The 115,343-nt window shown below is 74.5% G+C and carries 93 protein-coding genes and 1 tRNA gene (1 of these 94 only partly in view); 59 read left to right on the top strand and 35 right to left on the bottom strand.

Features of this window, described 5'->3' with window-relative positions; translation table 11 throughout:
• Nucleotides 1-1,407 carry the 5' portion of an acetate--CoA ligase gene (gene acs / locus RF644_RS12380; protein WP_035925083.1) on the bottom strand. Its footprint begins 543 nt before the window's first position, so only the first 1,407 of its 1,950 coding nucleotides appear in the window; it begins with the start codon at nucleotides 1,405-1,407; its stop codon lies off the left edge, out of view.
• 174 nt (nucleotides 1,408-1,581) lie between these two features.
• Between acs and nth the strand changes: the two genes are divergently transcribed.
• From nth to RF644_RS12365, 3 genes are all read left to right on the top strand, one after another.
• Nucleotides 1,582-2,457 (top strand): endonuclease III, encoded by an 876-nt coding sequence (nth, locus tag RF644_RS12375; RefSeq protein ID WP_368796725.1) that lies wholly within the window; start codon nucleotides 1,582-1,584, stop codon nucleotides 2,455-2,457.
• 101 nt (nucleotides 2,458-2,558) lie between these two features.
• On the top strand, nucleotides 2,559-3,248 hold the full coding sequence (locus tag RF644_RS12370) for a CoA pyrophosphatase (RefSeq protein ID WP_368796742.1): 690 nt from the start codon (nucleotides 2,559-2,561) through the stop codon (nucleotides 3,246-3,248).
• A 108-nt stretch (nucleotides 3,249-3,356) separates the two neighbouring features.
• On the top strand, nucleotides 3,357-7,064 hold the full coding sequence (locus RF644_RS12365; protein WP_368796724.1) for a helix-turn-helix domain-containing protein: 3,708 nt from the start codon (nucleotides 3,357-3,359) through the stop codon (nucleotides 7,062-7,064).
• 30 nt (nucleotides 7,065-7,094) lie between these two features.
• Here RF644_RS12365 and RF644_RS12360 read toward each other — a convergent pair whose 3' ends face one another.
• The gene (locus RF644_RS12360) at nucleotides 7,095-8,843 is read right to left on the bottom strand and encodes a bifunctional 3'-5' exonuclease/DNA polymerase (protein ID WP_368796723.1); all 1,749 of its coding nucleotides are present in this window, start codon (nucleotides 8,841-8,843) and stop codon (nucleotides 7,095-7,097) included.
• A 143-nt stretch (nucleotides 8,844-8,986) separates the two neighbouring features.
• On the opposite strand from RF644_RS12360, the gene ssd reads away from it, so the two are divergent.
• From ssd to RF644_RS12325, 7 genes are all read left to right on the top strand, one after another.
• Complete coding sequence (ssd, locus tag RF644_RS12355) at nucleotides 8,987-10,081, top strand: septum site-determining protein Ssd (protein ID WP_368796722.1); 1,095 nt, start codon at nucleotides 8,987-8,989, stop codon at nucleotides 10,079-10,081.
• Nucleotides 10,078-11,331, top strand: a complete 1,254-nt coding sequence (locus RF644_RS12350) for a TadA family conjugal transfer-associated ATPase (RefSeq protein WP_368796721.1) — start codon at nucleotides 10,078-10,080, stop codon at nucleotides 11,329-11,331. The genes ssd and RF644_RS12350 overlap by 4 nt, the downstream gene beginning before the upstream one ends.
• The gene (locus tag RF644_RS12345; protein ID WP_368796720.1) at nucleotides 11,328-12,089 is read left to right on the top strand and encodes a type II secretion system F family protein; all 762 of its coding nucleotides are present in this window, start codon (nucleotides 11,328-11,330) and stop codon (nucleotides 12,087-12,089) included. The genes RF644_RS12350 and RF644_RS12345 overlap by 4 nt, the downstream gene beginning before the upstream one ends.
• Nucleotides 12,086-12,652: a type II secretion system F family protein gene (locus RF644_RS12340; protein WP_115162943.1), complete on the top strand. Its 567-nt coding sequence runs from the start codon at nucleotides 12,086-12,088 to the stop codon at nucleotides 12,650-12,652. The genes RF644_RS12345 and RF644_RS12340 overlap by 4 nt, the downstream gene beginning before the upstream one ends.
• A 250-nt stretch (nucleotides 12,653-12,902) precedes the next feature.
• Entirely contained in the window at nucleotides 12,903-13,202 is a 300-nt protein-coding gene (locus RF644_RS12335) for a DUF4244 domain-containing protein (protein ID WP_368796719.1), read from the top strand.
• Between the two features lie 305 nt (nucleotides 13,203-13,507).
• Nucleotides 13,508-13,873 carry a TadE family type IV pilus minor pilin gene (locus RF644_RS12330; protein WP_115162941.1) on the top strand — a complete coding sequence of 122 codons (366 nt, stop codon included), beginning with the start codon at nucleotides 13,508-13,510 and terminating at the stop codon, nucleotides 13,871-13,873.
• Nucleotides 13,857-14,291: an Rv3654c family TadE-like protein gene (locus tag RF644_RS12325; RefSeq protein ID WP_368796718.1), complete on the top strand. Its 435-nt coding sequence runs from the start codon at nucleotides 13,857-13,859 to the stop codon at nucleotides 14,289-14,291. Before RF644_RS12330 ends, RF644_RS12325 begins: the two co-directional genes overlap by 17 nt.
• A gap of 4 nt (nucleotides 14,292-14,295) precedes the next feature.
• On the opposite strand, the gene RF644_RS12320 is transcribed toward RF644_RS12325, so the two are convergent.
• The 5 genes from RF644_RS12320 to RF644_RS12300 form a co-directional block, all read right to left on the bottom strand.
• Entirely contained in the window at nucleotides 14,296-16,638 is a 2,343-nt protein-coding gene (locus tag RF644_RS12320) for a DEAD/DEAH box helicase (protein WP_368796717.1), read from the bottom strand.
• 141 nt (nucleotides 16,639-16,779) lie between these two features.
• On the bottom strand, nucleotides 16,780-18,579 hold the full coding sequence (locus RF644_RS12315; RefSeq protein WP_368796716.1) for an alpha-glucosidase: 1,800 nt from the start codon (nucleotides 18,577-18,579) through the stop codon (nucleotides 16,780-16,782).
• Entirely contained in the window at nucleotides 18,576-19,484 is a 909-nt protein-coding gene (locus tag RF644_RS12310) for a carbohydrate ABC transporter permease (protein WP_176337851.1), read from the bottom strand. Before RF644_RS12310 ends, RF644_RS12315 begins: the two co-directional genes overlap by 4 nt.
• Nucleotides 19,484-20,419, bottom strand: a complete 936-nt coding sequence (locus tag RF644_RS12305) for a carbohydrate ABC transporter permease (protein WP_368796715.1) — start codon at nucleotides 20,417-20,419, stop codon at nucleotides 19,484-19,486. Before RF644_RS12305 ends, RF644_RS12310 begins: the two co-directional genes overlap by 1 nt.
• Nucleotides 20,416-21,636 (bottom strand): ABC transporter substrate-binding protein, encoded by a 1,221-nt coding sequence (locus tag RF644_RS12300; protein WP_368796714.1) that lies wholly within the window; start codon nucleotides 21,634-21,636, stop codon nucleotides 20,416-20,418. The genes RF644_RS12305 and RF644_RS12300 overlap by 4 nt, the downstream gene beginning before the upstream one ends.
• A gap of 232 nt (nucleotides 21,637-21,868) precedes the next feature.
• Here RF644_RS12300 and RF644_RS12295 point away from each other — a divergent pair, with 232 nt between their 5' ends.
• Entirely contained in the window at nucleotides 21,869-23,059 is a 1,191-nt protein-coding gene (locus RF644_RS12295) for an ROK family protein (protein ID WP_368796713.1), read from the top strand.
• 80 nt (nucleotides 23,060-23,139) lie between these two features.
• On the opposite strand, the gene RF644_RS12290 is transcribed toward RF644_RS12295, so the two are convergent.
• The 5 genes from RF644_RS12290 to RF644_RS12270 form a co-directional block, all read right to left on the bottom strand.
• On the bottom strand, nucleotides 23,140-26,208 hold the full coding sequence (locus tag RF644_RS12290) for a glycoside hydrolase family 2 TIM barrel-domain containing protein (RefSeq protein WP_368796712.1): 3,069 nt from the start codon (nucleotides 26,206-26,208) through the stop codon (nucleotides 23,140-23,142).
• 81 nt (nucleotides 26,209-26,289) lie between these two features.
• Nucleotides 26,290-27,702, bottom strand: coding sequence for a sugar ABC transporter substrate-binding protein (locus RF644_RS12285; protein ID WP_368796711.1), 1,413 nt, complete (start codon nucleotides 27,700-27,702; stop codon nucleotides 26,290-26,292).
• Between the two features lie 9 nt (nucleotides 27,703-27,711).
• Nucleotides 27,712-28,695: a carbohydrate ABC transporter permease gene (locus RF644_RS12280; RefSeq protein ID WP_368796710.1), complete on the bottom strand. Its 984-nt coding sequence runs from the start codon at nucleotides 28,693-28,695 to the stop codon at nucleotides 27,712-27,714.
• A 15-nt stretch (nucleotides 28,696-28,710) separates the two neighbouring features.
• On the bottom strand, nucleotides 28,711-29,652 hold the full coding sequence (locus RF644_RS12275) for a carbohydrate ABC transporter permease (protein WP_035925052.1): 942 nt from the start codon (nucleotides 29,650-29,652) through the stop codon (nucleotides 28,711-28,713).
• A gap of 9 nt (nucleotides 29,653-29,661) precedes the next feature.
• Nucleotides 29,662-31,905 carry an alpha-galactosidase gene (locus RF644_RS12270; protein ID WP_368796709.1) on the bottom strand — a complete coding sequence of 748 codons (2,244 nt, stop codon included), beginning with the start codon at nucleotides 31,903-31,905 and terminating at the stop codon, nucleotides 29,662-29,664.
• A 194-nt stretch (nucleotides 31,906-32,099) separates the two neighbouring features.
• Here RF644_RS12270 and RF644_RS12265 point away from each other — a divergent pair, with 194 nt between their 5' ends.
• The 12 genes from RF644_RS12265 (at nucleotide 32,100) to proC (ending at nucleotide 46,740) form a co-directional block, all read left to right on the top strand.
• Nucleotides 32,100-32,885 (top strand): DeoR/GlpR family DNA-binding transcription regulator, encoded by a 786-nt coding sequence (locus tag RF644_RS12265; protein WP_017832502.1) that lies wholly within the window; start codon nucleotides 32,100-32,102, stop codon nucleotides 32,883-32,885.
• Nucleotides 32,882-34,024 (top strand): galactose-1-phosphate uridylyltransferase, encoded by a 1,143-nt coding sequence (gene galT / locus RF644_RS12260; protein ID WP_368796708.1) that lies wholly within the window; start codon nucleotides 32,882-32,884, stop codon nucleotides 34,022-34,024. The genes RF644_RS12265 and galT overlap by 4 nt, the downstream gene beginning before the upstream one ends.
• A complete protein-coding gene (gene galK / locus RF644_RS12255) occupies nucleotides 34,021-35,280 on the top strand; it encodes a galactokinase (RefSeq protein WP_368796707.1) in 1,260 nt (419 codons plus the stop codon). Before galT ends, galK begins: the two co-directional genes overlap by 4 nt.
• Before the next feature lie 283 nt (nucleotides 35,281-35,563).
• Entirely contained in the window at nucleotides 35,564-36,961 is a 1,398-nt protein-coding gene (locus tag RF644_RS12250; RefSeq protein WP_368796706.1) for an MFS transporter, read from the top strand.
• 136 nt (nucleotides 36,962-37,097) lie between these two features.
• A complete protein-coding gene (locus RF644_RS12245) occupies nucleotides 37,098-37,550 on the top strand; it encodes a pyridoxamine 5'-phosphate oxidase family protein (protein ID WP_232035265.1) in 453 nt (150 codons plus the stop codon).
• Nucleotides 37,551-37,618: 68 nt separating this feature from the next.
• Nucleotides 37,619-38,635 carry a rhodanese-related sulfurtransferase gene (locus tag RF644_RS12240; RefSeq protein ID WP_368796705.1) on the top strand — a complete coding sequence of 339 codons (1,017 nt, stop codon included), beginning with the start codon at nucleotides 37,619-37,621 and terminating at the stop codon, nucleotides 38,633-38,635.
• Entirely contained in the window at nucleotides 38,632-40,290 is a 1,659-nt protein-coding gene (locus RF644_RS12235) for a methyltransferase (RefSeq protein WP_368796704.1), read from the top strand. Before RF644_RS12240 ends, RF644_RS12235 begins: the two co-directional genes overlap by 4 nt.
• Before the next feature lie 60 nt (nucleotides 40,291-40,350).
• Entirely contained in the window at nucleotides 40,351-40,788 is a 438-nt protein-coding gene (locus RF644_RS12230; RefSeq protein ID WP_017832495.1) for a pyridoxamine 5'-phosphate oxidase family protein, read from the top strand.
• Between the two features lie 199 nt (nucleotides 40,789-40,987).
• The gene (gene topA / locus RF644_RS12225; RefSeq protein WP_115162934.1) at nucleotides 40,988-43,834 is read left to right on the top strand and encodes a type I DNA topoisomerase; all 2,847 of its coding nucleotides are present in this window, start codon (nucleotides 40,988-40,990) and stop codon (nucleotides 43,832-43,834) included.
• 50 nt (nucleotides 43,835-43,884) lie between these two features.
• Nucleotides 43,885-44,862 (top strand): Ppx/GppA phosphatase family protein, encoded by a 978-nt coding sequence (locus RF644_RS12220; protein ID WP_368796703.1) that lies wholly within the window; start codon nucleotides 43,885-43,887, stop codon nucleotides 44,860-44,862.
• On the top strand, nucleotides 44,859-45,734 hold the full coding sequence (locus tag RF644_RS12215; protein ID WP_368796702.1) for a sugar phosphate isomerase/epimerase family protein: 876 nt from the start codon (nucleotides 44,859-44,861) through the stop codon (nucleotides 45,732-45,734). Before RF644_RS12220 ends, RF644_RS12215 begins: the two co-directional genes overlap by 4 nt.
• Before the next feature lie 169 nt (nucleotides 45,735-45,903).
• Nucleotides 45,904-46,740, top strand: coding sequence for a pyrroline-5-carboxylate reductase (proC, locus tag RF644_RS12210; protein WP_368796700.1), 837 nt, complete (start codon nucleotides 45,904-45,906; stop codon nucleotides 46,738-46,740).
• Nucleotides 46,741-46,764: 24 nt separating this feature from the next.
• Here proC and RF644_RS12205 read toward each other — a convergent pair whose 3' ends face one another.
• Both RF644_RS12205 and RF644_RS12200 read right to left on the bottom strand, forming a co-directional pair.
• The gene (locus RF644_RS12205) at nucleotides 46,765-47,433 is read right to left on the bottom strand and encodes a TrkA family potassium uptake protein (protein WP_017832491.1); all 669 of its coding nucleotides are present in this window, start codon (nucleotides 47,431-47,433) and stop codon (nucleotides 46,765-46,767) included.
• Nucleotides 47,426-48,829 carry a TrkH family potassium uptake protein gene (locus RF644_RS12200; RefSeq protein ID WP_232035380.1) on the bottom strand — a complete coding sequence of 468 codons (1,404 nt, stop codon included), beginning with the start codon at nucleotides 48,827-48,829 and terminating at the stop codon, nucleotides 47,426-47,428. The genes RF644_RS12205 and RF644_RS12200 overlap by 8 nt, the downstream gene beginning before the upstream one ends.
• A gap of 133 nt (nucleotides 48,830-48,962) precedes the next feature.
• Between RF644_RS12200 and RF644_RS12195 the strand changes: the two genes are divergently transcribed.
• The 13 genes from RF644_RS12195 to ccsB all read left to right on the top strand — a co-directional run bounded on the left by RF644_RS12195 (nucleotide 48,963) and on the right by ccsB (nucleotide 61,269).
• A complete protein-coding gene (locus RF644_RS12195; protein ID WP_368796699.1) occupies nucleotides 48,963-50,408 on the top strand; it encodes a TrkH family potassium uptake protein in 1,446 nt (481 codons plus the stop codon).
• Nucleotides 50,409-50,482: 74 nt separating this feature from the next.
• Nucleotides 50,483-51,187 (top strand): TrkA family potassium uptake protein, encoded by a 705-nt coding sequence (locus RF644_RS12190; protein ID WP_368796698.1) that lies wholly within the window; start codon nucleotides 50,483-50,485, stop codon nucleotides 51,185-51,187.
• Nucleotides 51,188-51,266: 79 nt separating this feature from the next.
• Complete coding sequence (locus RF644_RS12185; protein ID WP_368796697.1) at nucleotides 51,267-52,478, top strand: acetoin utilization protein AcuC; 1,212 nt, start codon at nucleotides 51,267-51,269, stop codon at nucleotides 52,476-52,478.
• Nucleotides 52,479-52,579: 101 nt separating this feature from the next.
• On the top strand, nucleotides 52,580-53,185 hold the full coding sequence (locus tag RF644_RS12180) for an ArsR/SmtB family transcription factor (RefSeq protein WP_368796696.1): 606 nt from the start codon (nucleotides 52,580-52,582) through the stop codon (nucleotides 53,183-53,185).
• A gap of 35 nt (nucleotides 53,186-53,220) precedes the next feature.
• On the top strand, nucleotides 53,221-54,561 hold the full coding sequence (gene gdhA / locus RF644_RS12175) for an NADP-specific glutamate dehydrogenase (RefSeq protein WP_017832485.1): 1,341 nt from the start codon (nucleotides 53,221-53,223) through the stop codon (nucleotides 54,559-54,561).
• A gap of 113 nt (nucleotides 54,562-54,674) precedes the next feature.
• Entirely contained in the window at nucleotides 54,675-55,517 is an 843-nt protein-coding gene (locus RF644_RS12170) for a FadR/GntR family transcriptional regulator (protein ID WP_368796695.1), read from the top strand.
• 165 nt (nucleotides 55,518-55,682) lie between these two features.
• Complete coding sequence (locus RF644_RS12165; RefSeq protein WP_005504750.1) at nucleotides 55,683-55,781, top strand: AURKAIP1/COX24 domain-containing protein; 99 nt, start codon at nucleotides 55,683-55,685, stop codon at nucleotides 55,779-55,781.
• A 106-nt stretch (nucleotides 55,782-55,887) separates the two neighbouring features.
• Nucleotides 55,888-56,151: a glutaredoxin family protein gene (locus tag RF644_RS12160; RefSeq protein WP_031282502.1), complete on the top strand. Its 264-nt coding sequence runs from the start codon at nucleotides 55,888-55,890 to the stop codon at nucleotides 56,149-56,151.
• 49 nt (nucleotides 56,152-56,200) lie between these two features.
• Nucleotides 56,201-56,872 (top strand): histidine phosphatase family protein, encoded by a 672-nt coding sequence (locus RF644_RS12155; RefSeq protein ID WP_193365108.1) that lies wholly within the window; start codon nucleotides 56,201-56,203, stop codon nucleotides 56,870-56,872.
• A 54-nt stretch (nucleotides 56,873-56,926) separates the two neighbouring features.
• Nucleotides 56,927-57,547, top strand: a complete 621-nt coding sequence (locus tag RF644_RS12150) for a TlpA family protein disulfide reductase (RefSeq protein ID WP_368796693.1) — start codon at nucleotides 56,927-56,929, stop codon at nucleotides 57,545-57,547.
• Entirely contained in the window at nucleotides 57,544-58,305 is a 762-nt protein-coding gene (locus tag RF644_RS12145; protein WP_017832479.1) for a cytochrome c biogenesis CcdA family protein, read from the top strand. The genes RF644_RS12150 and RF644_RS12145 overlap by 4 nt, the downstream gene beginning before the upstream one ends.
• 44 nt (nucleotides 58,306-58,349) lie before the next feature.
• A complete protein-coding gene (locus RF644_RS12140) occupies nucleotides 58,350-60,188 on the top strand; it encodes a cytochrome c biogenesis protein ResB (RefSeq protein WP_368796692.1) in 1,839 nt (612 codons plus the stop codon).
• Nucleotides 60,189-60,201: 13 nt separating this feature from the next.
• On the top strand, nucleotides 60,202-61,269 hold the full coding sequence (gene ccsB, locus RF644_RS12135) for a c-type cytochrome biogenesis protein CcsB (protein WP_368796691.1): 1,068 nt from the start codon (nucleotides 60,202-60,204) through the stop codon (nucleotides 61,267-61,269).
• 231 nt (nucleotides 61,270-61,500) lie between these two features.
• Here ccsB and RF644_RS12130 read toward each other — a convergent pair whose 3' ends face one another.
• Nucleotides 61,501-61,974, bottom strand: a complete 474-nt coding sequence (locus RF644_RS12130; protein WP_133409264.1) for a PLDc N-terminal domain-containing protein — start codon at nucleotides 61,972-61,974, stop codon at nucleotides 61,501-61,503.
• Between the two features lie 112 nt (nucleotides 61,975-62,086).
• Here RF644_RS12130 and RF644_RS12125 point away from each other — a divergent pair, with 112 nt between their 5' ends.
• Entirely contained in the window at nucleotides 62,087-62,374 is a 288-nt protein-coding gene (locus tag RF644_RS12125; protein ID WP_017832475.1) for a DUF4229 domain-containing protein, read from the top strand.
• Nucleotides 62,375-62,404: 30 nt separating this feature from the next.
• On the opposite strand, the gene RF644_RS12120 is transcribed toward RF644_RS12125, so the two are convergent.
• The 6 genes from RF644_RS12120 to dhaK all read right to left on the bottom strand — a co-directional run bounded on the left by RF644_RS12120 (nucleotide 62,405) and on the right by dhaK (nucleotide 69,842).
• Nucleotides 62,405-63,286 (bottom strand): 1,4-dihydroxy-2-naphthoate polyprenyltransferase, encoded by an 882-nt coding sequence (locus tag RF644_RS12120; RefSeq protein ID WP_017832474.1) that lies wholly within the window; start codon nucleotides 63,284-63,286, stop codon nucleotides 62,405-62,407.
• A gap of 122 nt (nucleotides 63,287-63,408) precedes the next feature.
• Nucleotides 63,409-64,575, bottom strand: coding sequence for an AMP-binding protein (locus RF644_RS12115; RefSeq protein WP_368796690.1), 1,167 nt, complete (start codon nucleotides 64,573-64,575; stop codon nucleotides 63,409-63,411).
• 71 nt (nucleotides 64,576-64,646) lie between these two features.
• A complete protein-coding gene (locus RF644_RS12110) occupies nucleotides 64,647-65,624 on the bottom strand; it encodes a 1,4-dihydroxy-2-naphthoyl-CoA synthase (protein ID WP_368796689.1) in 978 nt (325 codons plus the stop codon).
• Nucleotides 65,625-65,734: 110 nt separating this feature from the next.
• Entirely contained in the window at nucleotides 65,735-68,212 is a 2,478-nt protein-coding gene (gene ptsP, locus RF644_RS12105) for a phosphoenolpyruvate--protein phosphotransferase (RefSeq protein ID WP_368796688.1), read from the bottom strand.
• A complete protein-coding gene (gene dhaL / locus RF644_RS12100; RefSeq protein WP_368796686.1) occupies nucleotides 68,209-68,841 on the bottom strand; it encodes a dihydroxyacetone kinase subunit DhaL in 633 nt (210 codons plus the stop codon). Before dhaL ends, ptsP begins: the two co-directional genes overlap by 4 nt.
• Nucleotides 68,841-69,842: a dihydroxyacetone kinase subunit DhaK gene (dhaK, locus tag RF644_RS12095; RefSeq protein WP_115163595.1), complete on the bottom strand. Its 1,002-nt coding sequence runs from the start codon at nucleotides 69,840-69,842 to the stop codon at nucleotides 68,841-68,843. Before dhaK ends, dhaL begins: the two co-directional genes overlap by 1 nt.
• A gap of 122 nt (nucleotides 69,843-69,964) precedes the next feature.
• On the opposite strand from dhaK, the gene RF644_RS12090 reads away from it, so the two are divergent.
• The 5 genes from RF644_RS12090 (at nucleotide 69,965) to RF644_RS12070 (ending at nucleotide 77,947) form a co-directional block, all read left to right on the top strand.
• The gene (locus tag RF644_RS12090) at nucleotides 69,965-70,774 is read left to right on the top strand and encodes an alpha/beta fold hydrolase (RefSeq protein ID WP_115162927.1); all 810 of its coding nucleotides are present in this window, start codon (nucleotides 69,965-69,967) and stop codon (nucleotides 70,772-70,774) included.
• 103 nt (nucleotides 70,775-70,877) lie between these two features.
• On the top strand, nucleotides 70,878-73,454 hold the full coding sequence (gene hrpB / locus RF644_RS12085; protein WP_368796685.1) for an ATP-dependent helicase HrpB: 2,577 nt from the start codon (nucleotides 70,878-70,880) through the stop codon (nucleotides 73,452-73,454).
• A 289-nt stretch (nucleotides 73,455-73,743) separates the two neighbouring features.
• Nucleotides 73,744-74,706, top strand: a complete 963-nt coding sequence (locus RF644_RS12080) for a CoA ester lyase (protein ID WP_017832466.1) — start codon at nucleotides 73,744-73,746, stop codon at nucleotides 74,704-74,706.
• Between the two features lie 176 nt (nucleotides 74,707-74,882).
• The gene (locus RF644_RS12075; protein ID WP_368796684.1) at nucleotides 74,883-76,874 is read left to right on the top strand and encodes a penicillin-binding transpeptidase domain-containing protein; all 1,992 of its coding nucleotides are present in this window, start codon (nucleotides 74,883-74,885) and stop codon (nucleotides 76,872-76,874) included.
• Nucleotides 76,875-76,978: 104 nt separating this feature from the next.
• Nucleotides 76,979-77,947 (top strand): L-lactate dehydrogenase, encoded by a 969-nt coding sequence (locus RF644_RS12070; RefSeq protein ID WP_035924999.1) that lies wholly within the window; start codon nucleotides 76,979-76,981, stop codon nucleotides 77,945-77,947.
• A gap of 64 nt (nucleotides 77,948-78,011) precedes the next feature.
• Here RF644_RS12070 and putP read toward each other — a convergent pair whose 3' ends face one another.
• Together putP and RF644_RS12060 are read right to left on the bottom strand one after the other, a co-directional pair.
• Nucleotides 78,012-79,508 carry a sodium/proline symporter PutP gene (gene putP, locus RF644_RS12065; RefSeq protein ID WP_368796683.1) on the bottom strand — a complete coding sequence of 499 codons (1,497 nt, stop codon included), beginning with the start codon at nucleotides 79,506-79,508 and terminating at the stop codon, nucleotides 78,012-78,014.
• A gap of 173 nt (nucleotides 79,509-79,681) precedes the next feature.
• Complete coding sequence (locus RF644_RS12060) at nucleotides 79,682-81,163, bottom strand: helix-turn-helix domain-containing protein (protein WP_109268150.1); 1,482 nt, start codon at nucleotides 81,161-81,163, stop codon at nucleotides 79,682-79,684.
• Between the two features lie 161 nt (nucleotides 81,164-81,324).
• On the opposite strand from RF644_RS12060, the gene aceA reads away from it, so the two are divergent.
• Nucleotides 81,325-82,608, top strand: coding sequence for an isocitrate lyase (gene aceA, locus RF644_RS12055; protein ID WP_017832461.1), 1,284 nt, complete (start codon nucleotides 81,325-81,327; stop codon nucleotides 82,606-82,608).
• Between the two features lie 149 nt (nucleotides 82,609-82,757).
• Complete coding sequence (gene aceB, locus RF644_RS12050) at nucleotides 82,758-84,434, top strand: malate synthase A (RefSeq protein ID WP_176475396.1); 1,677 nt, start codon at nucleotides 82,758-82,760, stop codon at nucleotides 84,432-84,434.
• Here aceB and gluQRS read toward each other — a convergent pair.
• Nucleotides 84,356-85,357 (bottom strand): tRNA glutamyl-Q(34) synthetase GluQRS, encoded by a 1,002-nt coding sequence (gluQRS, locus tag RF644_RS12045; RefSeq protein WP_368796682.1) that lies wholly within the window; start codon nucleotides 85,355-85,357, stop codon nucleotides 84,356-84,358. The two genes, aceB and gluQRS, sit on opposite strands and share 79 nt — an antisense overlap.
• 40 nt (nucleotides 85,358-85,397) lie before the next feature.
• Between gluQRS and RF644_RS12040 the strand changes: the two genes are divergently transcribed.
• The gene (locus tag RF644_RS12040; protein ID WP_017832458.1) at nucleotides 85,398-86,291 is read left to right on the top strand and encodes an MBL fold metallo-hydrolase; all 894 of its coding nucleotides are present in this window, start codon (nucleotides 85,398-85,400) and stop codon (nucleotides 86,289-86,291) included.
• On the opposite strand, the gene RF644_RS12035 is transcribed toward RF644_RS12040, so the two are convergent.
• The gene (locus tag RF644_RS12035) at nucleotides 86,224-87,072 is read right to left on the bottom strand and encodes a phosphatase PAP2 family protein (RefSeq protein ID WP_368796681.1); all 849 of its coding nucleotides are present in this window, start codon (nucleotides 87,070-87,072) and stop codon (nucleotides 86,224-86,226) included. The genes RF644_RS12040 and RF644_RS12035 overlap by 68 nt on opposite strands.
• Nucleotides 87,073-87,202: 130 nt before the next feature.
• Between RF644_RS12035 and RF644_RS12030 the strand changes: the two genes are divergently transcribed.
• Nucleotides 87,203-88,216, top strand: coding sequence for an o-succinylbenzoate synthase (locus RF644_RS12030; RefSeq protein WP_368796680.1), 1,014 nt, complete (start codon nucleotides 87,203-87,205; stop codon nucleotides 88,214-88,216).
• Here the strand turns inward: RF644_RS12030 and RF644_RS12025 are convergent.
• Complete coding sequence (locus RF644_RS12025) at nucleotides 88,207-88,617, bottom strand: hypothetical protein (RefSeq protein WP_368796679.1); 411 nt, start codon at nucleotides 88,615-88,617, stop codon at nucleotides 88,207-88,209. The genes RF644_RS12030 and RF644_RS12025 overlap by 10 nt on opposite strands.
• A 376-nt stretch (nucleotides 88,618-88,993) precedes the next feature.
• Here RF644_RS12025 and RF644_RS12020 point away from each other — a divergent pair, with 376 nt between their 5' ends.
• Together RF644_RS12020 and menD are read left to right on the top strand one after the other, a co-directional pair.
• A complete protein-coding gene (locus RF644_RS12020; RefSeq protein ID WP_368796677.1) occupies nucleotides 88,994-91,192 on the top strand; it encodes a PhoX family phosphatase in 2,199 nt (732 codons plus the stop codon).
• A 94-nt stretch (nucleotides 91,193-91,286) separates the two neighbouring features.
• A complete protein-coding gene (gene menD, locus RF644_RS12015) occupies nucleotides 91,287-93,059 on the top strand; it encodes a 2-succinyl-5-enolpyruvyl-6-hydroxy-3-cyclohexene-1-carboxylic-acid synthase (protein ID WP_368796676.1) in 1,773 nt (590 codons plus the stop codon).
• Between the two features lie 114 nt (nucleotides 93,060-93,173).
• Here menD and RF644_RS12010 read toward each other — a convergent pair whose 3' ends face one another.
• The 5 genes from RF644_RS12010 to RF644_RS11990 form a co-directional block, all read right to left on the bottom strand.
• Nucleotides 93,174-94,562, bottom strand: coding sequence for an MFS transporter (locus RF644_RS12010; RefSeq protein WP_368796675.1), 1,389 nt, complete (start codon nucleotides 94,560-94,562; stop codon nucleotides 93,174-93,176).
• 239 nt (nucleotides 94,563-94,801) lie between these two features.
• The gene (locus RF644_RS12005) at nucleotides 94,802-95,536 is read right to left on the bottom strand and encodes an amino acid ABC transporter ATP-binding protein (protein ID WP_217905729.1); all 735 of its coding nucleotides are present in this window, start codon (nucleotides 95,534-95,536) and stop codon (nucleotides 94,802-94,804) included.
• A 97-nt stretch (nucleotides 95,537-95,633) separates the two neighbouring features.
• Nucleotides 95,634-96,428 carry an amino acid ABC transporter permease gene (locus tag RF644_RS12000; RefSeq protein ID WP_323633109.1) on the bottom strand — a complete coding sequence of 265 codons (795 nt, stop codon included), beginning with the start codon at nucleotides 96,426-96,428 and terminating at the stop codon, nucleotides 95,634-95,636.
• Nucleotides 96,429-96,504: 76 nt separating this feature from the next.
• Entirely contained in the window at nucleotides 96,505-97,350 is an 846-nt protein-coding gene (locus RF644_RS11995; RefSeq protein WP_368796674.1) for an ABC transporter substrate-binding protein, read from the bottom strand.
• Between the two features lie 124 nt (nucleotides 97,351-97,474).
• Nucleotides 97,475-98,938, bottom strand: a complete 1,464-nt coding sequence (locus RF644_RS11990; RefSeq protein WP_368796673.1) for an isochorismate synthase MenF — start codon at nucleotides 98,936-98,938, stop codon at nucleotides 97,475-97,477.
• Between the two features lie 150 nt (nucleotides 98,939-99,088).
• Between RF644_RS11990 and RF644_RS11985 the strand changes: the two genes are divergently transcribed.
• From RF644_RS11985 to RF644_RS11965, 5 genes are all read left to right on the top strand, one after another.
• Nucleotides 99,089-99,802 (top strand): demethylmenaquinone methyltransferase, encoded by a 714-nt coding sequence (locus RF644_RS11985; protein ID WP_368796672.1) that lies wholly within the window; start codon nucleotides 99,089-99,091, stop codon nucleotides 99,800-99,802.
• Entirely contained in the window at nucleotides 99,799-101,094 is a 1,296-nt protein-coding gene (locus RF644_RS11980) for a geranylgeranyl reductase family protein (RefSeq protein WP_368796671.1), read from the top strand. Before RF644_RS11985 ends, RF644_RS11980 begins: the two co-directional genes overlap by 4 nt.
• Nucleotides 101,095-101,165: 71 nt before the next feature.
• On the top strand, nucleotides 101,166-102,173 hold the full coding sequence (locus RF644_RS11975) for a polyprenyl synthetase family protein (protein WP_368796741.1): 1,008 nt from the start codon (nucleotides 101,166-101,168) through the stop codon (nucleotides 102,171-102,173).
• Nucleotides 102,174-102,282: 109 nt separating this feature from the next.
• Complete coding sequence (locus tag RF644_RS11970; protein ID WP_017832444.1) at nucleotides 102,283-104,058, top strand: sodium-dependent transporter; 1,776 nt, start codon at nucleotides 102,283-102,285, stop codon at nucleotides 104,056-104,058.
• Nucleotides 104,055-104,204: a methionine/alanine import family NSS transporter small subunit gene (locus tag RF644_RS11965; protein WP_017832443.1), complete on the top strand. Its 150-nt coding sequence runs from the start codon at nucleotides 104,055-104,057 to the stop codon at nucleotides 104,202-104,204. The genes RF644_RS11970 and RF644_RS11965 overlap by 4 nt, the downstream gene beginning before the upstream one ends.
• Before the next feature lie 77 nt (nucleotides 104,205-104,281).
• On the opposite strand, the gene rarD is transcribed toward RF644_RS11965, so the two are convergent.
• Together rarD and RF644_RS11955 are read right to left on the bottom strand one after the other, a co-directional pair.
• Nucleotides 104,282-105,214 carry an EamA family transporter RarD gene (gene rarD, locus RF644_RS11960; RefSeq protein ID WP_109268142.1) on the bottom strand — a complete coding sequence of 311 codons (933 nt, stop codon included), beginning with the start codon at nucleotides 105,212-105,214 and terminating at the stop codon, nucleotides 104,282-104,284.
• Between the two features lie 21 nt (nucleotides 105,215-105,235).
• Entirely contained in the window at nucleotides 105,236-106,507 is a 1,272-nt protein-coding gene (locus tag RF644_RS11955; RefSeq protein ID WP_017832441.1) for a DUF6882 domain-containing protein, read from the bottom strand.
• 227 nt (nucleotides 106,508-106,734) lie between these two features.
• Here RF644_RS11955 and RF644_RS11950 point away from each other — a divergent pair, with 227 nt between their 5' ends.
• Complete coding sequence (locus RF644_RS11950; protein WP_368796669.1) at nucleotides 106,735-108,126, top strand: SseB family protein; 1,392 nt, start codon at nucleotides 106,735-106,737, stop codon at nucleotides 108,124-108,126.
• 13 nt (nucleotides 108,127-108,139) lie between these two features.
• On the opposite strand, the gene RF644_RS11945 is transcribed toward RF644_RS11950, so the two are convergent.
• Nucleotides 108,140-108,658, bottom strand: coding sequence for a Fur family transcriptional regulator (locus RF644_RS11945; protein WP_368796668.1), 519 nt, complete (start codon nucleotides 108,656-108,658; stop codon nucleotides 108,140-108,142).
• A gap of 260 nt (nucleotides 108,659-108,918) precedes the next feature.
• Here RF644_RS11945 and RF644_RS11940 point away from each other — a divergent pair, with 260 nt between their 5' ends.
• From RF644_RS11940 to htpX, 3 genes are all read left to right on the top strand, one after another.
• A complete protein-coding gene (locus RF644_RS11940; RefSeq protein ID WP_368796667.1) occupies nucleotides 108,919-110,880 on the top strand; it encodes a zf-HC2 domain-containing protein in 1,962 nt (653 codons plus the stop codon).
• 289 nt (nucleotides 110,881-111,169) lie between these two features.
• Nucleotides 111,170-112,822, top strand: a complete 1,653-nt coding sequence (locus RF644_RS11935; RefSeq protein WP_368796666.1) for a zf-HC2 domain-containing protein — start codon at nucleotides 111,170-111,172, stop codon at nucleotides 112,820-112,822.
• A gap of 150 nt (nucleotides 112,823-112,972) precedes the next feature.
• Nucleotides 112,973-113,857, top strand: a complete 885-nt coding sequence (htpX, locus tag RF644_RS11930; protein WP_017832436.1) for a zinc metalloprotease HtpX — start codon at nucleotides 112,973-112,975, stop codon at nucleotides 113,855-113,857.
• Nucleotides 113,858-113,951: 94 nt separating this feature from the next.
• On the opposite strand, the gene RF644_RS11925 is transcribed toward htpX, so the two are convergent.
• Nucleotides 113,952-114,443: a YajQ family cyclic di-GMP-binding protein gene (locus tag RF644_RS11925; protein ID WP_017832435.1), complete on the bottom strand. Its 492-nt coding sequence runs from the start codon at nucleotides 114,441-114,443 to the stop codon at nucleotides 113,952-113,954.
• Between the two features lie 138 nt (nucleotides 114,444-114,581).
• Between RF644_RS11925 and RF644_RS11920 the strand changes: the two genes are divergently transcribed.
• On the top strand, nucleotides 114,582-114,902 hold the full coding sequence (locus RF644_RS11920; RefSeq protein WP_017832434.1) for a hypothetical protein: 321 nt from the start codon (nucleotides 114,582-114,584) through the stop codon (nucleotides 114,900-114,902).
• A gap of 106 nt (nucleotides 114,903-115,008) precedes the next feature.
• Nucleotides 115,009-115,090, top strand: a tRNA-Tyr gene (locus tag RF644_RS11915).
• The last annotated feature ends 253 nt before the right edge of the window (nucleotides 115,091-115,343 follow it).

The raw sequence follows: 115,343 nt of genomic DNA, 5'->3' as shown, positions 1-115,343 counted from the left end.
CGGCTCGCGCAGCACCAGGAAGCCCGAGGTCTCGTTGGGCACGGACTGCCCGGTGTCGTCCACGACGTCGACCTTGATGCCGGGGATCGGCACCTGCGCGGAGCCCGGCTTGGCGGTCGTCACGCCCGGCAGCTGGGAGATCATGATGGCGCCGGTCTCGGTCTGCCACCAGGTGTCGACGATCGGGCAGCGGCCGCCGCCGATGACCCGGTGGAACCAGGTCCACGCCTCGGGGTTGATGGCCTCGCCCACGGTGCCGAGCACCCGCAGGGACGAGAGGTCGTACTCCGCCGGGATCTCCTCGCCCCACTTCATCATGGTGCGGATCGCGGTGGGGGAGGTGTACATGATCGTCACGCCGTACTTCTGCACGATCTCCCAGAACCGGCCGCGGTGCGGGGAGTCCGGGGTGCCCTCGTAGATCACCTGGGTGGAGCCGTTGACCAGGGGGGCGTAGGCGACGTAGGAGTGGCCGGTGACCCACCCGACGTCGGCGGTGCACCAGTAGACGTCCGTCTCCGGCTTGAGGTCGAAGACGTTCTTGTGGGTGAACGCGCCCTGGGTGAGGTAGCCGCCCGTGGTGTGCATGATGCCCTTGGGCTTGCCGGTGGTCCCGGAGGTGTAGAGGATGAACAGCGGGTCCTCGGCGCCCTGCTCGGACGGGGTGTGCTCCGGGGAGGCGGCCTCGACGGCGTCGTGCCACCACACGTCCCGGCCCTCGGTCATCTCGATGTCGGCCTCGTTGCGGCGGACCACGAGGACGTGCTCCACGGTGGCGCCGCCGCGGGAGAGGGCGTCGTCGACGGCCGGCTTGAGCATGGAGGGCTTGCCGCGGCGGAAGGTCCCGTCCGCGGTGACCACGAGCTTCGCCTCGCCGTCCTCGACGCGCGAGCGCAGCGCGTCGGCGGAGAACCCGCCGAAGACCACGGAGTGGATCGCGCCGATGCGGGCGCAGGCCAGCATCGCGATGACCGCCTCGGCGATCATCGGCAGGTAGAGGGCCACGCGGTCGCCCTTGGTCACGCCGAGGCTCTCCATGGCGTTGGCGGCCTTCGACACCTCGTCCTTGAGCTGGGCGTAGGTGTAGCTGCGGCTGTCGCCGGGCTCACCCTCGAAGTGGATGGCGACCCGGTCCCCGTTGCCGGCCTCCACGTGGCGGTCCACGGCGTTGTAGCACGCGTTGAGGGTGCCGTCCTGGAACCACTTGGCGAACGGGGGGTTCGACCAGTCGAGGACCTCGGTGAACTCCTTGTTCCAGGTCAGCAGCTCCCGCGCCTGGCGGCCCCAGAAGTCGACGCCCTCCTCCTCCGCCTGGCGGTAGAGCTCGGCGGTGGCATTGGCCTGGGCCGCGAACTCGGGGCTCGGGGCGAAGGTCCTGCCCTCGGCTGACGTGGTCTCTGAAGCCATGTGGTCTTCCCTTCTCGTCGCACACCGCGCACGGACCCCCGGCGGCACCGGACGTCCGTGTCACAGCTCACATAGTGTCGTTTTCACCCTAGACGATCGGTGCACCCGGTTCCACAGGGGCCACGCCGCACCGAGTCACGGAAGCCCTCCGGGCGCGCCGCCTAGAATCGGGGCATGGTCCCGACTGCCGTGCCCCGCCCGCCCGCCCACCTGCGCGTCGTGGACCCCGCGAAGGCGCGCGCCGGCGCCGCACGGCGCCGCCGGACGGGCGCCCCCGAGTCCCCGCTGGCGCTCAAGCGGCGGGCCCGCCGGATCAACGCGGTGCTCGCCGGGGCGTACCCGTACGCGGTCGCCGAGCTGGACTTCCGCTCCCCGTACGAGCTGCTCGTGGCCACGGTGCTCTCCGCCCAGACCACCGACGTACGGGTGAACGCGACCACGCCGCGCCTCTTCGCCGCCTGTCCCACGCCGCGGGCGCTCGCCGAGGCGGACGAGGCCGAGATCCAGCAGATCATCCGCCCGCTCGGCTTCTACCGGGCCAAGACCCGGGCCATCCGGAACCTGGCGCAGAAGATCGTGGACGACCACGACGGCGAGGTGCCCGGGCGGCTGGAGGACCTCGTCACCCTGCCCGGCGTGGGCCGCAAGACCGCCAACGTGGTGCTCGGCAGCGCCTTCGGGATCCCCGGGATCACGGTGGACACCCACTTCGGCCGGCTCGCCCGCCGCTTCGGCTGGACCGCGGAGGAGGACCCGGTCAAGGTCGAGCGGGACGTCGCCGCCCTGTTCGAGCCCCGCGACTGGACCGACCTGTCCCAGCGGCTCGTCTACCACGGGCGGCGCATCTGCCACTCCCGGCGGCCCGCGTGCGGGGTGTGTCCCGTCGCGGACCTGTGCCCGTCCTACGGCGAGGGCCCCACGGACACCGCGCAGGCGGCGGCCCTGCTCAAGTACGAGTTCGCCCCGGGCCGGGAGGAGCTGCTGGAGCTGTTCCTCGCCGGGCGCAGCCGGGCCCAGCTGCAGGCCGACGGCTGGCCCCTGAGCTCGTGAGCGGCACCGACCACCGACGACGCGACCACCGAGGAGGACGGCCCGTGGGCGACGCCTACCAGGACCTGCTGCGCGTGGCCCGCAGCGGCCGGCAGCTGCGGATGGAGGACCGCGAGCCGTGGCGGATCGGGCAGATCGACGAGAACTACCGCCGCTCGGCCGTGCTCATCCTCTTCGGCGCGCTCGACGACCTGCCCTCGCGCGCAGCCGAGCACGCGGAGGGCGTGGGGCGGGACCTCGACGTCCTCCTGGTCCAGCGGGCCGCGACGCTGCGCTCCCACCCCGGCCAGGTCGCCTTCCCGGGCGGGCGCCTGGACCCCGAGGACGGGGACCTGCACGAGGTGCTGTCCGTGCCCGGCGGCGAGGTCAGCGCCGCCCACGTGCGCGCGGCCGTCCGCGAGGCCGAGGAGGAGACCGGGCTGGACCCGCACGGGGTGGAGGTGCTCGGCGCCCTGGCCCCGGTGCCCCTGCCGGTCTCCAACCACCTCGTCACCCCGGTGCTGGGCTGGTGGCGGGACGTCTCGCCGGTGGACGTCGTGGACCACGCGGAGTCCTCCCTCGTGTTCCGCGTCCCCGTGCTGGACCTCATCGACCCGGCCAACCGGCACTCCGCGACCGTCACGCGCGGCCGGCAGACCTACCGCTCGCCCGCCTTCACGGTCCCCGTGCCCGGCGCCGCGTCCACCGTGACCGTCTGGGGGTTCACCGGAGTGCTCCTGGACCGGGTGCTCACGGCGCTGGGCTGGGCCGTGCCCTGGGACACCGGCCGGGACCTGCCCGCACCGCTGTAGCACGCCCGGGGCATGACGCCGCCCCGGGCGCAACATTGCCGGAGCCGCGGCAAGCGGACTTACCATTCCAGGGTCCCCCGTGCCCACGACCCCCCGAGGAGGCTCCCGGTGGCCTCGCCCCCGCCCGGCCCCGAGCGGCCCCGGCTCGCCGAGCAGCTCAGCGCCGCGCGCCGCCGCCGCGGCCTGTCGGTCCGGGCGCTCGCGGCCTCCTGCCGGCTGCCGGCCAGCACCATCCAGGGCTGGCTCAGCGGGGCGCACCTGCCCGGCCCGGCCCTGCGCGAGGAGTTCACGGCCCTGCTGGACGCCCTCGGGCTGACGGACGAGCGCCCCGCGGAGCTGTGGTGGGAGGACGTCAACCGCTCCCGCACCCCGGTCAGGCCGGACTCCATTCCGTACGTGGGCCTGCGCTCCTACCGCCCCGAGGACGAGACGCACTTCTTCGGCCGGACCGCCGAGGTCGCCGTGCTCGGCGAGCGGGTGGTGCGGCTGGCGGACGCCGGCGGACCCCGCATCCTGGCCGTGGTGGGAGCCTCCGGCGCGGGCAAGTCCTCGCTGCTGGGCGCCGGGCTCCTCGGCCGGCTGCGGGCCGAGGGCGGACCCCTGCACGGGTGGAGCGCCGTGGCCACGACCCCGGGCCTCGACCCGGTGCGCCGGCTCGAGGACGCCGTCGCGGCGGCTCCGGACCTGCTCGTCGTCGACCAGCTGGAGGAGCTCTGGACGGGCGCCCGGGAGGCCGAGGAGCCCGGGCGGTTCCTGGACCGGCTCGCCGCGGCGAGCCGGGACCGGGTGGTCGTGGTCGGCCTGCGGGCGGACTTCTTCGGCACCGCGAGCCGGCACGCCGAGCTGCGCACCGCCCTGGAGCGCCCGGTGCTGCTGGGCGCGCTGACCCGCGAGCAGCTGCAGCAGATCGTGGTGGGCCCCGCCGAGGCCGTCGGCGCCCGGGTCTCCCCGGACCTGGTCGGGGTGATCCTGCGGGACGTCGCCCCCCGCGGCACGGAGGCCGGCGTGGGCCTGCTGCCGATGCTCTCCCAGGCGATGCTCGGCACCTGGGAGCACGCCCGCACCCGCGAGCTGACGGTGGCCGACTACCACGCGGCGGGCGGCATCACGGAGGCCGTGGAGCGGCGGGCCGAGGAGGTGCACGCCCGGCTGGGCCCGCGCGAGCGGGAGGTGGCCCGCGCGGTGTTCCTGCGGCTGGTGCGCGTGGTCGGCACCGGGACCTCCGCCACGGTCGTGCGCACCCCGGTGCTCCGGGAGGAGCTGCCGGAGGGCGGAGCGGCCGTGGTCGAGGAGTTCGCCCGCGCCCGGCTGCTGACCATCGACCGGGACCAGATCCAGCTCAGCCACGAGTCCCTGCTGGACCACTGGTCCCGGCTCAGCCGCTGGATCGAGGACAGCCGCCGCGACCTCTACGTCCGCCAGCAGCTGCAGCGCGCCACCCAGATGTGGCTCGCCAACGACCGCGACCCCCTCGCCCTGATCCCGCTGGGCCAGCTCGCCTCCTTCCGGGACTGGACCGGTGACCCGCGCCAGCAGGCGCTCCTGAGCCCGGCCGAGCGCGAGTACCTGGCGGAGAGCGAGCGCCACTACGAGGACGCCCTGGAGCGGCAGAAGCGCAGCGCCCGGGAGATCGAGCGGCGCGGCCACGTGGCCCTCGTCCTGCTCGCCCTGGCCGTCTGCGCGGCCGTGGTGGCCGGGGCGCTGGGCGTCCGCGCGGAGCGCTTCCAGACCGTCGCGGAGACCGCCCGCGACGAGGCGCTCTCCCGCCAGACCGCGCTGGAGGCCTCCCGGATCCGGGGCGAGTCGCCCAACCTCGCCTCGCAGCTGAGCCTCGCGGCCTACCGGATGGCCCCCACCCGGGAGGGCACCTCGGCCCTGATCGACGCCACCGCGGTGAACGCCCCGGAGCGGTGGCTCGGCCCGGACGGCGCGTCCCGGCTCGCGGCGCTGGACGACGGCTCCGTCGTCGCGCGCGCCGCCGGGGACGGCCTGCTGTCCGTGTGGCGGGACAGCGACCGGCTCGCCGAGAACCGGGAGGACCTCGCTGTGGTCGACGGCGCCCCCGGACTGAGCGACGTGGACCTCCTGGCGGTGGACGGGCGGGTGCTCGCGGCGGTGGGCGGGCTCGGGCACGTGAGCCTGTGGGACGTCACCGGGGCGCCGGCCCGGCGGCTGGCCGGGCTTGACGTAGGGGCGGGGACCCCGGTCAACGCGGTCGTCCTCTCGCCCGACGGCCGGCAGCTGCTGGCCGGGGGGCGGGGCGAGGTGCTGCGCTGGTCGATCGAGGACCCCGGCGCCCCCGCGCCGCTGCCGGCCCTGGCGCTGGGGGAGGACGCAGACGTCCTGGCCCTGGCGGCCGCCCCCGACGGAACGGTCTACGCTGGCGGGACGTCCGGAGAGATCACCCGGTACGCCACCGACGGCGCCCGCGCGCAGCGCCTCGACCCGGTGCCGACCGGACGGGTCGTCCGGGCCCTGGACCTCGCCGACGACGGCGCGCGCCTCGCCGCCGGGCTGAGCGCCCGCGAGCTGCGCCTCTACGACGTGGAGGGGGAGCGGGTCTCCCGCTCCGGGACGCTCACGGACTTCGGCAGCTGGATCAGCGACGTCTCCTTCACCCCGGACGGCGAGGCCGTCGTGGCCGCCAGCTTCGACCAGAACGCCTACGTGCACCGGCTCTCCGACCTCGCCCGGATCGACTCCCTCCCCACCGCCGCCCGGGTCACCAGCGCGCTGCGCGTGGGCGAGCGGGTGCTCACCACCTCCCAGGACGGCACCACCCGCTCGTGGGACCGGCGCGGGCCCGTCATCCACCGGCAGGGCGAGCCCGTGTACCAGCTCTCCGTGGACCGGCAGCACACCGTGCTGAGCGCCGTCGGCGTCGGCCCCGACGTCGTGTCCCTCTTCGACCTCTCGGGCGAGGACCCCCGGCCGCTGCCGCCCCCGGAGGCCCCGCCCGGGGAGACCCTCTGGTACGCGGGGGCCGTGGCCCCCGACGCGTCGCTCATCGCGGGGGGCACCGAGGACGGGGACGTCCTCGTGTGGCCCCTGGACGGGGGCCGCCCGGAGGAGCCGGAGCGCGCCGCGGCCATCGAGGCGGGCATCACGGGCGCCGACGTCACGACGGACGCCGGCACGATCGCGGCGTGGTCCGAGGTGGGCTCCGAGATCGCCCTCCTGCGCCGCGGCCCCGAGGCGCCGCTCCGGCGGGTGGCCACGATCCCCGTCCCCGGCACGGAGGCCGCCCGGTTCGACGCGGACGGCACCCTGTTCGCCGCCGCGGACGACACCAACGGCGTGGAGCTGTGGGACGTGTCCGACCCCGCCGCCCCGCGGCGTGCCGCGGGGCTGGCCCTCGACTCCGTGGCCACCTCGATCGCGTTCTCCCCGGTGGCCGACCTCCTGGCCGTGGGCACGGAGGCGGGCCGGGTGCGGCTCTGGGACGTCGCGGACCCGTCCGACCCCCACCCCGTGGGCGAGACCTCGGACGCCCTGTCCTCCGTCAAGGGACTGCAGTTCTCCGCGGACGGGACCCTGCTGGCCGGGGCCTCCGGCGACAAGTTCGTGTGGATGTGGACCGTGGGCGCCGCGGACCTCGACGTCTACGCGGCACTGTCCGCCTCCGGCGACCGGATGAACGACGTGCGCTTCGTGGGGGACCGGCTGGTCGCCACCGGCGACGACGGCGTGGTGCGCAGCTGGCTGGTCCGGGCCGAGGACGCGGTCGAGGCGGTCTGCGCCAACCGGGGCGACCCGATCACGGAGGACGAGTGGCGCCGGCACGTGACGGGCGCCCCCTACCGGGACCTGTGCTGAGGCCCCTGCTGTGACCTGGGCCGGGGCGGCCTACTTGGCGTCCGCATAGGACTCCACCACGGCCACGCTGACGGGGAACTCCACCGGGATCCTCCCGAACACCAGCCGGGCCGCCCGCTCCGCGCACTCGCGGACCAGCCCGGCGGCCCGCTCGGCGTCCTCCCGCGCGCAGTGCAGCACGACCTCGTCGTGCAGGAAGAACACGAGCTCGGCGTCGACCGCCTCCCGCGCCAGCGCCGAGCGGATGGCGCCCATCCAGCACACGGCCCACTCGGCGGCCGTGCCCTGGACCACGAAGTTGCGGGTGAACCGGCCCTGCCCGCGGGCCATCGCCCCGGCACGCCGCTCGGCCTCCTCGGTGGCGGTGTCCCGCTGCGCCGCGTCCCACGCCGGGCCCGGCAGCGGGGACCAGCGGCCCAGGTGCGTGCGGACCTGTCCGCCCGTCTCGCCCACCCGGGCGGCCTGCTCCACGTAGTCCACGGCGCGGGGGAACATCCGCGCCAGGTGCGGCATGAGCCGGCCCGACTGGCCCGTGGTGGCCCCGTACATCGCGCCCAGCATGGCCACCTTCGCCTGGGGGCGCTCGGTCAGCTCCGAGCCCCGCTCCTCGCCGAGGTCGGCGATGGCCTGGTAGAGGTCCCTGCCGCGGGACGCGGCGGCCAGGGCGTCGTCGTGGGCCAGCGCCGCCAGCACGCGCGGCTCGAGCTGGGCCGCGTCCGCCACCACGAGCACGCGCCCGGGATCCGCCCGCACGGCGTCCCGCACCACGTGCGGGATCTGCAGGGCGCCCCCGCCGCGGGCCGACCAGCGGCCGGTGACCACCCCGCCCACCACGTACTCCGGGCGGAAGCGGCCGTCCCGCACCCACGTGGCCAGCCAGTGCCACCCGTTGGCGCTGAGCAGCCGCGCCTGCTTCTTGTGCTCCAGGACGGGCTCGATCAGGGCCTGGCGCCGGGCCGCCAGGCCGGGCACGGCCCGCGCCCACTCGACGAGCTCCCACTGCCGGGTGCTCGTCACGTCGATCCCCGCCGCCCGCATCGCCTTGAGCAGCTCCTGCGGGGAGTCCGGGTTCAGCCCCGGCGCGTGCAGCGTCTCCCGCAGCCGGGCCACGGTCTCCTCCATCCGCGGGGGTCGCTCCCCGGGCGCCGGCTCGGGGCCCAGGGCGTCCTCCAGCAGGGCCCGGTGGACGTCCTCCCGCCAGGGCACCCCGGCGTGCTGCATCTCCGCGGCGATCAGCGCGCCCTGGGACTCCGCGGCCAGCAGCAGGGTCAGCCGGCGGGCGTCCACCGCGCCGGCCACCGCGGCGAGCTGCGCCCGCAGCTCGGCGACCAGCACGGCCGCGTCGGGACCCGTGGCGCGGGGGAGGTCGAACAGGCTCGACTGGTCCTCGGCGGGGGACGGCGGCGGGAGCAGCCCGGGCGCCTCGTCGGCGGGCAGCGGCGGCAGCACCGGTTCGTAGGGCAGCGGGCCGTCGACGCCGGACCCGTGGGCGGTGGCGGCCGTGGCGAGGATCGCCTGGCACAGCCGCAGGTCGTGGCAACGCTCCACCCGGACGCCGGCGGCCAGCAGCTGCGGGTAGACGGCGCCCGTGCGCTCCCAGGTCCAGCGCGGCGGCGTGGACCCGGCGCGCCGGGCGGCCTCCTCGCGGTCGGCGACGAACGCGGCCAACTCCCCGGCGGGCACGTCGACGCCGGGCCCGTCCGGGTCCCCGGAGCCCGTCAGGCCCTGGACCCGGTGCCCGCCCCGGCCGTCCTGTGCTGGTCCCACCACGATGTGCATCCGGCCATTGTCCTGCACGGGTCCGTCACGCTACGCCGGTGCCCGGACTGCACACGCCCGCGGGGCCGCCGGAGGCCGGTGGCCCGTCCACACCGGCGCCCCCGCCGGGCCGGCCCGGTGCCGCCCGCCCGGACAGTGGGGCCATGAGCACCGCCGCCCACCTCTCCGCCCCGGCCCCGCCGCGTCCGGGCACCGTGGCCCGCGCGCGCACCGTGCGCCTCGTCAGCGAGGACGCCGGGCTGCGCGCCACGGTCGAGCGCGTCTGCGCGGCCGCCGGCGCCGACCTGCTGGCCGATCCGCCCGGCGCGGCGGCGGCCACCGCGCCGGGCACGCTCGCGGACACCGAGCTCGTGGACGTGCGCCACGCCGTGCGGGGGCGGGTCCGTCCGGGCACGGTGCTCGTGGGCCGGCCCGAGGACCCCGGGATCTGGGACCGGGCGGCCGACCTCGGCGGCTGCGCCGTGGCCGTGCTGCCCGACGCCGCCGGATGGCTCGCCGACCTGCTCACCGCCCGGCCCGGCGGCCCCGCCGGTCCCGGCGGCACGGGCCGGGTGCTGGGCGTGCTGGGCGCCGTGGGCGGGGCCGGCACGTCCACGCTGGCGTGCTGGCTCGCCGACCGCGCCGCCCACGAGGACCGGCCGGCCGTGCTCGTGGACGCGGACCGCGCCGGCTGCGGCATCGACGTCCTGCTGGGCCTCGAGGACCAGGACGGTCTGCGCTGGCCGGACCTGCTCCGGATCGCCGGGACGGTGCACGCCGAGCAGCTGTGGCCGGCCATGGCCCGGACCGGACAGCTGCGCTGGCTCTCCTGGGACCGCTCCCAGCCGGACGGAGCCGCCGCGCCGTACGCCGGCGTGCTCGAGGCGCTGCGCCGAGCGGCCGCCCTCGTCGTCGTGGACCTGGGCCGGGCGGGGCCGGGCACGGCGGACACCGCGGCCCTGTGCGACGAGGTCCTCGTGCTCACGCCCCGGACGGTGCGCGGCGTGCTGGCCGCGCGGTGGGCCGCCGGTTCCCTGACGGGCGCCAGTGCCCGCCTGGTGCCGGCCGGGCTCAACGTGGCCGACGTGGACGACGCCCTCGCCGCCGCCACGACCGGTCTGCCCGTCGCCGGCTCCCTGCGCTTCTCCGGCGCGGTGCCGGAGGCCGCCGAGACGGGCCGGCTGCTCGAGGCGGGCCGCTCCCGGCGGCTCGCCCGGGACGTGGCGGCTCTGCTCGAGGCCGTGGGGGCCGCCCCGTGAGCGCCGCGCCGGCCGGTGCGGTGCCCGGCCCGCAGGCCGCGCTGCCGGCCGCCCTGCTCGACGACGTGCGGGACCGGCTGCTGGCCGCCCCCGGGCCGGTCACGGACACCGACATCGCCGCGGCCGTGCGCGCGAGCGGCCGGGTGCTCGGGGCCGCCGGCACCCTGCGGGCGGTGCAGGCCGTGCGCGCCGAGCTGACCGGTCTCGGTCCGCTCGAGCCGCTGCTGCCGCACCGGGGTCTCACCGACGTCTACGTCAACGGGCCGGACCAGGTCTGGCTCGAGACCGAGGCCGGGGTGCGCCGCGTCCCGTCCCCCTTCCGCTCCGACGCCGAGGTGCGCGCCCTGGCCGTGCGCCTGGTCACCGCCGCAGGACGCCGCCTCGACGCCGCCCACCCGTGCGTGGACGTCCAGACGGCCGCCGGCTACCGGGTGCACGCCGTCCTCCCGCCGATCTCCACGGGCGGGACCCTGCTCTCCGTCCGCTTCCGCAGCACGAGGACCCTGTCCCTGCAGGACCTCGTGGCGGCGGGGACCGTCCACCCCGGCACCGCCGAGCTCCTCGTGGGCGCCGTGCGCTCGGGCGCCAACTTCCTGGTCAGCGGCGCCACCGGGGCGGGGAAGACGACCGTCCTCAACGCCCTGCTCTCCTGCTCCCCGGCGCACGAGCGGATCGTGCTCATCGAGGACGCCGCCGAGCTGCGGCCCGAGCACCCCCACGTGGTCGGTCTCCAGGCGCGGCACGCCAACACCGAGGGCGCGGGCAGCATCGACCTGGCGGAGCTCGTCCGGCAGGCCCTGCGGATGCGGCCCGACCGGCTCGTGGTGGGCGAGTGCCGCGGCGCCGAGGTGCGCGAGCTCCTCACGGCCCTGAACACCGGCCACGCGGGGGCGGGCACCGTGCACGCCAACTCCGCCGAGGCGGTCCCCGCCCGGCTCTCGGCCCTGGGCGCCCTGGCCGGGATGAGCCGGGAGGCCGTGACGCTGCAGGCCGCGAGCGCCCTGGACCTGGTCGTCCACGTGGCCCGGGCGGGCGGGCGCCGCGAGGTCCGGGCGGTGTCCCTGCTCGAGGACCGGGCCGGCGCCCTCGTCTCCGTGCCCGCGGCGGTCCGGTCCCACGACGGCGTGCGCCGCGGCCCGGGCTGGGACGGGCTGTGCGCCCTGCTCGACCACCGGCCCGGCCGACCGCCCGGCCAGGCGTCCGACCGCTCGCCCGACCCGGGCGAGGACCTCCCGGGAGGCCGGCCGTGAGCACGGTCCTCGTCCTCTGCCTCGCTCTCTGCCTGTGCCTCGCCGGAGGCGCCGCGGCGCTGGTCGCGGGTCCGGGCCACCGCGTCCGGTCGGCCGCGCGGGCGGGCACCGGGGCGGTCGCCCCGGTCCGGTGGTGGGCCCGGTTCGCCCGGGACACCGAGACGGAGGCCGCCGAGTGGATCGCGCTGCTGCGCCGGCTCGCGGCGCTGCTGGAGGCGGGCCGGTCCCCGGCGGCCGCGTTCGAGGGAGCGGGGCCCGGGGGCCGCGCCGCCCGCACGGGCACCGGCCGGCACCTCGAGCTGCTGTGCACCTCCGTGGCGGCCGCCGCCCGCCTGGGGCTGAGCGTCTCGACCGCCCTGGCGGGGGTGCCGGCCCCGGAGCTCGGCCACCGCGGGCTGGAGCGGCGGGCCGTCGCCACCACCGCCGAGCTCTCCCTGTGCTGGGAGGTCTCCGAGCGCACCGGCGCACCCCTCGCCGCCCTGCTCGGCGGCCTCGCCGACGCCCTCGAGGCGGAGCTCGACGCCGAGGCTGCGCGCGACACCGCCCTGGCCGGCCCCCGCTCCACCGTCCGGATCCTGACCTGGCTCCCGGTGCTCGGCATCGGACTGGGCATGCTCATGGGCGTCGACCCGCTGCGCACGCTGCTCACCACGCCGTGGGGGCTGGCCGCCCTCGTGACCGGCGCTGCGCTCACGGCCCTCGGCCGGGTGTGGACGCGCACCCTGATCGGCCGCGCCGAGGCGGTGGGTGCGCGATGACCGCCCTCGCAGCGCCCGCCGCCGGACTGCTCCTGGTGGCCGCCGTGGCGCTGGCGGCGCTCCCGTCCCGGGCCCGGCTGCCGGGAACGCCCCGTCCGGCCGCGGCCCGCCGCCGCCCGCCGGGACCGCACGTCTCCGCCGGCGTCCTCGTGGAGCTCACCGCCGCCATGCTGGACGCCGGTCTGCCGCTCGGGGAGGCCGTGGCGGTGCTGGGCGGGTGCCGGACGGACGCCACCGGCGCCGCCCTCGAAGGCGTGGGCTCCCGGCTGCGGCTCGGGCTGCCGTGGCACACGGCGTGGACCTCGGCGGGCGAGCTGCCCACGCACCTGGCCGACTACCGGGAGGCGCTCACGTTCACCGCGACGTCCGGGGCGCCGTCGGCCCGGAGCCTGCGCTCGCAGGCCGCCCAGGTCCGGCGTGCCGCCTACCGGCGGGCCGAGCGCGCCGCGGAGTCGCTGTCCGTCCAGCTCGTGCTGCCACTGGGCCTGTGCTCCCTGCCGGCCTTCGTCTGCTGGGGCGTCCTGCCGGTCGTGATGGGGCTCGTGCCCGAGGTGTTCGGATGACCCGCCGCGCCCGGAGCCGCGGGCCCCCGGCCGCCGGGGCGCTCCCCGTCCGCACCGGGTCCCGCCCCGTGCGCCCTCGAGGACCGGCCCGGCGCCGCTGCGCTGCACCGTCCGCCGTCCTCCGGCGGCCCGTGCCGCCCGTCCGGCACCTGCTCGGCGAGTGCTGCTCGCCCCGTGCTGCCCGGCCAGTGCCGGCCGCCCGGCACCTGCTCACCCCGCACCAGTTCGCTCCGCACCGAAAGGAACCATCATGTCCCAGCACCAGATCACCGCCTCCCGTCCCGCCCGGAAGCGCCGCAGCCTCCCGGCGACCGGCCTGGAGGTCGCCGCCGGGGGCCGCCCGGTCGCACCGTCCGCCCGCCGGGCCACCGGCGCCCCGCCCCGCCCGCTCGTCCGGGCCGGGGACCCGGACCTCGGCGCGACCACCGTGGAGTACGCCATGGTCGTGCTCGCCGCGGCGGCCTTCGGCGGGGTCATGGCCGCGGTCCTCTCCTCCGGCCAGGTGCGCGAGCTCCTGACCGCGATCATCGAGAAGGCGCTCGGCGTCTGAGCGGCTGCTCCCGCGGGGTCCGTGGTGCCGTCCCCGGCGCCGCGGACCCCGCAGGAGCATCCTCCCCGTCCGTCCTGGCCGCCGGCCCGGGCGGTCGGACCCGACCGCCGGTCCCAGCGGCCCGAGCCGCCATGCGCCCTGCCCGTGAGGAGTCCACCATGCCCGCCCACCGCCCCCGATGCTCATCCCGTGGTCGGTCTCGTCCGCCGTCCCGACCCCGTTCCCCTGCTTCCCGGTGGCGTGTCGGTTCCCGCCTCCGCCCGTGGTCGCCGCGCGGCCCCCGGTCCCGACCCGCGCCGCGGCCGGTGCCGTCGGACCACGGCGCCGTCACCGCCGAAACGGCCGTGCTGCTGCCCGCCCTCGTGCTGCTCCTGGCCGTGCTCCTCGCGGCCGCCGCGGCCGGGATGACCCTGATCCGCTACGAGGAGGCCGCGCGGGCCTCGGCCCGGGCCGCCGCCCGCGGCGAGAGCGCCGCCGTGGTCCGCTCCACGGCGCTGCGCGTGGCCGGGGAGGACGCCGCGATCCGCCTGGGCGGGAACGCGGGGACGGCCACGGTCACCGTCACCGGCCCCGCCCCCGGCATCCTCGGGACCTGGGGCGGCTGGGAGCTGCGCGCGGACGCCTCCGCCGAGACGGAGGGGGCCGGAGCGGCCGATGGGCACGGTGGCTGAGCCCGCGGGGCCAGGCCTTCCGGGGCGGCCCGACCGCTGTCCGGACCGCGACGACGACCGGGGAAGCGGGACCGTCCACGCGCTGACGCTCACCCTGGTGCTCGGCGTGCTGCTCGTGGCCGTGCTGCTGCTGGCCCAGGCGGGGATCGCGAGCCACCGTGCCGGCAAGGCCGCCGACCTCGCGGCGCTCGCCGCCGCCGACACCGCCCGGGGCCTCGTGGCCGGCGACCCGTGCGGCTCCGCCGAGCGCGTGGCCCGGGACAACGGGGCGCGGCTCGAGCGGTGCGCGCTCGTGGAGCCGGAGCGCGTCGTCGTGGACGTGCGCACCGCCGTGGCCCTGGACGGGCCGCTCGCCCGCTTCGGGGCCGCCCGCGGCGTGTCCCGGGCCGGGCCCCCGGAGGCCGCCCGCGCGCCGTGAGGACTCAGGCGCGGGGGGCGTCGCGCAGCACCGCGTCGATCAGCCGCACGGCGCCGGCCTTGTCCAGCGGGTTGTTGCGGTTGCCGCACTTCGGCGACTGCACGCAGGACGGGCACCCGTGCTCGCACTCGCACGAGGAGATCGCCTCCCGGGTGGCGCCCAGCCACGCGACGGCCGTGGCGTAGCCGCGCTCCGCGAACCCCGCCCCGCCCGGGTGGCCGTCGTAGACGAACACCGTGGGCAGCTCCGTGTCGGCGTGCAGCGCGGTCGAGAGCCCGCCCACGTCCCAGCGGTCGCACGAGGCCACGAGCGGCAGCAGGCCGATCGCGGCGTGCTCGGCCGCGTGCAGCGCCCCGGGGACGTCGGGCTCCTCGATCCCCGCGCCGGTCAGCACGGGGCCCGGCACGGTGAACCACACGGACTTCGTGAACAGGTCGCGGGCCGCGAGGTCCAGGGGCTCCTCGCCCAGGACCTCGTTGGAGATCACGGCCTTGCGCTGGAACGAGACCACCTTCGTGGTGACCTGCACCTGGCCGAAGTGGACGGTCACCGGCCCCCAGCGCTCCGAGCGCTCCTCGGCGACCACGCTCACCTGCGTGATGTCCCGCGCGGTGGTGTAGAAGTCGGGGTTCGCCCGCGTCACGGCGGCCACCGAGCCCGCCTCGTCGAGCTCGTCCACGATGTAGGTCCGGCCCTGGTGCACGTACACGGCCCCCGGGTGGGCCTGGTAGTGGGACTGGGGGGAGTCCATCGTGCCGAGCACCGCGCCGGTGTCCGTCTCGATGATCCGGATCGGCCCGCCGCCGTCCGAGCGCAGCGACACCATCCCGGCCGCGGACTGGGGGTGCGTCCAGAACCAGCCGTTCGGCCGGCGGCGCAGGTGCCCGCTCGCCACGAGCGAGCCGAGCACCTCCGGCGCGGTGGGTCCGAAGCTGTCGATCTCCTCCGCGCGCAGCGGCTGCTCGGCCGCGGCCGCGCACAGGTGCGGGGCCAGCACGTAGGGGTTGGAGGGGTCGAACACCGTGGCCTCGACGTCGACGTCGAAGATCGCCTCCGGATGGTTCACGAGGTACGTGTCGAGGGGGTCGTCGCCGGCCACGAAGGCGGCCAGGGCCTCCTGCCCGGCCCGGCCCGCCCGGCCGATCTGCTGGAAGAACGACGCCCGGGTGCCGGGCCACCCGGCCACGACCACGGCGTCCAGCCCGGCCACGTCGATGCCGAGCTCGAGCGCGGACGTGCTCGCGATCCCGAGCAGCCGCCCGTCCCGCAGCGCCTCCTCGAGCTCCCGGCGCTCCTCGGGGAGGAACCCGGAGCGGTAGGCCGCCACCCGGTGGGCCAGCGAGGGGTCGACCTCCTCCAGCTGCCGGTGGGCGATCTGGGCGATCGTCTCCGCGCCGCGGCGGGACTTGATGAACGCGATGGTGCGGACCTGGCGGAGCACCAGGTCGGTGAGCATGTCGGCGGTCTCGGCCAGGGCGGTGCGGCGCACCGGGGCGTCGTTCTCGCCGCCGCCGTCCGTCTGCTCCGGCTCCCAGAGCACCACGGTGACCGGTCCGTGCGGGGAGAAGTCCGTGGTCACCGGCGTCACCTCGGCCTCGGGGACGCCGACGAGGCGGGCGAAGGAGGCGTGCGGCTCGAAGGAGGTCGCGGACGCCCCGATGAAGACGGGGTCCGCGCCGTAGAGACGGCAGATCCGGCGCAGCCGCCGCATGAGGTTGGCCACGTGCGAGCCGAAGACACCCCGGTAGGAGTGGGCCTCGTCCACCACGACGTACTTCAGGCGGCGGAAGAACCGGGACCAGCGCGCGTGGTTGGGCAGCACCCCGTAGTGCAGCATGTCCGGGTTGCACAGCACCACGTCGGCGTGGTCCCGGACCCACCGGCGCTCCGCGGGGTCGGTGTCGCCGTCGTAGGTCGCGGCACGCAGGGTCGGCAGGCCGAGGGCGTCCAGGCCCTTGAGCTGGTCGGCGGCCAGGGCCTTGGTGGGGGACAGGTACAGGGCCGTGGCCTCGTCCGGGTGGTGGATCATGCCCGGGTTCGCCAGCGCCGCGAGCCGGCCGCGGTGCACGGCGTCGGCCACGGGCGCCTGGTAGGCGAGGGACTTCCCGGACGCGGTCCCCGTGGCGACCACCACGTGCCGGGGGGCCAGCACCGCCTGGACCTGGTGCAGGTACGGCGCGTGCACGCCGAGCCGTTCCCAGGCCGCGACCACGTCCGGGTGCAGGTGCTCGGGCCACGGCGCCGTCACGGCGTCCCGGTCGGGGATCTCCCGGACGTGCCGCACCTGCTCCGGCGCGTCGCCGCGGCCGAGCAGGGGGATCAGGGAGACGTGGTCGGAGGACGGCACCGGTTCATTGTGCCACCGCCGCCCCGGCGGCCCCACCGGCGGGGCGGCCGCCGGGAGCCGCCAGGGCATCGGCGCGCGGTGCTGCCCCGGCGGCTCCGTGCGGCGCCGCCGCGCGGTGGCGCCCTGCCGCTGCGGCGCGTCTCAGCCCTGCGTCGCCGCGCCCCGGGTCCGCCGGTGCACGCGGGCCTCCCACGGCCGCAGCAGCCCCTCGTCGCCGGGGACCACGCCGTCGGGGCGGTTGCCGATCAGCAGCTCGGCGCCGGCCCAGCCCTCGGGCAGGTCGGTGCGGACCTCCTCGCCCGAGACGTTGGCGAGCACCAGCAGCTCGACGTCCTCGAGCCGCCGGGTGAAGGCGTAGAGCTGCTCGTGGTGGGGGGCCAGCATGGTGAAGTCGCCCAGGGCGACCACGGGCTCGGTGTGCCGCAGCTCGATGAGACGCCGGTAGTGGTGGAACACCGAGTGCGGCTCGGCCCGGGCGGTCTCGGCGTTGACCTCGTCGTGGTTCGGGTTGACCGCGATCCACGGGGTGCCGGTGGTGAACCCGGCGTTCGCGCCCGCGGTCCACTGGACCGGGGTGCGGGCGTTGTCCCGGCTCGACCAGCGCAGTCCGCGCAGCACCCCGGCGGGGTCCGCGCCGGCGGCCACGGCGTGGCGGTAGTGGTTGACCGACTCGATGTCGCGGAAGTCCTCGATCGTCTCGAACGGTGCGTTGGTCATGCCCAGCTCCTCGCCCTGGTACACGTACGGCGTGCCGCGGTGCAGGTGCAGCAGGGTGGCCAGGCAGGTCGCGGAGGCCACCCGGTGCTCGGGGCTGTCGTCGCCGAAGCGGGAGACCGCGCGGGGCTGGTCGTGGTTGTTCCAGTACAGGGAGTTCCAGCCGACCTCCTCCAGGCCCTCCTGCCAGCGGCCCAGCGAGGCCTTCAGGTCCGTCAGGCGCAGCGGCTCGGGGTCGAACTTCCCGCCCGGGCCGTGATCGAGGCCCACGTGCTCGAACTGGAAGACCATGTCCACCTCGGCGCGGGCCGGATCGGTGAAGAGCTGGGCCTGCTCCACGGTGACGCCGGGCATCTCGCCCACCGTGATGAGCTCGGCGTCCCGGCCGGCGAAGACCTCGCGGTGCATCTCCTGGAGGAACTCGTGGATCCGGGGACCGCAGAGGAAGGACGCCGACCCGTCGCCCCAGGGCGTCCCGTCCACCGGGGGCCCGTCGTGCAGGTGGCCGTCCTCGGCCACGTCCTTGCTGATCATGTTGATGACGTCCATGCGGAAGCCGTCCACGCCGCGGTCCAGCCACCAGCGCATCATGGCGTGGACGGCTCGCCGCACCTCGGGGTTCTCCCAGTTGAGGTCCGGCTGCTTCCGCGAGAACAGGTGCAGGTAGTACTCCCCCGAGGCCTCGTCGTACTCCCAGGTCGAGCCCGAGAAGGCGCTCTGCCAGTTCGTCGGCTCCGCGCCCGGGGCGCCGGGCTCCATGCCGCGGCGCGGGGCCCGCCACCAGTACCAGTCCCGCTTGGGGGAGTCCGGGGAGGAGCGGGACTCGACGAACCACGGGTGCTCGTCGGAGGTGTGGTTGACCACGAGGTCCATCACCAGCTTCATGCCGCGGGCGTGCACCGCCCCGAGCAGCTCGTCGAACTGCTCGAGGGTGCCGAAGACCGGGTCGATGTCCTGGTAGTCGCTGATGTCGTAGCCGTTGTCGTCCTGCGGGGAGGAGTAGATCGGGGACAGCCAGACGACGTCCACGCCCAGGTCCTGCAGGTGGTCGAGGTGGGCGATGATGCCGCCGAGGTCGCCGATCCCGTCGCCGTCGGAGTCCGCGAAGGAGCGGGGGTAGATCTGGTAGACGACCGCGTCGGTCCACCACGCGGGGGTGTCCCCGGCGCCGCTGCCGGTGCCGGGCCGCTGGGCGGTGATGTCCTGCTGCTGGGTTCGGGTGCTCATTTGACTGCTCCTCGGGTGACGCCGGAGATGACCCACCGCTGGGCGAAGACGTAGACCACGAGCAGCGGTGCCATCGCCATCAGGTAGGACGCGAACGCGACGGTGTAGTTGGTCTGGAACTGGGACTGGAAGACGTACTGGACGAGCGGCAGGGTCGCCTGCTGCGGGTCGGAGACGATGATGAGGGGGAGCAGGAAGTCGTTCCACGCCCACAGGCAGGTCAGGATGCCGACCGTGGCGTTCATGGGCGTGAGCAGCGGGAAGACGACCCGCCAGAAGACTCCCCACGTGCCCGCACCGTCCATCCTGGCCGCCTCCTCGAGCTCGACGGGGATGGAGCGGATGTAGGCGGTGAAGATGAAGATGTTGAAGGACAGGCCGTAGACCACGTAGAGCAGGACCAGGCCGGCGGGGTTGTCGAGGCCGAGCGCGGCGGTCTGCTTCGCCACGGGCAGCATGAGGATCGGGAAGGGCACGAACAGCGCGGAGATGAAGTAGAAGAACAGGCCCTTGAAGAAGCGCCGGTGCATGTTGCGGGCGATCGCGTACGCCACCATCGAGTTCGTCAGGAGCGTGAGCACCACCGCGGAGACGGTGATCAGGGCGCTGTTGAGCGCGGCCCGCGGGAAGTCCGTCAGCGTCCACGCGTCGGCGAAGTTCGCCCACCGCACCTCCGTGGGGAGGGCGAAGCCGCTGCCGCCGAGCTGGTCGGGGGTCTTCAGGGCGGTGATCACCGTGAAGTACAGCGGCACGAAGACGGTCAGGGCCAGGACGACCAGCAGCGCGGTCAGCCACCAGTTCACCCGGCCTCCCTCGGGCCGCCGGCGGCCGGACCGCCGGGACCGGGCCGGGAGGGTGGTTGCGGCGGTGCCGCTGGGCGGGGCGGAGACGTTGGTGGAGGACATCAGGCGGACACCTCTTCGCGCTGGAGGACTCGGAGCTGGACGACGGCGAAGACCACCAGCACGATCATGAACACGACCGCGTTGGCGATCTGGTAGCCGTACTCGCCGCCCTGGAACCCGCCCCGGTAGATGAGGACGGAGACGGACTCGGTCGCCGTTCCCGGCCCGCCGTTGGTCATGGCGATGATGTGGTCGAAGACCTGCAGGAAGTTCTTGAGCGAGAGCACCATGTTGAGTGTGAAGAACGCCCCGATCATGGGGAACGTGATGGACCAGAACCGCCGCCACGGCCCGGCGCCGTCGATGGCGGCGGCCTCGTAGAGTTCGGCCGGGATGGTCTGCAGCCCGGCGATGTAGATGATGATGTTGAACGCGACGGCCTGCCACACGGCGAGCACCACGATGCCGACCCAGGCCAGCTCGGGGTCGGCCAGGATCGACGTCGACAGCCGGTCGATCCCCAGGGCCGCCCCGATGCTCGGCAGGGAGTTGGTGAGCAGGTAGTTGAACACGTAGCCGATCACCAGGACGGCCAGGATGTTGGGCACGAAGTAGATCCCGCGCAGGGTGTTCTTGAACTTGATCCGCCCCGTCAGGCCCACGGCCAGCGCCAGGGCGATGACGTTGACGAGCACGGTCGCCACGAGCGCGAACCGGAAGGTGAACAGGTACGCGGAGCGGACCCGCTCGTCGGTGAACAGCGCCGTGTAGTTGGACAGGCCCACGAAGTCCCACTCGCCGTAGCCCGGGGAGTCCGTGAAGCTGTAGAAGACCCCCTGCAGCACGGGCACGGTGTGGAAGAGGAGGAAGAGCACGAGGGCGGGCAGCACCATCCAGTAGAAGGCGCGGCCGGGTCCCTTCCGGCGCCGGGCGGGCGCGGCGGCGGACGTGCCCGTGAACGGTGCGCCCTGCGCGCGGGCGGGTGCCGTGGTCATCGTGACTCCACCGCCCCGAGGCCCCAGGTGCGCCGGTCGGCGACCCTGTCCCAGCTCTCGTCGAGGTTGCCCAGGAAGGCCTCCTGGTCGCGGTCGATGAGGTACTGCTGCAGCAGCGACCCCAGGGGGACGGCGGGGATGAACTGGTGGTCGAAGAAACCCACGATGCGCTCCTGGTCGATGTAGGGCTGGACCCCGGCGAGCGCGGGGTCGTCGTTGGACATGCCCTCGAGGGTCGGGATGGCCGTCTGCTCCTCGGCGTAGGCCTGGACGACCTCCGGCTGCATGAGGAAGTCGACGAAGCGCCGGACCTCTTCGGGGTGCTCGGTGTCCGCGCCGGCGGTGACGACCACGTCCACCCCCGAGACCAGGACGGTCTCGGCGGGGTCGTTCGTGGCGGGCAGCGCGAAGCTGCCGATGGTGAACTCGGGCTCGAACGAGCGGATCTGGGGAACGGCGTAGTTGCCCAGCAGCAGCATCGCCGACTCGCCCCGGGCGAAGGCGGCGGTGCCGTCCTCGTAGCCGGTGGCCACCGGGTCGGGCTGGGTGTGGTCGAAGAGGGTCGCCAGCTTCTGCGCGGCCTCCGGCCACTCCTCGCGGAAGGTGCTCCCGCCCGCGAAGCGCTGCTCCCAGAAGTCCTCCGGGACGGTCTGCGGAACGAGGGGTGCGAGCGGCGCCTGGGCGGTCCAGGCGTCGGCGAGCATCCCGTAGAAGGGGGTGACCCCGGCGGCCTCGAAGGTCTCCGCGGCGGCGATCAGCTCGTCCCACGTGCGGGGCACCTCCACCCCGTGCTCGGCGAAGAGCTCCTCGTTGTAGAGCACTCCGGAGGCGTTGGCGGCGAAGGGCACCCCGTTGACGGCGCCCGGCGTGCTCGCGCCCAGGTCCCGGACGACGTCCACGTACGCCGGGTTGACGTCCTCGAGCGCGGGGGTGCCGGCGAAGTCCGCGAAGATCCCGGCGGAGGCGAGCTCACCGAACGTCGAGTTGGCGTTGAGGGTCAGGACGTCGGGCACGTCCTCCTTGACCAGGCGGGTGCGCAGGGCCGTCTCGGGGTCCGGGACGTTGTCCACGACCACGCGCACGTCCGGGTTCTCGGCCTCGAACTGCCGGGCGAGGTCCTCGAAGTAGGCGACGGCCTCGGGCTTGAACTGGAAGAAGGTGATCGTGGTGGGCGCGTCCGCGTCCGCGGCGCAGCCGCTCAGCAGCAGGGCGCACACGGCCGTCGCGGTCCATCGCCGCGCGCCCCGGCGCCGTGGCGCGGTCACGGCCGCACCGGGGCCGGGAGGGCGGACGGGGGCGGCGGGGCAGGGGTCTCGCTCATGGTTCTCCTCGGGCGGGGCGACGACGGACGACAGGCGGTCCGGCACTGCGCGGACTATAAATACGTGACTTAGATTTATTATCTGGACTATTATGTGGATCACAGTTCGGGAGAGTCAAGGGGTTCGGGTGGGTCGTACGGGAACATCGCCGCAGCTGCTGCGCCGGACCAACACGGTCGCGGTCCTGGAGGTGATGCGCGAGGCGGGCGTCGTCACCGTCACGGAGCTCATCGCCGCCACCGGCCTGGTGCGCACCACCGTCATCGCCGTGTGCGACGACCTGCTGCGGATGGGCTGGATCGAGGAGCTCGAGGGGGCCTCCGACGCCCAGGTCGGCCGGCCCGCCCGCCGTTTCCGGTTCCGGGACCGGGCGGGCTTCGTGGTGGGCGTGGACGTCGGCGAGGCCAAGACCACCGCCGTGGTGGCGGATCTGCGGGGCCGCGTCCTGGGCCGCACGACCCGCGCCTTCGCCGACCCCGCCCCGGCGCGGCGCCTGGCCACCGTGGACGACGCCGTCGACGGCGCGCTCGCGGACGCGTCCGTGGCCCCGGAAGCGGTGCTGGCCGCCGCAGTGGGGATCGCCGCGCCTGTGGACCGCGCCGGCAGGATCTCCCACGGCCAGCCGTTCTGGGAGGCCTTCGACCTCGGCCTCGAGACCCGGCTGGAGGAGCGCCGCGGGTGGCCCGCCCTGCTGGCCAACGACGCCAACCTCGCGGCCATGGCCGAGCGCTGGCGCGGGGCTGCCGCCGGGGTGGACGACCTCGTGGTGATGCTGGCCGGGGAGCGGATCGGCACCGGGGTGATGGAGGCCGGCCGTCTCCTGCACGGCCGCTCCGGGGCGGCGGGCGAGCTCGGCAGCCTGACCCTGGTCGAAGGGGTCGGCAGCCCGGACGGCATCGCCGCCCTGTGCCGGGCGTGGGGCGCCGAGGCGGTGCGGCCCGGGGCGCCGGAGACCGCGCTCCGGGAGCTGGCCGGGCCGTCCGGCGCCGTCGAGGCGGAGGCGGTGTTCCGTGCCGCGGCGGGCGGAGACGAGGTCGCGCAGCAGATCCTCGGCCGCCTCGCCGAGCGGCTCGCGCGGGTCGTCGGCCTGCTGGGCACGCTCTTCGACCCGGAACTGGTGGTCATCGCCGGTGCCGTCGCCGAGTCCGCGGGCGCGCTGCTGGGACGGATCGAGGACCTGCTGCCCCGCTTCACCGCCACGCCCCCGCGGGTGGCGGTCTCGGTGCTCGGGGAGTCGGTGGTCTCCGTGGGGGCAGTCCGTCTGGCCCTGGACCACGTGGAGCGCTACGCCCTGGACCTGGAGCTCGCCGGCCGCTGAGGCTCAGGTGGCGGCCGAGGTCCGCCGTCCCCGGCGTGCCCCGGCGCGCCCGAGGACTGTCGCGAGGCCCCGCAGCGTGCTCACCGGGCAGGCCGTCTCCGCACGGTGTCGGGTGCCTCGGGCTCGAGGACCAGGTCGAGCCGGGCGCTGCGGGCGTGCAGCCGCGCCGAGCGTGCGACGTCGACGCCGCAGGAGCGGCTGCCGAGACCGTGGTGGCCGACGTCGAGGTGCAGGAGCCAGTCGCGTCCGGCGATGTCCGGCAGCTCGTGCGGGTGGGCCGCGGCCATGAGCTCGTCCTCCAAGTACGGCGTGAGCGTCCACTGCAGGCCCCGGGGAGCGGGCGCGCCGTCCAGCTCGGCGCCGAGGGTCCGCAGCCGCAGGCTGGTGCCGTCGGCCAGCGGGATGCTGAGCCGGTGCGCGCGGGCGCGGTTGCCCGAGGCCTGCGGGCGGGCGCCGGGATCGGCCAGGCCCCGGGCCGGAAGGCGGTGCGTGCCGTACCGCGCGGCGGCGCAGGCATCGGGATAGGACTCGTGCGGGCCGTCGCCGTCGAACTCCACCTCCCCGTCAGGATCCACGGGCAGGGACAGGACGCAGCCCACCCGCGCGAGGGGGACGTCCAGTTCGGGGAGCTGCCAGGACAGTTCCAGGCGCCGGGCGCCGGGGCGGTCCGTGGCGCTCCAGCGGTGGGTGAGCACGAACGGCGCGGTGCGCAGATCGGCACCCGGTGCGGCCCACAGGGTGCGGACCGTGCCCGCCGGCGCGCCGGGATCGAGAGGCAGAGTGCGTGGCTGGAGACGGTGCAGACCGTGGTCCAGCCATCGCCGGGCCGTGGAGACCACGATGCCCGGCGTCGCCGTGGCGTCGCGGGGGTCGGTCCCGGTGTAGCCGTGCCAGTCCGTGTCGTCCCCGTCCGGGGACGGCCGCCACAGTTCGCGGGTCGGCTCGATGGTGCCGGCGTCGTTGTCCGTGGGCGCGCGGAACACGCAGAGCACGGGACCGCGGACCCCGGACGGTGCCGTCGCGGCCGGCCCTGGTGTCCCGGAGGCGACGGCCGGCGGGCCGATGAGCTGGGCGTCACGCCGTCGTGACCCGGCCACAGGACTGCGGGCCTCCACGGTCACCTCGAGGTGCTCACCGGGTCCAGGGACCACGGGCAGGGGCACACGGCTGCTGCGGCGGGGCGGCAGGTCGCCGGCCTCCACCGTGCCCGTCCTGAGCGTCTCCACAGCGGTGCCGCGCAGCGTCCAGTGCAGCCGCAGGCCTGTGAGCACGGTGTGGTCGTACCCGTTGCCGACCACCGCGTGCCCGGGGCCGAGCTCGAGGCGCAGCGGGTCGATCACCGCCGCGTACTCGAGCAGTCCCGGGCCGGGGAGGCCGTCGGCGGTGCACAGTCCGTCGAGCACGAAGCTGCCGTCGTGCAGGGGCTCCCCGAAGTCGCCGCCGTAGGCGAGGAACGGGACGCCGGCCGGGGTCACCGTGGCGATGCCGTGGTCCTTCCACTCCCAGACGAAACCGCCGCACGCGCGGGGGTGGGTCCGGAAGATCTCCTCGTAGTCGGCCAGGCCACCGGGGCCGGTGCCCATGGCATGGGCGTACTCGCACAGCACGAACGGCATCCGGGAGATCCGGTTTGACCCGGCGGCGTCCGTGGAGGGCACGGGCTCGCCGGCGGCGATGCTGCGGGTCTCGCGCGGCGTCGGGTACATGCGGGAGTAGACGTCGGTGTAGGCCGCGTCGTGGTCGCCCTCGTAGTGCACGGGGCGGTCGTCGTGCCGGCGCAGCCAGTCGGCGGCGGCCGCGAGGTTCGCGCCGGTGCCCGACTCGTTGCCGAGGGACAGCATCACGACGCTCGCGTGGTTCTTGTCCCGGTGCCACATCCGGGCCGTGCGGTCGAGGTAGGCCCCTCGCCAGGCAGGGTCGTCCGAGGGGTTGCGCGCCCAGCCCTGCTGCACGAAGCCGTGGGTCTCGAGGTCGCCCTCGAGGACGACCCACAGCCCCATCTCGTCGGCCAGGTCGAGGGCGTGGTGCGCCGGTGGATAGTGGCTGGTGCGCACCGCGTTGACGTGGTGCCCCTGCATGAGGCGGTACTCGTCGCGGGTGAAGTCGGCATCCACGGCGCGGCCCCGGCGCGGGTGGAAATCGTGCCGGTTGACGCCGCGGAAGCGCACCGGGGCGCCGTCGACCTGCAGGACGCCGTCGGTGGAGATGGCGACGCGGCGGAATCCGGCGCGGTGGGTGACGAGCTGTCCCTGGGCGCGCAGGGCGACGTCGTAGAGGTGCGGGTCCTCGGCGGTCCAGGCGCGCACGACCCCGACGGGCAGCTCCACCCGGTCGGGGCCGTCCACGGTGGTGGAAAGGCCGAGCTCCGGGATCTCCACGTGCACCGGGAACGCGTCCGCGGGGGCCGTGATCCGGCAGCCCAGGACGCCCTCACCGGTGGCCGGGTCCCGGTCCGCGGTGAGGTGGACGTCGTCGATCCCGCCGTGCACCTCGCCGAGCACGCGGACGTCGCGGAAGATGCCGGGCAGCCACCACTGGTCCTGGTCCTCGAGGTAGGACCCCGCGCTGAACTGGTGGACCCGCACCACCACGGTGTTCTCCCCGTCCCGGACGAGGTCGGTGACGTCGAACTCGTGGGTGAGCCGGGAGCCCATCGCCTGGCCGGCCCACCGTCCGTTCGCCCACACCCGGAAGGCGGACTCGACGCCCTCGAAGCGCAGCAGCACGGCACGCAGGTCCGTCCTCGCGCCGCCGGTGAGATCGGCGAGCACGAAGCGCGTGCGGTGGTCGCCCGTCGGGTTGGCGTCCGGGACGTGCGGCGGGTCCACGGGGAAGGGGTAGACGACGTTGGTGTACCAGGGGGTGCCGAACCGCCGGTCCCCGTCGAGGTGCTCGAGCACCCAGTGGCCGGGGACGGGGATCCGGTCCGGCCAGGCGGTGTCCGGTGCTGTCGGGTCGGGGCAGGCCGAGACGGCGTCGGACGCCGAGGGGAACCAGCGGAAATCCCACGCGCCCGCCAGGGAGAGCTCCGGCCGGTCGGAGGTGAGGTGCGCCCGCGGGGGAAGGGACCCGCGGGATCCGTCGGGGTGGGTGAACCACCACGGGTCCACTCGGGCATCGGCGGTGCTGCCGGTGGTGCAGGGATGCATGGGTCTCGGTGCTCCGGGTCGGGGGTCGGCGTGGTCGGGAAGGGCTCCGCACCGGGAGGAGGGGTCCCGGAGCGGCTCGGGTCAGGAGTCGTCGGTCTCGTCGGTCTCGAAGAGGACGTTGACGGCTTCGTTCGTCTCCGCCAGGACGGACGCGGGCACCCGGTTCGCGTAGATGTCCTCCAGTGCCGGGGTCATCAGGGCCGAGACGTCTGCGCCGAACTTCGTGACGGGGAAGTAGACGGTGTTGCCCTCCTGGACCGGGGCGGTGAACGGCTCGGGATCGATCCCCATCTGCTGGTAGGCGTCCGCGGCGAGGGGCGTGGCGTCCTTTCGGGCGGGGAAGACGACACCGGCGCGGGCGACCTCATGCTGGCACTGCGCGGAGGACATGAACGCCGTCCACTGCGCCGCGCCCTCGGGGTTGTCGGTGTCCTTGACGATCGAATCCGCCAGGCCGTTGAGCATGGAGGTGGCGGTGCCGTCGGGTCCCACGGGTGTGCGGGCGGTGCCCACGGGGAAGTCCTCGATGCCGGCGTAGGTGCTGATCATCCAGGCCCCGTCCAGGACCATGGCCGCCGATCCCAAGGCCAGCTGGGCGTTGACGCCCTCGGCCGCGTTGAACTGCCCGTACGGGGGCATGTACCCCTTGTCGGTCAACCCGAAGTACCAGTCGAGGGTCTCGTGCAGCGCGGGGTCGTCCAGGTTGTAGTGGTCTCCCCACAGCGGCTCGTTCGTGACCCGCCAGCTGTTGGAGGCGGCGAACGCCGACCACTGTCCCTGGCCGGCGGTGCTCCCGCCGGCCTCGGAGATGCCCAGGCCGTAGACGGCGACGTGGTCCTTGTCGAAGCCCGGTTCGTCGCCGCGGACGCCGTTCTCGTCCACGGACAGGTGCGCCACGAGGTCCTCGAAGCTGCCGCCGTCCTCGGGGTTCCAGCTCCAGCCCTCGAGGTCCGCGGGGGTCAGGCCCGCCTCGGCGAGCAGCTCTTCGTTGTAGAAGGCGGCGACGGTGTCCCAGTCCTTGGGCGCGCCGTACTGGTGGCCGTCCGGGCCGGTCCACAGGTCGACGAGGCCGTCCTGGTAGTCGTCGGGGTCCAGCGCCGCGGTGGCAGGGTGCTCGTCCAGGGGGGCCAGGACCTCGAGCTCGGCGAACTGGGGGTACTTGGAGACGTGGTTGGTGAACACGTCCGGGCCGGTGTCGGCGATGAACCCGGCCGTGAGCTTCGTCCAGTAGTCGTCCCATCCGGTCTGGGTGATGCGCACGTCCTGGTCCGGGTGCTCGGTCTCGAACATCTCGGCGCACTTCTGGTAGGCGGGGAGCTGGTTGGTGTCCCACATCCAGTAGTCGATGACGCCGGTGGCCGAGGCTTCGGCGTCCGGGTCCGCCCCGCACCCGGTGAGGGCGAGCAGCGGGACGGTGGAGACGGCCAGGACCAGGCGCCCACGGGTGCGCGCGGTGCGCTGGGGACGGTGAAGAGGTGAAGGTGTGCGTGTCATGGTGAGCTCCTACTTGATGCCGCTGAAGCCGATGGAGTTGACGACGCGCTTGGCGAAGACCGCGAAGAGCAGGATCATCGGCAGCGCGGCGATGAGGGTGGCGGCCATCAGACCGGCCCAGTCGGTGCCGGTCTGCGGGGACTGCGCCCGGAAGACGCCCAGGGCCACCGTGAGGACGCGGGAGGCGTCCGTGTAGGAGACCATCAGCGGCCAGAAGTAGTCGTTCCAGGCTGTCATGTACGTGAGGATGCCCAGGGTCGCCATCGGCGCCGCGGACATGGGCAGGATCACCCGGAAGAACACGCCGACCTTGGAGACGCCGTCCAGCAGGGCGGCCTCCTCGATCTCCGCGGGGACGTTCATGAAGAACTGCCGCAGGAAGAACACCGCGAACGGGGTCATGAACATCGTCGGCAGGGCGATGCCCAGCATGGAGTCCACCAGTCCCAGCTCCTTGATGAGCACGAAGTTGGGCAGCAGGGTGAAGATGGCCGGCACCATGAGTCCGGCGAGGAACAGGGCGAACATCCGGTCCCGCCCGGGCCACCGCAGCCGGGAGAAGGCGTAGGCGGCCATGGCCGAGAACAGCAGCTGGCCCGCGGTGATGAGCGTGGCCACCACCACGGAGTTCAGCAGGTAGCGCCAGAAGTTCAGCGAGGTGCCGGAGCCGCCCTCGGCGAGGGCCTCCTCGGTGGACTGCATCCCCAGCACGCGTTCGAAGGCGCCCCAGGTGAACTCCGGGGGCAACCAGGAGGAGGGGTCCGCCTGCAGCCCGGGATTCGTGGACAGCGCGGTGCGCAGCATCCAGTAGAAGGGGAACAGCGTGACGAGGACGACGGCGATCAGGAAGGCCCAGGCGAGCAGCCTGCCGGGGGTGATCCGGCGGCGGGCGGGGGCGGGGGTGTCCGCCGGGGCCGCGGTCACGGGCGCGGCGGCGCCCGTGGTACTGGGCGCGGCGCTTCCGGGTTGCGCGGGGGCTGGGGTCGGGTTCATCGGAGCTCCTCGGGATCAGGCCAGGTCCGTGGACCCGGCGCGGGTCAGACGGAACTGGAGGAAGGTGATGACGGCCAGGACCACGAGCAGGGCCACGGACATCGCCGAGGCGTAGCCGAACTGGAAGCGGCCGAAGGCCATGTCGTAGATGTAGAGCTGGAGCACGTTGGTGGCGTTGGCCGGCCCACCGGCGGTGGTCACGGCGACGGTGTCGAAGACCTGGAAGGACCCGATCACCGTCATGATGAGCACCAGCGCCAGGATGGGGCGCAGCAGGGGCAGGGTGATGGTGAAGAAGGTCCGGACCTCACCGGCCCCGTCGATGCGCGCCGCCTCGTAGACGGTCTGGGGCAGGGTCTGCAGACCCGCGAAGATCAGCAGGGCGGTGTAGCCCATGTGCCGCCACACGTTGATCAGCGCGATCGTGGGAATGGCCCAGGTCTCGTCGGAGAGGAAGCCGATCCGGTCCAGCCCGACCCACGAGATGACCTGGTTGGCCACCCCGAACTGGGTGTCGAGGATCCACAGCCACACGATCGCGGCGACCACGTTGGAGACCAGGTAGGGGGCGAGCACCACCCCGCGCAGGAAGGTGGACTGGGTGAGGTGGTGCATCATCAGCGCGATGAGCAGGGCGAACGTGGTCTGGATCCCGATGTTCAGCAGGACGTACTCCACCGTGACCAGCAGCGAGTCCCAGAAGATGGGGTCCTGCACGAGGCGTCGGTAGTTGGCCAGGCCCACGAACTCGGACGGGGTGAGCAGGTTGAAGCTGGTGAAGCTCAGCCAGATGCCCCGCACGGTGGGCCAGGCGAGGAAGACGAGGAAGCCGAGGAGGGCCGGGGCGATGAACAGCATCGCGATCCGGGTGTCCTGCCGGCCCCGCCGGCGTGCGCCGCCGGCCTGGCCCGGAACGACCGGCGTGTCCGGTCGGCGGGAACGAGTGGTCGTGGACATGGGGCTACCTCAATCCTGGGGAGCGGGCTGGGTGGGATCCTGGGCCTCGAGCCGCAGGACGCGCAGGGTGTCCGGGGCCAGCCAGGGGGCGTGCACGCCCACGGTCTGCAGCGCCCGGCCGGACAGGACCACGCCCCTCTCGGTCGGCCACCACGGCGGGCGGCGGAACCCGTGCGGGTCGGCGCCGGGGGTGACGTCGCGCACCCGGTAGTGGCGCTCGGGGTCCAGGCCGCGCAACCGGAACCGGCCCACGGGTTCGACGTCGGGCAGGGCGGCGCCGACGACGGCGAACAGCGCTTCCGAGCGGTCGGCGCTGACGACCCCGTGGATCCGCAGCGCGGGGTCGAAGGCGTCCAGGCGGACCATCCGGCCCGAGTGGAGCAGACCGCGGTGGTCCTTGTGGAAGGCGACCCACTCGGCGAGCTCGGCCGATTCCTGCTCGGTGGCCTGGGTGAGGTCCCACTCGATGCCGAGGTGGCCCCACACGGCGGTGCCGGCGCGGAAGTGCAGGGTGTGCATGCGCCCGGTGGTGTGCGAGGCGCCGGAGGCGACGTGCGAGCCCATGAGTTCGGCCGGGATGAGCTGCTGGGTCCACCGGTGCATCTGCTGGCGCTCGAAGGGGTCGATGTCGTCGGAGGTCCACACCCTGTCGGTGTGCTCCAGGACCCCGAGGTCGACCCGGGCGCCGCCGGAGGAGCAGGACTCGATCTCCAGGCCCGGGAACCGCTCCTTGAGCTCGGCCATCAGCCGGTAGGTCGCCAGGGTCTGGGCGTGCACCCCGGGGCGTCCGTCGGGGTGGGTGCCGGCCTCGAGCAGGTCGCGGTTGTGGTCCCACTTGAGGTAGGCGATCGGGTACTCGTCCAGGAGAGCCACCATCTGGTCGCGCACGTGCGCGTAGGCCTCCGGCACACCCAGATCGAGCACCTGCTGCCGGCGGGACTCGATGGGCAGGCGCCCGCCGGGGCCCATGATCCACTCGGGGTGGGCGCGGGCCACATCGGAGTCGGGGTTGACCATCTCGGGCTCGAACCACAGGCCGAACTCCATGCCGAGGTCGTTGACGTGGTCGATCAGCGGGGACAGGCCCTGCGGCCACACCTCGGGGGAGACCACCCAGTCGCCCAGCCCGGCGTTGTCGTCGCGGCGGGCGCCGAACCACCCGTCGTCGAGCACGTAGCGCTCCACACCTGCGGCGGCCGCCCGGTCGGCCAGGGTAGAGAGCTTCTCGAGGCGGTGGTCGAAGTAGACGGCCTCCCACACGTTCAGCGTCACCGGACGGGGCTGTGCGGGGTGCTGGGGGCGGGCCCGGAGCCAGTCGTGGAAGCGCCCGGCCTGATCGTCCAGCCCCCGTCCGTACACGCCGTACAGCCACGGGGTGGTGTAGCCCTCGCCCTGTCCGAGCGAGACCTCGCCCGGCAGCAGCAGCTCGGAGCCGCCCACGACCTGCTGGCCGTCGTAGAGCCGTTCCGCCCACGTGCGGTGGTTGCCGGAGAACCCGGTGTGCAGGCCCCAGACCTCGCCGTCGGCGAAGCCGAAGCCCGGTTCGCCCACGGACAGGACGTAGGCGGCGTCGGCGCCGGTGCGGCCCTTGCGTCCTTCCCGGAGGTGCGTGCCCACGGTGAGCTCGCGCCGCTGGGGGGTCCGTTCCTTGCCCCAGTGCCCTGCGAAGTCCAGGATCTCCCGGGCGTGGGTGGGCAGGGGGAGCACGAGGCCCAGCTCCTGGACGCGGTAGGGACCCGGGGCGGTGTTCGTCAGCGTGGCGCGGGCGCGCAACAGGCCCGAGGGCGTGAGCTCCAGCTCGATCGCCACGCGCAGGCCTGCGCCGGTGTCCTCCGCCGCCACGAGCAGGCGGGCCGCGCCGGCGCTCACCAGGGCGCCGTCGGCGAGGACCTCCTGCGGTTCCACCGGATCCAGCCGGGCCTCCGTGAGGTGCAGCAGCGGGGTCCACGCGGTGCCGTCCCGGTCACCCACCAGTCCTGGCCGGCCGCTCCAGCCGGTGTGCAGACTCCCGAGCACGTCCGGGCGCATCGGCAGGTCCTGCCCGTTGGCCGTGCGGTGGGCCACCGCGGCCTCGACGAGCACGGCGGCCTCCTCGGCGTCGAGGCCGGGCAGTGCGGCGCCCCAGTGCACCACGGAGGGCAGCTGGGCCTCGGAGAGGTCGACCAGGACCGACACACCCCCGCTCGTGAGGTGGACCCGGCACGGTCCGGTGGGATCGAGGGCGGTGGTCGGCTCGAGGGTCGCAGCAGTCATGTCGGCTCCTGGGCGCTGATCGGGGTGGTGGGTTCGGGCACTCGATCGCAGTGGTGGATCGATGTGGTTCACGTCATAGTAGAAGCGACAGAATCAAACATCAACCCTGTTGAAAAGAACACCACGATGTTTGTATTGTGGGGCATGTCACCGATCCGGGGTCTCGACGGACCCCGGCCGAGCCAGGAGGCCCCATGACCGAGATGCTCCCCGACCGCCGACGGCGGGAGATCCTCGACCGCGTGCGCGCCTCCGGTGCGGTGCGGGTCGCGGACCTGGTCGCCGAGCTGGGCGTGTCCGACATGACGGTGCGCCGGGACCTGGACCGGCTGGCCCGGGACGGGGAGCTGCAGAAGGTCCACGGCGGGGCGAAGCTGCCGGCGGGATCCTCCGCGGCCGAGCCCGGATTCACGCACAAGTCCGAGCTGCAGCTGCCGGAGAAGGCGGCCATCGCCGCCGCCGCCGAGGCGATGGTGCGGCCGGGCATGTCCGTCTCGCTGAACTCCGGGACCACCACCTTCGCGCTGGCCCGCGCCCTGCGCCGCGTCAGCGACATCACGGTGGTGACGAACTCCCCGCGGATCGCCGACGTGCTCCAGGACGCGCCCGCCACGGGACAGACGGTGGTCCTGCTGGGCGGGGTGCGCACCCCCTCGGACGCCCTGGTGGGCCCGCTGGCCACCGCGGCCCTGCGCACCCTGCACGTGGACCTGGCCTTCCTGGGCGTGCACGGGCTGTCCGAGCGCGACGGGCTGACCACTCCGAACATGATGGAGGCCGAGATCAACCGCCTCTTCCTGGAGCGCTGCGACCGCAGCGTGGTGCTGGCCGACTCCACGAAGTGGGGCCTGTCCGGGCTCCACCGCATCGCCGGTCTCGACGAGGTCGACACGGTCGTGACCGACGACGGTCTGGGCGCCGCCGACCGCGAGACCCTGAGCCAGCACGTCCCCGACCTGCGACTGGAGCCCGTCCGATGACCTCTCCCGCCCCCGCCGAGCGCGCCCCCGTGCCGCTGATCGCGCACCGGACCCACCACCTCGCCGACGGACGGGAGGCCGTGTTCTTCTCCGACCGCGGCACCCCGCCCGTGGAGCACGTGGTGGACCGCCGGCCCCTGGACGCCCGCTCCGGCGGCGGTGAGGTGCGCTTCGACCGGCTGACGGGGGAGTGGGTGGCGGTGGCCGCCCACCGGCAGGCGCGCACCTACCTGCCCCCGGCCGACCAGTGCCCGCTGTGCCCGAGCGTGGGTGGGCGCGAGTCGGAGATCCCGGCGGAGGACTTCGACGTCGTCGTCTTCGAGAACCGCTTCCCCTCGCTGGGCCCGGAGCTGGCCGAGCTGCCGGACCCGCAGCAGGTGGGGGAGCGGTCCCTGTGGGGCGTCCCGTCCCCGGCCGTGGGGCGGTGCGAGGTGGTGGTGTTCACCCCGGAGCACCAGGGCTCCTTCGCGTCCCTGTCCTCCGAGCGGGCGCGCACCGTGGTGGAGGCCTGGGCCCAGCGCACCGAGGCGCTCTCGGCCATGGCCGGGGTCCGGCACGTGTTCCCGTTCGAGAACCGGGGCGAGCAGATCGGGGTGACCCTGCACCACCCGCACGGGCAGATCTACGCCTACCCCTATCCGGCCCCGCACGCGGCGCGGCTCGCGGCCCGCTCCCGGGCGCACCTCCAGGCCACGGGGCGGACCCTGATGGGCGAGGTCCTGGCCGACGAGACCGCCGCCGGGGACCGGATGGTGCTGGCGGGTGAGCACTTCTCGGCCTATGTGCCCTATGCCGCGCGGTGGCCGCTGGAGGTCCACCTGGTCCCGCACCGCCGCGTCCCGGACCTGGCCGCGCTGACCGGGGCCGAGCGGGACGAGCTGGCGGTGGTGTACCAGGACCTGGTCCAGCGCGTGGACCGGCTCTACGACACGCCGACCCCCTACATCGCCGCCTGGCACCAGACCCCCGTGGACGCGGCGGACCGGGAGGCCGGCCGGCTGCACCTGCAGCTGACCAGCCCCCGGCGGGCCGAGGACAAGCTGAAGTTCCTGGCCGGCTCCGAGGCCGCCATGGGGGCGTTCATCAACGACGTCACCGCGGAGCAGACCGCCGCACGCCTGAGGGAGGCCGCACGATGACCGGACAGCACACCCCCCAGCAGGCCGCTCGGCAGGCAGATCAGGGCGACGCCGCCCGGGCGGAGGAGCTCTCCCGCCGCTTCGCCGAGGTCTACGGGCACGCTCCGGACGGGGTGTGGCGTGCCCCGGGGCGGGTGAACCTCATCGGGGAGCACACCGACTACAACGACGGCTTCGTGCTGCCCTTCGCCATCGACCGCTCGGCGATGGTCGCCGTCCGGCTGCGCCGGGACGCGGAGCAGGGGCCGCGGACCGGGCAGGGCGAGGACGCGACCGGGCACGACGTCGTCGACCTGGCCTCCACGTACGCCCCCGACGGCGGGGGACTGTCCCGGGCCCGGTTCCGGATCCCCGGGCTCGCCCCCGGGACGGTCGGCGGCTGGGGGGCGTATCCGGCCGGCGTGGTGCACATCCTTGCCGGCCTCGACGGGGTGGAGGTGCCCGGGTTCGAGCTGCTGCTGGACTCGACCGTCCCCGTGGGCGCGGGCCTGTCCTCCTCGCACGCCGTGGAGGTCGCCACGATCGTGGCCCTGAACGACCTGCTCGGGCTGGAGCTGGACCGGCCGGCGATGGCGCGGCTGACGCAGCGGGCGGAGAACGAGTTCGTCGGCGCCCCGACCGGGATCATGGACCAGTCGGCCTCCCTGTGCGGCCGGGCCGGCGCGGCGCTGTTCCTGGACTGCCGCACCCAGGAGGCCGAGCTCGTGCCGCTGCCGGTGGCCGGGCACGGGCTCGCCGTCCTGGTGGTCGACACGAAGGTCGCCCACTCCCACGCCGACGGCGGCTACGCCGCCCGGCGCGCCTCCTGCGAGCGCGGGGCCGCCGCCCTCGGAGCGGTCTCCCTGCGCGACGTCCCGGACGATACCGACCTGAGCGGACTGGACGAGGAGACCGCCCGGCGGGTCCGGCACGTGCTCAGCGAGAACCACCGGGTCCTGGAGACGGTCCGGCGGCTGCGGGCCGGGGACGTCCGGGGCATCGGGGAGCTGCTGGTCGCCTCCCACGCCTCGATGCGGGACGACTACGAGATCTCCTGCCCCGAGCTCGACCTCGCCGTCGACACCGCCCTGGCCGCCGGGGCCGCCGGGGCGCGGATGACCGGCGGGGGCTTCGGCGGCTCCGCGATCGCCCTCGTGCCCGCGGCGCGGGCGGAGCAGGTCGGGAACGCGGTCGCCGAGGCCTTCGCGGACCGGGGTCACCGGGCGCCGGACGTCTTCGTCGTCGTGCCGGGGGAGGGTGCCGGCCGGGTGCGGTGAGGCGCGGATCCTCCGCAGGACGACGTCGGTGGCACCGCGCCGCTGCTCCTCGGCCCCGGGCCCACTGGGCCCGGGGCCGGCGTCATCGCAGGGCGCACTCTTGACGTGCAGTGTGATCTGGATCATCCTTGTGTTCAAGATATAAACACAGTTGCCAGCATATGGCAACGGTCCGGCCGGCCGGGCTCCTCGCGAACCCGTCCACCCGCCGGTGCCCCTCTCTCCAGCTCCGCTCACGTCCCGTGCCCCCGCCGTCCGGGGTGCCCTCAGCGAAGGACCTCCCATGCACAACGCTCCTCCACCGGCCGCGGCCGCGACCCACGGCAAGACCCCGAAGAAGGCGGCCCTGGCCAGCTGGATCGGCTCCGCCCTGGAGTACTACGACTTCGCCGTCTACGGGACGGCCGCCGCCCTGGTGCTCAACCACCTGTTCTTCCCGGCCGACACGTCCCCCGGGGTGGCGATCCTGCTGTCGATGGGCACCGTGGGCGTCGCCTATGTCGTCCGCCCCCTGGGAGCCCTCATCATGGGCCCCCTCGGAGACCGGTTCGGGCGCAAGTTCGTGCTGATGCTGACCCTGTTCATGATGGGTGCCGGCACGTTCGCCGTCGGCTGCCTGCCGACCTACGACCAGGCCGGGCTGCTGGCCCCGGCCCTGCTCGTGACCTGCCGCGTCATCCAGGGGCTGTCGGCCTCCGGCGAGCAGGCCAGCGCGATCTCGGTCTCGCTGGAGCACTCCGAGGAGCACCGGCGGGCCTTCACCACGAGCTGGACGCTGCAGGGCACCCAGTTCGGCACCCTCCTCGCCACGGCCGTCTTCATCCCCTTCACGCTCGTGCTCACCGAGGAGCAGCTGTTCAGCTGGGGCTGGCGGGTCCCGTTCTGGCTCTCCGCCGTCGTGGTGGTCGTGGCCTATCTGATCCGCCGCCACCTGGAGGAGCCGCCCGCCTTCGAGCAGGCCCGGGCCGTGCTGCCCGGCGAGAAGCCGGCCACCCCTCTGGCCCTGATGGTCAAGCACCACAAGACCGCGGTGCTGCGCGTGGCCGCGGCCGCGATGATCAACACCGTCAACGTGGTCTTCCTGGTGTGGTCGCTGTCGTTCGCCACCTCCGTGGTGGGCCTGGACCGCTCGACCATGCTCTGGGTCTCCGTCATCGCCAACGCCGTGGCCCTGCTCGTGATCCCCGTGGCGGCCACGGTCGCCGACCGGATCGGGCGCAAGCCGGTGTTCATCACCGGGGCGGCCGGCGCGGCCGCGATGATGTATCCCTACCTGGCCGCCGTCCACGCCGGGAACTGGACGCTGATCTTCCTCCTCGGCGCCGTCATGTCCGGCTTCTTCTACTCCATGTCCAACGGCATCTGGCCCTCCTTCTACGCGGAGATGTTCCCCACCCGGGTGCGCGTGACGGGGCTGGCCCTGGGCACCCAGATCGGCTTCGCGATCTCCGGCGGCTTCGCCCCCGTCCTGGCCAGCTCCCTGGCCGGGGCCGAGGGGGACAACTGGCTGGGCGTGGCGGGGTTCGTCACCGGTGCCTGCCTGATCGCCGTGGCCGCCGCCCTGACGGCCAAGGAGACCAAGGACAGGACCCTGGGCCAGATCGACGACCTGCACACCACCCGCACCGAGGCGGCCGAGCTGGAGCGGCTGCAGGGGGCGGGCACCACCTCCGGGCGCTGAGCGCTCCGGAAGCGCTGACGAGGGCGGACGTCCCAGCCGGTCACCCCGGCCGGGGCGTCCGCCCGTCCCGGGCCGGCCCCCGGTCACGAACATGACACGGGTCACGTCCGCGGAGGCCCCGTGCCAGAATGACCGCATGAGCAACCCCATGAACATCTCCGGGCACAATCCCGACAAGGAGGCCCGGGCGCACCGGCCGCCGGTCACGGAGCTGACCCCGGAGCAGTGCTGGGAGCACCTCTACAGCGCACGCTTCGGCCGGATCGCCACCATGGACGGCGACGAGATCGAGATCACCCCCATCAACCTCGTGGCCGACGACGGGAAGATCTACTTCCGCACCGCCAAGGGCACCAAGCTGCTGCACCTGGTGCTCAACGAGCACGTCGCCGTGCAGGTCGACCAGGCGCAGGGCGGGGAGGCGTGGTCCGTGATCGTGCGCGGCACGGCCCGCCAGCTCACCGACCCGGAGGAGACCGACCGGGTGGACGAGCTGCCGCTGCGGCCGTGGGTCGGGACCACCAAGCTCGAGTACGTGGAGGTGGCCCCCACGAAGGTCACCGGCCGCGTGTTCCACCTGGGCCACTGACCGGCCGCCCGGACCGCGGCCCGGCCCGCGCGGCGCCGGACGCCCTGCCGCGCTTGTAGCCTGGACCCGTGGCACAGCACCGGATCGTCCTGCACTACGTCTTCACCCCGCTCCCCGACCCCACGGCCGTGATGCTCTGGCAGCGCGCCCTGTGCGAGGGGCTGGGCCTGCGCGGGCGGATCATCGTCTCCCCGCACGGGCTCAACGCCACCGTGGGTGGTGAGGTCGGGGCGCTCAAGCAGTACGCCCGCACCACCCGCTCCCACCCCGGTCTTCGGGACACGGTGTTCAAGTGGTCGGACGGCTCGGCCGAGGACTTCCCGCGGCTGTCGGTCAAGGTCCGGGACGAGCTCGTGTCCTTCGGCGCGCCCGGCGAGCTCGAGGTCGACGAGCACGGCGTGGTCGGCGGCGGCATTCGCCTGGCGCCCGGCGCCGTGGACGAGCTCGTGGCCCGCCGCGGCGAGGACGTCGTGTTCTTCGACGGGCGCAACGCCCACGAGGCCCGGATCGGGCGCTTCCGCGGGGCCGTGGTCCCGGACGTGGCGCACACCCGCGACTTCGTGGCCGAGCTGGACTCCGGGAAGTACGACCACCTCAAGACCCGGCCCGTGGTCACCTACTGCACCGGCGGGATCCGCTGCGAGGTGCTCTCCGCGCTGATGCGCAACCGCGGCTTCCAGGAGGTCTACCAGCTCGACGGCGGCATCGCCGAGTACGGCCGCGAGCGCGGGGACCGGGGGCTGTGGGAGGGGTCCCTGTACGTCTTCGACCGGCGCATGCACGTGCGGTTCACCCCGGCCGCGGTCACGATCGGGCGCTGCGACCGGTGCGCCGGCCCCGCGAACCGCTTCGTCAACTGCGCGGACGGCGCGTGCCGCGCCCTCGTGCTCGCGTGCCCGGCCTGTCTCGAGGAGCGGCCGCGGCTCACCTGCCCGGCCGGGTGCGGCACCGCCACGGCACCGGGGGCCGGCGACGGCGCCCCGGTCGCCGTCGCACCCGTCCCCGCACCCGTGCCCGGCGACGGAACCCCGGCCGCCTCCCGCACCGCCACGGCACCCGTGCCCGTGCCGACGGGCGCCGCATGAGCCCCGCCGCCCCCGGCCCCTCCGCGGCGCCGGCCTTCTCCCGGGTCCCGGGCACCCCCGCCTCCGACGACCCGCGGGCGCCGGCCGAGCTGCACGACGCCCTCCGCCGGACGGGTTTCACCCACGACCGCGTGGCGGAGCTGCTGGGGGAGGCCGCCATGGACGCGCTCGCACGGGACCAGGCGGTGCCCGCCCTGCGGGTCCTCGAGCCGGCCCTCCGCACGCCCGGGCACCCGGACCGGGGCCTCGCCGGGGTCGTCTCGCTCTTCCTGCTCGGCCGCACCGTCCCCGCGGAGACGCTCGCGCCCGCCCCGGTGCGCCCGGAGCAGCTCGTGGGCCTGGGCCTCGCCGAGGAGACGGAGGGCGGGCTGCGCTCCACCGTGGACCTGCGCCCCCACGCCTCCGACGACGGGACGGAGCTGTACGTGGCGAGCGATCTGGGGGAGTCCCAGCGCCCCGGCGTGCTGCGCCGCGACCACGTGCTGGGGATCGGCCAGGCCTCCCTGACGCTGGCCCAGACGACCGACCGCCGCCGGGTGGACCGGGCGCTGGACCTGGGGACCGGGTGCGGCATCCAGACGTTCCACCTGCTCGCGCACGCGGGGCACGTGACCGCCACCGACGTCTCGGACCGGGCCCTGGGCTTCACCCGGTTCAACCTGCTGCTCAACGCGCAGGCGCTCGGGATCGACCCCGACCGGCTCGAGGACCGCGTGAGCCTGCGGGCGGGATCCCTCCTGGAGCCCGTGCGCGGTGAGCGGTTCGACCTCCTGGTGTCCAACCCGCCGTTCGTCATCACCCCGCGCCCCGCCGGGGAGACCCCTCTCGACCGCTACACCTACCGGGACGGCGGTCTGCCGGGGGACCGGATCGTGGCCGACCTGGTGCGGGGGCTGCCCGGGGTTATGGCCCCCGGGGCCACCGCCCACCTGCTCGGCAACTGGGAGGTCCTCGCCCCGCCGCCCGGGGACGCGCGGCCGGCCGCCGAGCGCTGGGCGCAGCGGCCCGAGCAGTGGGTGCCCGAGGGCGTCGACGCCTGGTTCGTCCAGCGGGAGCTGGCCGGCCCGGAGGAGTACGCCGAGACGTGGCTGCGGGACGCGGCGGAGTCCCGCGACCTCGAGCACTACGAACGCGCCTACCGCGCCTATCTCGACGACTTCGCCGCCCGCGGCGTCGAGGCCGTGGGCTTCGGGATGATCCGCCTCCGCCGTCCGTCCCGGGCCCGGCCCGGGGGCGCGCTCCGCCGCTTCGAGCACGTCCCCCACCCGGTCCAGCAGCCGCTCGCGCCCGCGCTCGCCGCCACGTGGGAACGGGCCGACTGGCTCGCCGCGCACCCCCAGGACTGGCTGGACGCCCACCTCGTGGCCGCCGAGGACGTCACCGAGGAGCGCCACCAGCGCCCCGGCGCGGAGCACCCCGGCGTGATCCTGCTCCGGCAGGGGGCCGGGCTGCGCCGGACCGTGGTGCTCTCGAGCGAGGCCGCGGGCTTCGCCGGGGCCTGCGACGGCGAGCTGAGCGCCCGGCAGATCCTCGGGGCGCTCGCCGCCCTGCTGGACTGGGCGGGCGAGGAGCGGCAGCGGCTGACCGAGGAGGTCCGGCACCTCGTGCTCGACGGCTTCCTCGTGCCGCACGAGCCGGTGCCGCCCGCCGCCTGAGCGACGTTGTGGGCGGATGAGCAGGCGGCGCCGCGACGGTGGGGGTGGGAGGATGGGAGCATGAGCATCGGAGACAACCTGAACCCCATCAAGACCCTCGACAAGGACACCGTCTGGCAGCTCCTCGAGCAGCACCCCTTCGGCCGGCTGGCCGTCGAGGCCGCCGGTCTCGTGGACATCTTCCCGGTGAACTACGTGGTCCACCAGCGCAAGCTGTACTTCCGCACGGCCCAGGGCTCCAAGCTCTCGAGCCTCATCGTCAACGACCAGGTGGCGTTCGAGATCGACGAGGTCTCGGAGGAGCACGTCGTGCGCTCCGTGGTGGTCCACGGCCGGGCCCGCCGGCTCGAGACGCGCGCCGAGATCGACGCCGCGGAGGAGCTGCCGCTCAGGCCGTGGGCGCCCACGCTGAAGTACAACTTCGTGGTCATCGACGTGGAGCACGCCACGGGCCGCGAGTTCACGATCGGCGACGAGCCCGAGCGCTACCCCTCCTGAGACCGGTCCGGGCCGCCCGGGCCGGGCGGCCCGCGCGACCCGCCCGGGGACGCCGATGTCCTCCGGGTCCCCGCCGCGCGGGGGTTGACGGCGGTGAGGCGTTATGGTGGAGCGCAACGGCGGGCCGACGCCCGCCCGTTCGACCCGACGTCCAGCAGCGCCGCGGCCCGCGGCACCGCGGACCGCAGCAAGGAGTACCGTGCCAACGAAGGCCACCCAGAGCCCGGGAACGGGCAAGAGCCTGCTCATCGTGGAGTCCCCCTCCAAGGTCAAGACCATCGCCGGGTACCTCGGCGACGCCTACGAGGTCGAGTCCTCGATGGGGCACATCCGCGACCTCCCGCAGCCCTCGGAGCTGCCGGCGGAGCTCAAGAAGGGTCCCTACGGCAAGTTCGCGGTGGACGTGGAGCACGGCTTCGAGCCGTACTACGTGGTGAACCCGGACAAGAAGAAGAAGGTCACCGAGCTCCGGCGCAAGCTCAAGGACGCGGACGCCCTCTACCTCGCCACCGACGGCGACCGCGAGGGGGAGGCCATCGCGTGGCACCTCCTGGAGGTGCTCAAGCCCAAGATCCCCGTCTACCGGCTGACCTTCTCCGAGATCACCCGCGAGGCCATCGAGCGGGCCTTCGGGGAGCTGCGCGAGCTCGACCAGGACCTGGTCGACGCGCAGGAGACCCGGCGCATCCTGGACCGGCTCTACGGCTACGAGATCTCCCCGGTGCTGTGGCGCAAGATCGCCTCGGGCCTGTCCGCCGGGCGCGTGCAGTCCGTGGCCACCCGCCTGGTCGTGGAGCGGGAGCGCAAGCGCATGGCGTTCGTGCCCGCCGACTACTGGGACCTCAGCGGGACGTTCGCCCGCACCGACGGCGAGGACGCCGGCACCGCCTTCAGCGCCCGGCTCTCCTCCGTGGACGGCAAGCGGGTGGCGGGCGGCCGCGACTTCGGCGACGACGGCGTGCTCAAGGGCGCCGCGGACAAGCTCGCGCACCTGGACGAGCAGGCCGCCCGCGAACTGGCCGCCGGTCTCGAGGACGCGGCGTTCACGGTCCGGTCGCTGGAGACCAAGCCCTACACCCGCCGCCCGGCCGCCCCGTTCACCACCTCCACGCTGCAGCAGGAGGCGGCGCGCAAGCTGCGCTTCACCTCCCGCACCACCATGCAGGTGGCGCAGAAGCTGTACGAGAACGGCTACATCACCTACATGCGCACCGACTCCGTGGCGCTGTCCGACCAGGCGGTCACGGCCGCCCGGCGCCAGGCCACGGAGCTCTACGGCGCCGACTTCGTGCCCGGCTCCCCACGGCTCTACAGCTCCAAGTCGAAGAACGCGCAGGAGGCGCACGAGGCCGTGCGCCCCGCGGGGGACTCCTTCCGCACCCCGAACCAGGTCCGCGGCGAGCTCTCCGCGGACGCGTTCCGGCTCTACGAGCTGATCTGGAAGCGCACCGTGGCCTCCCAGATGGCCGACGCCAAGGGGTCGACGGCGACCGTGCGGCTCGGGGCGACGTCCTCCGCCGGCCGGGACGCCGAGTTCTCCGCGTCCGGCACCGTCATCACGTTCCGCGGCTTCCTGGCCGCCTACGAGGAGGGCCGGGACGAGGACCCCGCCACGGACAAGGACGGCGCCAAGGACGGCGACAAGCGGCTCCCGCGCATGGCGGAGGGAGACCGCCTGGACGCCACCGAGGTGGAGGCGGACGGGCACCGCACCTCGCCGCCGCCGCGCTACACCGAGGCGTCCCTCGTGAAGGTCCTCGACGAGCTCGGCATCGGCCGGCCCTCGACCTACGCGGCGACCATCTCCACGATCATGGACCGCGGCTACGTCCGCGTGCGGGGCTCCGCGCTCATCCCCTCGTGGACCGCGTTCTCCGTGGTGCGCCTGCTCGAGGAGCACTTCTCCGACTACGTGGACTACGACTTCACGGCGGAGATGGAGGAGGGCCTCGACCGGATCGCCCGCGGCGAGGAGGACAGCACCGACTGGCTGCAGGACTTCTACTTCGGCTCCCAGGGCCACGAGAACGGGCTCAAGCCCATCGTCGACGACCTCGGCGAGATCGACGCCCGCGCGGTGAACTCCATCCCCGTGACCGAGGACATCACCCTGCGGGTCGGCAAGTTCGGCCCCTACCTGGAGGTGGCCGGCGCCGTCGACCCGGAGACCGGGGAGATCACCGACCCGATCCGGGCCAACGTGCCGGAGGACCTCGCCCCCGACGAGCTCACCCCCGACAAGGCGCGCGAGCTCATCGAGACGGGCAAGGCCGACGGCCGGGAGCTCGGCCGCGACCCCGTGACCGGGCGCGCCATCGTGGCCAAGGACGGCCGCTACGGGCCCTACGTCACCGAGGTGATCCCCGAGCCCACCGCCGAGGAGCTCGCGGCCCAGCCCGTCGAGTACTACAAGAACGGCAAGCCCAAGCCTCCGAAGAAGCCGGTCAAGGAGAAGCCCCGCACGGGCTCCCTGCTCTCCACGATGACCCTGCAGGACGTGACCCTCGAGGACGCGCTCAAGATCCTGTCCCTGCCGCGCACGCTGGGCACGGACGCCGAAGGCAACGAGATCACGGTGCAGAACGGCCGCTTCGGCCCCTATCTGAAGAAGGGCGGCGACTCGCGCTCCCTGCAGTCCGAGGAGCAGCTGTTCACGGTCACCCTCGACGAGGCCCTGGCGATCTACGCCCAGCCCAAGCAGCGCGGCCGCGGCGCCGCCAAGCCTCCGCTCGCGGACCTCGGCACCGACCAGATCACGGAACGGCCCATGGTCATCAAGGACGGGCGCTTCGGCCCCTACATCACCGACGGCGAGACCAACGTGACGGTCCCGCGCGGCGAGACCGTGGAGCAGATCACGCCGGCGCGCGCCAGCCAGCTGCTCGCGGAGAAGCGCGCCCAGGGCCCCGCCCCGAAGAAGACGGCCCGGTCCACGGCCAAGGGGACAGCCGCCAAGGGGACGACGGCCAGGAGCAGCACGGCGAAGAAGAGCACGGCCAAGAAGCCCGCGGCGGCCAAGCCCGCCCGCGCCGGGTCCAAGGGCTGATCCGCTCCGCACGCGCGGGACGGACACGGAACTCGAAGGAGCACCACGGCATGCGTCTCGGAGTCCTCGACGTGGGGTCGAACACCGTCCACCTCCTCCTGCTGGACGTCTACCCGGGCTCCCGGCCCGAGCCGTACGCGTCCCACAAGCTCGCCCTGCGGCTGGTGCAGTACCTCGACGCCGACGGCAACATCTCCGACGCCGGCCGGGACGCCCTCACCGCGTTCGTGGTCGAGGCCCGGGACTTCGCCGTGGACAACCGGGCCGAGGACTTCCTGGCCTTCGCGACCTCCGCGATCCGCGAGGCCGGCAACGGGGCGCAGGTGCTGGACCACGTGCAGTCCCGCTCCGGCGCGACCCTCACGGAACTGGCCGGGGACCAGGAGGCGGCCGTGACGTTCTTCGCGGTGCGCCGCTGGTTCGGCTGGGGCGCGGGGACCGTTCTCGACCTCGACATCGGCGGCGGGTCCTTCGAGATGGCCCTGGGGGACAACGCGCTGCCCACCGTGGCGACCTCGGTGCCGCTCGGCGCGGGGCGGCTCACCCGCACCTTCGTCGCCGGGGACGTCGCGACCCCGAAGGAGATGAAGGCCCTGCGCAAGCACGTGCGCCAGGAGCTCCGGCCCGCGGTCGACCGGGTCCGCGCGGCCGGGGAGCCCACCTGCGTGGCCGGCACCTCCAAGACGTTCCGCTCCCTGGCCCGGATCTGCGGGGCGGCGCCGTACGAGATGGGCCCGTACGTGCCGCGCACCCTCCACCTCGAGGACCTGCGGCTGTGGACCCGCCGGATGGAGGCCATGTCCCCGGAGGAGCGCGCCGAGCTGCCGGGGGTCTCCGCCGCACGGGCCCGGCAGATCCTCGCCGGCGCCGTGGTGGCGGAGTCGGCGATGGACGCCTACGGCGTCGAGTCGATCCGGATCTGCCCGTGGGCGCTCCGCGAGGGGCTGATCCTGCGCCGCCTGGACCAGCTGAGCAGCCACTCCGACGTCCGCACCGTGGACCCCCGGCACCTGGTGGGTGCGGCATGAGCGAGCAGCAGGGCGCCGCCGCGGAGCCGTACCGTCCGCACGTGGCGCTGTCCACCAGCTCCCTCTATCCGCTCGGGGTGCCGGAGACCTTCGAGGCGGCCGTGGAGCTGGGCTACGACAGCGTGGAGGTGCTCGTCACGCACGAGCGGATGAGCCAGCTCACCCACCAGCTGCAGGACCTCGTGCAGCGCCACCAGCTCCCCATCTCGACCATCCACGCCCCGACCCTGCTGCTGACCCAGCAGGTGTGGGGCAAGTCGTGGACCAAGATCCAGATGGCGGCCGCGCTCACCGAGCAGGTGGGCGCGGAGGTCGTCGTGGTCCACCCGCCCTTCCGGTGGCAGCGCCGGTACGCCGCGAACTTCGTGGAGGGGGTGCGGGTGGTCTCCCAGGCCACCGGCGTGAAGATCTCCGTGGAGAACATGTACCCCTGGCGGGTCCGCGGCCGCGACACCGTGGTCTACGCCCCGCACTACAGCCCGCTGGGCCTGGACTACGACTGGGTGACGTGGGACTTCTCGCACGCCGCCACCGCCCGGATGGACTCCCTGGCCGCCATCCGGGAGCTGGGCCCCCGGCTGGGCCACGTCCACCTGACCGACGGGTCGGGGGAGACCACGGCGGACGAGCACCTGCTGCCCGGCCACGGGGTGCAGCCGGTGGCCGAGTCCCTCGAGTTCCTCGCCTCCACCCGGTGGCAGGGCATCATCGGGGTCGAGGTCTCGACCCGCCGCTCGAAGAACGCCGACGAGCGCACCCAGTGGCTCGCGGAGTCCCTCGAGTTCGCCCGCCGGCACACGAGCCGCTCCGACGGCGCCCCGAGCGCCGGCGGCCCCGACGGCACGGAGGGCGCGGACGGCAGCCGGGGCTGAGGCCCGGGCGCACCCGGCCCGCCGGCCAGCCCGCCTCGTCCCGGTCCGTCCGAACCACACCGACCGACGCACAGCGACCGATGCACCCCGCCGTCCCACCGGCGCCGTGCCGTTCCCACCGTCCCGTTCCCACCGTTCCGATTCCACCGATGAGAGGACCTCACCGACCATGACCCCTGTGCTCGCCTTCCTGGGCTGCGGCTCCATGAACGGATCCATCCTGCGGGGGGTGCTGGCCTCCGGCGTGCCCGTCGAGCAGGTCCGGGCCACCGTCCGCTCCGCGGAGAGCGCCCGCCGGCTCGAGGACGAGACGGGCGTGCGGCCGTACGTCACCGGGGACGATCCCGAGGCCAACCGGCGGGCCGCCCGCGAGGCGGACGTCGTGCTGCTCGGCGTCAAGCCCGTCGGCATCCTCGACCTCGCCCGCGAGATCGCCCCCGCCCTGCGCCCCGGCACGGTCGTGGCCTCGGTGGCGGCGGGGATCTCCGTCGGCGCCCTCGAGCGCGCCCTCCCCGCCGGCCAGCCGGTCGTGCGCACGATGCCGAACACGCCCTCCAGCGTGGGCCGCGGGGTGGTCTCGGTGACCCCGGGGGCCGCGACCGGCCCCGAGCAGACGGAGGCCGTGCGCCGGGTGCTCGAGGCCGTGGGCACCGTGGTCGAGGTCCCCGAGGAGCAGGTCGACGCCGTGACCGGCGTCTCGGGCTCCGGACCGGCCTACGTGTTCCTGCTGGCCGAAGCCATGCAGCAGGCGGGAGAGCGGATGGGGCTGCCGGCCGACGTCGCCCGGGTGCTGGCCAAGGAGACCGTCTCCGGCGCCGGTGAGCTGCTGCGCCCGGCGGAGGCCGACCCCGCGGCGCTGCGCAAGGCGGTCACCAGCCCCAAGGGCACCACGGACCGGGCGATCACGACCTTCCAGGAGAACGGCTTCGAGGACCTCGTGGCCTCCGCGGCCCGCGCCTCGGCGGACCGCTCCGCGGAGCTCACGCGCGAGTTCAGCGGCGACTGAGCCGCGGACCGGCCGGCCCCCGGGTCAGGGGCGGGCCGCGAAGCGCTCGAGCAGGTCCACGTGCCCCGAGACGATCAGCAGGTCGCGGGAGGTGACCTTGGTGTCGGGGCGGGCGTACGTGAAGTCCTCGCCCGGGGACTTCACGCCCACCACGGTCACGCCGTACTTGGAGCGGACGTTGGAGTCGCCCAGCGTGAAGCCCTGCACCTCCCGCGGCGGATACATCTTGACGATCGCGAAGTCGTCGTCGAACTCGATGTAGTCCAGCAGCCGGCCCGAGACCAGGTGCGCGGTGCGCCGCCCGGCGTCCGCCTCGGGGAAGATCACGTGGTGCGCCCCGATGCGGGAGAGGATCTTGCCGTGCGAGGGCGTGATGGCCTTCGCCCAGATCCGGCTCACGCCGAGGTCCACGAGGTTCGCCGTGATGAGCACGCTCGACTCGATGGACGTGCCGACGCCCACCACGGCGGAGTCGAACTCGGCCGCCCCCAGCTGGCGCAGGGCGTCGATGTCCGTGGCCTCGGCCTCGACCACGTGGGTGAGCTGCCCGGAGAGCTTCTGGACCAGCTGGGCGTCCCGCTCCACGCCCAGGACCTCCCGGCCCTGCCGGGCGAGCTGGAGCGCGGTGGCGGTGCCGAAGCGGCCGAGGCCGATCACCAGGACGGGGACGCTGTGGGACGAACGGTCAGCCAATGATGGGCCTTTCCTCGGGGTACCGGTAGAGGCGCCGGCGTGAGCGCAGCGCCAGGGCGGCGGCCACGGTGGTCGTGCCGATGCGCCCGATGAGCATGATCAGGACCAGGACGTACTTGCCGGCGGGGGGCAGCTCGCCGGAGAGCCCCACGCTGAGACCGCACGTCGCGTACGCGGAGATCACCTCGAACAGGACCCGGTCCAGCGGCTCCTCGGAGATCTCGACGAGGATCCCGCAGCCCACCAGGACGACGGTCGCCCCCATCATGATCACCGAGATCGCGATGCGGAGGGCGTCCTCGGGGATGGTCCGGTAGAACGCGATCACGGACCGGTCGCCCCGGGCCTCGGCCAGGATTGCCAGGAAGACCACGGCGAGGGTGGTGACCTTGATGCCGCCGGCCACGGAGGCCGGGCCGCCGCCCGCGAACATCAGCGCGTCGGTCATCAGCAGGGTCACCGGCTCCAGGCTGTTCATGTCCACGAGGTTGAAGCCCCCGGAGCGGACCATGACGGAGTGGAAGAAGCCCTCGAAGATCTTCTCGTGCACGGGCCGGTCCCGCAGGGTGTCCGGATTGGACCACTCGAAGGCCAGGAACAGGGCCCACCCCACGAACAGCAGGATCGTGGTGGTCACGATCACCAGCTTCGTGTTGAGGTTCCACCGCGAGAAGCGCAGCCCGGTCTGCCGCAGCACGAGGACCACGGGGAAGCCGAGGGAGCCCAGGAGGACGCCCAGGGCGATCGGCAGGAGGATCAGCACCGCGTCCGTGTACGGGACGAGGCCGTCCGAGTGCGGGGTGAACCCCCCGTTGTTGAACGCGGAGACCGCGTAGAACACCCCGTGCCAGAGAGCGGTGAGGAACGGCTCCCCGACCACCAGGAAGCCGATCGTCAGCACCGTGGCCAGGATCGCCTCGATCGTCACGGACATCAGCACGATGATCTGCAGGAGCGAGCCCACCTCGCCCAGGCGCCCGATGTTCAGGGCCTCCTGGGTGATCAGCCGGGACTTCAGGCCGAGCTTGCGACCGATGGCCAGGGCCAGGATCGAGGTCATGGTGAGGGTGCCGAGACCGCCGATCTGCATCGCGACCAGGATCACGAACTGGCCGAAGAACGACCAGTTGGCCGCCGTCGACACCGTGGTCAGGCCCGTCACGGTGACCGCGGAGGTGGCCGTGAACACGGCGTCCTCGACCGGTGTCACGACGCCGGGGGCCGAGGCCACGGGCAGCCACAGCAGGAAGGAGAACACGGACACGACCGCGGCGAAGGAGATGACGGCGAGACGGGCGGGGGAGCCCGCCGCGATCCGGTCCACGAGGTCGCGCAGCGAGGTGAGCAGCCAGAACCGGCCGCGCTCCTCCGGACGGGCCCAGGGCGCGCGCTGCAGGTGGCTCACGGGCTCTCCTCCTGGTGTCCTGACCGCCCGGGCGGGGCGGCGGCCGCGGCGTTCGCCTCGACCCGAGACAGTATTCCACCCGCGCCCGTCCGCGGCGGGCAGCCGCGGGTGTAGGTTGTCGCCCATGCCCCTGGAAGAGGCCCTGCTGCGCGCCCGGGTCCGTCGACTCACCCGACGGCACGGGATCCGCTCCCCCCACGGTCGCCGGCCGGGACAACGGCGGAGCACCGATCCGCGGGAGGTGACCGCGGCGCGCACGGCGCAGCTGATCATCGGGGCGTTCGCGACCGCCCTGGCCGTCGGCACCGTCCTGCTGATGCTCCCGGTCGCGAGGTCGGGCCCCGGCGGGGCGTCGTTCATGGAGGCGTTCTTCACCGCGACCTCGGCGATCTGCGTGACCGGGCTGGTCGTGGTGGACACGCCGACCTACTGGACGCCGTTCGGGCAGGCGGTGATCCTGGCCCTGATCCAGATCGGCGGGTTCGGGGTGATGTCCTTCGCCACCGTGCTGGGGATCCTCTTGGCCCGCCGGCTGGGCCTGACGGCCCGGATCATGAGCTCGACCGAGACGAAGAACCCCGGCTACGGGGACATGCGCCGGGTGCTGCTGCGCATCCTCGCCACCACGCTGCTGATCGAGACGGTCGTGGCCGCGGCGCTCGCCCTGCGCTTCTTCGCCGGCTACGGGTACGGACCGGGGCAGGCGGTGTGGCACGGCGTGTTCCACGCGGTCTCGGCGTTCAACAACGCCGGCTTCGCCCTGTACACCCTGTCGATCATGGACTTCGCCGCCGACCCCTGGGTCAACCTGCCGATCGTCGTCGCCGTGGTCCTGGGCGGGCTGGGGTTCCCGGTGCTCTACCAGCTGCGCCGGGAGTGGCGCCGGCCCCGGCGGTGGAGCATGAACACCCGGATCGTGCTGTTCGCCACCGTGGTCCTGCTCGGCGCCGGCACGGTGTTCCTGTGCGCGGTGGAGTGGTCCAACCCCGCCACCCTGGGGCCGATGCGGGCCGACGAGAAGCTGATGGCCGGGTTCTTCCAGTCCACCATCGCCCGCACGGCCGGGTTCAACAGCATCGACATCTCGGCGATGCACCCGGTGTCCTGGCTGGGGCTGGACCTCCTGATGCTCATCGGCGGCGGCCCCGCCGGGACGGCCGGCGGGCTGAAGGTCACCACCGTCGCCGTCCTCGGCTTCATCGCCTGGACCGAGATCACCGGGGGAACGGCCGTGCACGTCCTCGGCAGGCGCCTGTCCCGGTCGGTGCAGCGCCAGGCGATCACGGTGGTCGTCCTGGCGCTGGGCGCGGTGACCACCGCCACGATGGTGCTGATGCTGCTGCACGAGGACATCGGCCTGGACCGGATCCTGTTCGAGACGATCTCCGCGTTCGCCACCGTGGGCCTGTCCACGGGCATCACCGCGGCTCTCTCGCCGGCGGCCCAGGGGGTGCTCATCGCCCTGATGTTCCTGGGCCGGCTGGGGCCCATCACCGTGGCCACCGCCATGGCGGCCCGTCCCCGGAAGGCCCTGTACGAACTGCCCAAGGAACGCCCGCTGATCGGCTGAGTCCACCGCGCCCGCCCGGCACACCACCCCACGGGGCCCTGCGGCCCACCCCGACACCTCCTGGAGGTCCCCACATGTTCCCCTCCCGCTCCGGCACCGCCTCGCACCACCACTCCGGCCGCCGCCGGCCACCGGGCACGGTGGCCGTGATCGGCCTCGGCCGCTTCGGCGCCGCCCTGGCCCTCGAGCTGATGCGCAACGGCGCCGAGGTGCTGGGCATCGACGTCGACGAGGACGTCGTCCAGGAGCTCAACGGGCAGCTGACCACCGTGGTGCGCGCCGACGCCACCCAGGAACAGGTGCTGCGCCAGCTCGGCGTCGACGAGTTCGACAAGGTCGTGGTCGGCATCGGCTCCGACGTCCAGGCCAGCATCCTGGTCGCCTCCCGGCTGCTGAAGTTCGCCCACCCCGAGATCTGGGCGAAGGCCATCACCACGCCCCACGCCGAGATCCTCGAGCAGCTCGGGGTCCACCACGTCATCAGCCCCGAGCACGACATGGGCGTGCGCTCCGCCCACCTGATCCAGGGCCGGGTCCTCGACTTCGTGACGATCGACGAGGGATTCGCCCTCATCCGCTGCCCGGCCCCGGAGGCCGTCCAGCAGCGGCCGCTGGACACCCTCAGCATCCGGCGCACCCACGGCGTCTCGATCGTCGCGGTCCGCCGCCTGGGCCAGGAGTGGGAGGCCACCGAGCCCGGCACGGTCCTCTACGAGAACGACCAGATCCTCGTGACGGGACCCACCCGTGCGGTCGAGGCCTTCAGCGACCTCGACTGAGCCGCGCCGGGGTGACACAAAGGGCGCCGGCGCCACGCCCGCGACGGCGGGCCCCGGCCCCGAGTGGTCTAATGGCGGTGTGACCCCTGCTACGTCCGGGCCCGGCGCCCCGTACCCCACGCGACTGTTCTGGGACCCCGCCCTGCTCGAGTACAACTTCGGGGACCACCACCCCATGCACCCGTCCCGGCTCGAGGCCACCTACCGGCTGGTCCAGGAGTTCGGCCTGGACCGCCGGGACAACGTCACGGTGGAGGCGCCCGAGGTGGCCCCGGACGAGGTGCTCAACCTCGTCCACCCGCAGCACTACGTGGACTCGGTCCGGGCCGTCAGCGCCGACCCCACCGTCGAGGTCCCCGAGTGCGGTCTCGGCACCGAGGACACCCCCGGGTACCCGGGGGTGCACGAGGCGAGCGCTCGGCTCGTGGGCGGCACCTACCAGGGCGCCGTGGCCGTTCTCGCGGGGGACGCGGTGCACGCCGTGAACTTCGGGGGCGGGATGCACCACGCCCACGCCGAGAAGGCCAGCGGATTCTGCATCTACAACGACTGCGCCGTGGCGGTCCAGCACCTGCTGGACCAGGGTGTCCGGCGCGTGGCCTACGTGGACGTCGACGGCCACCACGGCGACGGCACCCAGTCGATCTTCTACGACGACCCCCGCGTGCTCACCGTCTCGCTGCACGAGACGGGCCTGACGCTGTTCCCGGGCACGGGCTTCGCCAACGAGACCGGCCGCGGGGAGGCCGAGGGGCACTCCGTGAACGTGGCGATGCCCACGGCCTCCGACGACTCCATGTGGCTGCGCGCGTTCGACGCCGTGGTCCCGCCCCTGCTGCGCCAGTTCCGGCCCGAGGTGATCGTGAGCCAGCACGGCTGCGACTCGCACTTCGCCGACGAGCTCACCCACCTGCGCGTCAGCGTCGACGCGCAGCGGCAGACCGCCGTGGCCCTGGCAGGGCTGGCTCACGAGCTGTGCGAGGGCCGGTGGATCGCCACGGGCGGGGGCGGGTACAACTGCTACGACGTGGTGCCCCGCTCCTGGACGCACCTGGTGGGAGTCGCCGCCGGCCACCCGATCGACGTGGGCACCGCGGTGCCGCAGCCGTGGCGCGACTACGTGCAAGAGCGCTACGGCGCCGACGCGCCGCGGGCCATGGGCGACGAGGTGGACCTGTGGTGGCGCTCCTGGGAGGTGGGCTTCGACCCCAACGACGAGACGGACCGCACGATCATGGCCACCCGCAAGGAGGTCTTCCCCCAGTGGGGGCTGGACCCGTGGTTCGACTGAGCCCGCCGCCCGCGGGCTCCGGCAGCGGCGGGGGCAGCCACGGGGGCGGCACGGACGTGCCGGTGCCGGGAGCCGCGCGGCAACCCGTTTACAGTGATCGGATGGGCAACAACGACGTGTTCGCGGTGATCGCCGACAAGACCCGGCGGGGGATCCTCGCCGCGCTCAAGGACGGCGAACGACCCGTGGGCGACCTCGTGGCAGAGCTGGGGGTCTCCCAGCCGACCGTCTCGAAGCATCTGAAGATCCTGCGCGAGGCCGGTATGGTGTCCATGGAGGCACAGGGGCAACGACGTCTCTACGCCGTGCAGCCGGAGCCGCTGGCCGAGGTCACCGCGTGGGTCCACGAGGTCGTGGGCGGTGCGGCGCACCAGCCGGCCGCCCCGACGCGCGCCCCCGTGGACGCCGCGGACAGCGGCACTGCCGGGGCCGGCGTCGCCGGACCTGACGTGGTCGTGACCGCGGGGGCCGATGGGGCCGGGACGGCTCCGGAGGCGACGCCCGGGACGGCCGTGCTGGACGCCGCGGCCGTGGTCGTTCCGGAGCCGGCCGTCGTCCCCAGCCCTGAGCCGGCGGTCGAGGCCGGCCCGGCGCCGGCGGTCGGCGGCACCCCCGCGCGCCCGGGCAGGGGTGCGGGGGCTCGTGCGGTGGACATCCTGTCCAGCCTCTCCGGCCTGCGCCGCCGCACCAGGAACCCGCGGCGGTGACCGGCCGGGCCCAATCGATCCGAACGAGGAGCACCATGCACGAGGACCTGTACCCGATCCGCCAGGCCGTACTCGCCCGCAACCCCGGAGAGGTGGAGTTCCACCAGGCCGTGGACGAGGTCTTCGACTCCCTGGGCCCCGTGGTCGCACGCCACCCCGAGCTGCTCGACGCCGCCGTGCTCGAGCGGATCTGCGAGCCGGAGCGGCAGATCATCTTCCGCGTGCCGTGGACCGACGACGAGGGCCGCGTGCACATCAACCGCGGCTTCCGCGTGGAGTTCAACTCCGCGCTCGGGCCCTACAAGGGCGGGCTGCGCTTCCACCCCTCCGTGTACCTGGGCATCGTGAAGTTCCTGGGCTTCGAGCAGATCTTCAAGAACGCCCTCACGGGCATGCCGATCGGCGGGGGCAAGGGCGGGTCGGACTTCGACCCGAGCGGGCGCTCCGACGGCGAGATCATGCGCTTCTGCCAGTCCTTCATGACCGAGCTCTACCGCCACATCGGCGAGTACACGGACGTCCCCGCCGGTGACATCGGGGTGGGCGGACGCGAGATCGGCTACCTGTTCGGCCAGTACAAGCGGATCACCAATCGCTACGAGTCCAGTGTGCTCACCGGCAAGGGCCTCAGCTGGGGCGGTTCCCTGGTGCGCACCGAGGCCACCGGCTTCGGCACCGTGATGTTCGCCGAGGAGATGCTGCAGACCCGCGGGCAGTCCTTCGACGGTCAGACCGTGCTGGTCTCCGGCTCGGGCAACGTGGCGACCTTCGCGATCCACCGGGCGCAGCAGCTCGGGGCCACCGTGGTCACCGCCTCGGACTCCAGCGGCTACGTGGTGGACCCGGACGGCATCGAGCTGGACCTGCTGCGCGAGGTCAAGGAGGTGGAGCGCGGCCGGATCTCCGAGTACGCCGAGCGCCGCGGCGGACGCGCCCGGTTCATCGCCAAGGGCTCCGTCTGGGACGTCCCCGGCACGGTGGCGCTGCCGTGCGCCACCCAGAACGAGCTGGACGGCTCCCACGCCAAGAAGCTGCTCGGCCACGGCGTGCTCGCCGTGGCGGAGGGCGCGAACATGCCCACCACGGGCGAGGCCACCCGCCTGTTCCAGGAGGCGGACGTGCTCTTCGGCCCGGGCAAGGCGGCCAACGCCGGGGGCGTGGCCACGTCCGCGCTCGAGATGCAGCAGAACGCCTCCCGCGACTCGTGGACCTTCGAGTACACGGAGGAGCGGCTCGGCCAGATCATGAAGTCGATCCACGACACCTGCGCCGAGACCGCCGAGGACTACGGCATGCCCGGCAACTACGTGGCCGGCGCGAACATCGCCGGGTTCATGAAGGTCGCCGGCGCCATGATGGCGCAGGGCCTCATCTGACCCGTGCCGGGTCCGGTCCGCCGGGCCCGGCAGGGGTTCCCCGTCCGCACTTCCGACACGTCCGGACCCGCGTTCGTCCCACGGAGGGCCGCGGTGGTCCTACCCTGGAGACTATGGCAACGCATCGGCAGGTCCTGCAGTGGCTGGAGAACGAGCTGTTCGACGGCCACCTCGTGCTGGGCCAACAACTGCCCTCGGACCGCGACCTCGCGGCCATCCACCGCGTGTCCCGCAACACCATGCGGGAGGCGCTCAAGACCCTGGAGGCCCAGGGCATCGTGCGGCTGTTCGACGGGCCGCGCAAGTCGATCCTGCCCATGCTGGTGCGGGAGCCCGCCGCGTCCGCGGGGCCCGCGCTGCAGCTGCACATGGCCACCTCGGACTACCCCCTGCGGGACATCGTGCAGACCCGGGTGCTGCTCGAGACGTGGGCCCTGGAGCGCTCGGACCCCGAGCACCCGGCGATGGCCGAGCTGCGGGCGCTGCTCGAGCAGATGGCCCGGGACGACCTGTCGCTCAAGGAGTTCCACCACCTCGAGGTGAGCTTCCACATCGCCCTGTGCAAGACCGCCGGCAACTCGGTGGTCTCCGCCCTGATGTCCTCCCTGCGGGACTCGATCTACGAGTACACGATGGCCCTGGTGGGCCACGTGCCCCTGTGGAGCACCACCGCGGACCGGCTGCGCGCGGAGCACCACGCCATCTACTCCGCCGTGGCGGCCGGTGACCGCCGGCTGGCGTCCCGGCTGGTGGCGGAGCACATCGAGTACCAGTACCGCGAGGCCGGCGTGGACCCGGACCAGGAGCAGCGCACCCCCGGTCCGGCTCCGGACGCGCCCGCCGAGCTCAACCCGCCCGGCGCCGCGGCGCAGCCGGACACCGGCGCGCACGAGCTCGCGGACGCGTTCGAGGGGGAGCCCGGGGACGGGCCCGCACCGGTGTCCCGCAGCGCCTGAGCCGGCCGCGGCCGGACCGAGTACAGCAATCTCCCCACAAGACGGTAGGGTGTCAGTGAACGTTTGCCCGGCCGTCACCGTCCGCAGGCCGGCACCCCTGGTTCCCGCCTGTCGCGCGGAGTCCCCGGGGGCACACCACCGAGACATGAAGATGCGAGGGATCCTATGGGTTCAGTGATCAAGAAGCGCCGCAAGCGGATGTCCAAGAAGAAGCACCGCAAGCTGCTCCGCAAGACCCGTCACCAGCGCCGCAACAAGAAGTGACCCTGCGCTGAGCGCCACCGGGGGCCGCCGTCCGATCCAGGACGGCGGCCCCCGGTGCGTTCCCGGGCCCGTCCGCACCGCGCGGCGGGCCCGTAGCATGGGCTCCATGACTCCTCCTCCGCCGCCCGCCGTGACCCTCCTCACCCGCCCGGGGTGCCACCTCTGCGAGGCCGCCCGGGAGTCCGTGGACCGGGTCGCCTCCGCGCTGGGGCTGGAGTGGGAGGACGTCGACGTCGACACCGACCCCGAGCTGGCCCGCCGGCACGCCGAGGAGATCCCCGTGGTCCTCGTGGACGGCGTCCCGCGCGACTTCTGGCAGATCGACGAGCGCCGCCTCGCCCGGCTGCTGCGCGAGCGCCTGGCCGGCTGAGCCGCCCCCGTTTTGGGGCCGGTGCGCCCGGTCTGGGACCATGGGGGGCATGCCCTCCTCGACCGTCCACCTGCTGCGCCACGGCCAGGTCCTCAACCCGGACCGCATCGTCTACGGGAGGATGCCCAGCTACGGCCTCACCGAGCTCGGTGCGCGGATGGCGGAGGCCGCCGCCGCGGAGCTCGCCCGCCGCGTGAACACCGGCTCGCGCATCGTCCACCTCGTCTCCTCGCCGCTGCAGCGCGCCCGGGAGACGGCCGCGCCCGTGGCCCGGGAGCTGCACCTGCCGGTGCACCCGGACGAGCGGATCATCGAGGCGCACAACCACTTCGAGGGCCTGCACGTGGACCTCCCCGAGCTGCTGCGGCCCCGGCACTGGCCGCACCTGCGCAACCCGCTGCGGCCCTCCTGGGGCGAGCCCTACCGGCACCAGGTCGCGCGCATGGCGGAGGCGGTGCTGGACGCCGGGCGCGCCGCCGCGGAGCGCGGCGGGGACGGCGCCGAGGCCGTGCTCGTGTCCCACCAGCTGCCGATCTGGCTCACCCGGCTCTCCGCCGAGGGGCGCCCCCTGCCGCACGACCCCCGGCGGCGGCAGTGCAACCTCGCCTCCATCACCTCGCTGGTCTTCGACGACCTCGACTCCGGGCGCCCGCCCCGGGTCGTCTACAGCGAGCCCGCCGCCGACCTCTACCCAGGGGTCAACCAGCTTCCCGGTTCATAATGGCCGGGCGCCGCCGCCCTCCCCGTCCCGTCCAGAGCACCAGGTGATCCGTCCGTGACCTCCCGCCCCTCGCCCGCCCCCCGTCCGTCCCGCCGCCGCGTGCTCTCGCTCGCGGGCCTCGGCGTCCTCGGACTCGCCCTCGCCGGGTGCACGGAGGAGGACTCCCTCGCCCAGCAGGCGAACTCGGGGGACCAGAAGGGCTACATCGCCGGGGACGGCACGGTCTCCGAGTACCCGGCCGCCGAGCGCGGGGAGCCGGTGCAGTTCGCCGGCACGCTGTTCGACGGCACACCCCTCACCGCCGAGGACCTGCGCGGGCGGCCCGCGCTGCTGAACTTCTGGTACGCGGGCTGCGCCCCGTGCCGCGTGGAGGCCCCCGACCTCCGCGAGCTCGCCGAACGGTTCGAGGGGCAGGCCGCCTTCTACGGCGTGAACCTGCGCGACGAGCGGGCCACCGCCGAGGCGTTCGAGCGCACCTTCGAGATCCCGTACCCGTCCGTCGCGGACAAGGACGGGGGCGTGCTCATGGCGCTGAGCGCGTACGTGCCGCCGCAGGCCGTGCCGACCACGCTCGTGCTCGACGCCCAGGGGCGGGTGGCCGCCCGTATCCTCGGCATCGCGGACCGCTCCGTGCTCGAGACCCTCCTCGAGGACACGGTGGCCGAAGCGGCATGACGGCTGGCAACCCCTTCGCCGAGATCGTCCTCGACGGCTCCCTCCTCGTCGCGCTGCCCGTGGCGCTGCTCGCCGGCCTCGTCTCCTTCGCCTCCCCGTGCGTGCTGCCCCTCGTGCCCGGCTACCTCGGCTACGTCACCGGCCTGACCGGCGCGGACCTGCAGGAGCAGCGGCGCGGCCGCGTGCTCGCGGGGATCACGCTGTTCGTCCTCGGCTTCTCCGCCGTGTTCCTGCTGATGTCCGTGCTGCTGGCCCAGCTGGGCGCCTACGCCTGGTTCCTGGGCCAGAACTGGATCACCGTGGTCCTCGGCGGGCTCGTGGTGCTCATGGGCGTCGTGTTCCTCGGCGGGGTGTCCTTCTTCCAGCGGGACCGCAAGATCGAGCACCGCCCACCGCCCGGGCTCTGGGGCGCCCCGCTGCTCGGCGTGACGTTCGGCCTCGGCTGGGCCCCCTGCATCGGCCCCACCTTCGCGGCCGTGCAGGCGCTCGTCTACGTGGACGGCGCCTCGACCGGGAAGGCGGCCGTCCTCACGGTCGCCTACTGCCTGGGCCTGGGCGTGCCGTTCCTGCTGCTCGCCCTCGCCCTGCGCCGGGGCATGGGCGCCATGGGCTTCTTCCGCCGGCACCGCCTCGGCATCCAGCGCGCCGGCGGCGGCCTGCTCGTCCTCGTCGGCCTGCTCATGATGACGGGCGCGTGGACCGCGTTCGTCTCCTGGGTGCAGGCCGAGCTCGTCACCGACTGGGTGATGCCGATCTGAGCACCTCCGACCCGCGAGCCCGCACCGACAGCAGAAAGGCCGCCATGAGCACCGCAGCGCCCCCGTCGTCGTCGGGCCCCGCGTCCCCGGACCCGTCCGGACAGCGCACCCCGGACGTCGAGCTCCCCGCCCTGGGGCCCCTCGGCATGGCCCGGTGGGCCTGGACGCAGCTGACCAAGATGAACACCGCCCTGTTCCTGCTGCTGCTCCTGGCGGTCGCCGCGGTGCCGGGATCGATCTTCCCGCAGCGGATCCAGGACCCGGCGGCGGTCCAGGACTACATCGACAACAACCCCGTCCTGGGGGAGTGGCTGGACCGGGTGCAGCTGTTCGACGTCTTCTCGTCGGCGTGGTTCTCCGCGATCTACATCCTGCTGTTCGTCTCCCTCGTGGGGTGCGTCCTGCCGCGCGCGGCCAAGCACTGGCGGGCGTGGCGGGCCGAGCCCCCGCGCACCCCGCGCCGGCTCGAGCGGCTGCCGGAGCACCGCTCCCTGGCCCTGGGCGGACGGGACGGGGCCGGGGCGCCGGCCCCGGACGACGTCGTGGCCGACGCCGCCCGGCTGCTGAAGAAGCGCGGCTACCGGGTGGCGGTCCGGGACGCCGGCACGGCCGCCCCGTCGGTGGCCGCCGAGCGCGGCATGTGGAAGGAGGTCGGCAACATCGTCTTCCACCTGGCCCTGCTGGGCGTGCTGGTGTCCGTGGCCGTCGGCTCCCTCTTCGGCTACAAGGGCCAGCGGGTGGTCGTGGAGGGCGAGTCCTTCGTCAACACCCTCATCGGCTACGACTCCTTCACCCCCGGCCCCAACTACGACGCCGACTGGCTCGACCCCTTCTCGGTGCGGTTGGACAGCTTCGAGGCCGTGTTCAACCGGGACACCACGGACCCGCGCAGCTACGGGGCGCCGCTCGACTTCACCGCGGAGGTCACCGTGCAGGACGAGCCCGGCGCCGAGCCGCGGCAGGAGATCCTGAAGGTGAACCAGCCGCTCAACGTGAACGGCGTGAAGAGCTACCTCGTGGGCAACGGCTACGCCCCGGTGGTGCGGGTGACCGACGGCAACGGGGACGTCGCCTTCGAGGGGCCGGTCGTGACCATCCCCTCCGACGGCGTCTACACGTCCTCGCTCGTGCTCAAGGTCCCGGACGCCCGTCCCGACCAGCTCGGCCTCGTGGGGCTGCTGCTGCCCACCGCCGTGGGCGGCGAGGGCGAGATGCCCCGCTCCGTGGACCCCGGCCTCGCCAACCCCCGGCTGATCCTCTCCGCGTACCACGGGGACCTCGGCCTGGACAGCGGCGAACCGCAGAACGTGTACGTGCTCGACGTCGAGCCGCTCACCGAGCTCAACGCCATGACCAACGAGAACGGCGCCATCACGCTCGACGCCGCGAACCCCGTGCACGAGCTGCCCGACGGCAAGGGCACCGTGGAGTTCCTGGACGTCAAGCGCTACGTGGGTCTGGACGTCCACTACGACCCCGGCAAGACGGGCGCCTTCGTCTCCTTCGTCGCGGCCTTCGCCGGCCTGCTCATGTCCCTGTTCATCGCCCGCCGCCGCGTCTGGGTGCGCGCGGCGGAGGGCGTCGACGCGGACGGACGGCCCTGCACGGTGCTGGAGTACGGGCTGCTGGCCCGCGGCGAGGACCCCCGGCTCGCCGCGGAGGCCGAGCGGCTGGACCGGCTCTGGACCGAGCAGTGGCAGGACGCCGGCGTGCGGGACACCGACACCACGACCACGACCACGTCCGGGACGGCGACCACGCCGCCGCCGGCACCAGCGACAGCAACAGCGACCACGGCGGCGGCCGGGAGCACCGGGCACGCCGCCGGCCGGCCGGACGGCCGGACGGACTCCGTACCGGACGCCCGGCCGGACCACGAGTGAGAGGATGGGCGGCATGACCGTCAACGAGACACTGGGCGCCTGGAGCGAGCTCTTCATGCTCCTGGCGGCCATGACCTACCTGGTCGCCTTCGTGGCCTTCGCGTGGGACGTGGCGTCCCACTCCAAGACCCTGCGCGGGGCCGAGGACAGCGGCGAGCGCGAGCTCGTGGGCGCCGCCGCGGGAGCCTCCGGGGACGCCGCCGAGCCCGCGGACTCCCGGGCCGGCCACGGCGCGGGCCACCGCGGGCGCGGCTACCGCACGAGCGCGCGCTCCGCCCTGTCCGGCCACGTGGCGGACGAGGAGATGCGCTACACCGGCGAGCGCCGGCCCGCCGCCCGCGTGGCCGTGGCCGTCATGGTCCTGGGCTTCGCCGTGCACGCCGCCGCCGTGCTCAGCCGGGCCTTCGCGGCCGGGCGGGTGCCGTGGGGCAACATGTACGAGTTCTGCACCACGGGCGCCCTGGTCGTCGCGGGCGTGTTCCTGCTGGCCCTGCTGGCCCGGGATCTCCGCTTCGTGGGCTCCCTGGTCTCCGGGCTCGTGGTGATCATGCTCTGCGCGGCCACCATCGGCTTCCCCACCCCGGTGGGACCGCTGCAGCCCGCCCTGCAGTCCTGGTGGCTGGTGATCCACGTGTCCATCGCCGTGGCCGCCTCGGGGGTCTTCACCATCACGTTCGCCATGGCCGTCCTGCAGCTGCTGCAGGCCCGGCGGGAGCAGGCGATCCTGTCCGGCGAGCGGCCCGGCGCGGGGTTCCTTGCGATGGTCCCGTCCTCCCAGGCGCTCGAGAACCTGTCCTTCCGGCTCAACGCGGTCGGGTTCGCGTTCTGGACCTTCACCCTCGCCGCCGGCGCCATCTGGGCGGAGCAGGCCTGGGGCCGCTACTGGGGCTGGGACACCAAGGAGGTGTGGACCTTCGTGATCTGGGTGGTCTACGCCGCCTACATGCACGCCCGCGCCACCCGGGGCTGGACCGGCAACCGGTCGGCCTGGCTGTCGATCGTCGGCTACCTCTGCGTGATCTTCAACTTCACCGTGGTCAACACCGTCTTTCCCGGCCTGCACTCCTACTCCGGGGTCTGACCCCGGCCGCCCCGCCGGGCGACGACACCGGAACGGCCCGCACCGGCAGGTGCGGGCCGTTCGTCGTGATCGGGACGGACGTGGTCGGGGCGGTCGTGGCCGGGGCGTCCGGCCCGGTCGGGTCCGCGGCGGGGCGGCTCCGGCACGTGGTCCCGCTCTGAGCGGTCCTGCCGTGGGGCCCTGCCGGGTGGTCCCGCCGTGCGGTCCTGCCGGGCGGATCAGCCGGGCGGATCAGCCGCGCGGGGGCCGGCTGCCGGGGGAGCCGTCCGTCGGTCCGTCGCTGCGGCCGGCGGACGAGCCGCCGGAGGGCCCGTCGTCGGGGCGCTCCCCGGGAGCCCCGTCCGGCCCCGTGCCGCCGGATGCTCCCGGTCCGCCGTTGCGCCGCAGCTCCTCCTCCCACTGCCGGAGCTTCTCGGCCTTCTCCTGCTGCCGGCGGCGCTCCTCGAGGTTGCGCAGGAACTGGGGGTCGTCGTCGGGCCCCCTGCCGCGCACGGGACGCGAGGACTCCGCGGTGCCCTTGGGCCGCCCGAGGAACAGCCACAGGAGGGCGCCGAGGAGGGGGAGGAGGAGGATCACCGCGATCCAGCCGCCCTTGCGGAGACCGCGCATGTCGGTGCTGTCGGTCCGGGCGCACTCGATGAGGGAGTAGACGATCACGCCCACCGCCAAAGCGGCCGCGCCGATGATGAGGATGGCTCTGCCCATGCCGACAATCGTAGGGGAGTTGCCTGGACGCCAGCTCAGCGCTCCGGAGGCCCTGTCCGCCGCGCTCCACCGGCCCGGGGGTCCTGTCAGGAGCTCCGGCTAGACTGGGCGCGTGAATTTCCTGAAGTACTCCCTGCTCCGGTTCGCGCTGCTCGTGCTGGCCTTCCTGCTCAGCATGTGGCTGGGCGTGGGGCTGGTCCTGTCCGGGGTCGCCGCGGTGGTCATCTCCTTCGCGGTCTCCTACCTGTTCTTCCCGCGCCTGCACAGCGCCGCGGGGGAGGAGTTCCACCGGTGGTTCGCGCGGGCGCCGAAGCCCCGCAACCGGGTGGCGCTCGAGGACCAGGAGGTCGAGGACGCCTACGTGGACCGGCGGCTGCGCGAGGACGGCCGCGAGGTCTGAGCCACCCGCCGCCGCGTCCTCACCGGGTGCTCACCACCACTGCCGCAGCAGCACCGCCAGCAGGAAGAGCACGGCCCAGCCCACGTTGAGCACCCCGCACTGCCGGAGCACGGGGATGAGCTGGCGCCGGTCCTGCACCCGCAGCACCGTGGCCACGGGCGCCCACGCCAGGGGCAGGAGCAGCAGCACGAGGAGCATCCACGGGTTGTCTGGCACCAGGAACAGCACGAGCGCGAACGCCACGGCGATCTCCGCGGTGAACACCACCCGCGCCAGCGGGTCGCCCAGCCGCACGGCCAGGGTCCGCTTGCCGACCTCCCGGTCCCCGGGCAGGTCCCGGATGTTGTTGGCCATCAGCAGGGCGGTGGCGATCAGACCGGTGGACAGGGCCGCGACGAAGGCCTCGAGGTTGAGGGTGCCCGCCTGGGTGAGCGTGGTGCCGAGCACGGCCACGAGCCCGAAGTACACGAACACGAACACGTCCCCGAGCCCGCGGTACCCGTACGGGCTGCGCCCGCCGGTGTACCCCCACGCGGCGAGCACGGCCGAGAGGCCCACGGGGATGAACCACCACTGACGGCTCAGCACCACCAGGGCCGCGCCGGCGAGCGCGGCCAGGCCGAAGCACAGCAGCGCCGCCGCCCGCACCTGCCCTGGCGCGGCGGCCCCGGAGCCGGTGAGGCGCAGGGGGCCCACGCGGTCGTCGTCGGTGCCCCGGATGCCGTCGGAGTAGTCGTTGGCGTAGTTCACGCCGATCTGCAGGAGGAGGGCGACCAGCAGCGCGAGCAGCGCGCGGACGGGGTCGAACGAGTGCAGGGCCTGGGCCGCGGCGGAGCCGGCCACCACGGGGGCGAGGGCCATCGGCAGCGTCCGGAGCCGGGCCCCCTCGATCCACTGTGCTGGCGTGGCCACGGGCTACCTCCGTCGGGAACGACCCGCGCGGGTGCGGGGTGCGGGATGCGGGCCGCGGTGGGGGTCCGTGGCCGCGAACCATTGTGTCACGGCCCGGCCCCGGACCCGGCTCGGGCAGGGGCTCAGCCCAGCAGACGGCCCACGGCGGCGCGGTCCGGCTTCCCGGTGGGCAGCAGGGGCAGCTCGTCCGGCCAGGCCCAGCGCCGGGGCACCGCGGCGGCGCCGTGCCGGGCGCGCACCGACTCCTCGAGCTCGGCGCGCAGCCGCCGGCGGTCCGCGCCGGGGGCCGCGACGACCGCCGCCCCGACCGCCTGCCCCCACTCGGGGTCGGGCACGCCGAGCACCAGGGCCTGGCGCACCGCCGGGTGCTCCGTGAGCGCGGCGGTCACGAGCCCCGCGGCGACCTTGACACCGCCGGTGTTCACCACGTCGTCGACCCGCCCGTGCACCGTGAGCACGCCGTCGGCGGAGATCTCGCCGAGGTCGTCCGTGCGGTACCAGCGGGTCCCGGCGGCCTCCCGGAAGTGCCGTGCGGTCTGCTCCGGGTCCCCGGCGTAGCCGGCGGCGACGACGTCCCCGCCGAGCCAGATCCGGCCCGGCCCGGACCCGCCGGTGACCCCGGGTCGCGGGGCGTCGTCCTCGGCCCCCTCCGTCCCCACGTGCACGGAGACGCCGTCCAGGGGCACGCCGTCGTAGACGCAGCCCCCGCACGTCTCCGACATCCCGTAGGTGACGACCACCCGGACGTCGGCGGCCCGGGCGGCCGCCAGCAGCCGCGGGGGAGCGGCCGAGCCGCCGAGCAGGACCGCGGAGAAGCTCTTCAGCGCGGAGACCGCGTCCCCGTTGCGCACCCCGGACGCCGGTTCCAGGATCCGCTGCAGCTGGGTGGGCACGAGCGAGGTGAAGCGCACGGGGTCCTCCAGCTCCTCGGCCGCCGCCGCGAAGGCCTCGGGGGTGAAGCGGGCCGCGGGGTCGAGGACCACGGGGTCCGTCCCGGCGTAGAGGGAGCGCACGAGCACCTGGAGCCCGGCCACGTAGTGGACGGGCAGCGCGAGCAGCCACTGGCCCACCCCGCCGGTGCGCACCGCGGTGGCCATCGAGGACGCCGCGAGCGCGTCCCGGGTGAGGACCGTGCGCTTGGCCCGGCCCGTGGAGCCGGAGGTCCGCACGACGACGGCGGGGCCCTCCCGGCCCAGCGCGCGGGTCAGCAGGGACAGCAGCCGCAGGGGGTCGCCGGGCACGGGCCCGTCGAGGACCACGGCGTCGCCGGGGACGATCAGTTCGGCCATCGCGGGTCTCCTCCTCGCGCCGCCGGTCGGCTCCCGACCCGGGGACGGGTCGTGCACCGGCGGCAGCCGGCCTAGAAGTAGTAGGGGAAGCCGGACCAGTCCGGGTCGCGCTTGCCCAGGAACGCGTCCCGGCCCTCGACGGCCTCGTCGGTCATGTACGCCATGCGGGTCGCCTCGCCGGCGAAGACCTGCTGGCCGACCATCCCGTCGTCGGGCAGGTTGAAGGCGAACTTCAGCATCCGGATCGCCTGCGGGGACTGGGCCGCCACGTCCCGGGCGGCGGCGATCGCCGCGTCCTCCAGCTCCGCGTGCGGGACGACCTCGTTGACCGCGCCCATCTCGAGCATCCGCTGCGCGTCGTACTCCCGGGCGAGGAAGAAGATCTCGCGGGCCGCCTTCTGCCCCACCTGCCGGGCGAGCAGCGCGGAGCCGTAGCCGGCGTCGAAGGAGCCGACGGTGGCGTCCGTCTGCTTGAACCGCCCGTGCTCCCGGGACGCGATCGTGAGGTCGCAGACCACGTGCAGGGAGTGCCCGCCGCCCGCGGCCCACCCGGGGACGGCGGCGATGACCACCTTGGGCATGGTGCGGATCAGGCGCTGCACCTCGAGGATGTGCAGCCGCCCGGCGCGGGCCGGGTCGATGCTCTCGGCGGTCTCGCCCCCGGCATAGCGGTAGCCGTCGCGGCCGCGGATGCGCTGGTCCCCGCCGGAGCAGAACGCCCAGCCGCCGTCCTTGGCGGAGGGCCCGTTGCCGGTGAGGACCACGGCGCCCACGTCCGAGCTCATCCGCGCGTGGTCGAGCGCGCGGTAGAGCTCGTCGACGGTGCCCGGCCGGAAGGCGTTGCGCACCTCCGGGCGGTCGAAGGCGATCCGCACCCACGGCAGGTCCCGGAGCACCGCGCCGTCCGCGTCCCGCTCCACACCGCGGTGGTAGGTGAGGTCCTGCAGGTCCTGGAAGCCCTCGACCGTCCGCCACTGCACGGGGTCGAAGAGCTCCGAGACCTGCTCGGGGAGGTGGCTGCTGGCGGGGGTCGGGGTCGCGTCGGTCACGGGTCCGAGTCTACGGGCACTTCTCCGCCGGCCTCGAGCCGGGCCGCCGGACCGTCAGCGACGATGCGGTGGAGGGCGGGAGGAGAACGCCCCACGACAGCCACCGCCTGTCAGCCCGGGATCGCGCCCGCGGCGCCCGCCAGCAGCGCCCGCACCTCCGCGGCGGACCCGCACGCCAGGGCCCGCCGCGCGAGGTCCTGCGCACCGGCCAGCGTCACGTCCCGCAGCCGTGCCTTGACGAGAGCCACCCGGGTGGGCACCACGCTGAGCTCCTCGACGCCCAGCCCGGCGAGCACCACCGCAGCGGCCGGGTCACCGGCGAGGTCGCCGCACACCGCGACGTGCGTGCCCTCGGGCACCTCGGCGCACACCCGGGCCACCAGGTCGAGCACGACGGGCTGCCGGGCGTCCGCCAGCGCCGAGACCGCGGTGTTGCCCCGCTCGGCGGCCATCGTGTACTGCGCGAGGTCGTTGGTGCCGATGCTCACGAAGTCGAGCCCCTGCGCCACGCGGCGGACGGCCAGGGCCGCGGCCGGGACCTCGATCATGGCGCCGACCCTCATGCCCGCCGGGCGGCCGCCGATCGCCGAGGAGGCCTCGTCAAGCCGCTCCAGCGCCCACGCCACCTCCTCGGCGGTGCTGACCATGGGGAACATGACGTGCACCGGGTGGTCCCGGGCCACCAGACAGATCGCGGTCAGCTGGTCGCGGAGCACCTCCGGTGCCCGCCGCATGAGCCGGAGCCCGCGCTCGCCGAGGAACGGGTTCGCCTCGTGGGGCGCCGGCAGGAAGGACAGCGGCTTGTCGCCGCCGACGTCCCAGGTGCGGACGGTCACCGGCCGCCCGGCGAACGCCTCGGCGATCCCGGCGAACGCGGCCGCCTGCGCCTCGACCGACGGGGCGTCGTCCAGGTGGCCGAACAGGACCTCGGTGCGCAGCAGCCCGCACCCCTGCGCGCCGAAAGCGACGGCCCGGCCGGCGTCGGCCGGCGTCGTGACGTTGGCGAGCACCGGCACCGGGTGGCCGTCCGCCGTCGCGCCCGGTTCGCGTGCGGTGGCCAGGACACGCTCGGCCTCGACGGCCCGGGCGGCCGACAGCTCGCGGAGGGAGCGCCGGGTGCTCTCGTCGGGGTCGACGACGAACCGCCGCGCCCGCGCGTCGAAGCCGACGACGGTGCCGGGTGCCACCGCGGCCGCGGCCGGCCCGGCGTCGTGGTACACCGGGATGCCGCGCGAGCGGGCGACGAGGACGCCGTGGCCGGTGTCCCCGCCCGCCAGCGTGACCACGCCCGCGACCCGGTGCGGGTCCAGCGTCGCCGCCGTCGCGGCGTCGAGCTCCCGCACGACGAGGACCGTGGGCGGACCCTCGGCCGGGACGGCGTCCTCGGGCGCGCCGGCTCCGGCCAGTGCGGCGAGCACCCGCTGCCGCACGCTGCGGACGTCCTCGGCGCGCGCCCGCAGGTAGGGGTCGTCCATCGCCTCGAGCTCTCCGCCCAGCGCGGAGAGCCGGTCCTCCCACGCCGTGGGCGCGGGCGCGCCGGCGGCGATGCCGGCGGAGACGGCCTCGGTCAAGCCGGGGTCGACGAGCAGGGCCTCGTGGGCCTCGAGGACGGCGCCCACCGGGCCGGGGCCCCCGGTGGCGGAACGGCGCAGTGCGGCCAGCTCGGCGAGTGCGCGGGCGACGGCCGCGTCCGAGCGCCGCTGCTCCTCGGCAGGCCCGCCCGGCCGGTAGCCGGAGAGGTCGATCGCGCCGCCCCGCACCACCGCCGGGCCGAGGGCGACGTCGCCGCCCGGTCCGGCGGCGGGCGGCACGGGCACGACCGTCGGACCGGCCGACCCGGGGGCCGCCGGGGGCCCCTGGTCGGAGGGCCGGTCGCCCCAGGAGTCCGCGGCCAGCGCCCGCACCGCCTCGGTCAACGACTCGGCGCCGGGTCCGGACGCCTCGAAGCGCAGCCGGTCGCCCTGCCGGACGGCGAGCGTCACGAGCCCGGAGAGGCTGCGGGCGTCGACCGGACCGCGGCCCGTGCGCAGGTTCGTGACCACGGCGGCCGCGTCGGCGGCCCGCACGAGCCCGACCAGCCGGGCGGCCGGGCGCGCGTGCAGACCGTGCGGGGTGTCCACGGGCAGCTCGGCGACGACCTCGGGTGCCGCGGGCGGCGCCGTCGTGCCCGTCGCCGACGGGTCCGCCGCCTCCCCCAGGTGATCCAGCTTGGCGGCCAGTCCGCGGCCGGCCTCCTCGAGCACCGCGTCCAGCGGCGCGCCGGTCGCGGCCGTCACCACGGCGGCGACCAGCCCCTCGACGAGCGGAGCGGGCGACAGGCGCACCCGCTCGGCGACGTCGGGCGGCACGAGCTCCCGCGCCATCTCCGCGCTGAGCACGGCGCTGCCGAGGTCGAGGAGCACCAGCACGCCGTCCGGTGAGTCGACGGCGGTGATGGCGTCGGCGACCGCGACGGCGTCCGTGCCGAACCCGGCGCCGGCACCCGCCGCCACGGCGATCGGCGGGCGCTCCGCGACCATCTCGCAGGCCAGCTCGACGGCCGCCTCGGCCAGCGCGCGGCTGTGCGAGACGACGACGATGCCGATCACGGCAGGCTGTCGGCGGCGGACCGCAGCAGCAGCGCCGTGCTGGTGGCGCCCGGGTCCTGGTGCCCGGCGCTGCGCTGGCCCAGGTAGCTGGCCCGGCCCTTGCAGGCCACGAGCGGGATCGTCGCGGCGCAGCCTGCCTCTGCCGCGTCGGCCGCGGCGGACAGCGCGTCGGCGATGCCGGCGCCCCCGGCCACCGCCACGTCGTAGGCGTCGATCGCCGGCACCAGGGCGTCCACCATCGTCTTGTCGCCCTGCTGGGCCTTGCCCCGGGCGACCACGCCCTCCAGGCCGGCCCGCAGCGCCCCGCCCAGGGCGGCGGCGTCGACGGCCTGCCCACCGGCCAGCCCGCCGCCGACCCGCAGGAAGAACGTGCCGTACAGCGGGCCGCTGGCCCCGCCGACGGTGCTGACCAGGGTCATGCCGGCCTTCTTCAGCATCGCGCCGGCGTCCCCGGCGTCGCCCGCGTCCAGCGCGCCGACGACCGCCCGCATGCCACGGTCCATGTTGCTCCCGTGGTCGGCGTCGCCGATGGCGGAGTCGAGTTCCGTGAGCTCGGCGGCGTGGTCGTGGACGACCTCCGCGAACCTCCGCAGCCAGCGGTCGAGACCCTCGGCGGTGACCTCCGGCATCACGTGCCCCAGCGCAGGCCGGGGGTGTTGACCGGCGCGTCCCACAGGCGGACGATCTCGTCGTCCGCGCGCAGCAGGGTCACGGAGCAGCCGGCCATGTCCAGCGAGGTGATGTAGTTGCCGACCAGGCTGCGGGCGACCGGGATGCCGGCCTTCTGCAGCAGCTGCTGCACCTCGGAGTACATGATGTACAGCTCGATCAGCGGCGTGCCGCCCATGCCGTTGAGGAACGCGATCACCGGGGCGCCGTCGGCCGCTGGCAGGTCGGCGAGGACCGGCTCGACGAGCATGGCCGCGACCTCCCGCGCGGGAGCGATCGGCCGCCGTTCGCGCCCGGGCTCGCCGTGGATGCCGATGCCGACCTCGATCTCGTTCTCGCCGAGCTCGAACGTCGGCCTGCCCGCGGCCGGGACCGTGCACGAGGTGAGCGCCATGCCCATGCTGCGCCCCTGCTCGTCGACCCGCCGCGCGATGTCGGCGACCTCGGCGAGCGGACGGCCCTCCTCGGCGGCCGCACCGGCGATCTTCTCCAGCAGCACGGTGACCCCCACGCCGCGACGGCCGGCGGTGTACAGGCTGTCCTGCACGGCGACGTCGTCGTCGGTGACGACCGAGACCACCTCGACACCGTTCTCGGCGGCGAGCTCGGCGGCCATCTCGAAGTTCATGACGTCGCCGGTGTAGTTCTTCACGATGTGCAGGACGCCGGCGCCGCCGTCGACGCCGAGGGTCGCGGCGAGCATCTGGTCCGGCACCGGGGAGGTGAACACCTCGCCGGCGCAGGCCGCGTCCAGCATCCCCGGGCCCACGAACCCGCCGTGCATCGGCTCGTGTCCGGAGCCGCCGCCGGACACCAGGCCCACCTTGCCGCGCCGGGGCGCGTCGGCGCGGAAGACGACGCGGTTGGAGTGGTCGACGCGCAGGCGGTCCCCGTGCGCCGCCTGCATGCCGAGCAGGGCCTCCCGGACGACGTCGGCCGGGTCGTTGATGAGCTTCTTCATGTGCCCCATCCGACCACTCCGCCGGTGGTCGTGACAACAGTTCCGGACGACTGTGGGGCATTGAGTCCTCGGCGCGCGACGAGAGCGCCGTCCGCCGGCGGCCGAGACCCTAAGCTCGGAGGATGGCTGAGATCCGGACGAGCACCCTGCACACCACCGCTGTCGGGGACGACGGCGACCGCGTCGTCTTCCTGCACGGTCTGTTCGGCCGGGGCAAGAACTTCACCCGGATCGCCAAGGACCTCCAGCCGGACCTCCGGAGCCTGCTCGTGGACCTGCCCAACCACGGCGGGTCCGCGTGGACGGACCGGGTGGACTACGAGCAGATGGCGGACTCCGTGGCCGAGACCCTGCGCGACGACTTCGCCGCGGCGGGGCCGGTCGCCGTCGTCGGGCACTCCCTCGGCGGCAAGGTGGCGATGGTGCTGGCGCTGCGGCACCCGGACCTCGTCTCCCGCCTCGTCGTGGTGGACATCGCCCCCGCCCGGGCCGGGGGCGGCGAGGGCGAGTTCGCCCACCTGCTGGACAGCCTCGCGGCCGTGGACCTCACGGCCGTCGAGCGCCGCTCGGACGCGGACGAGGCCCTCCGGGGGCCCATCCCGTGGGACACCACCCGGAGCTTCCTGCTGCAGAACCTGCGCAGGGGCCCGGAGGGCCTCTCCTGGGAGCCGAACCTCGAGCTGCTGCGGTCGAGCCTGGACACCATCGGCGGCTTCCCGGACACCGGGGACGCCGTCTACGAGGGTTCGGTGCTCTGGGTCGCCGGCGGGCGCTCGGACTACGTCCGCGACGAGCACGCGCCGGTCATGCGCCGGCTGTTCCCCCGGGCGCACCGGGTGACGATCCGCGAGGCCGGCCACTGGGTCCACTCGCAGGAGCCGGAGAAGTTCGCCGCGGTGCTGCGCGGGTTCCTGGCCCGCACCGGGCCCTGACCGCCCTCCCCGTCCGGGTCGCGGCCGTCCCGGACGGTGCGCGCCGGGTGCGGCGGCCGCCGTCCGCCGCGGTCGGCCTCCGCGGCGGTGGGAGACTGGGACGATGAGCCCCGTCCCCTTCGACCTCGCCCGGATCGGCGCCGGCCTGCCGGTCGCCGGCGTGCTCGGCGAGCTCCGCGCGGCCCTCGCCGGCGGCGTCGCCGTGGTGCAGGCCCCGCCCGGCACCGGCAAGACCACCCTGGTGCCCCCGCTGGTCGCCGACCTGCTGCACGAGCGCGCCGCGGACCCCGCGCCCGGCCGGGTGGTCGTCACCCAGCCCCGCCGGGTCGCCGCCCGCGCGGCGGCCCGGCGGCTGGCCCACCTGGCCGGGACCCGCGTGGGTGAGCTCGTGGGCCACACGGTGCGCGGCGACCGGCGCACCGGGGCCGGCACCCTCGTCGAGTTCGTCACGCCCGGCGTGCTCCTGCGCCGGCTGCTGCAGGACCCCGGGCTGCCCGGGGTGGGCGCCGTGGTCCTCGACGAGGTCCACGAGCGCGGTCTCGAGTCCGACCTGCTCGTCGGCATGCTGGCCGAGGTCCGGCAGCTGCGCGAGGACCTGGTGCTCGTCGCGATGTCCGCGACCCTCGACGCCCCGCGCTTCGCCGGACTGCTGGGCGAGGGCGCCCCGGCCCCGGTGGTCGACTGCCCGGCCGCCCTCCACCCGCTCACGGTCCGGTGGGCCCCGGCCCCCGGGCGGCGCACCGACGAGCGCGGGGTCACCCGTGCGTTCCTCGACCACGTCGCCCGGACCGCGGCCGAGGCCCACGCGCAGGCCCTGGCCCGGGACGGCGCCACGGACGCGCTCGTGTTCGTCCCCGGGGCGTGGGAGGTCGCCCAGGTCGCCCGGCGGCTGCGGGAGACCTGCCGCGGGACCGAGGTGCTCGAGCTGCACGGGCGGGTCGGGGCCGCCGAGCAGGACCGGGCGACCTCGGGCCGCCGCCCCGGGGACCCGCCCCGCGCGGTCGTCTCCACGTCCCTGGCCGAATCCTCACTGACGGTGCCGGGCGTGCGCCTCGTGGTCGACTCCGGGCTCTCCCGCGAGCCCCGGCGGGACGCCGGCCGCGGCATGACAGGCCTGGTCACGGTGGCGGCCTCCCGGGCCTCGGCTGAGCAGCGGGCGGGCCGTGCCGCCCGGCTCGGGACCGGGGAGGTCGTGCGCTGCTACGACGAGCGGACCTGGGCCGCGATGCCCCGCCACCTCACCCCCGAGCTCGCGGCCGCCGATCTCACGGGCGCCGCGCTGCTGCTCGCCTGCTGGGGCGCCCCCGGCGGACGGGGCCTGTCCCTGCCGGACGCCCTGCCCGCGCCGGCCCTGGCCGACGCCGTCGCCGTGCTGCACGGGCTCGGCGCGCTCGACGACGACGGCCGGGCCACCGCCACCGGCCGGCTGATCGCGGCGGTGCCCGTGGACCCGCGCCTGGCCCGCGGCCTGCTGGACGGCGCCCGCACGGTGGGCGCCCGACCGGCGGCCGAGGTCGTCGCGATGGTCTCGGACGACCACCGCCCGCCCGGCGGGGACCTGACCCGCCTGCTCGTCGAGCTGCGCGCCGGGCGGGCCCCGGAGGCCCGCCGCTGGGCCGACGAGGCCCGCCGGCTGGAGCGGATCGCCACGGACCCGCCGTTCTCCGCAGCGCCCGCCCCGCCGGCGGCCGGGGACGTCCCGGCCGATTCCGTGACCGGTGCCGTCGTGGCGCTGGCCCTGCCGGAGCGGGTCGCCCGGAAGGTGGGGGACACCTACCTGCTCGCCTCCGGGACCCGTGCGGGACTGGCCCCGGGGAGCGGCCTGGCGGGCCACGAGTGGCTCGCCGTCGCGGACGTCACCCGGGCGTCCGGCCAGGCCGCCGCCGGGACCGGGGCGGTCGTGCGCGCCGCGGCGGCGCTCGACCGGCCCCTCGCCGAGCGCTGCGCCGAGCACCTGCTCACCGACGAGGTCCGCACCCGCTTCGAGGACGGGCGGGCGGGCGCCCGCCGCGTCCGCGCGCTCGGGGCGATCGAGCTGTCCTCGACCCCGGTGCGGCCCACCCCGGCGGCGGCCCGCGAGGCGGTGCGCGCCGCCCTGGCCGAGCAGGGCCTCGGCCTGCTCGGCTGGTCGGACGGCGCCGACCGGCTGAGGCGCCGGCTCGCGCTGCTCCACCACCGGCTCGGGGACCCGTGGCCCGACGTGTCCGATGCCGCCCTGCTCGACCGGCTCGACGAGTGGCTCGCCCCTGAGCTCGACGCCCTCGCCGCCGGCCGCCGGGTCGACCTCGCCGCGCCCCTGCGGCGGCTGCTCCCGTGGCCGGAGGCCGCCCGCCTCGACGAGCTCGCGCCCGAGCGGCTGACCGTGGCCAGCGGCTCCCGGGCCCGGATCGACTACCCGGCCGCCGACGACCCCGCCGGCCGGCCCGTGGTCAGCGTCAAGCTCCAGGAGTGCTTCGGGTGGGCGGCGTCCCCGGCCGTGGCCGGCGGCCGGGTCCCGGTCCTCTTCCACCTGCTCTCCCCGGCGGGGCGGCCGCTGGCCGTGACCGACGACCTCGCCTCCTTCTGGTCCGGCCCCTACGCCCAGGTGCGCGCCGAGATGCGCGGCCGCTACCCCCGGCACCCCTGGCCCGAGGACCCCTGGACCGCGCCCGCGACCGCCCGCACCGCGCGCCGCTCCTGAGCCCGGACCCGTGCCCGGGCACGGCGGGTGGCGTCCCGGTGTGATCTGGGTTACGGTGGAGTCACCGCACCTGCCGAGCGCGTTGATCCAGCGCGCACGGACCGGCTCGCCCACCTCGCGATCCCCGGTCCGGGGCACGCACCGGCCGGACCCCCGCGACGCGATCGTTCCCGCGGGCCCGGCACCGGTCACGGTTCCGCCGGGCAGCACCTGCCCTCCCAGCACGGGTGCCCCGGCACATCTGTCACACCGCAGCTCGCTGCACCTCACGGAGAACGGGTACGCCCTCATGACTGCCACCTCGATCGAGACCACGCCGACGACCCCGACCACCTCGTCCCTGCCGCTGGTTCCCCAGGTCGCCGCTCCCGCGGTCGGCCCGGAGCTCGCCCGCTCCTGGCTGCTCGTCAACGGCGCCCAGGCCGAGCGGTTCGCGGCGGCCCGGGCGAGCGCGGCCGACGTCGTCGTCCTGGACATCGAGGACTCCGTGGCGCCCAAGGACAAGGAGCGCGCCCGCCGCAACGTCATCAGCTGGCTGGACGCCCGGGACGAGCACGGCGAGCAGCACCACGCGTGGGTGCGGGTCAACGGCTTCGGCACCCAGTGGTGGGAGGAGGACCTCCGGGCCCTTGCCGGCGTCCGCGGCCTGGACGGCGTCATGCTGGCCATGGTCGAGTCCCCGGAGCACGTCACCCGCACCGCGGAGCTGCTCAAGGACACGCGGATCGTGGCGCTCGTCGAGACGGCCCGCGGCGTGCAGCACCTGCAGGCCATCGCCGGCGCCCGCTCCACGTACCGCCTCGGCTTCGGCCTGGGCGACTTCCGGCGCGACACGGGCTTCGGGGAGAACCCCATGACGCTGGCCTACACGCGCTCGCAGTTCACGATCGCCTCCCGGGCGGCCAACCTGCCCGGCCCCATCGACGGGCCCGCCGTCGGCGCGCTCGGGCCGAAGCTGGCCGAGGCCACGTCCGTGACCCTGGAGTTCGGCATGACGGGCAAGCTGTGCCTGATGCCTGAGCAGACCGCCACGGTCAACGAGGGCCTGAGCCCGTCCCTGTCCGAGCTGTCCTGGGCCACCGAGTTCCTCCAGGAGTTCGACGCCGACGGCGGGGAGATCCGCAACGGCTCCGACCTGCCGCGCCTCGCCCGCGCCAAGAAGATCCTGGGCCTGGCCGGCGCCTTCGGCCTGAGCATCCCCGAGGGCTACGACGTCCACTTCGAGGCGCCGACCGACACGTACCACTGCTGATCCGGTGGTGAGGGGCCGGCACCCGGCCCCGCCCCCGCGCGGGAGCGCACCCCCTCCCCGCGCGTCCGACGGACCGGTGGGCGCCGTGCAGACACGGCGCCCACCGGTTCTTCCGTGTCCGGATCCCTCCGCCCCGGCCTGTCCCGTCCGGGGCGGGACGGACTAGATTCGACACCGTGCAGACTCCCCGCCCCGCCCCGCAGCCCCAGGCGTCCCGGCCCCGCCCCCGGCGGCTGAGGGCGGCCCTCCCGGTCGCCCTCTCCGCGGCCCTCCTCGCCACCGGCTGCTCGGCGCTCGCCCCCGACGGCGGGCGGGAGACCGCCGACCGGGTCGCCGCGGCCCTGGGCGCGGGCAGCGTCCAGGAGCTGTCCTTCGGCGACGTCGAGGGTCCCTCCGCCCAGGAGCAGTACGAGCGGATCACCGCGCCGCTCGGGGAGGCCGCCCCGGCCGTCGAGGTCTCCGCGGTCGAGGACACCGGGCAGGAGGACCGCCGCGAGGCCACCCTGTCCTGGTCGTGGGACCTCCCGGGCGTGGCGCAGGACTGGGCGTACGACTCGGTCCTCCCGCTGGTCCGGACCGGGTCCGGGGACTGGTCCGCCGAGTGGTCCCCGGCCGTGGTGCACCCGGGCCTGGCGGAGGGGGAGGCCCTGCGCGCCCGGACGGTGGCCGCGGACCGCGGGGACATCCTCGGGGCGGACGGCGAGACGCTGGTGACGGAGCGCCCGATCCGGCGGGTGGGCATCGACCGGTCGCAGCTCGACGGGGCGGACCCCGAGGAGGCGGCCCGCCGGCTCGCCGAGGCCGTGGACATCGACGCCGACGCCTACGCCGAGGCCGTCGGACAGGCCGGGCCCGAGGCGTTCGTCGAGGCCGTCCCGCTGCGGCTGGAGGACTTCCGGGAGCTGGACGCGGCGGAGATGGAGGCGGTCCCGGGCCTGCTCGTGGTCGAGGACGAGCTGCCGCTGGCGCCCTCCCGCGGCTTCGCCGCCGACCTGCTGGGCGGGGTGGCCGAGGCGACGGCCGAGGACGTGGCGGACTCCGGCGGGGAGCTCGCCCCCGGGACGGCGATCGGCCGCGGGGGAGTGCAGGAGCGCTTCGACGACCGGTTGCGCGGCACGCCCGGCGTCGTCGTCGAGGAGATCGGGGACGAGTCCGCGGCCGGCGAGCCGCTGTTCGAGGTCCCGGCGCAGGCCGGCGAGCCGGTCGCGGTGACCCTGGACCGCGGGCTCCAGGCCACCGCCGGTGAGCTGCTGGCCGGGATCGAGTCCCCCTCGGCGGTCGTGGCCGTCCGGCCCTCCACGGGCGAGCTCGTCGCCTCGGCCAACGGGCCGGGCTCCGAGGGCTACTCCACCGCGCTGCTGGGCCGGTACGCGCCCGGCTCCACCTTCAAGGTGGTCACGGCCCTCGGGATGCTCCGGCAGGGCGACACCCCCGGGACGGTCGTGCAGTGCCCGCCGTCCACGACCGCCGCGGGCGTGCGGGTCGACAACGTCGAGTCCTATCCGGCCGAGTTCACCGGCTCGATCACCCTCACCGAGGCGCTCGCCCACTCCTGCAACACCACCTTCGTGGACCAGCACGACCGGATCGACCAGGCGGAGCTGGCCGAGGCCGCGGCCGCGCTCGGGATCGGGGTGCCCGCGGAGCTGTCCGTGCCCGCGTTCTGGGGTGAGGTCCCGCGGGAGGAGCCGCCGGCCCAGCACGCCGCCGCGATGTTCGGGCAGGGCCGCACGCTTGTGTCCCCGCTGAGCATGGCCGGGCTCACCGCCTCGGTCGCCGCCGGAGAGCTCGTCACCCCCCGGCTGGTCAGCACCGAGGGACTGCTCGACGAGGACGCCGCGACCCGGCCCGGACCGGAGGAGCCCCTGACCGCTGAGGAGGCGGAGCAGCTGCGCACCATGATGCGGGCCGTCGTCTCGTCCGGGCACCTGGGCGTGCTGCAGGGGCTCGAGCCGGACACCGCGATCGGCAAGACCGGCACGGCCGAGTTCGGCGACGAGGACCCGCCCCGGACCCACTCGTGGGTGATCGCCGAGCACGAGGACCTCGCCGTGGCGGTCTTCGTGGAGGACGGCGGCCTGGGCTCGGTCACCGGCGGACCCATCATGCGGGACTTCCTGGCCGCGGCCTCCGCGGCCTCCGCGGCCTCCGCGTCCACCGCCGGCTGAGCCGCGACACGGTGGCCCGGGCCCTTCCGCGGCCCGCGCCGCTGGCCCAGGATGGGAGCACACCGTCCGCAGCCGCGGACCACCGGACCACCGAGGAGTTCCCCGTGCCCGAGACCGTGCCCACCACTCCCGCGAGAACCAAGATCGGCGTGGTCGGCGCCGGATCCGTCGGCTCCTCCCTGGCCTACGCGGTCCTCATCAAGGGCGTCGCCCAGGAGGTGGCCCTCTACGACCTCGCCGGGGACCGGGTCCGCGCCGAGGGCCTGGACCTCGCCCACGGGGCCATGTTCACCCCCAGCTCCCGGGTGACCGGCTCCGACGACGTCGCCGTGCTGGCGGGCTCGGACGTCGTCTTCGTGACCGCCGGGGCCAAGCAGCGGCCCGGCCAGACCCGGATGGAGCTGGCCGGCGCCAACGCCGCGATCCTCGAGCAGCTGATGCCGCGGCTGGTGGAGCAGGCGCCCGAGGCCGTGTACGTGCTGGTGACCAATCCGTGCGACGTGCTCACGGTCATCGCGCAGAAGCTCACCGGCCTGCCCACGGAGCGGGTGATGTCCTCCGGGACCGTGCTGGACACGTCCCGGCTGCGGTGGCTGCTGGCCGAGGAGGGCGGGGTGTCCACCACGAGCGTGCACGCCACGATCGTCGGCGAGCACGGGGACACCGAGTTCCCCCTGTGGTCGAACGCGAACATCGGGCAGATCCCGCTGCGGGACTGGACCGTCGAGGGGCGGCGGCCCTTCACCGACGAGCGGCTGGACGAGATCACGCACCGGACGATCAACGCGGCGTACACGGTGATCCAGGGCAAGGGCGCCACCAACTACGCGATCGGCCTGGCCGGGGCGCGCGTGGCGGAGGCCGTGCTGCGGGACGAGCACGCCGTGCTGCCCGTCTCCACGGTCCTCGACGACTACCGGGGGATCAGCGGGGTCGCCCTGTCCGTGCCGTCGATCGTCGCGCGGCGGGGCGTCGTCGAGCGGCTGGCCGTGCCCATGGACGAGCAGGAGCTGGCCATGCTGCACCGCTCCGCCGAGGCGATCCGGGCCACCCTGGCCTCGATCGGGTACTGACCCCGGACGGCGCCGGGGCCCGTTCCGGCGTGCGGAACGGGCCCCGGCGGAGCGGTGCGAGAGGTCAGCGGGCGGCCATCTCGTCCTCTGCCGCGTGGGCGAGGCGCACGGCGTCGTCGAACTCGCGCTCGACCTCCTCGTCGCGCCGGTAGGTGGCCTTCGAGACCAGCACGGCGGAGACGAGGCTCACGAGGAAGCCGGGGATGATCTCGTAGAGGTCGGCCCACGGGGTCACGGTCCACGCGAACACGGTGACCGCGCCCAGGATCATGCCGGTGATCGCGCCCAGGTTCGTGAGCTTGCGCCAGAACAGGGACAGGATCACGATCGGGCCGAACGAGGCGCCGAAGCCGGCCCAGGCGAACGCCACGAGGCCGAGGATCGTGTTGTTCTGCTCCCAGGCCAGGAAGGTGGCCACGAGGGCGACGAGGGCCACGCCCGCGCGGCCCATCCACACCTGCTTGCGCTCGGACGGGGACTCCTTGACCGTCAGCTTGTACAGGTCCTCCACCAGCGCGGAGGAGGAGACGATGAGCTGGGAGGAGACCGTGGACATGATCGCCGCGAGCACGGCCGCCAGCACGAAGCCGGCGATCACGGGGTGGAAGAAGACCTGCGCGAGGTCCAGGAACACGGACTCCGGGTCGGTCGGGCTCTCGTCCGGGCGGTTGCCGTAGTAGGCGACGCCGACCAGGGCGGTGGCGATCGCCCCGATGACGCTGAGCACCATCCAGGTCAGGCCGATCCGGCGGCCGGTCTTGGCGTCGGAGGGGGAGCGCATGGCCATGAAGCGGACGATGATGTGCGGCTGGCCGAAGTAGCCGAGGCCCCACGCCAGGGCCGAGATGACGCCGATGGCCGTGGCCCCGGACACCATGGAGAGGGCGTCGGGCTGGACGGCGCGGATGTTCTCCGCCATCTGGCCGAAGCCGCCCACGTTGATCACGCCCACGACGGGGACGAGGAGCAGGGCCGCGAACATCAGGAGGCCCTGGGCCACGTCCGTGTAGGTCGCACCGAGGAAGCCGCCGAAGAGTGTGTAGGCGATGGTGACGCCGACGACGAGGAGCAGCCCGGCGTGGTACGTCGAGCCGAAGGACGACTGGAAGAACAGTCCGCCGGCCACCATGCCGGAGGAGACGTAGAACGTGAAGAACACCAGGATGATGAGCCCGGAGACGATGCGCAGCAGCCGGCTGCCGCCCTTGAGCCGGTTGTCCAGGAAGGACGGGATCGTGATCGAGTTGTGCGAGACCTCGGTGTAGGAGCGCAGCCGGGGCGCGATGAACTTCCAGTTGACCCACGCGCCGACGATCAGGCCGACGGCGATCCACGCCTCGACCAGACCGGAGAGGAACACCGCGCCGGGCAGACCGAGCAGCAGCCAGCCGGACATGTCGGAGGCACCGGCGCTGAGGGCGGCGGTCCCGGGCTTGAGGTTGCGCCCGCCGAGCATGTAGTCGTCGAGGTTCTTCGTCCTGCTGTTGGCGTAGAGGCCGATCCCGATCATGGCGGCGAAGTAGATGACGATCGCGATCGTCTGGGCTATCTCTTGGGGCATGGTGTCCTTTCCGCCCGGAGCCGGCCCGGTGGAGCGCAGCGTCCAGGGGGGTGGGTGGAGCAGAGGTCCCACAGAACTTTACGCCCGCTCCCGGGCAGTGGCCAGCCACTACGGGTATAGGGAGGCGGTCCCGGGGGTGCGGGGAGACCGCGCCGGCGGCCCGCGGGGCCGGCTCAGGCGTCGTCGTGCGCCTGCAGGAACTCGTAGACCTCCCGCTCGTCGACGCCGGGGAAGGCCCCCTCCGGGAGGGCGGCGAGCACGTGCGAGTGGGCCCGGGTGTTGGGCCAGGCGTGGCCCGCCCACACCCGGCTGAGCTCCTCGGGCGGGCGCCGGCAGCACGAGGGGTCCGGGCAGGTCGACACCGTGCGGTGCGGGGTGTCGCGGCCGCGGAACCAGCGGGCGTCGGTGAACGCGACGCCCACGCCGATGGAGAACACGCCCTGGCTCGAGAGCTCCGTGCGCGTGGAGCACCAGTACGTGCCGGAGGGGGTGTCCGTGTACTGGGCGAACGCCGTGAACTGGTTGGGCTGGTCGAAGACGGTGCGCCCGGACCACTTGCGGCAGGAGATCTGGCCCTCGATCGCCCCGGTGTGGTCCGTCGGGAATGCCAGCCCGTTGTTCTCGTAGGCCTTGTGGATCACCCCGGACGAGTGCACCTTGTGGAAGTGGGTGCGGATCCCCAGGTGCCGGGTGGCCAGGTTCGTGAAGCGGTGGCCCGCCGTCTCGTGGGACACGGCGAAGCGGTCCTTGAGGTCCTCCAGGAACAGGTCCCGGTCCTTCTTCGCCTCGAGCAGGAACGGGACGGTCTTGTCCTCCGGGAGCATCACCGCGGCGGCGAAGTAGTTGGTCTGCACGCGCTGGGCGAGGAACTCGGCATAGTCCTTGGGCGGCTCGTGGCCCAGCACCTGGTGCCCCACGGCTTGGAGCAGCACCGCGCGGGGGTCGTGGTCCGCCCGGGGGCTCTGCACCAGGTAGATCCGCCGGTTGAGCAGGTCGGTCACCGAGCGGGTCGAGTGCGGGAGGTCGGTGACGTGGTGGATGCTGTAGCCGAGCCTGCCCACCATCTCGGAGATCACGGAGTTGGACACGGGACCCGAGGAGTAGCCGCCCAGGGTCAGCAGCTCCTTGGCGGCCTGCTCCAGGTCCGGGAAGTAGTTGTCCTGCGCCCGCATGAGCCGGCGCAGCTGCACGTTGGCCCGGCGGGCCTCCTCCGGGGTGGCCGAGTTCTTCTCGAGGGCCTCGGCCAGCCGCTCCTGCAGGGCCACGAGCGCCTCGAGCACCTCGGTGGACAGCGCGGAGCTGACCCGGACGGTCGGCAGCCCCAGCTGCTCGTAGAACGGGGAGCGCTGGGCACGCTCGAGCTGGATCTCGAGCGCCTCCCGCCGGGTGCCGGGCTCGGCCCCGAGCAGGGCGTCCACGCTCGTGCCCAGGACCTCGGCGAGGCGCCGCAGCAGGCTGAGCCGGGGCTCGCGGCGCCCGTTCTCGATCACGGACAGCTGCGAGGTGGCGGTGCCCGCCCGGTCCGCGAGCTCCGCGAGCGTCATGCCGCGGTCCTTGCGCAGCGAGCGGATGCGCCGGCCGAGACCGATCAGGTCGGTGCTGCCGGCCGGCTCCGCCGTCGTCGGTTCCTCGGTGCCCCACGCGCTGGTCGTCATTTCTTCACGATAGACGAAAAACAAGGAAAGTTCGACGAGAAACGTGGGGTTGATCCGCCTTGAACTGGGGCAAAGTGGGATGTGTCACCACGGAAGAGCGAACTTCCCGGTGACCCCGAAGCCGAAGCACCCGTTCTCGGACCACTCAACGAGGAGCCGACATGTCCTACCCCAACGCCCCCAAGACCGCCGACGAGATCCGCCAGGAGTGGGACGCCGATCCCCGCTGGGCGCAGATCACCCGCGACTACACGGCGGAGGAGGTCGTCCGCCTGCGCGGCACGGTGCAGGAGGAGATGACCCTGGCCCGCCGCGGCGCGGAGCAGCTGTGGGAGAAGCTGCACACCGAGGACTTCGTCAACTCCCTGGGCGCCCTGACCGGCAACCAGGCGGTCCAGCAGGTCAAGGCCGGTCTCAAGGCCATCTACCTCTCCGGCTGGCAGGTCGCCGGCGACGCGAACCTCGCGGGCCAGACCTACCCCGACCAGTCGATCTACCCCGCCAACTCCGTCCCGGCGGTCGTGCGGCGGATCAACAACGCGCTGATGCGCGCCGACCAGATCGAGCACTCCGAGGGCACGAGCACGGTCGAGGACTGGCTGGTCCCGATCGTGGCCGACGCCGAGGCCGGCTTCGGCGGCCCGCTCAACGCCTACGAGCTCATGAAGTCCATGATCGCCGCCGGCGCGGCCGGCGTGCACTGGGAGGACCAGCTGGCCTCCGAGAAGAAGTGCGGCCACCTGGGCGGCAAGGTGCTCATCCCCACCCAGCAGCACGTCCGCACCCTGAGCGCGGCCCGGCTCGCGGCCGACGTCGCCGACGTCCCCTCGCTGATCATCGCCCGCACCGACGCGGAGGCGGCCACCCTGATCACCTCGGACGTCGACGACCGCGACAAGCCGTTCGTCACCGGCGAGCGCACCGCGGAGGGCTACTACAAGGTCCGCAACGGCCTCGAGGCCTGCATCGCCCGCGGCAACGCCTACGCCCCGTACGCCGACCTGCTGTGGATGGAGACGGGCACTCCGGACCTCGAGCTGGCCAAGAAGTTCGCCGACGGCATCCACGCGGAGCACCCCGACCAGATGCTCGCCTACAACTGCTCGCCGTCCTTCAACTGGAAGAAGCACCTGGACGACGCCACGATCGCCAAGTTCCAGCGCGAGCTGGGTGCGATGGGCTTCAAGTTCCAGTTCATCACCCTGGCCGGCTTCCACGCCCTGAACTACTCGATGTTCGACCTCGCCCACGGCTACGCCCGCAACCAGATGACGGCCTACGTGGAGCTGCAGGAGCGGGAGTTCGCGGCCGAGGAGCGCGGCTACACCGCCACCCGCCACCAGCGCGAGGTCGGCACCGGCTACTTCGACCTGGTCTCCACCGTCCTCAACCCGCAGTCCTCCACCACGGCGCTGGCCGGGTCCACCGAGACCGCCCAGTTCTGAGCCGAACGGCCCTGAGCCGAACGGCCGTGACCGGCCGGGGGCCCGACAGGGTCCCCGGCCGCGCCGCATCCGACGACGACCCGCTCCGGCGCCCTCCGGAGCCGCCCCACCCGAACTCCCCAGGACACTCTTCAGGCGAGGACCCAGCCATGATGACCATGACCAGCAACCCCGTGACGATCAACGGCGTGACCCTCACCGGTCACCACGTGCCCCGGCAGAACAGTGTGCTCACCCCCGACGCGCTCGGCTTCCTCGCGGCCCTGCACCGCGAGTTCGAGCCCCGCCGGCGCGAGCTGCTGGCCGCCCGCGAGGAGCGGCGCAAGGCGATCGCCCGCGGCACCGACCCCACGTTCCTGCCCGAGACGCGGAGGATCCGCGAGGACGACTCCTGGCGCGTGCCCCCGCCCCCGCCCGGGCTCGAGGACCGCCGCGTGGAGATCACCGGTCCCACCGAGCGGAAGATGACCATCAACGCCCTCAACTCCGGGGCGAAGGTGTGGCTCGCGGACATGGAGGACGCCAACACCCCGCACTGGACGAACGTGGTCACCAACCAGCTCAACCTCATCGACGCGCTCGAGGGGACCATCGAGTTCACCAACCCGGACGGCAAGAAGTACGCGCTGAAGAACAGGGACGCCCGGGCCAACCCGACCATCGTGGTGCGGCCCCGCGGGTGGCACTTCGAGGAAAGGCACCTGTCCGTGCGGGACGAGCCCATCGCGGGCGCCATCGTGGACTTCGGCCTGTACTTCTTCCACAACGCGCGCCGGCTCAAGAAGCTCGGCCTGGGCCCCTACTTCTACCTGCCCAAGACCGAGTCCCACCAGGAGGCGCGGCTGTGGCACGACATCTTCAGCCGGGCGGAGTCCATGCTGGGGACGGACCGCGGCACCATCCGCGCCACCGTGCTGATCGAGACGATCACCGCGGCCTTCGAGATGGAGGAGATCCTCCACGAGCTCGGGGAGCACGCCGCGGGGCTCAACGCCGGCCGCTGGGACTACATCTTCTCCATCATCAAGAACTTCCGGACCCGCGGGCCCCGCTTCATCCTCCCGGACCGCAACGCGGTGACCATGACGCAGCCGTTCATGCGGGCCTACACCGAGCAGCTCGTGCGGGCCTGCCACCGCCGCGGGGCGATGGCCATCGGCGGGATGGCCGCGTTCATCCCCTCCCGCCGGGACGAGGAGGTCAACCGCACCGCGATCGAGAAGGTGCAGGCCGACAAGACCCGCGAGGCCGAGGACGGGTTCGACGGATCCTGGGTGGCCCACCCCGACCTGGTCCCCGTGTGCCGCGAGGTCTTCGACGCGGTGCTCGGCGACCGCCCGAACCAGCTGGACCGGCTCCGCGAGGACGTGGTGCCCGACGACAAGGCGCTCATCGACATCGCCTCGGCCGAGGGGAGGATCACCGAGGTGGGGATCCGCAACAACGTGGAGGTGGGGATCCGCTACATCGAGGCGTGGCTGCGCGGCAACGGCGCCGTGGGCATCCACAACCTGATGGAGGACGCCGCGACCGCGGAGATCTCCCGCTCCCAGATCTGGCAGTGGGTGAACACCCGCGCCATCACGGACGAGGGCGAGGAGATCACCCGGGACTGGGTGCAGGAGCTGCTGGAGGAGGAGTTCGCGAGGATCGAGCGCGCCGAGGGCGACCGCTTCGACGACGCCCGCGCCATCTTCGAGGAGGTGGCCCTGGGCGACGACTACCCCGCGTTCCTGACCACCCCCGCCTACGAGCGGTTCCTGGCCGAGCCCGAGGACCCGCACGCCCCGGAGGAGGCCGGCACCTCCGCGTCCTCGCGCGCCTGAGCGGCCCACCGGGCCGGGTCCACGACCCAGGGCGTCCGGGGCAGGACGTCCTCGTCGAACACGGCGAGGACGTCCTGCGCCGACCGGACCGGTCCGGGGAGGCCCAGCGACGCGGCCATCCAGCCCAGCACCTCCTCGGCGCCGTGACCCCCCGCGGCGAGCTCGGCGGGGGTCACGGCGCCGTCCCGCTTGGCGAGGCGCTGCCCGTGCGCGTTGAGCACGAGCGGCACGTGCACCCACTCCGGCTCGTCCAGACCGAGCACCGAGGCCAGGTACGCCTGCCGGGGGGTCGAGGGCAGCAGGTCGTCGCCCCGGACCACCTGGTCCACGCCCTGGTGGGCGTCGTCGAGGACCACCGCGAGGTTGTAGGCGGGGCGGCCGTCGGTGCGCAGCAGCACGAAGTCGTCGACGAGCCCCGTGAACGCCCCGGCCCAGCGGTCCACGACCGTGCGGGAGCGCACGTCCGCGCGCAGCCGCACCGCCGGGGGCCGCGCCCGGCGGCGCCGCGCCCGCTCGGCGTCGCCGAGGTCCCGGCACGTGCCCGGATAGGCGCCCGGCGCCCCGTGCGGCGCGCTCGCGGCCGCCTGCACCTCCCGGCGCGTGCAGTAGCACTCGTAGGTGCGCCCCGCCGCGGTGAGACGCTCCACCACGGCCCGGTGCTCGGCCTCCCGCGAGGACTGCAGCAGGGGCGGGCCGTCCCAGTCGAGGCCCAGCCGGGCGAGGTCCGCGAGCTGCCGCTCGGCCGCCCCCGGCCGCACCCGGTCGATGTCCTCGACGCGCAGGACGAAGCCCCGGCCCGTGGAGCGCGCGAGGGCCCACGCGAGCAGCGCCGTGCGGAGGTTGCCGAGGTGGAGGTCCCCCGAGGGGGACGGAGCATAGCGGCCGGCGCCTCCGGCCGCACGGCCCGAGGACGGAACGGTCATGGTTGCCAGGATAGCCAGCGGCGGTCGGTACCCTGGTCGGGTGGCGCGCATCAACGAAATCCGCGACGGCGTCTTCGCCGTGAGCACGGACAACTGGAGGCTGAACTCCGGGGTCGTGCTCGGGTCCCGTCGCGCCCTCGTGATCGACACGGGCGCGGGCCCGCGCCAGGCCCGCGAGATCCTGGAGGCCGTCCGCTCGCTCACGGGGCTGCCGCTGACGGTGGTGAACACCCACGCCCACTACGACCACTTCCTGGGCAACGCCGTGTTCCAGCGCGCCGGGGCCGAGGACTTCTGGGCGCACCGCGGCTGCGCGGCGGCGATCCAGGCGCACGGCGACTTCCAGCGCTCCTTCGTGGGCACCCACGAGCCCGAGATGGCCGCCGCCGAGGGGCCGGACACCCGTCTCGTCGTGCCCAACCGGCATCTGCCGGGCACGGGCCGGCGCCCCGCCCTGACCCGGGTGGACCTGGGGGAGCGGGCGGCGGTGCTCTTCTCCTTCGGCCCGGGCCACACCGACAACGACCTCTGCGTGGGCGTCGACGACGTCGTGTTCACCGGCGACCTCGTGGAGCAGGGCGCCGACCCCAGCTTCGACGACTCCTACCCGCGGGGCTGGGCCACGGCCCTCGAGAGCCTGGCCGCCCTCGACCGGTACCAGGTCTTCGTCCCCGGCCACGGCAATCCGGTGGAGCGCGGCTTCGTGCTCCAGCAGGCCCGGCTCATGCGCACCGCGATCGAGCGGGTGGACGCGAGCGAGGCCGCCGCGGCGCAGCCGGACGGCATGCGGCCCGTGACGGCCTCGATGTTCCGCCTGCCCTACAACCCGGGGGCGGCGCGGATCCTCCTGGACCGACTCGAGCGGATCAGGGCCGAGGACGCCGCGACCGAGGAGCTTGCAGCGCTGTCAGCGCCGCTGCCGCCAGGAGACTGACCCCGAGGATCGCCGCGCACGCCGCGACCGCCGCCCAGCCCCCGCCCGGCACGCGCAGGGCCGCCCACAGCGGCAGCAGGCCGACCAGCAGGGCCCCCGCGCCGGAGGCGGCCAGCAGGGCGGTCAGGCCCCCGCCGGGCGCGGGTCGCTCCACGGGCCCGGTCAGGCGCAGCACGAGCCCGCCCAGGGCGGCCCAGCCCGCCACGACCAGCAGGGACGCCACGACGTCCGAGGGCCGGTGCCAGCCGTTCAGCAGCGTGGCCACCCCGGTCGCGGTCGTGGCGGCCGCCCCCAGCAGCCCGACCACCGGCCGGGAGGGGGCGGGGGCCGCGAGCAGCACCACCGCCACGGCGGCGGCCGCGGCGGCCGTGTGCCCGGACGGGAAGGAGTTGACGGCGACCTCCTGGATCCCGAGGTCCGGCTTCTCCAGCAGCACCCGCTTGAGCAGCTGGACCGTGAGGTTGGAGAGCACGACCACCGCCGCCCCGACCACCGCCGGGGCGAGGCACCGGGAGCGCACGGCCAGGACCGCGAGGCACAGGGCGGAGACGGCGCCCACCACCCACGGGACCGAGTCGAGCAGCTGGGCGGCGCGGTCGGAGAGGTCGGGGAAGGCGCCGCTCGCCTGGCGCAGGGCCAGCTCGTCGAGCCACTGCCCGGTCGCGGTGGTGAGGGCCACGACCCCGACCAGCGCGGCCGACGCCCACAGGGCGGCGGCGCCGAGCAGGTGGCCCAGGACCTGCAGGACGGTGGGTGCGGGGCGGCGGGCGATCGTGGTCATCGAGCTCCTGGGCGGTGGTGCGGATCGTCGGGGCGCGGGCACGGCCGCGGCCGTGCGGGCACCCGCGGAGCCCTCATCATTCCACGCACGGATCGGAGCGGGCTGAGAGGCGCCGCCTAGGCTGGGGAGCATGCTTCCCGCCGTGGTCCTGCCCCCGCTCGACGACCTGCTCGCGCACGCGCACGTCGTCGCCCTGCCGATGCGGGTGCGCTTCCGCGGCGTCGACGTGCGCGAGTCGGTGCTCCTGCGCGGCCCGGCGGGGTGGGGGGAGTTCGGCCCGTTCCCCGAGTACGGGGACGCCGAGGCCGGCGCCTGGCTCCGCGCCGCGGTCGACGCCGCGTGGCACGGCTTCCCGGCGCCCCGGCGCACGCGCATCCCCGTGAACGCGACCGTGCCCGCCGTGCCGGCGGCCCGGGTCGGGGAGGTCCTCGCCGGGTTCGGGGGCGGGGTGCGTGCCGTGAAGATCAAGGTCGCCGAGCGCGCCCAGGGGCCGGGGGACGACGACGCCCGGGTCGCGGCCGTGCGGGCCCTGCTGCCGGAGGCCGAGCTGCGGGTGGACGCCAACGGCGGGTGGGACGTGCCCACGGCCCTCGCGGCCCTGGAGCGGCTCGGGCGGCACGGGCTCGCGTACGCGGAGCAGCCCGTGCCCACGATCGAGGGCCTCGCCGCCGTCCGGGAGGGCCTCGCCGACCGGGGCGTGCCGGTGCTGGTGGCCGCGGACGAGTCCGTGCGCAAGGAGGACGACCCCCTGGCGGTGGCCCGGGCGGGCGCCGCCGACCTGCTCGTGGTCAAGGCGGCTCCGCTGGGCGGGGTGCGCCGGGCCCTGGACGTGGTCGCGCAGGCCGGCCTGCCGGCGGTGGTCAGCTCCGCCCTGGACACCTCGGTGGGCATCCGGGCGGGTCTCGCGCTCGCCGCCGCCCTGCCCGAGCTCCCGTACGCCTGCGGGCTAGGGACGGTGTCCCTCATGCGGGCGGACGTCCTGCGGGAGCCGCTGCGGCCGGTGGGCGGGATGCTCGAGCTGCGGGACGCGGTCCCGGACCCCGCGCTGCTGGCGCGCCACGCCGTGCCCGCCGACCGTCGCCGGTGGTGGCTGGAGCGGCTGCGCCGCGTGCACGCCCTGGCAGGGTTCGCGCCTCAGCCCTGAGCCACGACCCCCAGGACCTCGGCCCGGAGCCGGTCCAGGTCCACCGGCTCGCCCTCGTGCAGCCCGTGGCCCCGGACCCAGGCCCGGGCGGCGCGCCACACGTCGTCGCAGCCGAGCTCCATGTCGGGGTGGGCGGCGCCGATCCGGGTCTGGGCCGTGTGCTCGGGGTCGTCGCCCGTGAAGGAGAAGACCGCCACGGGGCTGCAGGCGAGCCCCACCACCCCGCGGACGGAGGCGATGATCCGTCCGTGCAGGCAGTCCCCCGGGTGGAGGTCCCACGCGCGGTGGACGCTCAGGCAGTCCACGGCCGCACGCCGGTACCCGCGCGCGCCGTGCTCGTGCGGAACGTTCCCCCCGTGCTCCCGCGGGGACAGCAGTCCCCCCTCTGGTTCGGTGTGCATCGCGCGCCTCCTCCGCCGGTGTCCCGGCCGGCTCCGCCGCCGCGGCGGCACGGCCCGTGGGCGGATCGAGCAGAAGGAGGGGGGTCTTCCGTACGTTCCCGGTCACGGTCCGGGGCGCTGGACGGATGGGACGGCCTGACGCCTCGAGCATCCCAGAACCGGGGCGGCCGCGGAATCCGCCCGCGCATTGTTTCTTTGAGTGAACTCGGCCCGGAACGGACCCGCTGATCAGGGGCGGATGGGTCCCCGGCCGGTCACTGCCCGTTCACCTGCGGTTCGCACGGCCGCCCCCGGGGCCTCACCGGGCGGTGGTGCAGTGGCGGAGCACCCGTTCCCCGACCGCGGTCCGCCGCGGGCCCCGTCCCCTGGGAGAGCCATGACCGAAACCGCCAAGCGCACCGTCCTGCCCCTGCTCGGCCACACGCGCGGCAAGCGCAGCCCCGTCACGTGCCAGCTCAAGTGCGGCAGCGCCTGCGCCGGACCGGAGTGCAACACCTCCGGCAACGGCTACTTCCGCGACATCGCGAGCGCCGCGCTGTCCCGCCGCTCCGCCCTGGGCCTGGGCGCCGCGGCGGCCGTGACCGTCGGCGTCGTCGGCGCCACCCCGGAGACCGCCCAGGCCCACGGCCGCGGACGCTCCGGGCTGTCCTTCGCGCCCATCGCCCCCGTCCCGAACACCGTGGACGACCTCACGGTCCCCGAGGGCTTCGACTGGTCCCCGATCATCCGCTGGGGCGACCCCTTGTTCGCGGACTCCCCGGAGTTCGACCCCCTCCAGCAGACCCCGGAGTCCCAGGCGGGCCAGTTCGGCTACAACAGCGACTACCTGGACATCCTCCAGGACCGCGGCGGACGCAGCGGAGTGCTCGTGAACAACCACGAGTACACCAACGAGAACCTCATGTTCCCCGCCGAGCAGCAGGACGACCTCCAGCGTGTGGCCCGGGTGGCCATGGCCGCCCACGGCATGTCCGTCGTGGAGATCGCCCGCACCGGCCCCGGCCGGCCCTGGTCCTACGTCCGCGGCGGCGCCCGCAACCGGCGCATCACCCTGAGCACGCCCTTCACCGTGGACGGCCCGGCCGCCGGCTCCGCGCTGCTGAGGACGCAGGACGACCCGACCGGCACCGTGGTCCTCGGCACGCAGAACAACTGCGCCGGGGGCACCACCCCGTGGGGCACCGTCCTGTCCGGCGAGGAGAACTTCAACCAGTACTTCAAGGGCAACGGCTCCGCCGAGCAGAAGCGCTACGGGATCGCCGCCGAGGCCCCGAGCCGGCGCTGGCACGAGGTGGACCCCCGCTTCGACTCGACCCAGCCTGGCTACGCGAACGAGCCGAACCGCTTCGGCTGGGTCGTGGAGCTCGACCCCCAGGACCCCGCCTCCACCCCGGTCAAGCACACCGCCCTGGGCCGCTTCAAGCACGAGGGCGCCAACGTGCGCGTGGCCGAGGACGGCACCGTGGTGGCCTACTCCGGCGACGACGAGCGCTTCGACTACCTCTACAAGTTCGTCTCCGCCCAGAAGTACGTCGAGGGCGACCGCGCGCACAACATGACGCTGCTCTCCGAGGGCAACCTGTACGTCGCGAAGTTCACCGGGGACACCGCGGCCGAGATCGACGGCTCCGGCCGGGTGCCCTCCGACGGCGCGTTCGACGGCTCCGGCGAGTGGCTGCCCCTGGTGGTGGACGGGAAGTCGGCCGTGACCGGCATGTCCGTGGAGGAGGTCCTGGTGTTCACCCGCCTGGCCGCGGACCAGGTCGGCGCCACCAAGATGGACCGCCCCGAGGACGTCGAGCCCTCCCCGCACACCGGCAAGGTCTACGTGGCGCTGACCAACAACACCGACCGCGGCACCCCGGGCAAGGCCGGCCCGGACGAGGCCAACCCGCGCACCCAGAACCGCGACGGGCACGTCATCGAGATCACGGAGCGCCACCACCGTGCCGACGCCACCGAGTTCGGCTGGAACATCCTCCTCGTCGCCGGGGACCCGGCGAAGAACGCCTCCACCTACTTCTCCGGCTACCCGGTGGAGAAGGTCTCCCCGATATCCTGCCCGGACAACCTGGCCTTCGACTCGGAGGGCAACCTGTGGATCTCCACGGACGGCGCCCCGGGGACCATCGGCTACAACGACGGACTGTTCAAGGTGGGACTGTCCGGGCGCGAGCGCGGCAACGTCGAGCAGTTCCTCGCCGTGCCGCAGGACGCCGAGACCTGCGGGCCCGTGATCCACGACCGCGAGCGCATGGTCTACGTGGCCGTGCAGCACCCGGGCGAGGACGGCTCCTTCGAGGAGCCCCGCTCCTACTTCCCGGACTACGTGGTGGAGACCCGCCAGGGCGAGGGCGAGTGGTCCCTGCCGCGGCCGTCCGTGGCCCAGGTCTTCGCCGTGGACCGGGCCGGGGAGCCCGAGTTCCCCGGTGCGATCCACGACCGGCCGGGCCGCGGCCGCAACCAGCACAAGCGGCGCAAGAACGGCGAGCGCGGGCCCCGCTACCGCGGCTACAAGGGCAAGGCCACCGCGGAGACGAAGGCGGCGGCGCGGACCGCGTCCCGCTCCTACTGAGCCCCGCCTCCGGAGGCGTCCGGAGCCCACCGGTCCCCGGCCCGCCCCGCGGCGGGCCGGGGACCGCTGCGTTCCCGGACTACCCTGGTCTCCTGTGACCACACCCTCTCTCGACACCGCCCGCACCGTCCTCGAGGAGCTCGTCGCCGCCGGGATGCGGCACCTCGTCGTGGCCCCCGGCTCCCGGTCCGCGCCGCTGGCCTACGCCGCGGCGGCCGCCCAGGCCGCCGGGGCCCTCGAGGTCCACGTGCGGGTGGACGAGCGGGGCGCGGCGTTCACCGCCCTCGGCATCGCACGGGCCACCGGCCGGCCGGCCGGGGTGCTCACCACCTCGGGCACGGCCGTGGGCAACCTGCTCCCCGCGGTGCTGGAGGCCGACCACGCCGAGGTGCCCCTCGTGGTGCTCTCCGCCGACCGCCCGCCGGAGCTGCGGGGCACCGGCGCCAACCAGACCACCCGCCAGCCCGGGATCTTCGGCGACCACGTGCGCGCCGCCGTGGACCTCCTCCCGGACGACGACGTGCCCGCCCGGCTCGAGGAGGTCCTCGCCGCCCTGGCCGGCCGTGGACCGCAGGGGCCCCGGCCGGCGGGACCGGTCCAGCTCAACGTGGCCCTGCGCGAGCCGCTGCACCCAGCGCCGGAGGACGGCCCGGCGCTCGCGGCCCGGGCCCGGCTGCTGGCCGCCCGGACGGGAGCACGGCCGGACCCGGGGCCGGTCGCGGTGGTGGCCGGACCCGTCGCGGTCCCGCCGCCGGACGCCGGGACGGCGCGCTCCGTCGTCGTCGCCGGGGACGGCGCCGGACCGGACGCGGCACGCTTCGCCGAGGCGTGCGGACTGCCGCTGCTCGCGGAGCCCTCCTCGAACGCGCGCGGCGGCCCGCACGCCGTGGGGGCCTACCGGCTGCTGCTGGACTCCCCGCTGGGCCGGCGGATCGAGCGGGTCCTGCTCGTGGGCCGGCCCACGCTCTCCCGCCCGGTCGGGGCCCTGCTCGCCCGGGAGGACGTCGCCACCGCGGCCGTGCGGCCGGCACCCGTGGCCTGGTACGAGCCCGGGCGGCGCCGTGAGCGGGTGCTCACGAGCTGGGCCGAGGCGGCCGCCTTCACCGGCGGCGGCGCCCCCGGCTGGGCGCAGGCCTGGCGGGAGGCGGGCGCCGCCGCGGACGGCGCCGTCGCCGGGCTGCTCGCCGCCGAGCCGCCGGGGCGGGCCACGGGTCCGGCCGTGGCCGCCGCGGTGTGGGAGGCCTGCCGACGGGACGGGGCCGTGCTGCTGGCGGGCTCCTCCAACCCGGTGCGCGACCTCGACCTGGCCGCCCGGCCCGGCCCCGGCTCCCCGCTCGTGCTCGCCAACCGGGGGCTCGCCGGGATCGACGGGACGGTGGCCACGGCCGCCGGCGCGGCGCTCGGCGGGGGCCGGCCGGTCCGCGCCCTCCTGGGCGACCTGACGTTCCTGCACGACGTCTCGTCCCTGCTGCTGGGCCCGGGCGAGCGCGAGCCCGACCTCCAGCTCGTGGTCCTCAACGACGGCGGCGGGGGGATCTTCACGACCCTGGAGCACGGTGCGCTGGGGGAGCAGGAGGAGTACCGGGCGGTCGTGGAGCGGTTCTTCGGCACCCCGCACGCGGCTCGGCTCGACGCGCTGTGCGCCGGCTACGGCGTGGCCCACCGGCGTGCGGCCGGCGTCGCCGAGCTCGAGCAGGCGCTCGCCGCGCCCGTGCGGGGGCGCTCGGTCCTGGAGGTCGTGGTGGAGCGGCGCGGGCTGCGGGACCTGCACGCCCGGATCCGGGCCGCCGTCGCCCGGGCCGCCGCGGAGGCCGCCGCGCAGGACACGGCTCCGGACACCGGTGCAGGAGACCGCACCGGCCGCTGAGGGGTCTCGAGGTGCGCCGGGTGCCCTGCGCCGGCCGGCGCCCCGGGGCCGGGGACGCGGACGGGCCCCGACCCCTGGCGAGGGGGACGGGGCCCGGAGGCTGTGCCGCGGGGGTCAGCCGCGGACGGTGGGCGCCTCGCGCTCGGCGGGCGCCTGCGGGTGCCCGGCGAGCTCCTCCACCCGGTGCTCGGCCTCCTCCAGCCCGCGCTGGTGGGGCACCACGAGGGTGACCAGCGCACCGAGCAGGGCCACGCCGGCGAAGACGTAGAACGCCTGGGGGCCGCCGAAGCCGGCCGCGGCGAGCCAGCCGCCGATGATCGGGCCGAAGATGCCGCCGAACCGGCCCATGCTGGCGCAGAACGCCACGCCGGCGGCCCGGGCGTTGGTGGTGTAGTAGTTCGACTGGAACCCGTAGACCAGGACCTGGGTGCCGATGGTGCCCACGCCGGCCACGGCGATGAAGAGGAACAGCAGCGGCAGCGGGAAGCTGAAGGTCATCAGGACCAGGGCGATCGCGGCCAGCGCGAAGGTCGTGGCGATCATCCGCTGCGGGCCGGTGCGGTCCGCGAGGCGGGAGGCCAGCAGGCCGCCGACCAGGGCGGAGCCGTTGAGCACGAGGACGAAGTACAGCGGGCTGATGCTGTGGCCGTAGCCGTTCATGATGACGGCGAGCCAGGTGTTCAGCCCGTAGGTGAGCAGCAGGCCGCAGAAGGACATGAAGCCCAGCAGGATCGAGGCCAGGGCGAACTGCCTGGAGAACACGGCCGCGTAGCCGGTCCTGCGCGGTGCGGCCCCCACCGTCTGGATGACCTGCTCCTCGATCAGCGGGACGCCGGTCCGGAGGGCGACGGCCTCGGCCCGCTCGGTCTCGCCGCGGGTGAGCAGCCAGCGCGGGGACTCGGGGAGCTTCCACAGCATGAGCGGGACGAGCAGGAGGAGGGGGAGGGCCCCGATCATGAAGAGCCCGCGCCAGCTCAGGTCGGCGAGGAAGGCGATGCCCACGAGGGCGGCGAAGACGCCGCCGGCGGGGATGCCGGAGTAGACGATGCCGTTGTAGAACTGGCGGCGGCCGGCGGGGGCGAACTCGGCCATGGTGGCGCCGGCGGTGGCGATCACGAGGCCGAGGCCGATGCCGGTGAGGAAGCGCATCGCGCCGAAGGCCAGCACGCTGGTGGTGAGCGCGGTGACGAACATGCCCACGGAGAACCAGGCGACACCGGTGATCAGCAGCCGGCGGCGGCCGAAGAAGTCGCCGATTGCCCCGCAGACGAGCGAGCCGATGAGCACGCCGATGAGGGCGTAGGAGCCCACCAGGCCGGCGACGGCCGGCTCCAGGGTCCCGATCTGGGTGGGGTCGGCGAGCAGGCCCGGCAGGACCACGCCGTAGATGACGAGGTCGTAGCCGTCGAAGAGCAGGGCGAGGCAGATGATGAACGCCACGAAGCGGGCGGTCCTCTGCTCGAGCAGCGGGTTCTCCGCGATGATGGTGTGTGGTCGGATCATGTTCCCCGGGACCTCTCTGGGCAGCGCGTGGACAAGGCAGGAAGCGGGGGAGACCGGCGGTGCGTCCCCTGGCTGCGTCCAGCCTGGCAGAGCTGTGATCCGGGTCATATGAGGCAAAGACCCAGGGATCCACCAGGGGGTGATTCACATGCCTGGGGTATTGATGTCCTCGATCGGGTCTGTCGCGGATATGAGTCCGGGCCCGTCGTCCGCAGACGGCGGGCCCGGACCGCGCCGGGTCACTGCTCCGGGGCCTGCACCTGCGTGGGGTTGAGCACGCGGGAGAGGAACGCCTGGGTGCGGGGCTCGCGGGGGTGGCGGATCACCTCGGCGGCGGGGCCCTCCTCGACGACCACCCCGCCGTCCATGAACACCACCTTGTCGGCGACGTCGCGGGCGAACTCCATCTCGTGGGTGACCACGAGCATGGTCATGCCCTCGGCGGCGAGGTTGCGCATGATGGCCAGGACGTCGCCCACCGTCTCGGGGTCGAGGGCGGAGGTCGGCTCGTCGAAGAGCATGAGGGACGGGTCCATCGACAGGGCCCGGGCGATCGCCACGCGCTGCTGCTGCCCGCCGGAGAGCTGGTCGGGGTAGTTGTCCGCCTTCTCGGCCAGGCCCACGCGCTCCAGGTTGCCGCGGGCGATCCGCTCGGCCTCGGCCCGGTCCCGCTTGAGCACCTTGAGCTGGGCCACGGTGCAGTTCTCGAGCACGTTCAGGTGCGGGAACAGGTTGAACTGCTGGAAGACCATGCCCACGTGCCGGCGCATCCGGTCGACGTCGGCCTCGGGGTCGGTGACCTCGAAGTCGCCGATCGTGATCCGCCCCTGCTGGGGGGTCTCGAGCAGGTTGACGCAGCGCAGCAGCGTGGACTTGCCGGAGCCGGAGGGGCCGATGAGGCAGACCACCTGGCCGGCGCCGACGCTGAGGGAGATGCCCTTGAGGACCTCGAGGGAGCCGTAGGACTTGTGCAGGCCCTCGACGACGACGGAGGCCGCGTCCGCGAGGCCGTCGGCGCCGCCGGGCCCGGACCGGGGAGTGGGGGAGGATGCAGTGCTCACAGTCAGGCTCCTAGGACTTCTTCATGCGGTCGGTCTTGGACTCGAAGCGGCGGGTCAGGATGCCCAGGGGCACCGTGATGATGAGGTAGCAGACACCCGCCACCACCAGCGGCGTGAGCCCCGCCCCGGCACCGGAGATGGCCTCGCGGCCGTACTTGGTGAGCTCGTACTGGCCCACGCCCATGCCCAGCAGGTAGACCAGCGACGAGTCCTTGGTCAGCAGGATCACCTCGTTGGTCAGCGGGGGCAGCACGATCCGCAGCGCCTGCGGGATGACGATCGTGACCATGGCCCGGGCGTGGGACATGCCCAGGGAGCGCGCGGCCTCGTACTGGCCCTTCGGCACGGCCTGCAGACCCGCCCGCAGGGACTCCGCGATGTAGGCGGCGGCCACGAGGCCCAGGGCGATCATCACCGTGACGTAGTGGTTGAAGCGGAAGCCGAAGGCCAGCGGGATGCCGTAGCCGAAGGCGAGGAAGACCAGCAGGGCGGGCACGCCGCGGAAGAACTCGATGTAGATCGTGGCCAGCCACCGGTAGGGCGCCACGGACGAGAGCTTCATGAGCGCGAGCACCACACCGCCGGTGAGGCCGACCACGAAGCCGAGGAGCGTGTAGATGAGCGTGTTCTTCAGCGCGACCACGATGATGCCGGGGAACTGCTGGGCCGCGATGGCCGGGTTGAACACCTTCTCGACCAGCAGCGGCCAGTCGGCGACCGCGACGAGGGCGAGGACGACGAGGATCAGGACGGCGTACTGGACGCCGCGGGAGAGCCGTGCTCTCTGGTGCATGGTCATGGCCATGGGTTGGTCCGTTCTGGGTGGTACGGGTGGGACGGTGACGGGGCCGGCGTCCCGGGTGCGGGTCGCCGGCCCCGGGTCAGTTCTCCTGGACGGGGATCCACGTCTCGACGATCTTCTCGAGCGTGCCGTCCTCCTCGATGCGGTCCAGGGTGGCGTCGACCGCGCCGAGCATCGCCTCGTCGCCCTTCGCCACGGCCACGCCGAGCTGGTCGTCGAGGTCGGCGGTCTCCTGCACCACGAAGTCCGGGTCGTCCTGGGCGTGCTGGGCGATCGCCGTGACGTCGTCGAGCACCGCGTCCACGCTCCCGGTGCTGAGCCCGGTGAACAGCGTGGTGGCGTCCTCGAACTGGACGGCGTTGAGGCCGAGCTCCCGGGCCTGGGTCTCGCCGACCGTGCCCTGCATGACCCCGACCCGCACCTGCTCCTCGCGGGCGGCGTCGATCGAGCCGACCCCGTCCTCCCCGTCGGTCACGAGGCCGACCTCGTTGTCGTAGTAGGGGTCGGAGAAGTCCATCACCGTCCGCCGCTCCTCGGTGATGGACAGGGCGGAGATCGCGACGTCGCACTGGTCGGTCTCGAGGGCCGCGCCGGACTGGATCGACTCGAAGGCGAGCGTGACGTTCTTCATCTCCACGCCGAGGTCCTCGGCGATCTCCCGGCCGAGGTCCATGTCGAGGCCGACCATCTCGCCGCCCTCCTCCATCTCGAACGGCGGGTAGTTGGACTCCGAGCACACGGTGAGGAACCCGGGCTCCACCAGGGCCACGGCCGAGGACGCGGTGGGCCCCGCGGTCTCCCCGCCGCCGTCCGCGGCCTCCCCGGAGGGGCTCTCGGACGTGCAGGCGGTCAGGGCGAGGGCGGCGATCGCGAACAGCGCCGCCAGCGCGTGCGCGCGGGACGGGCGGGTCGTCGGACGGGGCATGCGGGGTTCCTCCGGTGGGAGCAGTGGTCGTCGGCGCGGACGGGCCGGGCGCGGGCCCGGCCCTGCGGGGCGGTGGCCCCGCGCGTGTTCGGGCACCAGGATACGGTGCGAGCCCGGCTCCGGCTCAGCCGGCGGACAGGCCCGGGGCGGGCACGAGGCGCTCCGGGGCCCCGGCGGCCCGCTGCCCCAGGGCCTGGAGCATCGGCCGCAGCTTCGCCCAGGTCTCGGCCAGCTCGGACTCGGGGTCGGAGGCGGCCACGATGCCGCACCCGGCGTAGAGCCGCACCGTGCGCTCGTCCTCCTGCACCGCGCCGCGCAGGGCGATGCCCCAGTCCCCGTTGCCGGCCGCGTCGAGCCAGCCGACCGGGCCGGCGTAGAGTCCCCGGTCCATCTGCTCCAGCTCCGGGATCGCGGCGGCGGCCACCGCCGTGGGCGTCCCGCACACCGCGGCGGTGGGGTGCAGGGCCTCGGCGAGCTCGAGGGAGGACGGCGGGTCCCCGGCCGGGCCCGGGCGCAGCGCGGCGGTGACGTCCGAGGCGAGGTGCCACACGTTGGGCAGCTCGAGGATGAACGGCTCCGGGGAGGTCGTGACGGCGTCGGTGTAGGGGGCCAGCGACGCCTCGAGGGAGTCGATCGCGAACCCGTGCTCGTGCTGCTGCTTCTCCGACTCGCCGAGCACCCGCGCGGCGTACTCGTGCGGGTCCTCGTCCGGGGGCGCGGCGTCCCGGTCCAGGGTGCCGGCGAGGACCCGGGCGTGGGCCACGCCGTCGAGGACCCGCACCAGCATCTCGGGGGTGGCCCCCATGAGCCGGCCCGCGCCCGCAGGGTCCCCGCCGAGGCCCACGCAGTACGTCCAGCACTGCTCGTAGCGCCGGGCGAGGTCCCGCACCACGGCCACGGCGTCCAGCGGGGCGTCCGTGCGCGCCACGACGTCCCGGGCCAGGACCAGCTTCTCCATCCGGCCGGAGCGGATGCGCTCGACGCCCTCGCGCACCGCCTCCGTCCACTCGTGCTCGCCCAGGGTCCCGGAGGACAGCCGGACCACGGCCGCCGCCCCGGGCGGCCCGCCCGCGGCGGGCGGGCGCCCCGGGGCGGAGCCGATCCGGCGCAGCCAGGCGGCCGCGACGTCGTCGGCGCCCAGCGCGAAGGGGGTCCCGGGGGCCACGGCCACCACGAGGGTCGCCCACGCGACGTCGCCCCGGCGGCCCACGAGCAGCTCCGGGACCACGAGCCCGGAGTCCACGGCGGAGGCGGTCGCGAACGTGAACGCGCCGAAGGCGGCCAGCCCGGTCCCGGGCACACCCACGCGGTCCTCGACCACGGCCGCGCCGGCCAGGTCGTCCCACCACACGCGGGCCGCCGTGAACCGGTCCGCGCCGCGCACCGTGTGCTCGGCGGCCCGGCCCCAGGCCACGAGTCCGCGCCCGTCCACCGTCCAGGTGAGCAGCTCCGGTCCGGCGAGCAGGTCCCGCAGGTCCGGGGCGGGCGCGGGGTCCGCGCCCAGCGCGGACAGCGGCACGGTCAGGGCGTGCAGCACGGGGACCGGCGGGACGGGTGCGGGGTCGGCGGCGGGGGCGGTGGGAGACATCGCCCCCCAGTCTAGGCCGACCGCCGGACAGCCCCTGGCCCCGATCCCGCGGGCGGGGCCGCCGGGAGGGCGTCCGGGGCGGGCATCCGGGGCGGACGCCGGGGGAGGGGCCCGGGCGGGGGCGTCGGAGCGAGGTGCGACAATGACCGGGTGAACCGAGCAGACCTGTCCAAGCAGCCGCACGAAGTCTCCGCCATGTTCGACGACGTGGCGCCCCGCTACGACCTCGTCAACGACATCCTCTCGCTGGGGCGGACCCGCGGCTGGCGCAGGGTGGTCGCGGAGGCCGTCGGCGCCGCCCCGGGGGAGAAGGTCCTCGACCTCGCCGCCGGGACCGGGACCTCGTCCGAGCCGTACGCGGACGCGGGCGTCGACGTCGTGGCCGCGGACCTCTCGCTCGGGATGATCGAGGTGGGCCGCGCCCGCCGCCCCGACATCGAGTTCGTCCAGGCCGACGCCACCCGGCTGCCGTTCGCGGACGCGTCCTTCGACGCCGTGACCATCTCCTTCGGGCTGCGCAACATCCAGGACTACCGCCGCGCGCTCGCCGAGATGCTGCGGGTCGCCCGGCCGGGCGGCCGGCTCGTGATCTGCGAGTTCTCGACCCCCACGGCCGCCCCGCTGCGCACCGTCTACACGGAGTACCTCATGAAGGCGCTGCCCGGCATCGCCGCGCGCGCGGCGTCCAACCCGGAGGCCTACCGGTACCTCGCCGAGTCCATCGCGGCGTGGCCCGACCAGGAGGACCTCGCCGCCGAGATCCTCGCGGCCGGCTGGACGGGCGTGCAGTACCGCAACCTCACCGGCGGCATCGTGGCCGTGCACCGGGCCGTCAAGCCCGCCGCGGACGCCCCCGCCCGATGAGGGCCCTCGTCCTCGGCGGCGGCCCCGCCGGCGCCACGGCCGGGTACTGGCTCGCGGCGCACGGGATCGAGGTCACCGTCCTGGAGAAGACCGCGTTCCCGCGGGAGAAGGTCTGCGGGGACGGGCTGACCCCGCGCGCCGTGCGCGAGATGCGGCTCATGGGCCTCCCGCACGGTCCCGAGCTCGGCTACGCCCGCAACCGGGGGCTGCGGCTCGTGGCCCGCGAGCGCAGCGTCGAGGTGCCGTGGCCCGAGCTGAGCGACTTCCCGCCCTACGGGCTCGTGCGCACCCGGCTGGGCTTCGACGAGCACCTGGCCGGGCACGCCCGCGCCGCCGGGGCCCGGGTGCTCGAGCGCCGGGCCGTGACCGGGGTGCTCCGCGACGGCTCCGGCCGGGTCGTCGGCGCCCGCGCCAACGTCCTCGACGCCGCCGGGCGGCGCACCGGCGAGACCGAGGAGCACCGGGCGGACGTCGTGCTCGCCGCCGACGGCAACTCCTCCCGCACCGCGGTGTCCGCCGGGCTGCACAAGCGGGACGACCGCCCGATGGGGGTGGCGGTGCGCGCCTACTTCGAGTCCCCGCGCTCGGACCTGGACTGGATGGAGGGCTGGCTCGAGCTCACCGACGGCACCGACCCGCAGCGGGCGCTGCTGCCGGGCTACGGCTGGGTCTTCGGCGTCGGGGACGGCACCGCCAACGTGGGACTCGGGATCCTGGACACCTCCCCGGCGTTCGGGGCCCTGGACTACCGGAAGGTGCTCGCGGACTGGACCGCGTCCATGCCCGCCGAGTGGACGTTCGACGAGGGGCACCGCCGCGGCCGCGTGCTCGGCGCGGCCCTGCCGATGGCCTTCAACCGCACGCCGCACCACGTCCCGGGGATGCTGCTGCTGGGCGACGCCGCGGGCCTCGTCTCCCCGTTCAACGGGGAGGGCATCTCCAACGCGATGGAGTCCGCCCGCTACGCCGCCGAGCACGTCGTGGCGGCCGCGGCCGCCAACGGCCCCGCCCAGCGCGAGCTCGTGCTCGCCGGCTACCCCGACCGGGTCCGGCAGGAGTGGGGCGCGCACTTCACCCAGGGCCGGGTCCTGGCCCAGCTCATCGGCAGCCCCGCCGTGATGAAGGCGGCCGTGCGCACCGGCATGGCCGTGCCCGCGCTGATGCGCTTCGTGGTCCGGGTCATGACGGAGCTCTCCGACCGCCCCGCCGCCACGTGGGAGGACCGGGTGGTCTCCCTCCTGGACGCCCTGACGCCCGCGACCGGCAACACCCGCCCCCCGAAAACTCGCTAGAGTGGTGGACCGTGACTGAATCCTCCTCCCCGAGCGCCGACGGCCCCGCCGCAGGTCTCGGCACCGATCAGGTGAAGCTGCCCGCCGGCTTCGACCTCATCGCGTCCGACGACCGGCTGGGCCCGGTCGTGCTCGGGTCCCTGGCCCGGATCGAGGAGCGGCTCGACGAGGCGGTGCGCAGCGCCGACCACCTGGCCGACGTCACCTCCCGCCACCTGCTCCAGGCCGGGGGCAAGCGCGTGCGGCCCCTGCTGACCGTGCTGGCCGGGGAGATCGGCGGCGGCATCAACGACGCCGTCCTCGAGTCCGCGGCCGTCGTGGAGCTCACGCACCTGGCGACCCTCTACCACGACGACGTCATGGACTCCGCGCCGCTGCGCCGCGGCGTCGCGACCGCGCAGACCGTATGGGGCAACTCGGTGGCCATCCTCACCGGCGACCTCATCTTCGCCCGCGCCTCCTCGATGGTCTCCGAGCTCGGCCAGCGGGCCCTCAAGATCCAGGCGGACACGTTCGAGCGGCTCGTGCTCGGCCAGCTGCACGAGACGGTCGGCCCCCGCGAGGGGCAGGACCCGCTGGAGCACTACCTCGACGTCCTCTCGGGCAAGACCGGCTCCCTCATCGCGGCGTGCGGACACTTCGGCGCGGTCCTGGCCGGGGCCGACCAGGACGTCGTGGACGTCATGGTCGAGTACGGGGAGAAGGTCGGCATCGCCTTCCAGCTCGCCGACGACGTGATCGACGTGACCGGCGAGGACGAGGTCTCCGGGAAGTCCCCCGGCACCGACCTGCGCGAGGGGGTGCCCACCCTGCCGGTGCTCATCCTGCGCCGGATGGCGGGCGAGGGCGACGCCGAGGCGGTGCACGCCCTCGAGCACCTCGACTCCGACCTCACCTCGGACGAGGCCCTGGCCCGGGCGGTGACCGCCGTCTCGGGGCACCGGGCCACCGAGGAGGCGTGGCGGATCGCCCGGCAGTGGGCCGACGAGGCCATTGCGTCGCTGGAGCCGCTGCCGGACACGGTGGCCAAGCGCGCGCTCGTGGCGTTCGCGCACGCCGTCGTCCACCGCGAGGCCTGAGCAAGCTCTGCACCGTGCGTCCCGGGCCGTGGCGCCGGGTGTGGTTCCCGCGGTCCCACGGGCTAGCCTGTAGCCGTCCGCAGACCACTTCCCGCACCCGAGGACGACCATGACCCCTCAGTCCCCACCCGGCCGTGCCGCCGCGCCACGCGAGGCGTTCTCCAGCCGCACCGTCTTCATCCTGGCCGCGATCGGCTCCGCCGTCGGCCTCGGCAACATCTGGCGCTTCCCCTACATCGCCTACGAGAACGGCGGCGGGGCGTTCCTGATCCCGTACCTCGTCGCGCTGCTCACGGCCGGTCTGCCGCTGCTGATGCTCGAGTACGGCATCGGCCACCGCTTCCGCGCCTCCGCGCCGCTGGCCTACCGCCGCCTGCACCCCAAGACCGAGTGGATCGGCTGGTGGCAGATGGGCATCAGCTTCGTGATCGCCGTGTACTACGCCGTCATCCTCGGCTGGGCGATGCTCTACACGTTCTTCTCGTTCAGCAAGGCCTGGGGCGAGGACCCCGGCACGTTCTTCCTCGCGGACGTCCTGCAGACCTCCGACGAGGTGACCGTCGCGTTCGACTTCGTCCCCAGCGTCCTGGGCACCACCGCCGTGGCCTGGGTGGCGCTGCTGGTGGTCCTGCTGCTGGGCGTGCAGAAGGGCATCGGCCGGGTCAACCTCGTGCTCATCCCGCTGCTGGTGCTGATGTTCCTCGTGATCGTCGTCATCGCCCTGACGTTGCCCGGTGCAACGGACGGCCTGAACGCGCTGTTCACCCCGGACTGGGCCGCACTGGGCAACAGCGCCGTGTGGGTCGCCGCCTACGGCCAGATCTTCTTCTCGCTCTCGGTCGGCTTCGGCATCATGATCACCTACTCGTCCTACCTCAAGCCCAAGACGGACCTCACCAGCTCCGGTCTCGTGGTGGGCTTCGGCAACTCCAGCTTCGAGATCCTCGCCGGCATCGGCGTCTTCGCGGCACTGGGCTTCATGGCCGGGGTCGCCGGGGTGGGCGTCGACGAGGTCGCCACCTCGGGCATCGGCCTCGCGTTCATCGCGTTCCCGACGATCATCTCCCAGGCGCCCCTCGGCACCCTCATCGGGGTGCTGTTCTTCGCGTCGCTGACCTTCGCCGGGTTCACCTCGCTCGTGTCCATCGTCGAGGTCGTCGTCGCGGCGGTCCAGGACAAGCTCGGCCTGCGCCGGCGCACCGCCGTGGTGGCTGTCGTGGTGCCCATGGCGCTGATCTCCCTGGCCCTGTTCACGACCACCACGGGGCTGAACCTGCTCGACGTCACGGACAACTTCGTCAACCAGTTCGGCATCGTCGCCGCGGCACTCGTGTCCGTGATGCTCCTGACGGCCGGCTTCTCCGCGCTGCCGACCCTGCGGGACCACCTCAACTCGGTGTCCTCCTTCAAGCTGGGGCGCACCTGGATGGTCGTGGCCGGCGGGCTCACCCCGATCGTGCTGGGCTACATCCTCATCGACACGCTCACCACCACCGTGGCGGAGGGCTACGGCGAGATGCCCACCTGGTTCGTCAACACGTTCGGCTGGGGCATGGCGCTCGGGCTCATCGTGATCGCCTACGTGCTCTCGAAGCTCCCGTGGCCAGGAGCCTCCCGGGCGAACGAGCTCAGCCCGTCCCCCGCGATCCTGGACGCCTTCACGGACCGGAACCGGATGGAGGGGGACCGGCACCTCTCCCACTGGTCGGACACCGCCCTGCGCACCCCGGCCCTCGACCAGGACTTCTCCTACCGCGCCCTCGCCGAGGGCACGGCCGGGTCCACGGGCCGGCACGCGGAGGCCCCCGCCGCGGGGACCGGCACGGCGCCCTGGAGCTCCGGCACCACGTCCAGCACCACCGGATCCCAGGAGGACCCCCGATGACCACTCCCGCCATCATCATGCTCATCGTGGCCGTGTGCACGGTGTGGGGCGGCTTCATCGCCGCCGTGCTCCACCTGCGGCGCACCCCCGAGGTCCCGGACAACGACCAGGGCTTCGGCGGCGACGACTACGTCCGCACCACCTGACCCCGTCCCGCACCCCCGGGACCAGCAGGAGGGCTCCCGGCGCCGCGCGGCGCCGGGAGCCCTCCTGCGCGTGGTGCTCAGGCGCGGCGCGCCCGCGGGGCGCGCACCGCGTCCAGCACGAGGAGCAGCACCGCGAGCCACACGAAGCAGAAGCTGACCCAGCGCTCCAGGGGCATCTGCTCGCCGAACACGAGCACGGCCAGCAGGAACTGCCCGATGGGCGCCACGTACTGGATCATGCCCACGGTGCTCAGCGGCAGGCGGGTCGCGGCGACCCCGAACAGGATCAGCGGCACGGCCGTGATCACGCCCGAGGACAGCATCAGCAGGAGGTGGCCGGTGCCCTCGCTGCCCAGGGTCAGCCTGCCGTCCGCCCCGAGCAGCGCCACGACGATCGCGGCCACCGGGGTCAGCGCCATCGTCTCCACGGTCAGCGTCACGATCGCCGGGTAGGACCCGCCCATCCGGTTCTTCACGAGGCCGTAGAAGCCGAAGGAGAAGGCCAGGCCCAGCGAGAGCCACGGCACCCGCCCGTAGAAGACGGCCATGACCACGACCGCCACGAACCCGATCCCCACGGCCGTCCACTGCAGGGCCCGCATCCGCTCCCGCAGCACCAGCACGCCGAGCAGGATGGCCACGAGGGGGTTGATGAAGTAGCCGAGGGAGGCCTCCAGGGTGTTCCCCGTGGTCGTGGCGACCGTGTAGAGCCACCAGTTGGCCCCGATCAGCAGGCCGGCCACGGCCAGGGTCCCGAGGGTGCGCGGAGCGCGCAGCGCCCGGCCCAGGGGGTGCAGCTGCCCGGTGAGCGCCAGCAGCGCCAGGCAGAAGACCAGGGAGAAGAGCACGCGCATCGCCACGATCTCCACCGGCGTGGCCGGCTCCAGGGCCACGAAGTACAGCGGGAGCAGGCCCCAGATCCCGTAGGCGGCGAATCCGGAGAGCACACCGGCCCGGGTCCTCGACTGCTCGTCGGGATCCGGGCCGGGTGCGGTGTTGTAGGCGGTCACGCTCGAGGGTACCGCCGGGGGTCAGAGGCCGAAGAATCGGCTGAAGAAGCCCTTCTTCCGCTCGCCCTGCTCCTCCTCGGCGGTCTCCTCGCCCTCCACCACGGGCTCCGTCCCGGCGCTGCCCGGGACACCGGGGCCGGCCACGACCTCGCGCTCGACCTCGCGCTCCACCTGCGGCTCCGCGGCGGGCTCCCGGTGCTGCGCGGCGGCGGGCTCGGGCACCTCCTCGCGGGCCGGGCGGACGGGCTCGGGGCCGGGCACCACCGTGGTGCTCACGCGGCCCGGGCGCACCTCCCGGTCCGAGGGCTCCTGGTCGAACGGGAGGTCGGCCTCGGCGGCACCGGCGTGCGCGGCGGCCGGCTCCTCGGCCGGCCGGGGCTCCTCGGCCGGCTCGGGCCGGACGTGCTCCGTCTCGACGAAGTCGGGCACCTCGATCGGCTCGGGCTGCTCCCGGGGTGCCTCCTCGGGCACCGGGGTCTCCGCGGGAGCCGCCGGGGCCGCGGCGCGGTGCGGCTCGGCCTCCTGCCGGGCGGCCGTGGCCTCGGCGGCGGCACGGTCCTCGCGCAGGGTGGCGGCGCGCTCCTGGGCGTCCGCGGCCAGGTCCACCAGGATCTCGGGGCCCACGGACGGCTCGGCGGGCTCGACACCGGAGATCTGGTGGTCGTCGAACCAGAACCGCTGCGCGCCGTCCCGCACGGTCACCACGCACGTGGCCTCGGTGTCCCACTCGATGTGGGCGCCGCGCAGCTTGGCGTAGGAGTCCACGGCGAGGTTGTGGTCCACCGCGGTGTCCGTGGTCAGCGCCTCGGCGATGACCCGCATCATCCGCTCCACGGTGAGCTCGGGGAGCTCGAACTCGGGTCCGTCCAGCAGCAGCCACGCGGTGACGCCGCCGCCCGCTCCCGCGGGGTAGTGCGCGTACACGCCCGTCACGGCCTTGGCCGCCAGCGTCAGCCGGCGGGCGAGGCCCTCCGCCACGGGCAGCTCGTCGGTGGACAGCTCGTCCACGCCCAGCCGCTCCCCGGCCTCGCGGGCCTGGACCGCGGCGGAGACCACCGCGGCCGGGAAGTGGCCCAGCTCCTGCCAGGACCAGATCCAGGAGCCGCGGGAGGCGGACTCGGTGCCCAGCAGATAGGGCGTCAGGGTCACGGGGGGCTCGGTCTGCAGGGTGAACGCCGGCGCGGAGAAGTCGACGTCCCACCCGGCGCCCTGGGTCAGCTCGGCCAGCCTGGCCTGGTACTCGGTGGAGATGAAGATCGACTCGTCGATCAGTTCCTGCAGCGTTTTCGTCATGCGTCCAGGCTAGCAACCCTCGCGGGTGCGGGAGCGTCACGGCGGGCGCCGCCCGGTGCGTCGGCGGGGGCGCCGGACGGCCGCTCCGCCCGCGGCGGCCGGGGACCGCTTGGGTAGGGTGGGGCGAGACCTCTGGGGCCCCGCAGGTGCCGCGCCCGGCCCCGCGCCCGTCCCGTGACCACCACGATCCGAGCAGGCCCCCTCGCGGGCCGGGAACGAGCCACCGCATGAGCGAGACCCCCGACACCCCGACCCCCGGGCCGGCCCGGCAGGAGCTGCTGAACACGATCGGCTCGTGGGTGCTCTCCGTGCTGCGCACGGAGCCGGGATGGGACCGGATGGTCGTGGACCTCAAGGTCCAGGGCGGGCGCGTGCACCTGCGCGTGCGCGAGCAGCGGGGCGACGAGGTGGTGCCCGGCACCGCCGGGCCCATCAAGGAGGACAGCGCCGTCATCCCCGCCGTCGAGCAGCTGCGGGAGAACGTCCACGTCCCGGGGCGCGGGACGTGGTTCACGGCCACGGTCGTGATCCTCGCCGAGGGCTGGCCCGAGCCGACCCACCGGATCGGAGGGACCTACGACCTCGACGGCGAGCCCCGCCAGTGGGGGACCGAGGGGCCGTTCACGGCCCAGGACGTCCTGGCGCACCTCGAGCGCTTCCCCCGCACCCGCGCCCGGATCCCCGCGTGGGCCCTCGAGCTCGCCCGGCGGGACGGTGTCGAGCTGCCCGTCCTCGCCCCGGGCGCCGAGCAGCAGGCCGACCCCGAGGGAGTCGTCAACCCCCTCGTGCGGGCGGCCGTCGACCGGTTCGTGAGCGCCCCCGACAACAAGGCGATGATCGAGGTCGTCCGGCAGTGCATGGCGGGCTCCCTGCTGCTGGACGTCACGGCCAGCGACCTCGTGGCGGGCCCGGGCGGGGAGGCCGTGGGCCCGGAGTCCACCCTGCGCGTCCAGACCCTGGGGGAGCCGGACGGCACGCGGTCCCTCGCCGCCTACACCTCGGCGGCGGAGGCCCAGGCCATGTTCGACCGCCACCACCCGGACGGCGGCAAGCCCGTGCTGCTGCGCGAGTCCGCCGTGAAGGTCCTGAAAATGCTCGCCGACGACCCGCAGCACGACCACCTGGTCATCGACCCGGCCCACCGCGGCTGCCGGATCAGCCGCCCCCAGGTGGAGTGGGCGATGCGGGCGCCGCGCAACGACGCCGTGAAGGCCGCGATGCTCGAGAACAACATGTCGCAGCTGCTCGCCGGGCTCCTGGCCCCGGACGCGGTGCTGCTGCTCGGCGCGCGCGTGCAGGACGGGCGCGCCGTGCCCGTCTACGCGAAGCCGCAGGAGGAGGGCACCGCGCCGGACACCCTCCTGCTGTTCACGTCCGCGCCCGAGGTCGCCGTGCTGGACACCACCCTGGAGGTCCGCTCCGCGCCGGCCCGCCAGGCGCTGCGCTTCGCCCTCGACGCCGGGGCGCGGAAGGTCAGCATCAACGCGCACCCCCCGGTGGCCACGCTGACCGCCGACCAGCTCCGGGAGCTCCTGGCCCTCGTGGAGAAGGAGCCGGGGCAGGCAGGGGGCGCCGAGGCCGGGCCGGCTCCGGCCGGGGACGGCACCGGGCGGAGCTGAGCCCCGGCGGGCGTCAGCCCCTGGCGGGGAGGGGCTGCTCCGCGGAGGGCTGCTCCGGGGCGGCCTGCGCGGGGGAGGCCCCGGCCGTGAGGCAGTCGGCGCAGATGCCCTGATAGACGACGTCGGCGGTGAGCAGCTGCATGCTGTGGTGCTCGGAGGGCGTGAGGCACGGGGCGTGGCCGACGGAGCAGTCGACGTCGGCCACCGTTCCGCAGCGCACGCAGTACGCGTGGTGGTGGTTGTCGCCGGTGCGGGTCTCGTACCGGGCCGGGGAGGCGGGCGGCTCGAACTTGCGGAGCATGCCGACGGTCGTGAGGTCGGAGAGGACCACGTAGACGGACTGCAGGGTGATCGCCGGCAGCGCCGTGCGGACGTCCGCGAGGACCTCGTCGGCGGTGGAGTGCGGGCGGCGGTCCACCGCGTCGAGGACGGCCAGCCGCTGCTTGGTGACCCGGCGGCCGTGGGAGCGCAACAGGTCCGACCACGCGGCGGCCCGGGCGGTGTCCGGTGCGGGGCGTTCCGTTGTCTGCATCCTTCTACCGTAGCGTTATCACGATGGACTCACAATAGCGGGACGCATCCGCCCCGCCCGTGTCCGCCATGGTCGATCCCTCGTGACAGTTCTGGTCGCACCGGCGGGCACCGGCTTTCACCCGCCTCTGACCTGCGCTTACGATGTGCGCGGGGGATGGGGGTCCGGCACCGTCGTCGTGGCGTGCGCGCCCGCGGGTCGGACGGGACGTTCCCGGAGCTCTTTCTTCCCGAACGACCGCGACCACCACGGAGACAGACATGACGCGTCCTGCCCACGCCCGTCCGAACGGCCCCGCCGGCGACCCGGAGGCGCTCCGTGACGACGTCCTCCTCGACGCCGCCCACTCCGGGGACGCCGACGCCTTCGGGGTGCTGCGGGAGCGGTACCACGGCACGGCCCTCGCTGTGGCGCGGTCGCGGACCGGCAGCACGGAGGAGGCGGAGGGCGTCGCCGCGGCGGCTCTCGGGCGGATCGAGCAGATCGTCGGCGAGGGCGGCGGACCCCGCGCCTTCCTCGGCGCCTTCGTCGTGTGGATGGTCGGACGGGAGGCCGACGGCGGCACGCGGCCGGTCGCGCTGCCGGACGATCCCGCCGACCCCGCGTCCCTGGTCCGGGTCTTCAGCGGCCTGCCCGCCGAGTGGCAGGGCTTCCTCTGGCGCACCGAGGTGCTGGGCCAGAGCGCCCGCCGTGCCTCGGCGGCGCTGGGGCTCGGCGCGGTCGCGGCCGCCGGTCTGCACCGTGACATGGTCCGGGGTCTCCGCGGGCTCTACGGCCAGGCCGCGACGGACCGGGCGGCGGGACCGGCCTGCGCGGAGTTCTCCGCCGAGCTGCCCCACTTCGTCCGGGGCACCCGCGGGCAGCGGAGCCGGCGGGACGTCAAGGCGCACCTGGACGGGTGCGCCCGCTGCACCGCCGAGTACCTGGGCCGACAGGACATCGGGACGGGCCTGCGCACGTGGACGCTGCCCGTCCTGGCCGGCCTGCCGCTGTGGGGCACCGAGTCCCTCGAGCTCACCAACCTCATCGCCGCCGCCGGCGCGGGGACCGGTGCGGTCGCCGGAGCAGGGGCCGCAGCGGGCGCCGCCGCGGCCGGTGCGGGAGCCCCGGCCGGTGCTGGTGCCGCAGCCGGTGCCGCCGCAGGGGTCGCCGCCGTCGGCGCGGGGGCCTCCCGTGCCCGTCCGGAGGATGCGCCGGGAACCTCGCCGTGGTCGAGCCGCAGGACGAAGGTCCTCCTGGGCGCCGGGGCCCTGGCGACCGCCGTGGCGGTCGCCGCGGTGGGCGTGTCCGGCGGGGGCGACCCGGTCCCGGCCGCCGACAGCCTCGCCGCCGAGCGGGCGCCGCGCACCGCCGAGGACCTGGAGAAGCCGCGCGCGGACGGTTCTGCGGCCGGAGCGGAGCAGGAGGACGACGACGAGTCCGGTGTCGGGGTCTCCGCGGCGGAGCGCGACGGCAGCCCGTCCGGGTCGGACGAGGCTACGGCCGGGCAGGCGCCGGGCGACGCCCCGGCCGGCGTGTCCCAGGACGGTGCCGGGCCGGAGGCCGCGGCCCTCGTGGCCGACGCCGACCGCGGCGATGACGACCTGTCCGGTGCCGGCCGCAGCGGTGACGACGCGGGCGCTGCGGCGGCCGCCGGCGGCGTGCCGGGACCGTCCGGGGACGAGGGTGCCACCCCGCCGCGCTCCGGTGCGGAGCGGCCGGCGTCCGTGCCGGGCGGGGCCCGCGCCCCGGAGACCGGGACGCCCGGCGCGGCGTCGGGCGATGGAGCCGCAGCTGCCCGGGACGGGTCGTCCGGGGACGCGCCGAGGAGCGCGCCGCCGGCCCGCAGGGCCGACGCCCCCACGACCGCTCCCGCACCGGCGCGGGAGGCGGGCACCCCCTCGCCCGTCCCGTCGGTGCTGACCCCGCAGCCGGTCGTGGACGCGAGCCCCGCGCCGTTCAAGGCGCCGGCGCCCCCGGCCCGGACGGCCGGACCGCCCAGCGACCCCACGGGCTCGGACGCCGCTCCCGGACGCCGGCACGCGCAGCAGGGGGCCGGCGCTCCCGGGGTGCGGTACGCCGAGCGCGGGCCCCGACACCGCGGCACGAGCTGGGACGAGGACGGGTCCCGGGAGCGGAAGCACTCGGGGCGCCACGGCCGCGAGCACCAGCGGGGGTCGGACGGGGCGCCCGGCCGCTCTGGCGGCCACGCCGACCAGGGGAAGGGCCGCCCCCACCGCTGAGCGCCCCGCCCCGCCCGCCCCTCCCTGGGCACTGGCGTCGCCCGGCGACCCCGCGGCTCCCGGCGGCCCTGTGTTACGAACGGGAACGGCTCGTGACAGGAGCGGCGTGCCGCGCTCCGCCGGGGCGCTCTACCATGGGCTCGGGGGACCGGGGGGTCCACAGTTCTGGAACCGCGCGCCGTCGGCGTGCGCCGTCATCGTCTTCGCCGGGGGCACGGCCCTGCGGCACCGCTCCCGGGTCGCCCGCACCGCAAGGTGACCGAGCGTTCCCGAGACCGACGGAGACCCCATGACGCGCACGACCGAGCCGCTCGCCCAGGGGCGCACCCCGCGCACCGACGAGGAGCTGCTCGCCGCGGTGCGGGCGCAGCAGCCCGACGCCTTCCCGGACCTGCGGGACCGGCACTGGCACACCGCCGTGGTCGTGGCCCGGCTCCACACGCCGAGCCGCCAGGACGCGGAGCAGCTGGCGGGCACGGCCTTCGACCAGGTCCTCGCGGAGCTCGGCGAGGAGACGCAGGACGAGGACGGGCCGGGGGTCTTCCTGCGGGCACGGCTGGTCGCCGTCGTGGGCCGGGCCGGCGTGGAGCGGGAGAGCGCGGCCGGGACGGTCACCGGCATCTATCTCGGCCTTCCCGCCTCGTGGCAGGCCGTGCTGTGGCACCTGGAGGTCGAGGCCCTCGGGCTCGAGCGGACGGCCGCGGTGCTCGGGCTGAGCCCGGCCGCCACCACCGCGCTGCACCTCGAGGCGCGCGCCGGGCTGCGGGCCGCCTACCGCCGGGCCAGGCAGGACCTGCCGACCCTCCCCGGGTGCGCGGACTGCGCGGCCGACCTCGGATCCTTCGCCGACGGCGGCCTGTCCGCCGAGCGGACGGAGGCCGTGCAGGACCACCTCGACGAGTGCCCGCGCTGCACCGCCGACCACCTGTATCTGCAGGACACCGAAGCAGGCCTGCGCGGCTGGCTGCTGCCCGTGCTCGCCGGGGTGCCGCTGTGGGACGTCCGGACCGACGAGCTCGTGGAGCTGGCCCGGGCCGCGGGACGGATGAGCGCCGGACGACTCGGCGCGGCCCCGGGCACCGACGTGGCCGGCGGGGCCCTCGCCGCCGTCCACGTCACCCGACGGGGCCGGAAGGTGCTGCTCGGCGCCGGGGCCCTGGCGGCCGCGGCGGCGCTGGCCGGGATCGCCGTGACCGGCTCCGGCGGTCCCGGCGACGGGACGACACAGGCCACGGGGCGCCTCGGCGGCTCCGGCGCGACGGGCCCCTCCGCGCCGGCGGCCTCCGCACCCGCGGCCTCCGCCGGGGACGACGGCGCGGCCACCATGGCCCGCGGCGCCGGTGCAGCGGTGCCCGGTGGTGCCGGCGGGGTGCTGTCGCTGCCGACCTCCGAGCCGTCCCCCGGCCCCCTGACCGAGGCCGCGGCCGAGGCACGGACCGCCGGGGCGGGCGGCGGAACGATCACCACCGCGGCCACGGCGGACGGACCGGCCGCCGGCGCAAGGGAGGCCGCCGCCGATGCCGGCGCGTCGACCGGCCGTCGCACCGAGGCGGCCCCCTCCACCCGGGGGAGCGTCCAGGACGACGGCCGAGCGCCCCGGCCCGCGGCCGACGACGGCGGCAGCCCGGCCGGGGACGCCCCTGTCGAGCAGCCCCCGGCCGCCGGGCCGACCGAGCCCAGGACGCCGGTGACCGAGAGCCCGGGCACCGAGCCCCCCGCGGAGGAGGTCCCTGCCCCAGAGACCCCTGCCCCGGAGTCCCCGGGCGCGGAACAGCCCCCGGCCGAGACCCCGGCTCCGGTGAACCCCGAGGCCCCGGCGTCGGAGCCCCCGGCGACGGTGCCTCCGGCCGAGGAGCTCCCGTCGACCGGAGCAACCGGGCCGGGGACCCCGTCCTCGGAGCCCGGTGCCGGCGGTGCCACTCCTCCCACCCCCGGCGGGTGACCGCGGCGATCCCTCCGGCGCCCGGCGACGAGGACGCCCGGAGCCGGCTGGGAGATCCCTGGGCGTAGCCCGGCCCGGGAAGACCGGCGCCGCCGGCGCCGTTGTGCCCAACGGAAGACCCCCGTTCCCGATGAAGGAGCCGCACCCGCGATGCACAGCCACAACAACGGGCTCAAGACCGTCCTGCTGCTCGGCGGCCTGTGGGCGGTGCTGCTGGCCATCGGGTGGGTCGTGGCGAGCGGGACGGGCAGCAGCGTCTTCATCTGGGTCTTCGCGCTGATCGGCCTGGCGTCCACGGCGTACAGCTACTGGAACAGCGACAAGCTCGCCCTGCGCTCCATGCGCGCCATCCCGATCACGGAGCAGCAGGCGCCGGGCTACTACCGCATCGTGCGGGAGCTGTCGCAGCGGGCGAACCAGCCGATGCCCCGTCTGTTCATCGCGCCGACGATGAGCCCCAACGCCTTCGCCACCGGGCGGAACCCGGAGAACTCGGCGGTGTGCGTGACCGAGGGCATCCTCCAGCTGCTCGACGAGCGCGAGCTGCGGGGCGTGCTGGGCCACGAGCTGATGCACGTCTACAACCGGGACATCCTCACGTCCTCGATCGCCGCGGCCGTGGCCGGCATCATCACCTCGGCCGCGCAGTTCCTCCAGTTCTCGGCCATCTTCGGCGGGGGGCGGGGTGGGGACCGCGGCAACCCCCTCGTGGGGCTGCTCCTGGCCTTCCTGGCGCCGCTCGCCGCGACCGTCATCCAGCTCGCGGTCTCCCGCACCCGCGAGTACGACGCCGACGAGGACGGCGCGCAGCTCACGGGCGATCCGCTCGCGCTGGCATCGGCCCTGCGCAAGATCGAGATGGGCACGAACGCCCGGCCGCTGAACCCCGCCGACCAGAAGCTCGTCAACACCTCGCACCTGATGATCGCCAACCCGTTCCGCGGCGGCGGCGCCTCCAGCCTGTTCCGGACCCACCCGCCGACCGCTGACCGTGTGGCCCGGCTCGAGGGCATGGCGGGGATCGGCCGCCGCTGACCCCGCCCGCCGACGACGGAGCCGCCCACCTCGCGAGGCGGGCGGCTCCGTCGTCGCACGGGGGAGCGGCGCGAGCCGCGCCCCCGTGACGAGCTCAGCGGTAGTTGATGAACTGCAGGTCCACCTCGAGATCCGAGCCCTTGAGCAGCGTGATGACGTCCTGGAGATCGTCGCGGGACTTCGACGACACCCGCAGCTCGTCGCCCTGGATGGTGGCCTTGACGCCCTTGGGGCCCTCGTCGCGGATGAGCTTGGTGATCTTCTTCGCCTGGTCCTGGGCGATGCCCTCCTTCACGGAGGCCTCGATCCGGTACTCCTTGCCGGAGGCGAAGGGCTCCCCGGCGTCGAGGGACTTCAGGGAGATGCCGCGCTTGACCAGCTTCGACTGGAAGACGTCGAGGACGGCGTTGACGCGCTCCTCGGAGTTCGCCTTCATGAGGATCTTCTCGCCGGAGAAGTCGATCTCGGCGCCCACGCCCTTGAAGTCGTAGCGCTGCGCGATCTCCTTCTGGGCCTGGTTCAGGGCGTTGGACACCTCCTGCTTGTCGACCTTGCTGACGACGTCGAACGAGGAATCGCTGGCCATGCTGCCTCCTGGGCTGGGACGGTGGACGGGCGGCGTGCGGCCCGCAGGACTGTGTCCCAGCCTACCGGGGAGGGCCCCGTCACCGTTTCGTGACCTGCGCCCAAGGATCCGTCCAGGTCGGTCTCCCAGGATGGCGGCATGAGCACATCCGAGGGTCACGACGACGTGACGCCCGGCCCGGGGCGGACCCGGCGCGGAAGCGCCGTGGCGGCCACCGCGCTGGCGGCGGTCCTGCTGATGGGCATCGGGCTGGGACCGGCGGCCGCGACCGCCGACGGGACGGCGCCGCCGGCCCGACCGGGCACGGGGGCCTCGGCCACCGAACGGCTCGACCCCCAGGCGGCGCAGCGGCTGATCGGCGTCGCCGAGGACCTCGCGGACGCCGTGACCCACGGCGAGATCACCGCGGAGCAGGCGGAGAAGTTCCTCCAGCAGGTGTGCGAGCGGCTCGCCGCCTGAGCCGTCCCCGGCAATTTCGCATCGCGCCGGATCTTCTGTACTGTTGAACTGCTCCCGCACGCGGGGGCGGCCACCACCGGTCCGGAAGGGCCGGCGGGAGCACCCCGGCAGATTACCCGAGCGGCCAAAGGGGGCTGACTGTAAATCAGCTGGCAATGCCTACGGGGGTTCGAATCCCTCATCTGCCACGAGTTCCACCACGAAGGCCCCGGTCCGCGGACCGGGGCCTTCGTCGTCCCCGGCCACGGCGGGGTCACCACGTCCCCCGCCGCCGGGACGCCCCCGCCGCCCCCGGCCGCCAGGAGAGCGCCGAGGCGGTGCCCGGGCGGGTGCCGGAGGCCCCCCGGCCCGCGCGGAATTCCGCGCCCGAGTCCCCTGATCCGGGGACACGCCGAAGGCGCCGCCGCGCCGTTCCAGCCTTAACAATTGCTAAGAACATGA

The sequence above is a fragment of the Kocuria sp. CPCC 205258 genome (assembly GCF_040981005.1).
GTDB lineage: Bacteria > Actinomycetota > Actinomycetes > Actinomycetales > Micrococcaceae > Kocuria > Kocuria rosea.
The sequence above is the reverse complement of the archived record's forward strand: the minus strand, read 5'-3'. Positions and strand labels throughout refer to the sequence as shown.

Coding starts and splice junctions, on each gene's coding strand:
- nth (WP_368796725.1), top strand. CDS start 1,582: ATGGTCCCGACTGCCGTGCCCCGCCCGCCCGCCCACCTGCGCGTCGTG.
- RF644_RS12370 (WP_368796742.1), top strand. CDS start 2,559: ATGGAGGACCGCGAGCCGTGGCGGATCGGGCAGATCGACGAGAACTAC.
- RF644_RS12360 (WP_368796723.1), bottom strand. CDS start 8,843: ATGCACATCGTGGTGGGACCAGCACAGGACGGCCGGGGCGGGCACCGG.
- ssd (WP_368796722.1), top strand. CDS start 8,987: ATGAGCACCGCCGCCCACCTCTCCGCCCCGGCCCCGCCGCGTCCGGGC.
- RF644_RS12340 (WP_115162943.1), top strand. CDS start 12,086: ATGACCGCCCTCGCAGCGCCCGCCGCCGGACTGCTCCTGGTGGCCGCC.
- RF644_RS12335 (WP_368796719.1), top strand. CDS start 12,903: ATGTCCCAGCACCAGATCACCGCCTCCCGTCCCGCCCGGAAGCGCCGC.
- RF644_RS12325 (WP_368796718.1), top strand. CDS start 13,857: ATGGGCACGGTGGCTGAGCCCGCGGGGCCAGGCCTTCCGGGGCGGCCC.
- RF644_RS12315 (WP_368796716.1), bottom strand. CDS start 18,579: ATGAGCACCCGAACCCAGCAGCAGGACATCACCGCCCAGCGGCCCGGC.
- RF644_RS12310 (WP_176337851.1), bottom strand. CDS start 19,484: ATGTCCTCCACCAACGTCTCCGCCCCGCCCAGCGGCACCGCCGCAACC.
- RF644_RS12305 (WP_368796715.1), bottom strand. CDS start 20,419: ATGACCACGGCACCCGCCCGCGCGCAGGGCGCACCGTTCACGGGCACG.
- RF644_RS12290 (WP_368796712.1), bottom strand. CDS start 26,208: ATGCATCCCTGCACCACCGGCAGCACCGCCGATGCCCGAGTGGACCCG.
- RF644_RS12285 (WP_368796711.1), bottom strand. CDS start 27,702: ATGACACGCACACCTTCACCTCTTCACCGTCCCCAGCGCACCGCGCGC.
- RF644_RS12280 (WP_368796710.1), bottom strand. CDS start 28,695: ATGAACCCGACCCCAGCCCCCGCGCAACCCGGAAGCGCCGCGCCCAGT.
- RF644_RS12275 (WP_035925052.1), bottom strand. CDS start 29,652: ATGTCCACGACCACTCGTTCCCGCCGACCGGACACGCCGGTCGTTCCG.
- RF644_RS12270 (WP_368796709.1), bottom strand. CDS start 31,905: ATGACTGCTGCGACCCTCGAGCCGACCACCGCCCTCGATCCCACCGGA.
- RF644_RS12265 (WP_017832502.1), top strand. CDS start 32,100: ATGACCGAGATGCTCCCCGACCGCCGACGGCGGGAGATCCTCGACCGC.
- galT (WP_368796708.1), top strand. CDS start 32,882: ATGACCTCTCCCGCCCCCGCCGAGCGCGCCCCCGTGCCGCTGATCGCG.
- galK (WP_368796707.1), top strand. CDS start 34,021: ATGACCGGACAGCACACCCCCCAGCAGGCCGCTCGGCAGGCAGATCAG.
- RF644_RS12250 (WP_368796706.1), top strand. CDS start 35,564: ATGCACAACGCTCCTCCACCGGCCGCGGCCGCGACCCACGGCAAGACC.
- RF644_RS12245 (WP_232035265.1), top strand. CDS start 37,098: ATGAGCAACCCCATGAACATCTCCGGGCACAATCCCGACAAGGAGGCC.
- RF644_RS12235 (WP_368796704.1), top strand. CDS start 38,632: ATGAGCCCCGCCGCCCCCGGCCCCTCCGCGGCGCCGGCCTTCTCCCGG.
- RF644_RS12230 (WP_017832495.1), top strand. CDS start 40,351: ATGAGCATCGGAGACAACCTGAACCCCATCAAGACCCTCGACAAGGAC.
- RF644_RS12220 (WP_368796703.1), top strand. CDS start 43,885: ATGCGTCTCGGAGTCCTCGACGTGGGGTCGAACACCGTCCACCTCCTC.
- RF644_RS12215 (WP_368796702.1), top strand. CDS start 44,859: ATGAGCGAGCAGCAGGGCGCCGCCGCGGAGCCGTACCGTCCGCACGTG.
- proC (WP_368796700.1), top strand. CDS start 45,904: ATGACCCCTGTGCTCGCCTTCCTGGGCTGCGGCTCCATGAACGGATCC.
- RF644_RS12195 (WP_368796699.1), top strand. CDS start 48,963: ATGCCCCTGGAAGAGGCCCTGCTGCGCGCCCGGGTCCGTCGACTCACC.
- RF644_RS12190 (WP_368796698.1), top strand. CDS start 50,483: ATGTTCCCCTCCCGCTCCGGCACCGCCTCGCACCACCACTCCGGCCGC.
- RF644_RS12180 (WP_368796696.1), top strand. CDS start 52,580: ATGGGCAACAACGACGTGTTCGCGGTGATCGCCGACAAGACCCGGCGG.
- gdhA (WP_017832485.1), top strand. CDS start 53,221: ATGCACGAGGACCTGTACCCGATCCGCCAGGCCGTACTCGCCCGCAAC.
- RF644_RS12170 (WP_368796695.1), top strand. CDS start 54,675: ATGGCAACGCATCGGCAGGTCCTGCAGTGGCTGGAGAACGAGCTGTTC.
- RF644_RS12165 (WP_005504750.1), top strand. CDS start 55,683: ATGGGTTCAGTGATCAAGAAGCGCCGCAAGCGGATGTCCAAGAAGAAG.
- RF644_RS12160 (WP_031282502.1), top strand. CDS start 55,888: ATGACTCCTCCTCCGCCGCCCGCCGTGACCCTCCTCACCCGCCCGGGG.
- RF644_RS12155 (WP_193365108.1), top strand. CDS start 56,201: ATGCCCTCCTCGACCGTCCACCTGCTGCGCCACGGCCAGGTCCTCAAC.
- RF644_RS12145 (WP_017832479.1), top strand. CDS start 57,544: ATGACGGCTGGCAACCCCTTCGCCGAGATCGTCCTCGACGGCTCCCTC.
- RF644_RS12140 (WP_368796692.1), top strand. CDS start 58,350: ATGAGCACCGCAGCGCCCCCGTCGTCGTCGGGCCCCGCGTCCCCGGAC.
- ccsB (WP_368796691.1), top strand. CDS start 60,202: ATGACCGTCAACGAGACACTGGGCGCCTGGAGCGAGCTCTTCATGCTC.
- RF644_RS12130 (WP_133409264.1), bottom strand. CDS start 61,974: ATGGGCAGAGCCATCCTCATCATCGGCGCGGCCGCTTTGGCGGTGGGC.
- RF644_RS12115 (WP_368796690.1), bottom strand. CDS start 64,575: ATGGCCGAACTGATCGTCCCCGGCGACGCCGTGGTCCTCGACGGGCCC.
- dhaL (WP_368796686.1), bottom strand. CDS start 68,841: ATGCCGGAGGTCACCGCCGAGGGTCTCGACCGCTGGCTGCGGAGGTTC.
- dhaK (WP_115163595.1), bottom strand. CDS start 69,842: ATGAAGAAGCTCATCAACGACCCGGCCGACGTCGTCCGGGAGGCCCTG.
- RF644_RS12090 (WP_115162927.1), top strand. CDS start 69,965: ATGGCTGAGATCCGGACGAGCACCCTGCACACCACCGCTGTCGGGGAC.
- hrpB (WP_368796685.1), top strand. CDS start 70,878: ATGAGCCCCGTCCCCTTCGACCTCGCCCGGATCGGCGCCGGCCTGCCG.
- RF644_RS12080 (WP_017832466.1), top strand. CDS start 73,744: ATGACTGCCACCTCGATCGAGACCACGCCGACGACCCCGACCACCTCG.
- putP (WP_368796683.1), bottom strand. CDS start 79,508: ATGCCCCAAGAGATAGCCCAGACGATCGCGATCGTCATCTACTTCGCC.
- RF644_RS12060 (WP_109268150.1), bottom strand. CDS start 81,163: ATGACGACCAGCGCGTGGGGCACCGAGGAACCGACGACGGCGGAGCCG.
- aceA (WP_017832461.1), top strand. CDS start 81,325: ATGTCCTACCCCAACGCCCCCAAGACCGCCGACGAGATCCGCCAGGAG.
- aceB (WP_176475396.1), top strand. CDS start 82,758: ATGATGACCATGACCAGCAACCCCGTGACGATCAACGGCGTGACCCTC.
- gluQRS (WP_368796682.1), bottom strand. CDS start 85,357: ATGACCGTTCCGTCCTCGGGCCGTGCGGCCGGAGGCGCCGGCCGCTAT.
- RF644_RS12035 (WP_368796681.1), bottom strand. CDS start 87,072: ATGACCACGATCGCCCGCCGCCCCGCACCCACCGTCCTGCAGGTCCTG.
- RF644_RS12030 (WP_368796680.1), top strand. CDS start 87,203: ATGCTTCCCGCCGTGGTCCTGCCCCCGCTCGACGACCTGCTCGCGCAC.
- RF644_RS12025 (WP_368796679.1), bottom strand. CDS start 88,617: ATGCACACCGAACCAGAGGGGGGACTGCTGTCCCCGCGGGAGCACGGG.
- RF644_RS12020 (WP_368796677.1), top strand. CDS start 88,994: ATGACCGAAACCGCCAAGCGCACCGTCCTGCCCCTGCTCGGCCACACG.
- RF644_RS12010 (WP_368796675.1), bottom strand. CDS start 94,562: ATGATCCGACCACACACCATCATCGCGGAGAACCCGCTGCTCGAGCAG.
- RF644_RS12000 (WP_323633109.1), bottom strand. CDS start 96,428: ATGGCCATGACCATGCACCAGAGAGCACGGCTCTCCCGCGGCGTCCAG.
- RF644_RS11995 (WP_368796674.1), bottom strand. CDS start 97,350: ATGCCCCGTCCGACGACCCGCCCGTCCCGCGCGCACGCGCTGGCGGCG.
- RF644_RS11990 (WP_368796673.1), bottom strand. CDS start 98,938: ATGTCTCCCACCGCCCCCGCCGCCGACCCCGCACCCGTCCCGCCGGTC.
- RF644_RS11980 (WP_368796671.1), top strand. CDS start 99,799: ATGAGGGCCCTCGTCCTCGGCGGCGGCCCCGCCGGCGCCACGGCCGGG.
- RF644_RS11970 (WP_017832444.1), top strand. CDS start 102,283: ATGACCCCTCAGTCCCCACCCGGCCGTGCCGCCGCGCCACGCGAGGCG.
- RF644_RS11965 (WP_017832443.1), top strand. CDS start 104,055: ATGACCACTCCCGCCATCATCATGCTCATCGTGGCCGTGTGCACGGTG.
- RF644_RS11955 (WP_017832441.1), bottom strand. CDS start 106,507: ATGACGAAAACGCTGCAGGAACTGATCGACGAGTCGATCTTCATCTCC.
- RF644_RS11950 (WP_368796669.1), top strand. CDS start 106,735: ATGAGCGAGACCCCCGACACCCCGACCCCCGGGCCGGCCCGGCAGGAG.
- RF644_RS11945 (WP_368796668.1), bottom strand. CDS start 108,658: ATGCAGACAACGGAACGCCCCGCACCGGACACCGCCCGGGCCGCCGCG.
- RF644_RS11940 (WP_368796667.1), top strand. CDS start 108,919: ATGACGCGTCCTGCCCACGCCCGTCCGAACGGCCCCGCCGGCGACCCG.
- RF644_RS11935 (WP_368796666.1), top strand. CDS start 111,170: ATGACGCGCACGACCGAGCCGCTCGCCCAGGGGCGCACCCCGCGCACC.
- htpX (WP_017832436.1), top strand. CDS start 112,973: ATGCACAGCCACAACAACGGGCTCAAGACCGTCCTGCTGCTCGGCGGC.
- RF644_RS11925 (WP_017832435.1), bottom strand. CDS start 114,443: ATGGCCAGCGATTCCTCGTTCGACGTCGTCAGCAAGGTCGACAAGCAG.
- RF644_RS11920 (WP_017832434.1), top strand. CDS start 114,582: ATGAGCACATCCGAGGGTCACGACGACGTGACGCCCGGCCCGGGGCGG.